Annotated in this window: 68 protein-coding genes and 1 tRNA gene (1 of these 69 running past the window's edge); 38 read left to right on the top strand and 31 right to left on the bottom strand. The window is 37.6% G+C overall.

Translation table 11 applies throughout. The features are described from left to right. Window positions 1–181 precede the first annotated feature (181 nt). The 3 genes from BC008_RS17215 to BC008_RS17205 all read right to left on the bottom strand — a co-directional run bounded on the left by BC008_RS17215 (window position 182) and on the right by BC008_RS17205 (window position 3,325). Complete coding sequence (locus tag BC008_RS17215) at window positions 182–1,369, bottom strand: alcohol dehydrogenase catalytic domain-containing protein (protein WP_027846003.1); 1,188 nt, start codon at window positions 1,367–1,369, stop codon at window positions 182–184. A gap of 226 nt (window positions 1,370–1,595) precedes the next feature. Further along, complete coding sequence (locus tag BC008_RS17210; RefSeq protein ID WP_058183714.1) at window positions 1,596–2,570, bottom strand: NADP-dependent oxidoreductase; 975 nt, start codon at window positions 2,568–2,570, stop codon at window positions 1,596–1,598. Between the two features lie 20 nt (window positions 2,571–2,590). Further along, window positions 2,591–3,325, bottom strand: coding sequence for an isochorismatase family protein (locus BC008_RS17205; RefSeq protein WP_201026136.1), 735 nt, complete (start codon window positions 3,323–3,325; stop codon window positions 2,591–2,593). Window positions 3,326–3,740: 415 nt separating this feature from the next. Between BC008_RS17205 and BC008_RS17200 the strand changes: the two genes are divergently transcribed. Next, entirely contained in the window at window positions 3,741–7,328 is a 3,588-nt protein-coding gene (locus BC008_RS17200; protein ID WP_235595886.1) for a WD40 domain-containing protein, read from the top strand. 100 nt (window positions 7,329–7,428) lie between these two features. Here BC008_RS17200 and BC008_RS17195 read toward each other — a convergent pair whose 3' ends face one another. After that, window positions 7,429–9,156: an ABC transporter ATP-binding protein gene (locus tag BC008_RS17195; protein WP_027846883.1), complete on the bottom strand. Its 1,728-nt coding sequence runs from the start codon at window positions 9,154–9,156 to the stop codon at window positions 7,429–7,431. 288 nt (window positions 9,157–9,444) lie between these two features. Between BC008_RS17195 and BC008_RS50545 the strand changes: the two genes are divergently transcribed. Beyond that, window positions 9,445–10,203 carry a toll/interleukin-1 receptor domain-containing protein gene (locus BC008_RS50545; protein WP_058183712.1) on the top strand — a complete coding sequence of 253 codons (759 nt, stop codon included), beginning with the start codon at window positions 9,445–9,447 and terminating at the stop codon, window positions 10,201–10,203. A 107-nt stretch (window positions 10,204–10,310) separates the two neighbouring features. Then, entirely contained in the window at window positions 10,311–11,504 is a 1,194-nt protein-coding gene (locus BC008_RS17185; RefSeq protein WP_058183711.1) for a GUN4 domain-containing protein, read from the top strand. Between the two features lie 85 nt (window positions 11,505–11,589). Here BC008_RS17185 and BC008_RS17180 read toward each other — a convergent pair whose 3' ends face one another. Beyond that, window positions 11,590–11,955, bottom strand: coding sequence for a four helix bundle protein (locus BC008_RS17180; RefSeq protein ID WP_027846875.1), 366 nt, complete (start codon window positions 11,953–11,955; stop codon window positions 11,590–11,592). A 158-nt stretch (window positions 11,956–12,113) separates the two neighbouring features. Between BC008_RS17180 and BC008_RS17175 the strand changes: the two genes are divergently transcribed. Beyond that, a complete protein-coding gene (locus BC008_RS17175) occupies window positions 12,114–13,133 on the top strand; it encodes an aldo/keto reductase (RefSeq protein ID WP_027846874.1) in 1,020 nt (339 codons plus the stop codon). Between the two features lie 188 nt (window positions 13,134–13,321). Here BC008_RS17175 and BC008_RS17170 read toward each other — a convergent pair whose 3' ends face one another. Then, window positions 13,322–13,945 carry an exopolysaccharide biosynthesis protein gene (locus BC008_RS17170; RefSeq protein ID WP_027847003.1) on the bottom strand — a complete coding sequence of 208 codons (624 nt, stop codon included), beginning with the start codon at window positions 13,943–13,945 and terminating at the stop codon, window positions 13,322–13,324. Between the two features lie 179 nt (window positions 13,946–14,124). Here BC008_RS17170 and BC008_RS17165 point away from each other — a divergent pair, with 179 nt between their 5' ends. From BC008_RS17165 to BC008_RS17145, 6 genes are all read left to right on the top strand, one after another. After that, window positions 14,125–14,907, top strand: coding sequence for an ABC transporter permease (locus BC008_RS17165; protein ID WP_027847004.1), 783 nt, complete (start codon window positions 14,125–14,127; stop codon window positions 14,905–14,907). A 50-nt stretch (window positions 14,908–14,957) separates the two neighbouring features. Beyond that, a complete protein-coding gene (locus BC008_RS48390; protein WP_153009605.1) occupies window positions 14,958–15,170 on the top strand; it encodes a hypothetical protein in 213 nt (70 codons plus the stop codon). Window positions 15,171–15,392: 222 nt separating this feature from the next. Beyond that, entirely contained in the window at window positions 15,393–16,280 is an 888-nt protein-coding gene (locus BC008_RS17160) for a CPBP family intramembrane glutamic endopeptidase (RefSeq protein ID WP_027845994.1), read from the top strand. Between the two features lie 549 nt (window positions 16,281–16,829). Then, the gene (locus tag BC008_RS17155; RefSeq protein ID WP_027845995.1) at window positions 16,830–17,627 is read left to right on the top strand and encodes a nuclear transport factor 2 family protein; all 798 of its coding nucleotides are present in this window, start codon (window positions 16,830–16,832) and stop codon (window positions 17,625–17,627) included. 92 nt (window positions 17,628–17,719) lie between these two features. Further along, the gene (locus BC008_RS17150) at window positions 17,720–18,049 is read left to right on the top strand and encodes an MgPME-cyclase complex family protein (RefSeq protein ID WP_027845996.1); all 330 of its coding nucleotides are present in this window, start codon (window positions 17,720–17,722) and stop codon (window positions 18,047–18,049) included. A 154-nt stretch (window positions 18,050–18,203) separates the two neighbouring features. Next, window positions 18,204–18,863 carry a hypothetical protein gene (locus BC008_RS17145; protein WP_027845997.1) on the top strand — a complete coding sequence of 220 codons (660 nt, stop codon included), beginning with the start codon at window positions 18,204–18,206 and terminating at the stop codon, window positions 18,861–18,863. Between the two features lie 76 nt (window positions 18,864–18,939). Here BC008_RS17145 and BC008_RS17140 read toward each other — a convergent pair whose 3' ends face one another. The 3 genes from BC008_RS17140 to folD all read right to left on the bottom strand — a co-directional run bounded on the left by BC008_RS17140 (window position 18,940) and on the right by folD (window position 21,476). Then, a complete protein-coding gene (locus BC008_RS17140; protein WP_027845998.1) occupies window positions 18,940–19,404 on the bottom strand; it encodes a divergent PAP2 family protein in 465 nt (154 codons plus the stop codon). A 91-nt stretch (window positions 19,405–19,495) separates the two neighbouring features. Further along, entirely contained in the window at window positions 19,496–20,422 is a 927-nt protein-coding gene (crtE, locus tag BC008_RS17135; protein WP_027845999.1) for a geranylgeranyl diphosphate synthase CrtE, read from the bottom strand. 169 nt (window positions 20,423–20,591) lie between these two features. After that, on the bottom strand, window positions 20,592–21,476 hold the full coding sequence (gene folD, locus BC008_RS17130) for a bifunctional methylenetetrahydrofolate dehydrogenase/methenyltetrahydrofolate cyclohydrolase FolD (RefSeq protein ID WP_027846000.1): 885 nt from the start codon (window positions 21,474–21,476) through the stop codon (window positions 20,592–20,594). Between the two features lie 546 nt (window positions 21,477–22,022). Here folD and BC008_RS17125 point away from each other — a divergent pair. The 4 genes from BC008_RS17125 to BC008_RS17110 all read left to right on the top strand — a co-directional run bounded on the left by BC008_RS17125 (window position 22,023) and on the right by BC008_RS17110 (window position 26,640). Continuing rightward, window positions 22,023–22,409, top strand: a complete 387-nt coding sequence (locus tag BC008_RS17125) for a hypothetical protein (RefSeq protein ID WP_027846001.1) — start codon at window positions 22,023–22,025, stop codon at window positions 22,407–22,409. A 376-nt stretch (window positions 22,410–22,785) separates the two neighbouring features. Further along, the gene (locus BC008_RS17120) at window positions 22,786–23,220 is read left to right on the top strand and encodes an NUDIX hydrolase (protein WP_027847011.1); all 435 of its coding nucleotides are present in this window, start codon (window positions 22,786–22,788) and stop codon (window positions 23,218–23,220) included. A gap of 113 nt (window positions 23,221–23,333) precedes the next feature. After that, entirely contained in the window at window positions 23,334–24,425 is a 1,092-nt protein-coding gene (locus tag BC008_RS17115; RefSeq protein ID WP_027847012.1) for an AI-2E family transporter, read from the top strand. Window positions 24,426–24,645: 220 nt separating this feature from the next. Continuing rightward, entirely contained in the window at window positions 24,646–26,640 is a 1,995-nt protein-coding gene (locus tag BC008_RS17110; RefSeq protein WP_036267781.1) for a nuclease-related domain-containing DEAD/DEAH box helicase, read from the top strand. Window positions 26,641–26,839: 199 nt separating this feature from the next. Here the strand turns inward: BC008_RS17110 and BC008_RS17105 are convergent, their stop codons facing one another. Together BC008_RS17105 and BC008_RS17100 are read right to left on the bottom strand one after the other, a co-directional pair. After that, on the bottom strand, window positions 26,840–28,048 hold the full coding sequence (locus BC008_RS17105; RefSeq protein WP_027845947.1) for an LptF/LptG family permease: 1,209 nt from the start codon (window positions 28,046–28,048) through the stop codon (window positions 26,840–26,842). 272 nt (window positions 28,049–28,320) lie between these two features. Beyond that, window positions 28,321–28,632 (bottom strand): hypothetical protein, encoded by a 312-nt coding sequence (locus BC008_RS17100; RefSeq protein ID WP_058183710.1) that lies wholly within the window; start codon window positions 28,630–28,632, stop codon window positions 28,321–28,323. Between the two features lie 388 nt (window positions 28,633–29,020). Between BC008_RS17100 and mutS the strand changes: the two genes are divergently transcribed. From mutS to BC008_RS17075, 5 genes are all read left to right on the top strand, one after another. Beyond that, window positions 29,021–31,615 carry a DNA mismatch repair protein MutS gene (gene mutS / locus BC008_RS17095; RefSeq protein WP_027845949.1) on the top strand — a complete coding sequence of 865 codons (2,595 nt, stop codon included), beginning with the start codon at window positions 29,021–29,023 and terminating at the stop codon, window positions 31,613–31,615. Between the two features lie 492 nt (window positions 31,616–32,107). Further along, on the top strand, window positions 32,108–32,683 hold the full coding sequence (locus tag BC008_RS17090) for a Uma2 family endonuclease (protein ID WP_027846700.1): 576 nt from the start codon (window positions 32,108–32,110) through the stop codon (window positions 32,681–32,683). 384 nt (window positions 32,684–33,067) lie between these two features. Continuing rightward, a complete protein-coding gene (locus BC008_RS17085) occupies window positions 33,068–33,439 on the top strand; it encodes a P-loop NTPase fold protein (RefSeq protein ID WP_161938126.1) in 372 nt (123 codons plus the stop codon). Next, window positions 33,427–34,773: a P-loop NTPase fold protein gene (locus BC008_RS17080; protein ID WP_407657063.1), complete on the top strand. Its 1,347-nt coding sequence runs from the start codon at window positions 33,427–33,429 to the stop codon at window positions 34,771–34,773. The genes BC008_RS17085 and BC008_RS17080 overlap by 13 nt, the downstream gene beginning before the upstream one ends. 79 nt (window positions 34,774–34,852) lie before the next feature. Continuing rightward, window positions 34,853–35,083 carry a hypothetical protein gene (locus tag BC008_RS17075; RefSeq protein WP_058183707.1) on the top strand — a complete coding sequence of 77 codons (231 nt, stop codon included), beginning with the start codon at window positions 34,853–34,855 and terminating at the stop codon, window positions 35,081–35,083. 128 nt (window positions 35,084–35,211) lie between these two features. On the opposite strand, the gene BC008_RS50540 is transcribed toward BC008_RS17075, so the two are convergent. Continuing rightward, window positions 35,212–35,349 carry a hypothetical protein gene (locus BC008_RS50540; RefSeq protein ID WP_201026138.1) on the bottom strand — a complete coding sequence of 46 codons (138 nt, stop codon included), beginning with the start codon at window positions 35,347–35,349 and terminating at the stop codon, window positions 35,212–35,214. Between the two features lies 1 nt (window position 35,350). Beyond that, entirely contained in the window at window positions 35,351–36,331 is a 981-nt protein-coding gene (locus tag BC008_RS17070) for an alpha/beta hydrolase family protein (protein WP_027846225.1), read from the bottom strand. 260 nt (window positions 36,332–36,591) lie between these two features. On the opposite strand from BC008_RS17070, the gene BC008_RS17065 reads away from it, so the two are divergent. Then, a complete protein-coding gene (locus BC008_RS17065) occupies window positions 36,592–39,951 on the top strand; it encodes an AAA domain-containing protein (protein ID WP_027846224.1) in 3,360 nt (1,119 codons plus the stop codon). Window positions 39,952–40,064: 113 nt separating this feature from the next. On the opposite strand, the gene BC008_RS17060 is transcribed toward BC008_RS17065, so the two are convergent. From BC008_RS17060 to rnc, 7 genes are all read right to left on the bottom strand, one after another. Then, a complete protein-coding gene (locus BC008_RS17060; RefSeq protein WP_063800776.1) occupies window positions 40,065–41,246 on the bottom strand; it encodes an SUMF1/EgtB/PvdO family nonheme iron enzyme in 1,182 nt (393 codons plus the stop codon). 210 nt (window positions 41,247–41,456) lie between these two features. Then, window positions 41,457–43,100, bottom strand: coding sequence for an acetolactate synthase large subunit (locus tag BC008_RS17055; RefSeq protein WP_058183717.1), 1,644 nt, complete (start codon window positions 43,098–43,100; stop codon window positions 41,457–41,459). A 244-nt stretch (window positions 43,101–43,344) separates the two neighbouring features. Continuing rightward, window positions 43,345–44,721, bottom strand: coding sequence for an NAD-dependent succinate-semialdehyde dehydrogenase (locus tag BC008_RS17050; RefSeq protein WP_027840195.1), 1,377 nt, complete (start codon window positions 44,719–44,721; stop codon window positions 43,345–43,347). Window positions 44,722–45,835: 1,114 nt separating this feature from the next. After that, entirely contained in the window at window positions 45,836–46,852 is a 1,017-nt protein-coding gene (locus tag BC008_RS17045) for a hypothetical protein (RefSeq protein WP_027840194.1), read from the bottom strand. Window positions 46,853–47,226: 374 nt separating this feature from the next. Next, complete coding sequence (locus tag BC008_RS17040) at window positions 47,227–48,456, bottom strand: MFS transporter (RefSeq protein ID WP_058183706.1); 1,230 nt, start codon at window positions 48,454–48,456, stop codon at window positions 47,227–47,229. Window positions 48,457–48,795: 339 nt separating this feature from the next. Next, window positions 48,796–50,133 (bottom strand): ArsB/NhaD family transporter, encoded by a 1,338-nt coding sequence (locus BC008_RS17035; protein WP_027840192.1) that lies wholly within the window; start codon window positions 50,131–50,133, stop codon window positions 48,796–48,798. A gap of 436 nt (window positions 50,134–50,569) precedes the next feature. After that, entirely contained in the window at window positions 50,570–51,238 is a 669-nt protein-coding gene (gene rnc / locus BC008_RS17030) for a ribonuclease III (protein ID WP_027840191.1), read from the bottom strand. A gap of 922 nt (window positions 51,239–52,160) precedes the next feature. Here rnc and bchD point away from each other — a divergent pair. Continuing rightward, complete coding sequence (gene bchD, locus BC008_RS17025; protein ID WP_027840190.1) at window positions 52,161–54,272, top strand: magnesium chelatase ATPase subunit D; 2,112 nt, start codon at window positions 52,161–52,163, stop codon at window positions 54,270–54,272. Window positions 54,273–54,475: 203 nt separating this feature from the next. Here bchD and BC008_RS17020 read toward each other — a convergent pair whose 3' ends face one another. Next, window positions 54,476–55,267 (bottom strand): RNA polymerase sigma factor SigF, encoded by a 792-nt coding sequence (locus tag BC008_RS17020; RefSeq protein ID WP_027840189.1) that lies wholly within the window; start codon window positions 55,265–55,267, stop codon window positions 54,476–54,478. A 388-nt stretch (window positions 55,268–55,655) separates the two neighbouring features. Between BC008_RS17020 and BC008_RS17015 the strand changes: the two genes are divergently transcribed. The 10 genes from BC008_RS17015 (at window position 55,656) to BC008_RS16975 (ending at window position 65,119) form a co-directional block, all read left to right on the top strand. After that, a complete protein-coding gene (locus tag BC008_RS17015; protein ID WP_027840188.1) occupies window positions 55,656–56,384 on the top strand; it encodes a Bax inhibitor-1/YccA family protein in 729 nt (242 codons plus the stop codon). Between the two features lie 470 nt (window positions 56,385–56,854). Then, the gene (locus BC008_RS17010; RefSeq protein WP_027840187.1) at window positions 56,855–57,784 is read left to right on the top strand and encodes a PEP-CTERM sorting domain-containing protein; all 930 of its coding nucleotides are present in this window, start codon (window positions 56,855–56,857) and stop codon (window positions 57,782–57,784) included. A gap of 291 nt (window positions 57,785–58,075) precedes the next feature. Continuing rightward, window positions 58,076–59,198, top strand: a protein-coding gene (prfB, locus tag BC008_RS17005) for a peptide chain release factor 2 (protein WP_153009604.1) whose coding sequence is annotated in 2 segments (ribosomal slippage) — window positions 58,076–58,147 and window positions 58,149–59,198 — 1,122 coding nt in all. Because the reading frame shifts where the segments join, the coding sequence is not laid out codon by codon here. 302 nt (window positions 59,199–59,500) lie between these two features. Then, a complete protein-coding gene (locus BC008_RS46535; protein WP_072207731.1) occupies window positions 59,501–59,656 on the top strand; it encodes a DUF3285 domain-containing protein in 156 nt (51 codons plus the stop codon). A gap of 67 nt (window positions 59,657–59,723) precedes the next feature. Beyond that, window positions 59,724–60,251 (top strand): rRNA maturation RNase YbeY, encoded by a 528-nt coding sequence (ybeY, locus tag BC008_RS17000; protein WP_027840185.1) that lies wholly within the window; start codon window positions 59,724–59,726, stop codon window positions 60,249–60,251. Between the two features lie 219 nt (window positions 60,252–60,470). Next, the gene (locus BC008_RS16995) at window positions 60,471–60,938 is read left to right on the top strand and encodes a diacylglycerol kinase family protein (protein WP_027840184.1); all 468 of its coding nucleotides are present in this window, start codon (window positions 60,471–60,473) and stop codon (window positions 60,936–60,938) included. A 142-nt stretch (window positions 60,939–61,080) separates the two neighbouring features. Then, entirely contained in the window at window positions 61,081–61,680 is a 600-nt protein-coding gene (locus BC008_RS16990) for an anthranilate synthase component II (RefSeq protein WP_027840183.1), read from the top strand. 3 nt (window positions 61,681–61,683) lie between these two features. After that, the gene (locus BC008_RS16985; protein ID WP_027840182.1) at window positions 61,684–62,451 is read left to right on the top strand and encodes an MBL fold metallo-hydrolase; all 768 of its coding nucleotides are present in this window, start codon (window positions 61,684–61,686) and stop codon (window positions 62,449–62,451) included. Between the two features lie 646 nt (window positions 62,452–63,097). Next, the gene (locus tag BC008_RS52105) at window positions 63,098–63,220 is read left to right on the top strand and encodes a membrane protein (protein WP_036263672.1); all 123 of its coding nucleotides are present in this window, start codon (window positions 63,098–63,100) and stop codon (window positions 63,218–63,220) included. A 225-nt stretch (window positions 63,221–63,445) separates the two neighbouring features. Beyond that, a complete protein-coding gene (locus BC008_RS16975; protein ID WP_036263670.1) occupies window positions 63,446–65,119 on the top strand; it encodes an MBL fold metallo-hydrolase in 1,674 nt (557 codons plus the stop codon). A 203-nt stretch (window positions 65,120–65,322) separates the two neighbouring features. Here BC008_RS16975 and BC008_RS16970 read toward each other — a convergent pair whose 3' ends face one another. The 8 genes from BC008_RS16970 to BC008_RS16940 form a co-directional block, all read right to left on the bottom strand. Beyond that, the gene (locus BC008_RS16970) at window positions 65,323–65,631 is read right to left on the bottom strand and encodes a DUF6679 family protein (protein WP_027840178.1); all 309 of its coding nucleotides are present in this window, start codon (window positions 65,629–65,631) and stop codon (window positions 65,323–65,325) included. Window positions 65,632–66,314: 683 nt separating this feature from the next. Continuing rightward, window positions 66,315–66,521 carry a hypothetical protein gene (locus BC008_RS51390; protein WP_072207730.1) on the bottom strand — a complete coding sequence of 69 codons (207 nt, stop codon included), beginning with the start codon at window positions 66,519–66,521 and terminating at the stop codon, window positions 66,315–66,317. 327 nt (window positions 66,522–66,848) lie between these two features. Continuing rightward, a complete protein-coding gene (locus BC008_RS16965) occupies window positions 66,849–67,670 on the bottom strand; it encodes a Nif3-like dinuclear metal center hexameric protein (RefSeq protein ID WP_027840177.1) in 822 nt (273 codons plus the stop codon). A 246-nt stretch (window positions 67,671–67,916) separates the two neighbouring features. Continuing rightward, window positions 67,917–68,330 (bottom strand): secondary thiamine-phosphate synthase enzyme YjbQ, encoded by a 414-nt coding sequence (locus BC008_RS16960; protein WP_027840176.1) that lies wholly within the window; start codon window positions 68,328–68,330, stop codon window positions 67,917–67,919. Window positions 68,331–68,927: 597 nt separating this feature from the next. After that, window positions 68,928–69,344, bottom strand: coding sequence for a hypothetical protein (locus tag BC008_RS16955; RefSeq protein WP_027840175.1), 417 nt, complete (start codon window positions 69,342–69,344; stop codon window positions 68,928–68,930). Then, window positions 69,341–69,961 carry a hypothetical protein gene (locus BC008_RS16950; RefSeq protein ID WP_235595884.1) on the bottom strand — a complete coding sequence of 207 codons (621 nt, stop codon included), beginning with the start codon at window positions 69,959–69,961 and terminating at the stop codon, window positions 69,341–69,343. The genes BC008_RS16955 and BC008_RS16950 overlap by 4 nt, the downstream gene beginning before the upstream one ends. Before the next feature lie 323 nt (window positions 69,962–70,284). Beyond that, window positions 70,285–71,361 carry a hypothetical protein gene (locus tag BC008_RS16945; RefSeq protein ID WP_027840174.1) on the bottom strand — a complete coding sequence of 359 codons (1,077 nt, stop codon included), beginning with the start codon at window positions 71,359–71,361 and terminating at the stop codon, window positions 70,285–70,287. Between the two features lie 79 nt (window positions 71,362–71,440). Continuing rightward, window positions 71,441–72,649 (bottom strand): aminotransferase class V-fold PLP-dependent enzyme, encoded by a 1,209-nt coding sequence (locus BC008_RS16940; RefSeq protein ID WP_082650568.1) that lies wholly within the window; start codon window positions 72,647–72,649, stop codon window positions 71,441–71,443. 151 nt (window positions 72,650–72,800) lie between these two features. Between BC008_RS16940 and BC008_RS16935 the strand changes: the two genes are divergently transcribed. The 7 genes from BC008_RS16935 to BC008_RS16905 all read left to right on the top strand — a co-directional run bounded on the left by BC008_RS16935 (window position 72,801) and on the right by BC008_RS16905 (window position 82,112). Next, window positions 72,801–74,435, top strand: coding sequence for a TM0106 family RecB-like putative nuclease (locus tag BC008_RS16935; RefSeq protein ID WP_058183705.1), 1,635 nt, complete (start codon window positions 72,801–72,803; stop codon window positions 74,433–74,435). A gap of 315 nt (window positions 74,436–74,750) precedes the next feature. Then, window positions 74,751–75,935, top strand: a complete 1,185-nt coding sequence (locus BC008_RS16930) for an esterase-like activity of phytase family protein (RefSeq protein ID WP_027840172.1) — start codon at window positions 74,751–74,753, stop codon at window positions 75,933–75,935. 306 nt (window positions 75,936–76,241) lie between these two features. Further along, entirely contained in the window at window positions 76,242–77,882 is a 1,641-nt protein-coding gene (locus BC008_RS16925) for a serine/threonine-protein kinase (RefSeq protein WP_027840171.1), read from the top strand. A 162-nt stretch (window positions 77,883–78,044) separates the two neighbouring features. After that, a complete protein-coding gene (locus tag BC008_RS16920; RefSeq protein WP_027840170.1) occupies window positions 78,045–79,643 on the top strand; it encodes a serine/threonine protein kinase in 1,599 nt (532 codons plus the stop codon). A gap of 67 nt (window positions 79,644–79,710) precedes the next feature. Continuing rightward, window positions 79,711–79,784, top strand: a tRNA-Asp gene (locus BC008_RS16915). 105 nt (window positions 79,785–79,889) lie between these two features. Then, window positions 79,890–81,335, top strand: a complete 1,446-nt coding sequence (gltX, locus tag BC008_RS16910) for a glutamate--tRNA ligase (RefSeq protein ID WP_027840169.1) — start codon at window positions 79,890–79,892, stop codon at window positions 81,333–81,335. A gap of 291 nt (window positions 81,336–81,626) precedes the next feature. After that, entirely contained in the window at window positions 81,627–82,112 is a 486-nt protein-coding gene (locus tag BC008_RS16905) for a hypothetical protein (protein ID WP_027840168.1), read from the top strand. 174 nt (window positions 82,113–82,286) lie between these two features. Here BC008_RS16905 and BC008_RS16900 read toward each other — a convergent pair whose 3' ends face one another. Both BC008_RS16900 and BC008_RS16895 read right to left on the bottom strand, forming a co-directional pair. Then, window positions 82,287–85,280: a hybrid sensor histidine kinase/response regulator gene (locus BC008_RS16900; protein WP_027840167.1), complete on the bottom strand. Its 2,994-nt coding sequence runs from the start codon at window positions 85,278–85,280 to the stop codon at window positions 82,287–82,289. 447 nt (window positions 85,281–85,727) lie between these two features. Continuing rightward, window positions 85,728–87,790, bottom strand: the 3' portion of a protein-coding gene (locus BC008_RS16895) for a GAF domain-containing protein (RefSeq protein ID WP_058183704.1). The gene runs 598 nt beyond the window's last position; 2,063 of the gene's 2,661 nt are visible here — the last part of the coding sequence; the start codon falls outside the window, past its right edge; its stop codon occupies window positions 85,728–85,730.

Below are 87,790 nucleotides of genomic sequence, written 5' to 3'. Positions count from 1 at the left end.
CAGATTTTTGCCAAGCTTACTTCTTTAGGACGCATTCACAATACTTCTAATTGTGTTGCATCCTCGTAAATTGGCAAAGGTATTGACACTATAGATACAATTCATTGCTCTAGATTAAAACTATTGTCTAGCAAGAATTGTATCTTTTCGTATCACGACACTGACATTATGGGGATATTATTCATGCCACAATACTATTGTGGGGGTCAATAATAAATTTCTTAGGCGCTCCAAAATCAAATTCCTGATATGCTTCAGGAGCTTTATCCAAAGAAATAACCTGATAATTCATAATTGTAGAAAGCTCTAACCTGCCCCAAAGTATTGCCTGCATTAGTTGCCTATTATACTTGGCTATAGGTGCCATTCCAGTACCGATGGACATGGATTTAATCCATGCTTTACCAAAATTGAGACTGAGATTTCCTTGCTTGGAGTTCTCATCAATAGCACCAGGGTCTGCACCTACATAGATTCCAGGAACACCAATACCTCCCCCGGCTCGAATTACTTCCATTGCATCGTTGAGGGCTGCTTCTGGAACATCCCTATCCGCATCTAGACCGTGACCGTGGGCTTCATAACCTACACAATCAACAGCGCAATCCACTTCAGGAACCCCAAGAATAGCTTCGATTTGTTCAGGAATAGAAGCATCTAGGGTTAAATCAATGGTTTCAAAGCCAGCTTTTTTGACAAGGGCTAAGCGTTCTTTATTAACATCACCCACAATCACACAAGCGGCTCCTAGTAGTCGTGCTGAAGCCGCAGCACACCGACCCACAGGACCAGCACCAGCAATATATACGGTAGAACCTACACCAACTCCAGCTGTGACACAACCATGAAAACCAGTGGGGAGAATATCGGATACCAGCGCCAAATCTAAAATCTTTTCCATCGCTTGGTCTTTATCTGGAAATTTTAACAGGTTAAAATCTGCATAAGGTACCATCGTATACTCAGACTGACCTCCTGGCCATCCACCCAAGTCAAAGCCGTAAGCACCAACAGGGGCATCATCATTGACATTCATACAGACATCAGTGTGACCATCTTTACAGTTGCGGCAGCGACCACAGGCAACGTTAAAAGGTACAGAGACTATATCTCCAACTTTAATAAATTCAACGTCTCGCCCAGCTTCAACTACTTCACCTGTAATTTCGTGACCGAGAATTGTACCTTCTGGTACGGTAAAACGCCCACGAAAAATATGTTGATCGCTACCGCAAATGTTTGTCGCAACATTTTTTAGGATTACTCCATGCTCACACTTTCTTTTCCCGAGTTCCAGTTTTGGGAAATCAATATTATCGACCTCTAGGTTTTTTGGTCCTTTATAAACAACTCCGCGGTTACCTGACATTTTTTACTCCTCGTATTGAGAAAGATCGAATTTAGAAAGATTAAATTTAAAAAGATCGAACATTGGATTGATTAGTTTTTTGCAAGTAAGAGATACCTTTGAAAGTGTGACGGCAAAGTCTATCCCAATTTTTGATCGCCCACAGCTACCCACTCTTCAAAAGATATTTGAGGGTTGCTCTCTTATGCTTAAAAAGCAGCTTGTATCGTATAAAGCAAGCTTTGATTTACGGCGAATTTCCTGCACTTGGATCGCTATATTCGTTATATTTGTCGGGTATTTGCAAAACCAATTTGCCACGAACATGTCCGTTTTGACTCAATTCATGGGCTTGTTGAACTTCTGAAAGTGGTAGCACCCCATCAACAAAGGTTGCGAGTTCTCCTCGAGCGAACATTGCTCCAATTTTTTCGAGGTTAGTTGCTTTGGGTTGTACCATCATTATCTCTGCACGCACCCCTTTCTCTGCTGCTGTTTCTTTTGAGGGTGGAGAGGCTGTAGAAACTAGAATTCCTCCAGATTTGAGTACGCCCCAAGAGCGCTCTTGAGTCTCGCCACCGATGAGATCTAAAACCATATCTACCCCATCAACTGCCTTTTCAAACTGAGTCGCTTTGTAGTCAATTACTTGTTGTGCACCTAGATCGCGCACGAAGTCCAAATTATCGGCAGATGCAGTACCGATCGCCTTTATGCCTTTATTTTTGGCAAACTGTAGCGCAAAACTACCTACTCCCCCTGCTGCTCCGTGGATTAATACGGATTGTCCTGCTTTGAGTTGACCAATTTCAAATAAAGCTTGATATGCTGTCATCGCTACAATAGGAACTGATGCAGCCTGGTCGTAATTTAGGCTTTGAGGCATAGGAGCGATCGCCTCTGCACGTGCTACTGCATATTCAGCGTAAGAGCCAGAGAGGGTCATATCCGCTACCCCATAAACATCTTGTCCGGGTTGAAAAGCACTTACTCCAGCACCGACAGCTTCGACTACACCTGATACATCTGTACCGAGAATCAAAGGCATTTCGTAAGGAAATACATCTTTGAGAAATCCTTGTCTAATTTTCCAATCGATGGGATTGACTCCAGCTGCACGAACGTGGATTAGAACTTGTCCTTCTTCTGGCTTGGGTTGGGGTGCATCTTCGTAGATTAGTGTTTCTAGTCCACCGTAGCTGTGAATCCGAACTGCTTTCATTGTTTTCATTTTCCGTAAAATTAGCCCTTTTTTTTGGCAAGGTAGTCCATATGAGCAGAGATATAGCCAAAGTTAGGCAAATGTTTCGCAAAGCTAAAACCAGTCTCGGGAGCAGTTGCTAGAGTCCAGTCTTTTTGCAATTCGGCGATAACCATCACGGTGTCGGCTATTTTAACTCCAACCTGGCTCATGCGGAACATTGCAGCGAACATTCCATGTTGATTAAATGCACCTGAAGCATCCATAACTGCGTAAACGTCAAAGCCATCTTTGACAGCACCGATCGCAGGAAATGCGAGACACACGTCCGTAGTAACTCCAGCCATGATGAGCTTACTTCGTCCAGTTTGTTTGACAATGTCAACAAAATTAGGATCATTCCAAGCATTGATGATGACGCGGTCAATAATAGGAGCCTCTGGTAGCATTTCTATCAGTTCTGGAAAGAGGGGACCGTTTACACCGTTTGGATTACTCGTGGTGAGAATAGTTGGGAGTTTAAATACCTTAGCTGCTTCTGCAAGCCAAAGCGCGTTGTTTTTCAGGTTAACAGGATCGATATCTGTAATCCCAAAACCCATAGTACCTACCTGGTGGTCTATTAACAGCATAGCTGCATTGTCAGGTGTAAGCTGCTCGTAGTATTTTGATTCCATTGTGAGTAATTCACCGTAAAGTAATTTATTCGCAAATATGCAAATTTTTATTTGCAATTTTTTGTGGGAAATTATATCCTTGTCACTCCCGTTGGTCATATTAAGACAGCTTCTTCACTTGATTTGGTAAACTAGAAAGAAATTTAAGGGAAAACTTAATAACACATTCCTTAACATTAATGTGTTTGCCGTCAGTAGTGCTTTTTAGCAATTAGCAAACCTGAATTTCTATTGAATTTAACTTTCCTAAAAGTAACTAAAGCTTCAATTTTTTGATGACTAAAAAAAAACTCAACGCACTCGCGGTTTTATACTTACCTCTAATGGCTTAAGAAGGCTTCAAGAACGTATTCGTCAACTAGAAACTAGAAACAAACGCCGTTATACTCCCGGGCTAATTTCAGAACAAATTGGACTTATTGACGCAGTTGGATTGCATTCCAAGACTATTGGGAAAGTATTACAAGGGAGCAAAGCAGTCGATCCTAGGTCTCTAAGACTGGTTTTTAGAGTCTTGAATTTAGAGCTAACAGAAGATGACTACGCCAGTGCAGATTGGCAATTATTACATGAGACTGTGCCCACCACGCGATCGCTACAGTCAGAACATGAAGCCAAGCAGATAATTAGGTCGCGATCAAGCCTCAAAAAGCACTTTAATTGGGTAGAGTCAGTAGACTTCGACTCTTTTTACGGACGTACCCTCGAACTAACTCAACTCGAACAATGGATTTTAAAGGAACGCTGTCGAGTTGTAGCTATATTAGGTATGGGCGGTATTGGAAAGACAACGCTATCGCAAAAAATCACTCAACAAATTCAAGGAGAATTTGAGTATATTTTTTGGCAATCTTTGCGTAATGCTCCTCCCTTGTCTAAGGTTTTAGTCAAGTTAATTCAATTCTTATCTGAAGAGCAACTCTCTCAAGCCGATTTAACTGAGAGAATTGAAGATAATAGTATTGCTCTGGTGCTTGAGTATCTGCGTCTCTCTCGTTGTTTGATAGTGTTAGATAATGCAGAGGCAATTCTCTCTAGTGGTGGTAGTGCTGGAAATTACCGTCCTGGATATGAAAATTATGGAGAGTTTTTAAGCCGAGTAGCACAGACTCAGCATCAAAGTTGTGTACTGCTCACAGCTAGGGAAAAACCCAAAGAAATTGGAATTTTCGCAGGAAAGTACGTTCGTTCGCTCTTACTTGACGGTTTATCGACAGCAGAAGGTAAAGAAATTTTTCGCGAGAAGAGTTGCTTTTATGCCAATGAAGAAGAATTAAGAGTTTTAATTAAATACTATCGAGGTAATCCTCTAGGTTTGAAAATCGTCGCGGCGACGATCGCAGAACTTCTCGATGGTAACGTTTCAGAAGGTCTAAATTATCTCAAGCAAGGTAGCTTTTTATTTGACGATATTCGCAACCTACTTCAGCAACAACTTAGCCGTTTATCTGAATTAGAAATACTTGTGATGTATTGGCTAGCAATTAATCGAGAACCAGTATCGATCGCCCAATTACAAGAAGATATTGTCTCTCCAGTTGCTCAGCAAAAACTTTTCAATACTATCACTTCTTTACAGCGCCGTAGCCTCATCGATAAAATTTCACCAAGAATAAACCAAAATACTACAAGTCAAAATATTACAAGCCAAAATACTACTTTTACCCTGCAACCTGTAGTAATGGAATACGTTACTGGGTTGTTGATTGAGCAGGTAATCAGGGAAATTACTGATGGAGAAATCTATTTGTGGCGATCGCACTCTCTCATTAAGGCGCGATCGCCGGATTACATTCGAGATACTCAAATTCGCCTCATTCTCAACCCAGTAATAGTCAGACTACAAGCTATTTTCCCCAGTCAAAAAAGTTTAGAGGAGCGTATAAGGCAAATTCTTTCTCAATTGCAAGCAAAATTTCCCTTACAACGAGGATACACCGCCGGAAATATTCTCAATTTGTTCCTTCAAATGGGTACTAATTTATGCGGTTATGATTTCTCTAATTTAGCGATTTGGCAAGCAGATCTGCACAACGCTAATCTACCTGGGGTCAATTTTAGCAGCGCAGATTTATCTAGTTCGGTATTTGCTGAACCCTTTAGCGGTATTTTATCAGTCGCATACAGCCCAGATGGCAAACTTTTAGCTGCAGGGGACACCAAGGGTACGATTCATTTGTGGTATACTGCAAGCTTTCAAAAATTTTTAACCTATAAGGGTCATAGAAGTTGGGTGACATCGGTTGCTTTCAGCCCAGATGGTAAGACCTTGGCTAGCAGCAGCAGTACTGATTATACAATTAAACTTTGGGATACCCTAACTGGTGAAAATATACATACATTATACGGGCACGACCATGGAGTGTGGAGCGTAGCTTTTAGCCCAAGCGGTAAAATTTTAGCGAGTGGTAGCGAGGACTATTCGGTAAAATTGTGGGATATTGACACGGGTGAATGTATACAAACCTTTCCAGGAAAGCAAGATGAGGTATGGTCTGTGGCGTTTAGTCCCATCTTCGCAGATTCTCCACAGGAAATTGAGAATACTTTAGCCAGTGTTGGCGATAATTTTACCATCGAGTTACGGGATATCAATGGTAAATGCAAGCAGAATTTTTCAGGACATACTAATTATATTAAATCTATAAGTTTCAGCCCTGTTAGCGTCGCCACTCCCCAGGGGTTTGGTAAAATTTTAGCCAGCGGTGGCAACGATAGAACTATCAAATTATGGGATATTAGTAGCGGTCAATGTCTCCAAACCTTGGTAGGACACAGCAGTCCGGTTCACTGTGTGGTTTTTAGCCCAGATGGGAAAATTTTAGTTAGTGCCAGTGACGATAAAACAGTAAAATTGTGGGATGTCACCCGGGGTGAATGCCTACAAACCTTACTAGGACACAGCAGTTCTGTTCGTTGTATTACAGTCGCAGCGCCGAACAATACTAAGAATAACCAACTGGATTACATTCTAGCTAGCAGTAGCGAAGATTTTTCGGTAAAACTCTGGGATACTCGCACGGGTGAATGTCTCAAAACTTTACGCGGGTACAATAACTTAGTATGGTCTGTTGCTCTTAATAATTTCAGTAGCAATCTATTAGCTAGCGGACATAATGACAGCAAAGTAAGAATTTGGGATTTAGATAATTGTCAAATCTTAAGAGTTTTACAGGGACATAGTAATCGAGTTTGGTCTGTCGCTTTTACTTACGATTCCCACATTTTAGCTAGTGGTAGTGAAGACTGCTCGATAATACTTTGGGATGGGAATACGGGTCGCTGTTTGCGGAAATTACAGGGACATAGCATGGGTGTGCGATCGCTAGCTTTTACTCGCGATCGCAGTATTTTAGCCAGTGGTAGCGACGACCGAACCATAAAGCTTTGGGACGTTCCCACTGGTCAATGTTTGAAAACACTGAAGGGACATACAAGTCGCATTCGCTCTGTAGCGATACAAACGACTGTTAATGGTGTAGACTTACTGGCAAGTGGTAGTGACGATCAAACTATAAAACTTTGGGATGTTGGTACAGGCGAATGCATTCAAACCCTACAAGGACATACAAGCTGGGTTAGGAGTGTTGCTTTTCATTTTGACGGTTGTTTCTTAGCAAGTGGAAGCGACGATTGCAGCGTCAAACTCTGGGATGTTGCTACAGGTGAGTGTATCCAGACTCTACAAGGACATAGCAGTTGGGTTTGGTCTGTTGCTTTTGCACCAGTGGATACGCACAAAGATTGCACGAACAAAAATTATGCATACAAAAATTATACTGTGGCAAGCTCTAGCGAAGATCTAACTGTTAAAATCTATCGTGATCGAGAACATCAAACTTTGTCAGGTCATACTAGTCTTGTCTGCTGCGTTGCTTTTAGTGGGGATGGAAAGATTCTCGCTAGTGGATCCCAAGACGAAACAATTAAACTGTGGGATGTTGAAACAGGCGAATGTCTCAAAACTCTTCGTAGCGAAAGACCTTATGAAGGTATGAATATTATCGCTGCGAAAGGTTTGACAGAAGCACAGATAAATAATCTTAAAGCTTTAGGAGCAGTTGAAGAAGTCAGAAGTCAGGAGTCAGGAGTCAGGAGTTAGAAGTCAGAAGTCGGGACAGACCGCGCTTACAGCGAGCAGGAGTTAGAAGTAAGAAGTCAGGAGTGACCAATTACCAATTACCAATTACCAATTACTCAAATCAACTACTAAACTGTTGAGCATAAAATTTCGCGTAACGACATTCCAAAGCTAATAACTCTTCGTGAGTTCCTGATTCAACAATTTTTCCTTTCTCAAAAACCAAAATGCGATCGCACCTTCTGACGGTACTCAAGCGGTGAGCAATAATAAAGACTGTTCTTCCTTCCATTAGTCTTTCTAGTGCTTCTTGTACTAATGCTTCCGACTCTGAGTCTAATGCAGATGTAGCTTCATCCAAAATCAAAATTCTCGGGTTAAGCAAAACTGCACGGGCGATCGCAATTCTTTGTCTCTGTCCCCCAGATAAATTAACCCCACGTTCGCCAACCACTGTATAATATCCATCGGGCAATTGACTGATAAATCGATGGGCGTTGGCGATTTTTGCTGCTGATTCCACAGCTTTCATGTCAAATTCAGTTTGTCCAAAGGCGATATTTTCAGCGATTGTTCCAGAAAACATAATGGTTTCTTGGGGGACAATTCCAATCTGTCGCCGCAAACTATGTAATAACACATCGCGAATATCGACCCCATCTACTAAAATTTGACCCTGTTGGGGGTCGTAAAATCTTGGTAATAAGTTAGCAAAGGTGGTTTTACCCGCACCAGAAGAACCCACCAACGCGATCGCTTCCCCTGACTTTGCCAGTAAACTGATATCATTAATAACTGGTTCACCCGGTTTGTATGCAAAGGATACGTGACGATATTCTACTTTGCCATCAACTGGGGGAAGGGGGATAGCATCCGGTTTATCTACTACTGTTGGTTCAATTTCCAATAACTCAAAAACCCGATCTACAGAAGCTTCTCCCTGCTTAAACTCATTGAAATTATTGGTTACGTGACCGATGGGGTCAATCAACAATGCACCACCTGTCAAATAACTAATAAAATCTGGAACCGTCAAATTATTATTAGCAATTAACCACGCGCCGATAAATACTATTAACAAAACACTGACAGCTTCGAGAAATCCAGCAATGGGAATTTGGATGGCTTTGAGACGTTCGGTGGAATACTTGGCTTGAAAACTGCGTTCTGCTTCCCGGCTAAATCTATTAATTTCATAGTTTTCCGCTGCAAATGCTTGGATTAGCCGGATACCACCAAACACTTCCGTGAGAATAGCTGATAAATCCGATATTCGATTTTGACTGCGACGGGATAATTTTTGCAAACGTTCGCCAAACCAACCAATTAAAGCTCCCATAACCGGTGCGACAATCAGAATAGCTAAAGTAAGTTTCCAATTCAGCCAAATCATATAAATTGGAATTACAACTAACTGCAAAGAACTGGGGATAAAATCGTGAAAAACTTTATGTACTACTTCCCCGACGCGATCGACATCTTCAGTGAGACGGTAAGATAAATCGCCAGCCTTTGCTGTTTCAAAGTAACTCAGATTCAGCTTTTGTAAATGTGCGTAAACTTGCTTGCGGAGATTAAAAGCTACCCTTAAAGCAGCTTTCGCCATGTAGATATCCTGTACCGACTGGAAAACCCCTCGTACCAGAAATACAGCAGTTACAATACCCAATAATTGTGCGATCGCCACCACATTACCCGAATCAAACAAAGTAGCTAACCTTTTTGCGAGGGTCATGAGCGCTAAAGTCGCCACAACATAGCCGATAATGCCAATAAACCCCTTAACAATGTTCAGCCATTGGGGGCGGATATAGGGTATTAATTGCCAATAATTAGAACGAGTTTTCAAGCCGTCACATCCATCCACACTAAAGATTTTCCTTTGTTAGACGGTATCAGCTTTTGGGGAGTTTCTGAATGTTTGGGTGATACGGAATAGTTTAATTCGTAATTCGTAGTTCGTAATTCGTAATTGGTGATTGAGAATCTTGGGTAGGGTGTGTTAGTTTAAGTACTTATCTTGTGTCTGGGTTTCTGTAAGGGCTAGCAGAAGTCTTAAAATGAAGACATGCATCTCCATTTCAGTTCTATAACTAATTAATCTTCGTAAGCGAAATCAATTGTTATTAAAAAAAATATGATTTTATCTGGTGAGCAACGTCAAAAATTGCGAGATGCTTTAATTTCTGCTTTCCCTAGCAAAGCTTCGCTGGAGCAAATGTTAGCGTTTCAGTTAAATAAAAATTTAGACGTAATTGCTGGAGGAACTAATTTAAAGGAAGTTGTTTTTAACTTAATAAAAACAGCAGACGCTGAGGGTTGGGTTGAAAAATTAATTTATGCTGCACGAGAGGAAAACCCTGGTAACCAAAGCTTAAAAGATTTAGCTGCTCCTGAGGATAATAGTGTCCAGCCGAATATAAGGCAAAAACCTCACCAAGAACAACAATCAGTTAAGTTGAGCAAGCATATCCAAATTTTCCTCGCTCATGCTAATGAGGATAAGCCCGAAGTGGAGAAAATATACAAACACCTCGAAAACAAGGGCTATAAACCCTGGATGGATAAAAAAGACCTTCTTCCTGGACAGAATTGGCGCGAAGAAACTCCGAAAGCTATTAAACAAAGTCAGATTTTCATTGCCTTCTTTTCACAGATATCTGTTAGTAAGCAAGGCTACATGCAAAAGGAGTTGAGATTGGCTCTTAACCACTATGCCCAAATGCCACCTGGGAAAATCTTTTTGATTCCACTTAAGTTAGACGACTGTGAAATTCCTCCTTTACAATTACCAGAGCTAGGGATGAATTTGCAAGATTTGCATTGGTTGGACTACCGTGAATCGGATGCTTTGGAAAAATTAGTGAGAAGTATAGAAAGCATCGCTAATTATTAATTGACCGAAAAATGAGAACACGGAATCGTTGAATTTTAATGTGCTAATATTGCCATGCAGCAATCAATACGGTCATATAGAAATTCCAGAGTCTGGCAGTAGTTAACATGAAGCAACCCCAGATTTTCCTCGCTCATGCTAGTGAAGATAAGCCCGAAGTGGAGAAAATATACAAACGCCTCGAAAGGAAGGGTTATAAACCCTGGATGGATAAAAAAGACCTTCTTCCTGGGCAGAATTGGCAGGTCGAAATTCCGAATGCTATCAAACAAAGTCAGATTTTCATTGCTTGCTTTTCACATGTGTCTGTGAATAAGGAAGGGTACATCCAACAGGAGTTGAGATTGGCTCTTAACCAATATACCCAAATGCCACCTGGGAGAATCTTTTTGATTCCACTCAAGCTAGATGATTGTGAAATTCCTAATTTACAACTACCAGAGCAAGGAGTGAATTTGCGAGATTTAAATTGGCAGGACTACCGGGATAAAGGTGCTTTTGAAAACTTAGTGAGAAGTATTGAGAGTGAACGCTCGAAGACAACTTTATCACCAACAGCGAGCAGTTCTTCTGGAGGTAAATCACCAACTAATACACCTTCATTTAATAATAGATGGTTCGCGAGCATTTGGGGCGTGGTCATATTATTGTTGGTAGGAGTTCCTACGGGAATTGTGCTGAGAAATCAATATCCACCAAAAGGTACTAGGATTTCATCCACCAAAACTCCAACCCAGACTCCAGAACAACCAACCCAAAGAAAGACAGCTTCACCCACCGCGACTCCAGAACCACCAACCCCAAGAAAGACAGCTTCACCCAATCCAACTCCAGAAGCACCTCCCGCAGAGTCACTCAACGCAGACTACTCGAAACTAGAGAACTTACTAAAACAAGGGAATTGGAAGGAAGCTGACGAAGAAACATTTAAAGTCATGCTGAAAGTAACTAAACGAGAAAGGGAGGGTTCTTTTGACAAAGAATCCATTGGTAATTTTCCCTGTCCAGATTTAAAAAAAATTGATGAGCTTTGGGTCAAATATTCCAACGGAAAATTTGGCTTTAGTGTCCAGAAGAGTATAGTACAAAAGAAAGGGTTTAATTTAAATGATACAAAGGACTATGAAAGCTTTTTGGTTATTATAGGTTGGTATGACGATTATGTGAAATTCACTCCTTATGAACAGACAGCACTCAACGGGTCAAGAACGGGGCAGCTCCCGCAGAGGGTGGCAATTAACAGCGGCAAATTCAAATGGTTCTCTTCTCTCGTGCCGAGAACTGTAGCCTGCAACATATAAAGATTTCAGGCATTTGTCAAACTTAAGTTTTTGGATACGTCAACCGCTGCGCGGAAGTCAAAAGTCAAAAGTCAAAAGTCAAAAACTATTTTTTTAACTTCTCTTTAGTTGTCACAATCGACTTAGCAATAATTCTAGTTATTTGTTCGCATTCATCAATAAGATTATTCACCTGTTTCTCAGTCATTATTTCTGACTTAATTAACAATCTTAGCCAGTATTTTGTTTCTCGAGCTTCTTTTAAAGCTATTGATTGTTTACTGATGAAATCCTTATCACTCTGCGCGGAACGAGATTCTTCGATATTAGCACCTGTTGAAGTTCCTGCTCTAAATAATTGATTAGCTAACAATCGGGATGTACCTGGTTGTTTATTTAAATATGAACAAAGCTTTGTGACCCCAACAGCAAATTCAAATGTTCTCGATGAAATTGGTGTATGACTACTCATGCTAAATACTGAAATTAGCGGGCATTATCCTAACACAAAAGTTCTTAAACACCTACTTTTGACTTTTGACTTTTGAATTTTGACTTGAATTTTTGCTTTGCCTTGCCTGATAAACTCGTATGTAGGTTTACACTCGACCCTAAAGGACTTGGCAAAACATGGTATTACCTGCATCTAGCCGTTTACAATTCACTCCCGACTTAAATATTTGTCGTATTCTCAATGGAATGTGGCAGGTTTCTGGGGGACATGGACGCATCAACCCCAAACCTGCAATTCAATCGATGTTCAAATATATGGATGCAGGCTTTACTACTTGGGATTTGGCTGACCACTATGGTCCTGCGGAAGATTTTATCGGTGAATTTCGTCGTCAGTTAATTAATAGTCGTGGGGAACAGGCTCTATCTCAACTGCAAGCTTTTACTAAATGGGTTCCTCGTCCCGGTAACATCACCAAAGAAATCGTTGATAAAAACATCAATATTTCCCTCAGAAGAATGGATGTAGCATCAATAGATCTAATGCAATTTCATTGGTGGGAGTATCGAGATAAAAACTATTTAGATGCTCTGAAATATATGGCGGATTTGCAATCCGAGGGCAAAATCAAACATTTAGCTTTAACTAATTTTGATACTGAGCACTTACAAATTATTACTGACACTGGGATCAAAATAGTTTCTAACCAAGTACAGTTTTCCATTGTTGACCGCCGTCCCGAAGTCAGCATGATTAAATATTGTCAAGAACATGACATTAAACTATTGACCTATGGGACTATTTGTGGGGGTTTATTATCAGAAAACTATATTGGTAAACCCGAACCAAAAAGTTGGGGACTAAATACCACCAGCTTGAGAAAATACAAAAATATGATAGATGCTTGGGGTGGTTGGAAACTATTTCAAGAATTACTGCTTACTCTTAAAGAAATTGCTGCAAAACATCAAGTTAGTATTCCCAATGTTGCAGCCCGTTATATTTTAGATAAGCCTGCTGTTGGCGGCGTAATAATTGGAGCAAGACTTAGCGTATCCGAGCATATAGAAGATAACTCCAAAATATTTAACCTTCAACTCGATTTGGAAGACTTGAATCGCATCGATGCAATATCCCGCAAATCACAGGATTTATATCAGTTGATTGGTGATTGTGGAGACGAGTATCGGCGTTGAGTAGGGGATTGGGGATTGGGGATTGGCGATTGGGGATTAGGGATTGGCGATTGGGGATTAGGGATTTGCGATTGGGGATTGGGGAATGATTAACAAGTTACTCATTACTCATTACTCATTACTCATTACTCATTACTCATTACTCATTACTCATTACTCATTACTTGTTACTTATTACTCATTACCAATCACCGTCCTAGCAAAACTTTGATCTGATCGATCAAACTGGAACCACCCCAAATCACAGCAGTGAAAATAGAACCAATTAAAACTATTGCTGTTAAACAAATACCCAAACCACCCAAGCTAATTGCACCATCATCTTCCATTAATCCAAAACCAACAACAAAAATACCAATTGCTGGTAGGGTATTAGTGCCGGGGATCGGGATCATCATAAATATTGACATTAAAGCGATCGCCATACCAATGATGAATCTTCCAGGGATTGTAGTACAAACATAGGGAAGACGGGGACGAGTTATGGCTTCAATTTTTTGTAACCAAGGAATTCCTCCTTTCAGAAACTTTTGTACTGTTTCTAACTTAATTTTGTGACTCGCCATTTTATGGGGTAACCAAGGTTTTTGACGCCCAATTATTAACTGAACAGCAAGTACTAACATTAGTATGCCAAAAGGAATGGAATAACCCGGTGCAGGTACAGGTAAAGCTGAAGGTAAGGAGAGAATAACAAATAAAAACCCAAAAATACTGTCACCTGCTATTTGGAGAATATCTTCCAGTGTTACGTAGTTAGGTCGTTGTTCCTCAAAAAAAAAGTGATTTAGTTCTTTAGAAAGTTTTGCCATAGTATAAGACCATAGTATTAAGTGCTATAAATTCGAGATTTTAATTCAAGACTTTAAAAAAGACTTAAATTTTTTTAGTCCTAGAAATCTTACAATTAGTACATATAAAAAAGTTAGTAGATACACTACAACCTAAATACAGCACGAGTTTACACTATACCGAAGATTTTGTTGTTTTCATGTCAAGATATTTCAGAGTATTAAGATTATTTTGGGGTGCGGCTTTAGCTGCAGAGATGGAATATCGAGTCAATTTTCTTTTGGCTATATTCAGTAGCTTAGGTAATCTTGCTGGCAGTATATTTGGTTTATTCTTGTTTTACCGCATGGGATATAACTTTACCGGCTGGAATTGGGAATCAGCATTGATAGTCGTAGGAATTTTTACCCTGTTACAGGGATTTAGTGCAATCTTTTTAGCACCTAATCTTAACCGTATTGTTCGCCATGTTCAGGAAGGAACTCTCGATTTTATCTTATTGAAGCCAATCCGTTCTCAGTTTTGGTTATCTACTAATAATATTTCGGTTTGGGGAATACCAGATTTAGTTTTTGGTCTAATTATTATTGGGTATGCGGGTAGTCGTTTAGGCTTGGGAATCGGTAACTATCTGTTAGGTTTGATCCCAGTTGTTTTTGGTTTGGTAGTGCTCTATAGCTTGTGGTTTATTCTGGGAGCAACCAGCGTTTGGTTTGTCAAAATCTATAATGCAACTGAAGTCTTACGGGGATTGCTAGAAGCTGGACGTTACCCGATGGTTGCATACCCCGCAACTTTTAGATTATTTTTTACTTTTGTTGTTCCGGTAGCATTTTTAACTACTATTCCTGCCCAAACGATGCTGGGTCAAGGAGAATTTACTTGGGTTATTGGTGCTGGAATACTGGCGTTACTGTTGTTTTTGATTTCTACTTGGTTTTGGCGCTTTGCTTTGCGTTTCTACACCAGCGCTTCAAGTTGATATATCAGTTAACAGTTAATGCGCTACCGCGCACGCTTTGCTAACAGTTTATGACTAACGCCACGCCCTTACCTTACGGGCTACAGTTATCAGCTATTACCTATTACCTATTACCCATTACCCATTACCCATTACCCATTACCCATTACCAATTACCCAGAACAATACCTCTATTCATCACTCTATTATGCAACGCCAAAAATATATATAACCGATCCCGAATCATTCCTATAATTATTGTAGTTAGCTTCACTGCCATTTAAAAATTATAGATATAGTTCCTTCCTATAATATAAATACTCTTTCAATAACATCTTTTGTTAATCTAAATTAATTTACATTGAACGTTCAGTGTTAATTATAAAGTTCTTCATGTACTTATAAACAGTCAGCGTATTAATGTATCTTTTGAACACTTTTTTAAATTTTCTCTGGCTTTATACTGAGACATATAAGCAAGAATAACTCTACACCGGATATAACCCATGAGTCAAAGTTATCTGGAAATTGCCAAACAAGGGAAAAATGCTTTGTGGCGCTACTTCCTAGGAATATTGCTGATTTTATTTTGTTGGATTTTTATTGGTACAATCGCTACATTAATGTTCTTTGCATTAGTTGTTGGAGACCTTTCAAGATTACAAGAGTTTCTGAAAACTCGTTCAACAATTAATTACATAATTCAAAATATCAATTTCATTTTCTTTGCAGTTGGAATCTTCTTAACTGTTAGGTTTCTACACGAGCGTAAATTTCTCACGTTAGTAAGTGCGGAAGCTAAAATAAATTTTCGGCGCTTGTTTGTAGGGTTTGGAGCTTGGTTTTTGATTCTTGCTTCAATGACAATTATTGGTTTTGTTGTGGAACCAGAAAACTTTGAATTTGCGTTTCAACCTTCTCAGTGGCTGATTCTATTACCTTTTGCATTAATACTCACTCCAATTCAAACTTCTACTGAAGAATTATTTTTTCGCGGCTATTTAATTCAAGGATTAAGTTTAATTACCAAAAAACCATTGATACTTATGTTTATCAATGGCATTTTATTTATGCTTCCCCATCTACCAAACCCAGAAATCCAGAGGGGTCCAGCTTGGGTTGCTCTTTACTTTTTTGCTTTTGGGGTATTCTGTTCCTTTGTCACCCTCAAAGATAACCGCTTGGAATTGGCTTTAGGTATTCATGCAGCAAATAATCTTTTGCATATATTTGTCACCACCAAGGATTCGGCTCTACCCGTACCGGCTATTTGGTTTGTAAAAGAAACAGGTAATCCTCAGTGGCTAATATTTTGGTTTTTAATAGAAAGTGCTTTATTTTACTTAATTGCTTTTGGTGTCACAAGAAAAAACACAAGTCTCAAGAATAGTTAGGAAGTGCGATATTAAATACTTGGCATAACATTTAATAAATAAACATAAAGCAAATAACGTCGTAATATACCCAACATTTCCGGTAAACTTAAGTTACAGGGACTTTGGAACAGGAGAAAAGAGTGGTGTTAACTCTTCGTGTAAATATTAACCAAATTGTAATTATTCCGTACTTACAGCAAACAGGTGTCAGTTAACAGTTAACAGTGAACAGTTAACATCACAGAAAAATAACTTTCATCGTCAACCTCAATACCCATTTACTAATGTCCACTGTTAGCTATTTCTGCATGGTGGAACATCATAAACTGTCAACTGGTAACCGCTCGCTATCTGTTAGCAGATGCTTTCATCTTGATGGATATAAATATAGTCAGAGGCTTAATGAAGCGTATAAGCATTAACTGTTAATTCTTTGCATTCACGATAGCACATTGCATGATACCTGGTAACTGGTAATTGTTAACTGTTAACTGGTAACTGTTAACTGAACAAGAGGGGCTTAACTGCGAAATCCAAGAAAACTGCAAGTAAGGATTCCTAATTCCTATGACCACAACACAGAATAACGAACTTCCAGTTTGGGTACAAGATAGAGATAAAGCGATCGCACATAGCACTAACGACCAATGGCGTGGTGGAAAAATTCCAGACTATACAGAATCTAAGGCTGGACTCGCTGCAGAAAGTACTTGTAATCATGTAGAAGGCTCCCTAGAAGCGATCGTAGAAAATTTGGTACGAACCTTTGAGATGGAAGTTTCCTTTAAAACTAATCCCGAACAATGGTTATCGGTGGTTAGGGACCGCTTTCGTATGAGTAGTAATGGTGGAAAAGAATATACTGCTGACGATGTTGTCAAGGGCGGAACCTATAACTTATTTATTGGCGATACTGATGCGTATAAAGCTTCTGAAGAAACTTTTGAATCTTCAGGAAGACTTTTTCGTACCGCTTTCCCTAAAGGTTTCCTATGGGAAGTCTTAGAAGTTTACTCTGGACCGCCCAATATTGCATTTAAATGGCGACATTGGGGAACATTTACTGGGTCATATAAAGACTATAGTCCTACAGGAGAAACTATAGAGATAATTGGTATGAGCGTTGCACGGGTAACTGAAGACCTAAAAATCTCGGCGGTGGAACATTATTTCGACAACACCCAGTTTTTCGCCAAGTTGACCACATCTGCTGGGGATGGAGGAAATGAGAAACAAACAGACAATTCTTTATGGAGTTTTTTCCGGAAGCTTTGGAGAAGAAGTGAAGAACCAACTGTCAGGGTACAAGAAAATTTCACGCAACAAACAGAAGTAAGTGCTTGCCCCTTTCGTTTTCGATGGTAGTGTTTTAAGTTAAGAGATCCGCCAAGACATGACCAAAATTACAATTATGGGATAGTCATGTCTTGGTACTCGTACACAAATTAAGGGTGACAATGCAAACATATTATTACGTCTTGGCTTCCCAACACTTTTTGCTAGAAGAAGAGCCACTAGAAGAAGTTCTTCGGGAGCGTACCCGCTACTATCACGAGCAGGAAAAAGAGATTGATTTTTGGTTGGTAAAACAGCCAGCTTTTCTCGAAGCACCTCAAATGGAAGCAATCAAAGCTAAATGTCCTCAACCTGCTGTAGCAATTATTTCGACAGATTCTCAGTTTATTACTTGGTTGAAACTACGACTGGAGTATGTGATTACAGGTGAATTCCAAGCTCCTTCTTCAGAAATCCCTGATGCGATCGCATCTCTTGCTAGTGTGTCCTAATACTAGTGTGTCCTAATAAAAATAAGCCGCCCCCAAGGCGGTTCTTTAACTCTAATATCTGTTCTCTACTACTTATTGCAATAGATGCAACAGAAATTTTTAAAAATTGTATTTTATTAGTGTTAAGCGTGGTGTTTTAGGAGAGAAGATTAAGATGCGTTTGACTGTATCCCCAAAATTGCAAACCATACCGATAGCTTTAGCAGTATCAATATGCAGCGGTACTATCGGTTTTGTCAATATGACAACTACCCTTGCTACGGAAAAAATTCCTGTATGTCGGGGTCCTAGAGCCGGTGAATATCTTTTACTTGTGAGCAGTCCCACAAAAGATAACCGCACTCAGTTGCGTCAAGTTTTACCCCCGCGACTCAAGTTGAATGTTTGTAAATACCTCAGTGGAACCGTAACGAGAATTGGGGGATTTGCTAGGATTGATGACGCCAATCGCTGGGCAAGATATATCCGTGATTCAGCTGGTTTAAATGCAACAATTACGACTAGACCAGGAAATAGGGTTGCTCGCACAACAACGAAAAAGGTGAGTTATAAACCTCGACAGTTAGGGGAAGGTTTTGCAGTTTTGGTAGATTACCGAAACCGTCCTCAAATCGCATCTAGTGTAAGAAAGTTAATCAAAAGTGATGTCGGTTTTGTTTCCTATGGACAGCGTCCTTACCTGTTAGCAGCTTATACTAACGAGCAAAAGGAAGCATACTCAACTCTACAAAAACTTAGCGATAAAGGTTACTTTGCCATTATTGCCGATAGCAGAAAAGTGATGTTATTACGTCCTGCAGTAAGACTGCCGTAATTAAGTTAAGATTTATTGAGCTTATAAATACACTCAAAATCTAAGCGGAGCAAAACAAGCGTGCTCCGCTCGTAGTTCAAGGACTAATATAAGCAGATCTCGCCAACCAGGAAATAGTAATACCCAAAGCCGAACCAGCTATCACCTGGAACGGTGTATGTCCTAATAGTTCTTTCAGGCGATCGCCCGCAATGTCTGGGTGCTCCTGAAATAACTCATCTATCATTTGATTCAGAATGCGTGCTTGCTTTCCAGCTGCTTGACGGACTCCAGCAGCATCGTACATAACGATAATGGCAAATACTGTTGCGAGTGCAAAATCCGGCGTAGCCCAACCAAGTGATTGTCCTACACCGGTGGCGAGAGCAGTCACTAAAGCCGAATGGGCGCTAGGCATACCCCCAGTATTCACTAAAACACTTGCATTAACTTTGCCATTTCTAATTAGCTCGATTAACAGCTTCAATATTTGAGCAGTCACACAAGCTAACAAAGCAACCAGCAGCACACGGTTGTCTAGGATGTTGCCTATGTCTTGCATGGTATTTTGGTTAGGTTTGTTTATATTAGCAGCGGTTGTGTGTCTTAGAAAGTATTTTATGTAACCTCAAGTCCCAAAATTCCGCGTTCGACTAGTGCTTGCGAGCAGTTATGTAATTAGCTATTCCAATTAAAGGATTAGCTTTTTCTCCGTAGGATTCTAATTCTTCACAAGCTTCTTGGATCAGCTTTTGAGCTTTAAGACGAGATTCTTCTAACCCCCATATACTAGGATAAGTAACTTTTTGTGCGGCAATATCTTTGCCTGCAGTTTTACCTAATTCTTCTTGGGTGGCAGTAATATCAAGAATGTCATCAACAATTTGAAATGCCAGCCCAATATTTTGAGCATAGCGAGATAAACGCTGTAAATCTACTGATGATGCATCGGCTAAAATAGCACCACACACTACGCAGGCTTCGAGAAGAGCGGCGGTTTTATGATTGTGAATAAAATTTAGTGTATCGATGGAAACGTCTAATTTACCTTCTGATTCTAAATCTACAATTTGTCCGCCTACCAAGCCTGCAGCACCTACCGCCCTTCCTAGATGAGTAATCACCCGTAAAACTCGATCTGCTGCCACATTCTTAGTTTGGGAAGCAATATACTCAAAGGCGTAGGTTAATAAAGCATCTCCAGCTAAAATGGCAACATCTTCACCGTAGACCTTGTGATTAGTCAGTTTACCGCGACGATAATCATCGTTATCCATCGCTGGTAAATCATCATGAATCAAAGACATCGTATGAATCATTTCTAAAGCACAAGCGGTGGGAATCGCCATTTCAATGTTTCCACCTGTCATTTCACAGGTCGCTAAACAAAGAATGGGACGCAGGCGTTTACCTCCAGCTAACAGCGAATAGCGCATAGCTTCGTAAATTTTTTCTGGGTAAACCACTGGAATTGATTTCTCCAGTGCTTCTTCACAAAGCTGTTTGCGTTGTTTTAGATATATTGATAAATCAAATTCTGTTTTCGAGTCAATTCTTCGAAGATTATCCGCTGCTACCATTCTGACATTCCTTGGTTTTTGGTCATGTACGTCACAATTTTATAGGTGTTTGGAGCTGTAAATTCAGTTGTCAGTTGTCAGTTTATGGCTAACGCCACGCCCTTACGGGCTACAGTTAATGCGCTACGGCGCACGCTTTGCTAACAGTTATCAGTTTTTTGATTACTGTTCACTGTTCCCTGTTAACTGTCCCTGAGTAGCTAGAAACTGTGTTTTGCAATAACATTGCCACAGTCATTGGTCCAACACCTCCAGGAACGGGGGTGATATAAGAAGCTACTCCTTGAGTAGAGTGAAAGTCAACATCTCCTACTAACCGACTTTTGCCGTTAGCATCAGTGACGCGGTTTATCCCCACATCTACCACAACTGCGCCTCTATTCACCATTTCTGCATTAATTAGTTGGGGACGTCCTACTGCAGCAATAAGAATATCAGCTTCTTTAGTAATAGCTTTAAGGTCTTTAGTACGTGAATGTGCTATAGTCACTGTTGCATTTGCTTCTAATAGCATTAGTGCTAGCGGCTTTCCTACTAAGATACTGCGTCCCACTACTACCGCTTTTTTCCCAGCTACAGGAATAGAATATTCATCTAAAAGACACATAACCCCTGCAGGAGTACAACTACGCAAACCTGTTTCTCCTCGCACAAGTTTCCCTAAATTTACAGGATGTAGCCCATCGGCATCTTTTTCGGGGATAATTTGGTGCAACAGTGCTACCGAATCTAAATGTTTGGGTAATGGTAGCTGTACTAGAATGCCATCTACTCGCTCATCTTGATTGAGTTCTTGGATAACAGTTTCTAATTCTGCTTGAGTGGTTTCTTCAGGAAAATGTCTATTAAAAGAAGCAATCCCAACTTTCGCACAAGCTTTTTCTTTGTTACGAACGTAAGCTGCAGAAGCAGGATTGTCGCCCACCATTAGTACGGCTAAACCAGGAGGACGACCAATTTTGGGTTGTAATTGAGAAATTTCACTAGTAAGCTCTTGGTGAATCTTAGCGGCTAATGCTTTACCATCAAGCAATTTCGCTGTTTGTGTTTCCATGTTCGGTTTCCATTGTCTTGTCGAGGTTTGAGTTTAAGGAAGTAGGGCTTATGCAAATCATGGGGTCAAAGATAAGTCAATCGGCATTTGTGGCGTTGTTATAAACCGTATGCAACAGTTTACGCTTCAATAACGTTTGCGAACAGGTGTTGCAACATTTATTTTCCGATGCTTCAGAATAATCTTTAGTGTATTGAAGTTATGGTGTAAGCTTTAACCGAAAAATTATTCTATATCATGATTCCAAGCCTAATATTTTATGGCTTGTGCCAAAAGTCAATCTCACAAAAATAGTAATTATAGTTTCGGTATTCCTAGGTAGCTTATTGATTATATTTGTTGAAATTAATCAAAAAATAGCTTGAAATTACAAATATTTGGTATGACAAATATTTTATTGAAATAAAAATCTTCTATATTTTGATATTTCTGAGTCCGAATTTTCTTCATTTCAGATTTTTTCTGGTAATAATGGTAACTAAAATGTCCAGTTGATTTGGTAACAAAAGAATACTAGGGGAGAATTTTCCTGTTCTTGGGGATGTTATGCGAAAAAATACAAAATATTACTATATTTTACCCGTATATGGTTGGTTATTAATTTGCTATATTTTGCTTGGATTATTTAGTTGCAGCAATATAAATTTTGCTGATATCACAGGTGTCGGAGCAGATGTTACACCAATTGGGGAGCTTACACCACAGGCTGACCAAACTACGGTTTATGTACGAGGTAAAGTTACAAAACAAGTACCTTTACTAAAAAATGAACGTTTATATCAACTGGACGATTCCACAGGTAAAGTTTGGATCCTGACTCACAAAAATGACTGGAAAGTTGGTCAAGAAGTCCAAACAAAAGGTAAAATAAAATACAAAAATATCCCAATTGCAGATAAGGATTTTAGCGATATTTATCTGGAGGTAAAGTGATTGGGGATTGGTAATGGGTAATGAGTAATGAGTAATGAGTAATGAGTAATGAGTAATGAGTAATGGGTAATGGGTAATGGGTAATGAGTTAATTCTTCTGACTTCTGACTCCTAACTTCTGACTCCTAACTTCTGACTCATAACTTCTGACTCATAACTCCTGACTCCTGCTCGCTCGTTAGAGCGCGGTCTGTCCTGACTCCTGACTCCTGACTCCTGACTTCTGACTCTTAACTTCTGACTCTTAACTTCTGACTCCTGACTCCTGACTTCTGATTTCTGACTCCTGACTCCTGACTCTCTTAACTTCTGACTCCTGACTCCTGACTCTTAACTTCTGACTCCTGACTCCTGACTTCTGATTTCTGACTCATCCATGAACAAACAACCCGTACAAGTTGCGATCGCTATTCTTTATCAGGAAGACAAATTTCTAATGCAACTGCGGGATAATATCCCGACTATTTTATATCCAGGATACTGGGCGCTATTTGGAGGACATATAGAAGCTGGAGAAACGCCCGAAGTGGCTGTGAGACGAGAAGTTATTGAAGAAATTGCTTATGAAGCACCAAATTTTACTAAATTTGGTAATTATGAAGATGAAAAAGTTCTTCGTAATGTCTTCTACGCACCATTGACAGTAGAGTTAAATCAGTTGGAATTGAATGAAGGGTGGGATATGGGTTTGTTAACTGCAACAGATATTTCTCAAGGAAGCTGTTATTCCGCGAATGCTGGGGAAATTCGACCGCTAGGTCCAGTGCATCAACAAATAATGTTAGATTTTATTGAAAAATTTAAACTCTGAAATCTTTTGCCTGAAACTTTTTGCCTGAAATCTTTAAATTTTGATATTATCCATAGTGATTATAAATTATAAATTATAAATAATTAGTTGATAATTGTTATCAATTGAGCCCCATGGAGTCAAGCAGTAAATTGCCAAGATGGTTAACTTTAGGATTGGCGATTCCTATAGTGATTCTCAATGGTTGGGTGTTACTTCAATTTGTTCGTTACTTTCAACCTTTGGTGAGTATTTTAATCGCTGCTAGCGTGCTGGCTTTTGTGTTGGATTATCCGATTCGATTTTTACAGCGATGGGGGGTACAAAGAACTTTTGCGACTATTGTTGTGTTACTAGTAAGCCTAGTTATCTTAGCTGCGATCGCAACTACGTTAGTTCCCAGAATTGTCGAACAACTTAACGAGTTAGCCAATATCCTACCTGTTTGGATTGATTCTGGAAATAAGCAATTACAAGCCCTTCAGGATTGGGCTGCGTCCCAACAGTCCCAGGGAAATTTTACCCAATTAGTAACGACGGTATTGGATAAATTGTCAAGTCAATTACAAAATTTCAGTGGTAAACTGTTCGGTTTTGCCGTTGACACTATTGGCAGTATTGTAAATATTTTACTCACTATAGTACTAACGTTTTATTTAATTTTAAATGGAGAACGGGTTTGGGATGGAATTTTTCTCTGGTTTCCAGCGCATGTGGGGGAAGAAGTAAGGGAGTCCTTACGTGAAGATTTTCAAAATTACTTTATCGGACAGGTTACTTTAGCAACTTTATTGGGAGTATTAATTACGTTAGTTTTTCTTGCCCTTAAAGTTCCTTTAAGTTTACTGTTTGGTTTAGTAATCGGTTTTTATGCTTTATTCCCCTTTGGTACGGGTATAGGAATTATTATAGTTAGCTTATTAGTGGCACTAAATGACTTTGGTTTGGGTCTAGAAGTTTTAGCGATCGCTGTGGGAATCGATCAATTTAATTATAATTTTATTGCGCCTCGAATATTAAGTAAATTTACTGGTTTAAATCCTGTTTGGGTAGTAATTTCTTTGTGGGTAGGTGCAAAATTATTAGGAGTTTTAGGGTTATTGATTGCAATTCCTTTAGCTAGCTTTATCAAGAGTATTGCTGACAGTTTGCGTGAAGGAAGATTTTTAGAGTTAGAGAATATTGATTCAGAAACCGTTGATGTTGGGGCTAAAGCCGTTTCATGAGTAATGAGTAATAAGTAATAAGTAATAAGTAATAAGTAAGGAGACAGGAGTCAAAAGTCAGAAGTCAGAAGTCAGGAGAATTAACTCATTACCCATTACCCATTACCCATTACCCATTACCCATTACCCATTACCCATTACCCATTACCCATTACCCAATACCCAAGGACTTGATAAATTATCCTTGGGGATTTTATTTTGCGGAATTTAAATATAAATAATGTATTTATTATCTGCAAATAAAAATCTCTGTTATCAAAACCTGAATATGGCACAAATGATTCCGGATCGGCTTCCCACCCGCGCTTCTGCTGGTGAAAAGAAGTTATTTTCAGTGCTACAAAAATTAGGAGACGATTGCATTGTTTACTATGAACCCATAGTTGAAGATCGCTATCCTGATTTTATTGTTATCTCTCCAGATATGGGATTATTGGTTATTGAGGTCAAAGGCTGGTATCCCAGAGATATTCGTGCGGGCGATCTTAATTCTATTTGCGTTAAGGAAGCTCACGGAGAAGTTTACCGCAATCACCCTGTGAGACAAGCACGAGATTACATGTATTCCTTGATGGATAAGTGTAGGGAGCATTATCACGGTAAACGTTTGCTGCAAAAGGAAGGAAAACATCAAAACAAGTTTATTTTTCCTTTTGGACATTTTGCCGTTCTTTCTAATATTACTCAAAGTCAATTACAACAGCATGATGTTGGCGACTTAACTGAAGTTTTTCCATCAAACAAAGTTGTTCCTCGCGATGTTCTTGAGTCTTGGATGGATGATTCCTTTAGTTGTGAGGATCTGTGTGAGGTAATTAAAACATTTTTTAACCCCTATTGGGATTTCCCCAGATTAAATCAAAGTCAAATTAATGCAATTAGGGCAATTATTCACCCAGAAATTGTAATATCTCCGGTACGGAAAAATGCTATTTCACCTCAAAAACAGGATAAAAATTCAGTTCCAAAGCCATCAAGTCCAGAAACATCAAAAGATTTTGAACCTGTAGACTTAAAAGTCCTTGACTTACGTCAAGAAGATAATGCTCGGAAAATCGGTGAAGGACACCGAATTATATATGGTGTAGCAGGTTCCGGTAAAACTATCCTGTTAATTGCGAAAGCACGCTTACTCAGTCACCAACGACCAGATGCAAAAATTCTCTTACTTTGCTATAACGTCACTCTTGCAACTTATTTACGTGAAATCCTGCGCGAATGTCCAAATGTAAATGTTAGACATTTTGATGGATGGAGTAAAGCCAATGGTTGTACTCGTCAAAACAAAGAATCTAATGAAAAAATTGGCGATCGCTTCTTAAGTAAATTGGAAAATGGCTGTCCCGATACCCGTTACTACGATGCTGTACTGATTGATGAAGCCCAAGATTTTGCAGTTTCTTGGTTTAAATGCGTCCTTGAAGCAATGCAAGAACCAAATGACGGGGATTTGGTAATTGTTGGTGATGGTAGTCAAGGTTTGTATGGATCTACCAAAGTTAGCTGGAAAAAAATTGGAATTAACGCCCGGGGTAGAACTATTTCAGCTAAATTTGACCTAGATAAAAATTATCGTAATAGTCGCGAGATTGTTGAACTTGCTGCGGTTTTCGCCGGAAATCCAGATAACAAGGAACAAACTGAAGATTCTATACTTTCCCTATTTGTCGATCCAGCCAAGTGTCAGCGTCCTACTGGTATTAGACCCGCACTAGTAACATCAGAGGATCGCCGTTCTGAATCAACCAAGGTCATGGGTATTGTCAAAGCTTTACTAGATGGTAAATGGTTTGGGAAATCAATTAAACCACTCAAACCAGAAGAAATTGCCATTTTATATCCAATGGCTCCTCAAAAAGAAAGGGCGATTCTGAAAGATTTAATACAAGGTTTAGGTCAACTTGCTCCGGTTGTTTGGCTGAACAAAGATTCTTTTGCTAGGACCTTAGTTGCTGAACCAGGTATTAAAATTCAGACCGTACATTCTGCTAAGGGTTTACAATACCGTGCTGTAATTTTAATGTGGGCAGACCAATTACCGCGACCATTTGAAAATATCAATGAAGCTGAAGAACGATGTCTAATGTATGTTGGTGTGACTCGTCCGGAAGATTATTTAGTTATTAGTGCTTCTGGTTTTTCTCCCTTTGTTCGAGAAATTAAAGAGTCAGGAGAGGCTGATTTGATTCACGAACGAGTTTTGAGTATCAGATAAAACAAAACATCGTCTCGAACAGTATCCCCATAGGTAAAAACTAGGGGATTTTTAATTATTTATTACCACTTACTCTGCTGGGTTTGTACCGAGAAGGGTAGAATTTGCAGTTCCTTAAAGGTAATTTTTCCGCGACAAGCAATTGAGAAAAATAAAGGTAAGTTTGCTGCCGCTATTTGCTTGATTTATGATAATTTTTTTAGCGATCGAGTAGCTTAATATTTATCGATAAAGACCGAGTTTTCTGTTCTAGAACAAATACTGATATAACTAGTAAAGCTAAGTTTGGTATCCATACTCCAAAAGCAACAGGAATCTTCTCTGATAGACATAAAGCATTAACTATAAAATTAAGAGTATAGTGAATAATAATTGCAAATATTACTAGTTCGAAACTTCTATTTTTATTAGTGATTTGATTTATTGGTCGTGCAAATATACCAGCCGAGAATCCTACTAAAGCAAATATAGTACAAGTAAATAGATTTGTATATCTTTGATAAATAGCCATCTTAAGTTTTATTATTTCTTTTATATTTCCTACATTATTTATAATTTTTAATTTTTCAGATAATTGATATATATTCATTTCTCGAGGATCGCGGTTAAAATTTACGTAATTCCAAAGGTTCTTAGAGATATTATTTATTGTTAGTGTTTCAAATTTAACTCTATCGCCGAAATTACCATCTCCGGTTAAAATATTTTTTTCTCCATCACTTAATTGCCATTTTTTTTCATTTTCATGCCATTTACCTGATTTACAAATTATGATTTCTCTTAATTTGTTATCAATAAAATTTAAGATAGTAAGATTTAAAATTTTTTCTCCATCGAACTTTTCGGCATATATGAAAAAGTTGATTTCTTGCAGCTTTTGTGAATTATTCAATTTATTATTATATTCTGCATAGAAAATATTTTTTTTATTATATTTATCTAACTGGTTTCTATCTATATTCATCTCCCTTTCTAAAATGATAGCTGTCTTGTAATTTAAGTAAGGAACAATTATTTCATTTATCTCAAACATCATAATTGAGGCTATTATAGCTAATACCAAAGCTGGCAATGTTAGTCGGTACAAACTAATGCCAAAGCTTTGCAAGGCAATAACTTCGCTACTTCTAGATATCTGACTGTAAGTAAAGAGAGTGGAAAGCAAAATAGCGTATGGTATCGCAATTACAATAAAACTTGGTATTTTTAATAAATGAATATAAAACGATATTGACCAAGTTAAATCTCTTTCAAAAATAAATTTAAATTGTTCAAAAGATATTCCAACTAATTCTGCAACAGTCGAGCAAATGATAATACTAAATATAAAACTAGGTACTAACTTTTTAATTAGATAAGCATCTAATATATTAAATTTAAAATAAATAGATTTAATTATTTGATGCATGTTCGCAAATAAACACAAGGCTTATAGTGTTTTGAGGAGATATGAGGAGACATACAGCGCAAATATAAACTAATTACTGCGAACTAGTGAAAAACCATACTACTATTAATTGATTTGTGCGTGACGACAATATAATACCTTCATTAAAATTGTAGTTTATTTTAATCGTCACACACTTATAGGATTTTCCAGATACTGTGAGAAGTTAGAGATATTTATATGGGATAATCGCCAAAAAATCACTAAATTTTCTAGAAATCAGTTACTTTTACTCATCTGTTAATAATAAGTTTATCACCATCGCAACTGTAAATACTGGTATCTTGAACGCCACTTCTAGTAATTTCTGGGTCGACTCCAGAACATTTATAAGAACCATTCTCGTCTTCTCCAGTAACCTTTACAAAGGAATTATTAATTTCTACCTCTCTACTTTTTTCACGACCATTTTTAATTTCGACATTGCTATTTTTTTGACGTTCGCTGGTGTTACTAGAAGTTTCACTTTCACAAGATGCGATAAATATACAAAGAAACAACGCAAAAAATAGTCTGACTATTATTCTAGGTTTGGTAAGTGTCATACTGTGTATTTTGTCCATACGCCTAATACTTCTATTCAGTTTTGTAGTGAATTTTTCAGTATAAATTCAGGGAAGACACAAAAAAATGTTAAAAAGCTACAAAATTTTAATTAACTTCTATTGATGAATTTAAGAATTTTGAGATTGTTGTCTTAATTTAATTATGGAAAATTATCAAGTAAGTCGCCAGACAAAATTAATTAATGTAATGTCGAGTTAGGGGACTTTATAGTAGAGAATGGGTTTTCAACTTAATATTTCTATCTCCTGACTCCCAACTCTTAAATTCAAGTTACAAAAAATAAATAAACCTTGAGCAAGTTTGGATCGTTACTCACATCGGGTTATCATCTTATCTTGTCCGCTTGCCATCGATCGCACATAACCCATGACCGCCTCTAAGTCAACATCCAAACCCCTTGAGTGTAAGAATTCCAATGAGCCGCCGATCTCCAATTATAAGGATGTGGATCGGAGTAAGCTCACTCAGATGTTTCAGCATTATGTGGATGTGAAAGCAGCCCATCCCCACGCAGTGTTGTTGTATCGGGTGGGAGATTTTTTTGAGTGTTATTTTGATGATGCTGTCACCCTAGCTCAGGAATTAGAATTGGTTCTGACTAGCAAGTCGGTGGGGGATGTGGGCAGAATTGCAATGAGTGGTGTACCCCACCATGCTTGGGAACGTCATGCAACTTTGTTGGTAGAAAAAGGTTATGCGGTCGTAATTTGCGATCAAGTGCAAGATGCTTCGGAGGTATCCCCCGGTAAGTTAGTGCGTCGGGAAATAACACGCATTCTTACCCCCGGTACTTTGCTCGAAGACGGGATGTTGACTTCTAGTCGCAATAATTATTTAGCAGCGGTTGTAATTGCTGGAAAGCATTGGGGTTTGGCTTATGCAGATATCTCTACAGGGGAATTTCTCACAACTCAGGGAAGTGATTTAGAACATCTAACTCAGGAATTGATGCGCTTACAACCGAGTGAGGTTTTATTTCCCACCAACGCGCCAAACTTAGGAATGTTATTACGTCCTGGTGAAAAATCGGACGATTTACCGGAATGTTTACCCCCTTCATTTTGTTATTCGTTGCGATCGCAAATTCCTTTTAGTCAGGGGGAAGCTAGATCGAGGTTATTAAATAAATTTAAATTGCGTTCCTTAGAAGGAGTTGGTTGCGAGCACCTAACTTTAGCCGTACGGGCTGCTGGGGGTTTATTAGAATATTTAGGGGAAACCCAAAAACACGATTCTGTTCCCCTCCAACCATTACGCACCTATACCCTGAATGATTTTTTGATTGTCGATCATCAAACCCGACGGAATTTGGAAATTACCCAAACCATTCGCGATGGTTCCTTTGCTGGTTCTTTATTATGGGCGATGGATCGAACCAGTACTGCGATGGGAAGTCGAGCTTTGCGTCGGTGGTTGTTGCAACCGTTATTAAAGATTAAAGGTATCCAAGCCCGACAAGATACTGTCAAGGAATTATTGGAAGATACCACTCTGCGTCAAGATTTGCGTTTGCTGCTCAAGCAAATTTACGATTTAGAAAGATTGACCGGAAGAATTGGTTCTGGGACTGCAAATGCAAGGGATTTATCGGCTTTGGCTGATTCTTTGGCTCGGTTACCACAAATTGCTAACTTGGTTTCTCAGACGAAATCGCCATTTTTGCAAGCTTTGCAGAATGTACCGCCAATTTTAAAAGAATTAGGAGAAAAGATACAGGCTCATATCGTAGAATCACCACCAATGCACATCAAAGAAGGTGGTTTAATTCGCTCCGGAATCAATGAGCTTTTGGATGAAAGGCGCGGTTTGGTTGAAGGAGACCAAAAATGGATTGCTAATTTGGAGGTGGAACAACGGGAAAAAACTGGAATTGCTAAACTCAAAGTCGGTTTTAATAAGACTTTTGGTTATTACATCAGCGTTTCTCGACTCTATGCTGACCAAGTTCCCAGCGATTACATTCGCAAACAAACCCTAACTAATGAAGAACGCTACATTACACCAGAACTAAAAGAACGGGAAGCTCGCATCCTCACAGCACAGGACGATCTAAATAAGATAGAGTACGAAGTTTTTGTTGCTTTGCGGGATGAAGTCGCCAGCCACGCCGAAACAATTCGCAACATTTCTCGAGCGGTAGCAGCAGCAGATGTACTCTGTGGTTTAGCAGAATTGGCGGTTTACCAAGGTTACTGTTGTCCCGAAATGTTAGAAGGGCGAGAAATTTCCGTTGTAGATGGACGACATCCGGTAGTAGAACAGTCTTTACCTGCTGGTTTCTTTGTTCCCAATTCTACTAATTTGGGAAGGAAAATGAAGCGGGAAGTAGAAGCCGAAAATAATGCTCCCGACTTGATAATTTTGACCGGACCCAACGCTAGTGGTAAAAGTTGTTATTTAAGACAGGTCGGATTAATTCAGTTAATGGCGCAGATTGGGAGTTTTGTCCCGGCGAAATCTGCGAGATTGGGGATTTGCGATCGCATTTTTACCAGGGTTGGAGCAGTGGATGACTTAGCTACGGGTCAATCTACCTTTATGGTGGAGATGAACGAAACCGCAAACATTCTCAACCATGCAACTTCCAGGTCTTTAGTACTGTTAGACGAAATTGGTCGGGGAACAGCGACCTTCGACGGACTTTCCATTGCTTGGGCTGTGGCAGAATATATTGCAATGGATATTTGTGCGCGGACAATTTTTGCTACCCATTACCACGAGTTAAATCAATTAGCGTCAATTTTACCTAATGTCGCCAATTATCAGGTTACCGTAAAAGAAATGCCCGATAGCATCATCTTTTTACACCAAGTTCAACCGGGAGGAGCCGATAAATCCTACGGTATTGAAGCGGGTAGGTTAGCGGGTTTACCAGCAACGGTAATTCAACGGGCTAAGCAGGTGATGGGACAAATTGAGCAGCACAGTAAAATTGCTATGGGTTTGCAGAGTTTGGATTGATCTTAAGCTTTTTATCTCATCACCGACGATTCAAAACCTCTAATAGCGCAAAGATCCGCCTTGGATTAAAATCCCAGGCTCATAGATAAAGTCTGATAAATCAGACTGGGTGAGGGTTTGAGTGCATTTTAACGTACTTAAGCTATTAGCCTGGAAATTTATGATGTTGTTGGTTAACTTGCGTGGGGTTTAACCCCTCACCCGAAAAATCCTGATTTTGCGTCGTTTATATTCCATACAATAAATATGGGCTAAAGTTTATGAATCTATTTCAAAGCACTTAAATCGGTGAAATTAATATGGTTTGGGACTGATGGGTCAAACCCCCTTTATATTCGCCAACAGCATCATTTATTTCCAGGTGGGATTTTGGACTTAACGAAAGGAACGCTCATCATGGAACAGTTAATACTTCCATCCTCTAGCACAATTTATGTAGATAGTTAATACCATTGAAGGTAAGCAAAGTATCACCTAATTTTCTATAAATCGATGTCTGTTCCCTTAAACTTAACCCACCTCACCGTTGAAGAATACCTCAAAGCCGAAGAATCCAGCGAAATTCGTTATGAATATCTTGGGGGTCAAATCTTCGCCATGTCTGGTGGTAGCAAAGAGCATAATTTGATTACCCTCAATATTGCTAGTAGGTTGCGTTCCCATGTACGGGGTGGTTCCTGCAGCGTTTTTATGTCTGACATGAAAGTAAAGCTCGAACTAGCAAATAAAGGCAAAAGCATATTGTACTATCCAGATGTCGTAGTCAGTTGCGACTCCGAAGACCAAGACCGCTTTTTCTTAAATTATCCCTGTTTAATAATAGAAGTATTATCACCCAGTACTGAAACCACAGATAGACGGGAAAAACTCGTTAATTATCGAACTTTAAAAAGTTTACAAGAATATGTGTTAGTCTCCCAAGATGAGGTCAAAGTAGAAGTGTATCGTAAAGACGCTCAGGGAAATTGGTCATTAATAATTTTAGGTCAAGATGATGAGTTGCACTTAGATTCTATTGGAGCAACTCTAACAATGACCGAAGTTTATGAAGATGTAATAAAAGTTTAAGGTCAAGTAAATCAAGGATTATGTCAACAGATTGCTTACGTATTATCGACATGATGACAGTATAAACAAATAAAAATAACATAGAGTCTAATCTGGCTTATCAGAGTAACTTCTCAAAACACGAAACAGCCTTGTTTTTCCATGCCTTTATTGAGAATAACCTTAAAGTCAGCTTTTCTACATGCTGTGAGAAGTCAGATCACTGAATATTTTATTTGCTGTATGACGTCATTAATTCTTAGTTATGTTGCTATTAATAAATAATATTAAATCAACCAAAAGCTGATAACAAATCTGCGAGTTTTACCAAAATAAGGATTATTAAAATAATTAAACATGAATTTTATAAAAAAATTCTTTAATCGTTTTATCAAAAGGTTAAATATGTCTCAAGAAAATATATCACCCAATAATCATATTGAAGAATACTTAGACTATTATTGCAGTTTATTCTGTTCTCCTAAATTGGCTGTTTTGCTTAAAGGAGAGTGGGGTTGTGGTAAAACATGGTTCATAAATCAGTATCGTGAAAAACTAAAATCACAGAATAAAAAGTCCTTATATGTTAGCTTATATGGGGTAAATAGTTATTCAGAAATAGAAGATTCTCCTTTTCAGCAATTGCATCCTATACTTGCATCAAAACAGATGGTAATAGCAGGAAAAGTTTTCAAAGGATTCTTGAAAGGTGCATTAAAAATTGATTTAAATATGGTGAAGATGAAGGGACATGGTCTGTTTCTATCCCAGAGATAGAAATTCCCCAAAAATTTGAAGATTCTAATTATAGTCTTTTAATATTTGATGATTTAGAACGTTGTAATCTAAATATTAAAAATATTTTGGGATATATTAATAGTTTTGTTGAATCTTCAAGATTAAAAGTAGTTTTAATTGCAAATGAAGAGGAAATAATTGAGAAAGAAATATACAGTAAAAATAAGGAAAAATTAATTGGAAAAACTTTTGAAATTGTTCCTGATTTTATAGGGACATTAGAGGAAATTTTAAAGCAAGTACATAATCAATCCGTCAGCGATTTTTTCTCAGATAATCGGGATTTAATTCAAGCATTATATGAACAAGCAGAGTGTAAAAATCTAAGAATCCTGAATCAAATAATTTTAGATTTTGAGAGAATTTTTGAAAAATTACCACAAAAAGCACGGAGTAAAGAGGAATTACTAAAAGACATCTTAGAAGTACTGATAATGTTTTCTATTGAAATTTCTTATGGAAAACTGCAATCCAAAGATATCAGTCAAATACCAGAAAAATTGTCAAAGGAATTAGCAAATGCAAGCCTTAAAGGAATGGGACTGATTAATCATAAAGACAACAAAGAAAATAATGGGAAAGAAGAAAAGTCTTTTCTGCAGATATTTGAAAAATATACCAAGATTTATGATTCCATATTTCTAAATGGGCTTTACCCTGATTTTTCATGGTGGGAACAGTTTTTTGATAAAGGTGTTATTGATGAGGAATCTCTAGAAAAATTAATGCCAAATAGCAAATATTTTCAAGATGAGAATACACCTGATTGGGTAAAATTGTGGCATTACAATAAACATACTGATGAAGAATTTAAAGAAATACTTAATAAAAATTATTCAAAATATATAGATAGAGAATTTAAGGATATCGGAATAATTAAACATATAACTGGATTATTTTTACAATTTTCTGATGCTGGGATATATCAAAAAAGCAAGGTAGATATTCTTAATGAAGCAAAAAAATATATTGATTATTTAAAAAGTAAGGATGAGCTAGATACAAAGTATAGTGATAATTCACTCGGCGATTACATGGGACTTGGTTTTCAAGCCAAAGATTCTCAAGAGTTTAAAGATTTTGATGAATATATTAAAGACTCTCTGCAAGAAGTAAGGCTTAAAAATATGCCTAATGAGGCACAAAAAATACTAGATATTATGAATAGTGATATTAGTAAATTTAGATCAATGATATGTATCGGTTATTCAACTAACTCATATAAATCAGAAGATAAATATTATGATATTCCTATTTTAAAATATTTAGAACCAAAAGATTTTTTTTTCAGCAGTTTTAACGTTATCAAATGAGAATATATATTATGTTTTTTCTTCACTCACAGATAGATATAAATATACAGATATTCAGAACCGAAGATTAGTTGATGAATTGAATTTTCTCAAACAAGTTCAAAATTTATTAAAACAAGAAGTCCTTCAAAGAAAAGGAAGAATTAGTGGATACTTATTAAGTCAGTCAAACGAAATCCATCTACAAACAACTATTAGTCGTCTTGAAAATATAAAACAATCTCCGCAGCAAAATAGTACACTAACTAATTGTGCTACATCCCCCGATCCCAATACATCTTCAACTATTGTTGGACAAATCGAACCTTAATCGAGGATGAAAATTAGATTTTCCCAGGTACATCTCAAATAAATCGCATAGAGACGTAGCAATGCTACGTCTCTACAAAATATCAAAATGAAAGCTAGTAATCCACGAAATCTACACTCCTCATTCTTCTAAGTCGCACAACTTAAATCCTTCACCTTTTGGGTAAACCGACTATTTTCCCGATAATCTACCGGACAATCTATAACAGCAGGAACATCCTGTGCTAACGCTTCTTTGAGAATGGGAACCAAATCGGTAGCAGACAAATTACTTACGCTGGTAAGATGCAATTAAAGGATTTTCAGTCTCTAGCAATTGTTTGAATTTTGCTGTTGCTTCTGCTTGTTGACGGACTTCTGCGTCTATAAATAAACCAATCATTTCCGCCATTAAAGAACGTAGTTGAGCTTCTGGCTGAGTGGCTGGAAAATCAAAAGAACTACGTGTCGTCAAATCAACAGGATCGGCAATAGAAAAATGATTCGCTCCTTCTAAAATTAGTAAGTAACAATTATCTCTTCCTCCAGAAATAGCTCCTCTGAATGTTCGTATGAGTGAAGTCGTTGAATCTCCTGGATTAATACCATTCCATTTCTCGCTCATATAAGCCATTACTCCGTCACAACTACCTCCCATCAACAACATGGGTACAGAGTCAGGTAAAGGTAAAATAGTACCTGGTGCGTATCCTAACTGCACAAAGGCTGCTGAGCTAGTTCCATAAGCAAAAGCCGCCGCAACTTGAGAAAAAAAGCGCTGCTCGGCATTTTCTAGAGCAAGTCTACCACCAGCAGAATGTCCGCCTAAAACCACCCGATCGAGAGCAAGCATATTAGCCAGTAAGCCCTCGGACTGTAAATTCTCTAACTCACTTAGCAGTGAAGGTAAAGCTAAAGCACTAGGAATCGTCCCATACAAGCCAGGTGTCCACGCAGCCATATCAATACCAGGGCTAAGAGAGATGTTCCCTGGAGGATTTGTATCTAATACCAAGTCAAATAGAATTACTACCAATCCTCTTTCTACTAACTTTACAGCCAACCATTGATACATTAGTGAATCACAGTTAGCACCACTGAAGAAAATGACCACAGGAAAGGGAGCTTTTGCTCGATCGGGGGGATAGAGAACAAATGGCTGTTGGCGATCTGAGATTTGTGCTGGATACAGTACCTTGAAATGAATTGTATCGTAAGGTGGTTCGGCACCCTCGACCTTCGCTGCTCTCCAAAAAGCTCGAACAGTCATGGAAAATATTTTGAATTTGATTTGAATTTGAAAGTTTTATTTTCCAAAATATTACATAACTTGGCAAAAAAACAAAAGAATAAGTAATGTCAGTAGCGACTGTCTTGAATTTCAAGTGCGATAAGTGCAAGCTCTACGCATACAATCGCCTGACGGATAATAATCTGTTGCAATAAAAATTGCGATCTACTGGTATCGACATCCTAGTAAACTGTTCTTAGGTAGAATACTAAACCCAGCGCAGTAACCTGGAGGTAGCTTTGAACGCAGCGAGGAAGGTAGACGCGATTCTCGACGCATGGTTAGACTATATTGATTTGGATGATTATAGTAAAGCCAGAGTAGAAGCTAGTAAAGTAAAACAACATGGGGTAAGTTTAGCGGGCGATCGCGTACTAATTGAAGAAGCTATCTTTTCAGAACTGCGAAAACAAGTCAAACAAGGACAAAAACCCGAACAAGATACTACTTGGGTATTGTCTTTCCCTCAAATAATTGATGTAGAGAAGGGAAAATCTTATCTTTGTCCATTATTCAGTCTAGATGTTACACCTATTCTCAAAGGACAATACCAAAAGCAAGGCTGGAATATTGAAGAACTAAAACTTACAGAAGCAGGGAAAAACTTAGCCACTTTTCTTAAACTAGATGACCAACAGCGCGAACAGTTAATCACTCAAAATGGATTGCGAGATTTTCTTGAAACAACTTTTGGGCTTGAATTTGAAACTTATGAGCAGTGGATGCAGCGAGTAGTAATACCTCGTTCTTACTTCAAAATTCAACGAGAATCATATTTATTCCAATGGAGTGGAGCAGGATTTTCTTACCATCTCAAACAAGATTTGAAAGATATCAAGTCAGGTTCCAAGAATTGGTCACAAGGACATCCTGCTTATGAATATCTGTTTGGTGAACCTCAACCTCCGAAGCATGAAGTTACTTATATCGGTGCTTTTCCCACTCATCCACCAGCAGACTCACAACTAACAGCAATCAAACACTCTCAAAGCGAACCTGTTACTGCTGTACAGGGACCACCAGGTTCGGGGAAAACTACTCTTATCCTTCATGTTATTGCTCAACAAGTTGTCAAACGCGCACTCAGCTTAATCGACACTGATGAAGACATCAACAATTTGACAGTTGTTAGCAGTACCAATAATAAGGCTGTTGATAATGTGATTGAAAGAATAGATAAAGAATTAGAGGGGGGATTATTTTATTTAAAGGGAGGAAGCAAAAAGAATATCGACTCCGATGGAGGTGCATCAGAAAAATTACAAGAAGCAATTAATTACTTAAAATCAAATAATTTTGATGAGAACAGTTATGATTCCATTAAAGAGCAAATTCAAAAAATTAAATATGAGTTGCTAACTGAAGAATCTAATTATCTAGAACTACGCATTCAGAGAGACTCGGATGAGGAAAGACTACCTCAGCTTCAAAAATTAATCCAAACACTTCAACAGTATTTAGAAGAAGCATCATCTACCAAAGGACAGTATCAGTCAAGGTCAGAACAATTAGCAGAGTATGAAGAACTACCTATAGAAGCCTATCAAAGAATTCAATTACGCTTTGATAATGCAGAAAGACAGTTACCAGAAAGAAGATTACCTTGGTGGATGCGTCTGTGGCGTTGGATAACTAGAAAAACGGAAAAAAATATCATCCAAAAAGCCGCTTTAGCTTGTGAATCAGCAATTGATAGTACATTAAGTACTCCTTTTCCTGTCAGAAATCCCATCGACCGTAGCGATCTAATTCAAGAAGCAACCCTAGTTAGAGAACGGTTAGCAAATGCAGAAGAATTACAAAGCGTACAAAACAGATTAAGAGAAGTTACTGAAGATATAGCCACAACAGAACAACAAAATGATGCAGCAAATGATGAGCTTATTAATGTAGAAAATAGACTAGGAGTTCCCCTAGAAGATTTTTATGCAACATTTCATCAAAATTTTCACGACAAACACCAAGAACTGTTTCAATTATCGCGGGAATTTCTTTTCCAGCAAGCACTCAGCAAAAAAAATGATGTGAAAGTTTCGTTAGAGAAATATTCTAACTTGCTTTCAGAATTTGGTAGAAATAAATATAGGATTGCGAAAGATATCACAGCAAATCTGGATGAGAATATTCAAAACTTGAGTTTAATATTTCCTCTCATTACCAGCACATTACTTTCAATCCGAAATATGCTTCCTTGGGTTGAGGAGTGTATTGATCGCACAATCGTAGACGAAGCGGGAATGATTCCACAACATCAGACTTTCCCCTTATTGATGCGATCGCATAAAGCTATCATAGTTGGAGATCCGCTACAAATTGAACCTATAATTTCCCTGAGCGATCAAAGACGTGAAAACTATCGTCAAACAGCATTTATTGACAAAAGATTAACCGAAACTGATTACCATCGTTATAGTCCCGAAGAAGAATATCGCGCTACCACCTATCATCGCGCAGCTGGAGCAAGTGGGGAAGATGGAGATAAAGGTAAAGGAATTCAATTAAAAGAGCATTATCGCTGTCAACGTAGCATTATAGAATATTGCGATCACATTGCTGGATATGATGGGTTAAAAGTTCTCACAAAACCCACTTCCCCACTGTTAGAAAAAAACTTGATTGCTTATCATGTCGAGGGAAATATTGTAAATAATGTGAACCAAGAAGAAGTAACTGCGGTATGCGAGTTAGTAGAGCATGTGCTTAATCAAGGTTATTCAATAGAAGATATCGGTGTAATTTCAGCTTTTCGCCTCCAAGCAGATACACTAGAAAAAAACTTACGTCAAAAATTCCCAAGATTCGCTCGAAACTCTGTTGGAACCGTTCACACCTTTCAAGGTGCTGAAAAGAAGATAATTATTTTTTCTCCTAGGGTATCTCGTCTACAGGATGAGAATAAACTTGGCTGGATTAATAAGCGACCGAACCTTCTAAATGTTGCAGTATCCAGAGCACAAGAATTATTTATTTTAGTTGGTAATCTTGACAGGTTAGAAAAAGGAAAGCTTACTCGTCAGCTTGTCGAACATATTCGAGAGCAGGGAGTTATTCTAGAGTATAAATCTGAAGCAGAAATTCCTCAGCCAGAACCTGGAGCGGATGTTATTTACGATTGTAAACATTTAAGTCTTTTTCAAGATGCGATCGCACAAGCTGAACGAGAACTGATAATTGTTACCCCTTGGATTCGGGGAAATGAACCTAAAAAATTTGTAAATGATGTTGTTTCAGCTTTGGAAAAAGGAGTTAAAGTAACGGTCATTTATGGTAACAAAAGTGGTGAGGAACATGATAATAACGACCCTCAGGCTGAGAAAAAATTAAAAGATTTGTTTTCCCAATATCCAGGTTCGAATTTTATCCGCTTGGGTAGAGAAATACATATCGAAAGTAGGGGAACCAATGAAAGAATTTTAGTTTGTGATGATAAGTTTGCTATTGTCGGAAGTTGGAATTGGCTTTCTCACCATTATCGAGAGTCCTGTAGAAGGTCACTAATCAAACCCAACGTTCAAATCCGTAGGGAAACAAGCATACAATTTTCTACTTCGTCTTCCATTACTGATATCAAAACAAGAGTTAATAAATTGATTACATAAGAACTTCCAAAAAATAATTTATACCATTATTTGTTGACAGTAGGGGCGCACCGACGTGCGCCCTGATGAGTGGTATATTTTTTTAATTGGAAGTTCCTAATAGCCAGTAAATTTTACATCAAAGAACAGACAACTCGAAAACCAAATTCTTTATCTCTAACATCTGCACTTTCAGAAAAGCGAGATGCACTACGACACAAATGAGGAAAAGAATCCCAGGAACCACCCCGCAAAATTCGATATTCCTCATTGCCATCACTTAGCCATACACTACCATCAGACGGTGCATCTTGATAATTTTCGTGTTCGTAGTCAGCGCACCACTCCCAGACTAAACCGTGCATATCGCATAACCCAAAAGCATTAGGGGGAAAGCTACCTACCTCAGTTGTTCGTTGGCGATCGACTCCTGGTAGTTCCCCACCGTAAGTCCCTTGGTACAAATGACCATTAATTTCCCGATCTTGTCCGCGATAATTGGCTAAATCGGTTGTAATTGTCTTTCCAAAATGAAATGGGGTAGTTTCTTTTGCACGACAAGCATATTCCCATTGTGCTTCACTGGGTAAGCGATATATTCGTCCTGTTTTTCGCGATAGTCGCTGACAAAATTCCTGTGCTTCATACCAGGAAACTCTTTCTACGGGTAAATTATCTCCTTTAAAACAGGATGGATCGTCAAATTCGAGAGGACGTTCTTCGATTTGGGAGGAATTTACAACTATCTTCCACTGCGCTTGGGTAATGGGATACCTACTCATAAAAAATGGTTCCACATTAACCATATGTTGGGGACGTTCACTTTCTTGAGATGCTTTTTCATCTTGTGGTGCACCCATTTGAAATTTACCACCAGGGATGGAAACCATTTCTAGCGCGACCCCATCACCCAAATATTCTGTAAAGTACTCAGCTTGTTCGCTGGAACGTTTAGTTTTTCTTCCCTGAGTATCTACAGTTACTACTTCAAACTCAAAAGTTGTGATTTCTGGTAGTGATGCGGGAGAAAAACCAGAAGGTCGGTACTTTTCCTGAATAGATTCCTGAAACTCTCTTAAATCTGGATTTCCTGGGTTTTCTTTACTCGCAGCTTCAATTAAGTTTTCTAGTTTACCTCGTGATTCAGCCCATTCAATCAAACTGAAAACAATTTCAGTAAGATCGTCTCCCCCAGCTATTGCATCTAAGTTTTTGTCTAATTGATAAGAAACCATCATCCTCAATTTTGGTTTACGGGGATAAGCACTAATAATGGCTTCGCATAATCTTTCACGTTCAGAACCTGTTAGATGCATAGCTGGTTTTCTTTATTTGGAAAAAACCTATGATTCATTACTGATTATAGTTACTGAAATTAAGTGGATAAGATTTTAGAGAAAATTATTTTGTAATCAGAGTATCTGACCTTACCATCCCACAAAAACCCGTAGAGACACGACATGTCGCGTCTCTACAAAATATGAAATGAAAGTTAATAACCCACCAAATCTAAACTCCTCATTTTTCTAAGTCGCACAAGTTAAATCCTTCACCTTTTGGGTAAACCGACTATTTTCCCGATAATCTACCGGACAATCTATCACTGCAGGAACATCCTGTAATAAAGCTTCCTTGAGAATCGGAACCAAATCGGTAGCAGATTCAACTCGATAACCCTTTAAACCCATACTTTCTGCTAACTTCACAAAATCGGGGTTGGTAAAATGCACAAAAGACGAATGACCTTCACCAAACTGATTTTCTTGTTTCCATTCGATTAAACCGTAACCACCATCATTGAAAATTAGAGTAACAAAAGGCGTACCAACCCGTTTCGCAGTTTCTAATTCCTGACAGTTCATCATAAAACCACCATCTCCTGTCGCAGCTATAACCTTGCGATCGGGATGAACTAATTTAGCCGCTAAAGCTCCAGGAATTGCAATTCCCATGGCTGCAAAACCGTTGGAAATCAAACAAGTGTTGGGACTATGACAATGATAATGACGAGCAATCCACATTTTATGAGCACCAACATCGGAGATGACAATATCATCCGGTCCCATTACCTGACGTAAATCATAAATCAACTTTTGGGGTTTAATGGGGAATCCGTCATCCTTTCCGTATTCTTCGTAATCAGCACGAATATTCGATCTTAATTTTATTGCGTAAGGTTGTTCCTTATCATCGCGATTGGCTAATTTGAGAATTTCATAGAGAGAATCGGAAATATCCCCAACTAATTCCACGCGGGGAATATAACTACTGTCAATTTCTGCTGGGTTTGCAGCAACATGAATAATCGGAATATCGCCGTTAGGATTCCATTTTTTAGGGGAAAATTCGATTAAGTCGTAACCAATAGCAATTACTAGATCGGTATGGTCAAAACCACAGGTAATAAAATCTTTTTGTTGTAATCCCACGGACCACAATGCTAAAGGATGAGTGTAAGGAATAATTCCTTTACCCATAAAAGTATTAGCAACTGGGATATTCATCTGAGTTGCAAACTGAGTCACCGCATCGCTAGCTTGAGCGCGAATCGCACCATTTCCCACTAAAATAATTGGATTGGTAGCTTGGGAAATCGCCGCCGCAGCAGCCCGAATCGTAGTAAAGGGCGCAAAAGTTTTTTTAATATCGTCTTTCCATAAAGGTTTACCTTCAACCGGCATTGCGGCAATATTTTCTGGTAGATCTATGTGAACTGCACCTGGTTTTTCACTTTGCGATCGCTTAAATGCTTTGCGCACAACCTCAGGGGTAATACTGGGACGGAGAATTTGTCTGTTCCATTTTGTTACTGGAGCAAACATTGCCACCAAATCTAAATATTGATGGGATTCAATATGCATTCTGTCGGTTCCCACTTGACCAGTAATTGCTACCAATGGCGCGCCATCAAGGTTAGCATCGGCGACCCCAGTCATTAAATTTGTCGCTCCAGGTCCCAGAGTAGAAAGACACACTCCTGCTTTCCCCGTCAGACGTCCGTAGACATCAGCCATAAATGCAGCACCCTGCTCGTGACGGGTAGTAATAAATTGAATGGAAGAACCTTTTAAAGCTTCCAAAACATGTAAATTTTCTTCTCCAGGGAGTCCAAAAACATATTCTACCCCTTCATTTTCCAGACACTTTATCAATAATTCTGCAGTATTCATTGTTATTTTCTTATCTTGGTTGTTTCCAAAAGTATTTGTTTCCAAAAGCCGTTCTACCCTGAGAAAACAAGTTCCCAGGGTTTAAGGATGAAAGTATAGTTAATATCAAGTCTAGATAATTGTTTACTTATTACTCTGTTATCGGCGATGGATAACGAGTAAGCAATTACCCATTACCTATTACCCATTACCTATTACCAGTATTGATAGTATAACAAGCACCCAAACAGACAGGATATAAACTTTACTTCACCCACACAGTTTTAACATTGACAAATTCATGTATGCCTTGAATGCTGAGTTCTCTTCCATACCCAGAACGTTTTATTCCACCAAAAGGCAATCTGGGATCGGACTTTACTAACCCATTAATAAACACAGCACCAGCTTCAATTTCTTTTATCAGGCGTTTTTGTTCTTCTGGATCTGTAGTCCAAGCACTAGCACCCAAACCAAAGGGTGTAGCATTTGCCAATTCAATTGCTGCATCAATATCCCGAACCCGGAATAATAATGCTACCGGTCCAAAAAATTCTTCTTGAGCTATTGGATTATCTAAAGGAATATCTTTAACTATTGTTGGTGGATAGAAATTCCCAGAACCTTCAGAACCTTGAGATAAGGGTTTACCGCCAATTAAGACTTTTGCTCCAGCATCTCTACAAGCTTGGACTTGTTGATCTAATTCTTTGAGAATGCTAGATGTGGCTAAGGGTCCAATATCAGTATCAGCTTCCATTGGATCGCCAACTTTGAGGGCTTTGAATTTTTCCAATAATAATTTTTCAAATTTATCGGCAACACTTTCAGCAACTATAAAGCGTTTAGCTGCAATGCAAGATTGACCGTTATTCAACATTCGAGCCGTAATACCCGTGGAAACCGCTGCTTCTATATCCGCACTTTCCAAAACTATAAACGGATCGCTACCCCCCAATTCCAAAACAACTTTTTTAATTTGTTTTCCAGCAGCAGCAGCTAAGGATGCACCTGCAGGTTCGCTACCCGTTAATGTCGCAGCTTTAACTCGGTCATCAGCGATGATATCCGCAACTTGGGACGCACCAATTAACAAAGTTTGAAATACCCCTTGAGGAAATCCAGCTTTTTGAAAAACCTCTTCAATTGCTAAAGCACATTGGGGGACATTGGAAGCATGTTTCAATAGAGCAACATTTCCCGCCATTAACGCTGGTGCAGCAAAGCGGAAAACCTGCCAAAACGGGAAATTCCAAGGCATTACAGCCAAAATTATACCCAATGGCTGATAGGAAACAAAACTCTGACTTCCATCTGTTTCCACATGCACGTCGGCAAGAAATTCAGCTGCATGTTCGGCATAAAAGTTACATACCCAAGTACATTTTTTGACTTCAGCAAGGGCACTTTTGTATGTTTTGCCCATTTCCAAAGTCATGATAGAAGCAAAGGCTTCTTTATTTTTCTCTAAGACTTCAGCACAATTTCGAACTAATTCAGCTCTTTCAGCAAAACTAGTTTTCCGGTGTTTGGCAAAAGCCTGTTGTGCCAAATCTAGTTTTGTGGCGATTTCTGTTGCTTTTAGTGGCTCAAAACTTTTGTGCAACTTTCCAGTTGCCGGATTGGTTGTTGAGATAGCCATTAGCTGACCTCCCTTTCGATTTTTTAGTGTGGCATTCCAGTTTGACAAATTTACTCTGTAAAAACCACTAACCAGATTGTAGTCTCGGAATCCCTATTTTTTTATAAATGTTAAAAATTCACAACTTAAAAATTTAAGTTCTCATTTGTCTTAAATACAGTTTTCTCCCTATTGGATAGCAATTTAAGCAAATAATTATATGCAGATTATTATAATTACTAATGAGTTACTAGCAACTAATTAGACTAATGTAAATAGAATAATTACTGAGATTATTACTACTCTTTTGCCAAAATTATGGTTTGTCTTACAATTCTTTGTAATAATATTTCTTGTTAGTTGATTGATTTCAGACAGCTGCGAGTAAAAGGAAATAATTCGATGAAAATATTATTAATCAAGGAATTTTTTTGAAACTATCCCAACAGATTTCAAGTATCGAAGTAAGGGAATATAAATTTAATATGTCAATACTAGGCTCTGATTTTTCAGCTCGATTTTAGACAATGTTTGTAAAAAACAATCAATGAATTTACTTTAGTTCCTAACTTTTTGCATGAATTTTTATTGAATGATTTATGTCGTTTGATGAAAGCAATTTGTGTGCTAAAGTATTCGCATCTGTTTCGTGAAAATGACTTAAATAGATTGGGAAGTACTAACTTTAAAGCAATTGTCACTGAATTTTGACAGGCTTAAAATAGGCAAAAAATCGACAAAAATCATGATAAATTAAAGTTTTAATTTAAAGTCCACATCATATAGTTGATGACTTTAAGCCCTGCATCAGTAAAGTAATGTTACTATCAATATTAATCGATAGATTTTTGTTACTAAATCAGAACTGATTACGGCAATAGTTAACGCTCGTTCTTAAAGAAACTAAGTAAAGTTTCTTTACTTTTTTCTGTTCATCTTTTCCTATTATCTTTCCTGTTGATTGTTATCTGGTTTTCTCTATATCAGAAAATTTCAATTCAGAAAGATTAATGTACAGCACTTTGCAAGTAGATGAGGCACATTTCCCTTGTTTGCTGTTCCCTGAATCCTTACCCAAATTATTAAAGATTATCAAGTGCACCTCACTTAAATGAAATCAGTTGTATGTGTATCCTTAATTTCCAAAGCGTCGATCTATATCATTAGCAACTGAATCACTTTGACTGTAGTTTACTTTTAAAGAATTACCATCCTCAGATAGATTATAAGCTAAAGGTTGAGTATGGGAAATTTTTGTTTCTCCTTCACTCAACAATTTTTGTAAGGGATACTCTTTGATTGAATTTTTCAACGCATTTATCCGCTGGGAAATCGTCAAATTTCTCGTATCAACATTATCCTTATTACTTTGAGTTAAAACCGTGATTGCTCTGAAGCATCCTTCTGCTTCAAAACCTGCACGAACTGTAGCTAAATAAGCAATTTTATCCAATTCTAATTCTCGACTTCGGATTTCATCTATCCAACTTTGCTCTAGCTCTTGGGTTTTTCTTGCAACAATTTCATCTATTCGTTTCTGCTTTTTTCGAGTTATACGCCTTCTGTGTCTACGACTACCAATTACAGAACCGGCGAAGTCACCAATAAAACCAGGAAGTACGTGGTCTGTAATCACGCTCCCAACTACATTCATCGCATTGTGCTTGAGTGTATTATTTTTTCTTGCTAATACTTCTTCTTTTGCTTCTTCTTTAATTTTGGTAATTAATTCTTGCTTTTGAGTTTCATCAAGGGTCCTGTAGTTTTGAGTGCGTCGAGCAATTTCTCGACTGACGATACAAGCAACTCCAGAAGAATCCCCATTCAAAAGTCTTAGAGCGTGACGTTCAATCTCAATAGAGTTCAAGTTGTTGCTAATAGGAGAATTCTTCGACCTAGGAACAACTGTTACTATCCAAGAGCGATCGTCAAATTGATTTGCACGGGAAACTCGATCCACAATCCGGTAAAGAGCATAAAAGTCAGAATCGAGTTCTTTTTTCGCCTGTTGGTATAAAACTATCTGCTGTGATAAAGATTCTGGCTCCGATTCTATTTCTGAAGCTCCCTCATTTTGCGCTAGCGCGACATTGGAAAATAAAAGTAGATAGAGAGAAACAAGGCTAAAAAACTTTGTTTTAAAAAAATACATTTTTATCACCTGCTATATATATAAATTACAGATGGAATTCAATATTAACAGTGCAATTACCGAGTCAAAATGTTATTTTTGGAAATTTTTAAAAAATTATTCTCAAATGATTTTCAGAAATAGCCAACCTTTGTGACTGTTTATTGTTCTAACTTTTCAGACTAAATTTTTTTGCTTTTGTTTTTTATATTGTAGAGACGTAGCATTGCTACGTCTCCAGAGGTTTCGCAGATTAACGAAACCATCAGACTAATGCGGTTGACAACTCACTAACAGGTTTCGCACCACGACTAAGCTACGTGGTGGAAAGTTATGAATCTAAATCTTACAGGAAAGATAGTGACAATTTGGTGACTTTTAGATTTTTATGACTTTTAGATTGCGGAATTTCGAGCCTCAATAATATTACCCACTGCGACACAAACGCCTGCAACCAGAAAAGCGATCGCACTCACCATAGCAGCAAACTCAGGGGCGATCGCTTTAGGATCTGGGAATGTGGAACCAAAAATACTCATAGCTAAACCAGCTCCACCAAAATACATCCCGACACCTAATCCACCCCGATGAGGTGGAACCATTTCCAAAGCAAAAGGAAGAGTACCATTCAAAATAAAAATAAATGCTGCGACAAGAAGAGCAAGAATGATAAATTGTGCGCCAATAAAAGGCATCAAAAACATTAACACAACAGTAACAGCGCTACCACCAAGCATTGCTTTACGATTTCCAATTTTTGTCGCTACAGCACCCGCAGGTAAAGCTGCGATTGCGATCGCAATGCCAAAAATAGCTAGTTGTAATTCCACATTATCAAGGCTCAATTGAACTTTGAGAAATTTACCAACAGCATCTAATAGCAAGCGATAACCCCAAGCAAAACTAGCACCTAAGGTAAAAATTAAACCCAAAGCAGGAAAGGAAATAGGTAATGGTGAGGCTGCACGATGTCGATCTACAGGTTGGTCTGATATGCTATCCGGTGGATGAACAAATCTTAAAATTGCTGCGGAAGCTAACAAAATAAAAGAAGCAGTAGCAAAAGTCGCGATTGGTCCCAAACCAAGAATAAAATCATAAGCAGTTAGTCGAAAAGCACCAATAATTCCAATAATTAAAGTTAAGACGCTTACAGCCATCGGTAAACTTTTTGGCAATGCATATCTTCCTAATAAGGAAAGTACCGGACTGCGAAATACAGTCATTGCTAATGCCCAAGCTACCATTAAAACCGGCAAAATATATCTAATTACAGATGATGGTGATGCAAAAGTCACAAGAGATGCAATTGCAATCAATAAACTTGAAGAAAGAAGCACACCCGCAGTAATAAAAGGAAATTTACTACCAAACCAACGCTGCGTGTTATCAGAAAGCGAACCCATCAAAGGTTCCATAACCACCGCTAAAGCATTTTCGAGAATTAGTAAACTAATCGCTAAAGACTTAGGAAAGCCAAACTCGACTAATAACTTAGGCAAATATAAATTGTAAATTACCCAAGTGATACTAATAGCTCCCTGTACCATACCTAAACTACAAACTTGTAGCCACAAAATATTTGTGTAATTTTTATTATTTATTTGATTTTGACTTCGTGTCATTTTTTTGGCACCCTCTAACTTTCATACGGGTACTTTAGGTTATGGAAACATAGTATATTCAGCGAATAAATTTATATCTTGCTGTCACAAAAATTTAATCAATAAAAATTGAAATTAGATAATTTGAAGTTAGAAAAATCAAACTTAGAAAAATTAAATACAAATTAACGAAAGCCCTCCTTGTTCGGGAGGGTCGGGGAGAATAGAAAACTTTGTAGTGTAATCTGTAGAGCTTCAGGTAGATGTTGCTTTGCAGCTAGTACTGCGAACTCAACTTTCCCATTCAGGTTGAGCAAATCTTCTAAACATAAAGTTACAAAACTGCTAAAAGACAAAGTATCAAATAATAAACCTAACCAGCAAATATAATGCTATTGCCACCAACTGTAATAACATCACTGGAATACCATAATGAAGGAAATTTTTAAACGAAATTCGATTTCCTTGTCTTTCAGAATAATTTACTGCAATAACATTACTAATTCCACCGACTGCGGTACCGTTACCCCCTAAAGTGACGCCAAATAGCATTGCATAAAATAGCAGTAAAGCCTCAACAGATAATTGTCCTTGAAAATTAGATGAAAGAAAACTTGAATTTGCGAGCCCCACACTCACGATATATTCTTTGAGTAATGGTAACATCGCCACAACCAAAGGAAGGCTGGGAATTACAGTCGATATAATTCCAGAACAAAATAATAAAATTAGTAAGCCAAATATAATATTTGTGCCAAAAATAGCGGCTATTATTCTAGATAAACCATTGACTACACCAGCTTTTTCTAATCCACCGACGACGACAAAAATACTTACAAAAAATATCAAGATACTCCAATCAATATCTTGAAATATACTATTGACTAAATTCATCCGATTTTGGTGAGATGAAAGTACAACTAAAGCAGCTGTAAATAAAACATAAATTGTCGGTGAGACATCATAATTTAGTAATTGGGTAAAAATAAAAAATATTCCAATTCCCAAAATAATTAATCCACTGGAATTTAAAAAATTACGAGCATGGATTTGGGGTAATCTTTGCCGGTCAAAATCTTCAATTCTAGTTTTCCAAATCTTTTTCCATAAAAATGGCAACATTACTGTAATTGTTCCAACAGCAAATAAGCCTCCTAAACCAACTTGCCATAAATAATCTGTAAAATTGAGATTTATCCCATCAGCAACAATAAAAGTTGCCCGATCAGCAAAAATAGTTAGTAATCCAGCACTATTTGCAACTAATACCAGCAAAATTAGCAACGGCGCTAAATTAACCGTTAATTGACGGGCTAATTCTGGCATCAAAGGAGCCAAAATAATTACTGCGATCGCATTAGGTAAAAAAACTGAAGTCAGAGAAGTAATTCCAACAATAGTTAGTAGTAAACGTTTACCTTCTCCCTTAGTAAATAGAAATATTTTTGTAGCTAAATACTCAAATATTCCAGTTTGTTCCCAAGCTCGTACTAATACCATAAACCCAAATAATAATGCGAGGGTATCATCACTTCTGGCTATATAATCTATAGCTTCCCGCAGTGATATGACATTAGTAAAAATTAAAAATAGTGCTCCTAAAAAAGTAGCAATTGTAATATCAAACCATTCTGTTGTGAATACCACAACTATCGCTACAAGGGTAAGCACACTCACAACGGCTTGCCAATTTTCCACAAGCAACTCCCAGAGTTAATTAATATTGACTCGACGATTCTTCGCATGCTAGCGAAAAAAAATCTAGACAATACATTGTTATTATTTCAAATCATTAAAAAAGTTCTAATAATATAAAAATAATTATTATTGGAATGCTTGTGTGGTAAAGAATTCAGATATCTTGTGAATTAAAATTAAATCTAATAAAAGGTAGATTTATTAGAGTAAACCTATATCTCAATGAAGATTATTAATCTGTAAATTAATACACAAAAACACGAGCAAAACTAATTACAAAAATATTATTCGTAGGGTGTGTTAGCTATACGAGAAAATATATTTTTAGGTCACCTTTATCATCACGCCATAACTCACTACAAACAAAATCCATGGAATTAAAGTAATCAATGTTTTTGCATGACCCGTGTTTTTGTGAATTATCATTCACTCACTATTATTTCAACCTTGCAAGTGCGTTTTCCGCCGCAGCTTTCTCTGCATCCCGTTTATTGCGTCCCCTACCTTCTCCATAGACTTTATTACCCACTAATACTTTGGCAAGAAATTCTGGAGCATGACAAGAACCTCCAATAGGGACAGTGTCATATTTGGGAGGAGAGGGAGTAATATTTTTTTGTACCCATTCTTGAAACCGATTTTTTGCATCCACATTGGAGCGTAATGTAAAAGTTCTTTCAGGAACTGAGTTAAATAAAGGTTCGATAACTGCACGTACAGCTTCAATATCACAATTTTTATCGAGGTAGTAAGCTGCGATTAAAGCTTCAAAAGCACTACTAAGCAACTTAGGATTTTGAGAACCTCCCTCACGTTTTGCTCCCTTACCCAAACGTATTTTTAAATTCAAACCTACTTCAAGGGCAAAATTTGCCAATTGTTGTTCGTCTACAAGTGCGGAACGTCTACGGGTTAACTCATCTTCCCCTTTTTCTGGATATCTTTGATAAAGATACTCACCACTTAAAAAATTTAACAATGCATCGCCAAGAAACTCTAAACGTTCGTTATGCTCGCCAGACTGTGGATGCTCGTGAAGATAGGAACGATGTGTTAGTGCATTGAGTAGAAGTGTTCGATCTTTAAACTTAAGAATTTGATGCATTTTCATGCTTTTTCGAATACGGATGTCTCTGTTAATCAAGAAAGAAGAAATAGAAGAAATAGAAATTAATTAGACTTGAAACAGGGCGCATCCCAATTTTTGCAAAAAAAAATTTTTTTTGTCCAAAAAATTAGCGCAAGTTGGATTATTCAACCATGCACAATCAAGTGAAATAAAGTATTATCCCCATAAATTTACAAGTAAACTACACCCAGTAAATTTACAACTGATAAATTTCAGTAACTTCACACCAGATAAATTTAATTTATATATTTGGGATGCTTCCCTTTCGGTAAACCTTTAAAAATAGGCATTGGGAGAAATAAAATCTCCTATCATAGCGTGGTGGTTAGCACCCCATGAAATCGGCGTTTTGTGCAGTACCTAAAGTATGCTCCGCTAACCGCTAGCCGCTAAGATTGTCATATGCAATGACTTTTCTTAATTTTACTTTTCTGTAAAAAAAAGACTCTCCCGGACAAGTGAGTATCTAATTATAGAAAATTGAAAGATTAAGCTTTGAAATATTAGAATTTAAAATATTAGAATTTAAAATATTAGAATTTAAAATATTACGCTTTGAAGTATTAGACCTTGAATTATTTAGATTGGAAAGCAATTAAAAATCTTTGTAATTATTTTTGATTGAATTTGATTTCAAACATAAACCTCATTCCAGGGATTTGGATGACTTAACGCTCCCCACACTATAAGAGGAATGGGCTATTGGGACGCGCTACGCGAACGGTGTTTTGATAAAAGAAAAAAACAATCGGGTGCTTTTAGCATCAGCGCAGAATAGTAGACTATCGCATTCTCGTGCCGAAAGATAAAACAGTAGATAATTGCAACATCTAAGTTCTTGCCTCAACTGCGGCAAGTTTTGGTATGCTAAAAAGCTAGATCGGTAATGATGAGAACTATGCCCGCCCCCAGTGTTAGCCCTTCAAATATCGCTTTTCCCCTGACAGCCGTAGTCGGTCAAGAAGCAATTAAATTAGCCTTGCTTTTAGCCGCAGTAGATCCTGGTTTGGGAGGAATTGCGATCGCAGGTCGTCGGGGTACAGCAAAATCGATTATGGCACGGGCGATTCACGCTCTCCTACCGCCCATAGAAGTTGTTGCAGGCTCTATTAGTAATTGCGACCCCCAACACCCTGAAGAATGGGATGATGAACTATTAAAAAACACTTCCTCCCTCGGAGCAGGTCAGGAGGGGGTTAACCCAGCGACTACTCAGGAGGCTGTCTCGCCAGAAACAGTTAATGAGAACACAGATGGGGTAAAAACTGAAATTATTCCATCACCTTTTGTTCAAATTCCCCTAGGAGTTACAGAAGATCGACTTTTAGGATCTGTAGATGTAGAAAAATCAGTTCAACAAGGACAAACAGTTTTTCAGCCCGGTTTACTCGCCACAGCTAACCGAGGAGTTTTATACGTAGATGAGATCAATCTTTTAGACGATCAAATCAGCAACCAATTACTAACCGTCTTATCAACAGGGCGCAATCAAATTGAACGGGAAGGAATTAGTTTTCAGCATCCTTGCAAATCCCTGTTCATTGCGACTTATAACCCCGAAGAAGGAGCCCTGCGGGAACACTTACTTGATCGAATAGCTATTACCTTGAGTGCTGATGGTGTCTTAGGTTTAGATCAAAGAGTCCAAGCCGTAGAACAAGCAATTAACTATTCCCGATCGCCCAAAGAATTTTTACAACAATACAGCGAAGACATTGACGCCCTCAAAACTCAAATTATTTTAGCAAGGGAATGGCTCAAAGAAGTTACGATCAGCCACGATCAAATTAATTATCTGGTAAATGAAGCTATTCGCGGTAACGTTCAAGGACATCGTGCAGAGCTATTTGCTGTACGCGTCGCCAAAGCAGCTGCAGCCTTGGAAGGACGCAACCAAGTTAATGCTGAAGATTTGCGACGGGCAGTAGAATTAGTCATAGTTCCTCGAGCAACTACGGTGGAGACACCACCAGACCAACAGCCCCCACCACCTCCTCCCCCACCACAGGACCAGGAAGAACCCGAAGACCAAAATCAATCGGAAGAAGAACCAGAAGAACCCGAAGATCAACAAGAAAACGAAGAACAACGAGAACAGGAACCACCAAGTATCCCTGAAGAATTTGTATTTGACCCTGAGGGTGTAATTCTCGATCCCAGCGTACTGTATTTTGCTCAAATGTCGCAAAGACAAGGGAAATCAGGCACTCGCAGCCAAATTTTTTCCGATGACAGAGGGCGTTATATCAAGCCGATGTTACCCCAGGGTAAAGTTCGCCGAATAGCTGTAGATGCGACATTACGAGCCGCAGCTCCCTACCAAAAAGCGCGAAGAGCTAGATATCCCGGAAGAAAAGTAATTGTCGAACAAGCAGATATGCGCTCTAAACGCTTAGTGCGTAAAGCTGGTGCATTAGTGGTATTTGTTGTTGATGCTTCCGGTTCAATGGCACTAAACCGCATGCAATCGGCAAAAGGTGCGGTCATGCAACTACTTACAGAAGCCTATCAAAACCGCGACCAAGTAGCATTGATTCCTTTTCGAGGCGAAGAAGCTGAAGTTTTACTACCACCTACTCGTTCTATAGCTCTAGCGCGATCGCGTTTGGAAACTTTACCCTGTGGTGGTGGTTCGCCCTTAGCCCATGGTTTAACCCAAGCCGTACGTGTTGGTTTGAATGCTAGAATGAGTGGCGATATTGGGCAAGTTGTAGTTGTAGCGATTACTGACGGGCGGGGTAATATTTCCTTGTCACGTTCTTTAGGGGAACCCCAAGAACCAGGACAAAAACCAGACATTAAAGGCGAATTATTGGATATTGCGGCAAAGATACGCGCTGCTAGGATTCAACTACTAGTAATTGATACTGAAAGTAAATTTGTCTCCACAGGCTTTGCCAAAGAATTAGCACAAACAGCAAGCGGCAAATATTACCATTTGCCAAAAGCCACCGATAAAGCAATTGCTGCGATGACTAAAGGTGCAATAGCAGATATTAAGTCTCGGTAAATAGTCCTGCTCAATAGTTAATGGTTAATTGATTTTTTCATTATCACCTACTGCGTAAGCAGTACAGATGCGTAACAATTACCTATTACCGATCACTAAACCAAATTAAAACAAATAGATAAAGATATTTCTGAAGATTGCTGTAGCGTTTGGAAGGTGTTTATTCCAGAAATTAGCACGTACAATATAAATCAAGTAGATAGTCAAGCAGAAGTTCCTGCAGAAACAGTTTGTGGTTGCATGAAAGAAACTAAATCCTGAATGCCTTTTTGTAAATACCGCGTTACTGTCATTGGTGAAGTTCCAATGGTCTTAGCTGCATCCTTCCGAGAAAGTTCTTTTAAAAATACTAATTCAACTGCCATTCGGGGTTTTTCTTCTAACATATCGATTGCCCCTCGAAGCTGCTGTCTTTCTTCTTCTAATTGTTGGTGAGAACTACTACGTTGACAGGGGAGTGCTTCACCCAAAGTTACTTGACAATCAACATAATGAACTACTGTTGCATCTAAACTTAATGGCATTCTGTTTTGTGCAGCCAACTTAGTTTCTTGCCATTCTTGTAACGAAACCTTCAATAATTTAGCAATTTCAGCATCTTTTGGAGGTCTACCCAAATCTGCAGCTAATTCCTTACGAATTTTTTGCCCCTCATTGTAGAGTTCTTGCCATCGTCTGGGTATCTTTAATAAAGTACTGCGATCGCGCAGGAAGTGGAGCATCTCACCCCGAATATAAGGTACGGCAAAAGAACTAAAAGCATAACCTTGAGATGGGTCGAAGCGTTCAATTGCACGAATCAAACCAAAATAACCGATTTGCTCTAAATCTTCATAAGGTTCATTACACTGATGGCTAAACTTATGAGCCATCTTTCGTACTAAACCAGTATGTAGTTGTACAAGCTTATTGCGCAATTTGATCGAAGGATTTTGATAGTACATACGCATTAGTTCCATACTATCGTACCTCATAGAGGACTGAGTAGCTACCATATAAATACCCTTGTAATAACTTCTCTTTTGGGAAAGGAACTTAATCAATCATTTTTATACTTAGTTGCATCCAGATTGAGAATTCAGCGTTTTATGCTTTGTGAGTCAACTTGATCGTTAGCTTTAAGAATGCAACTCAGTATTAAAGCTGTAATTATTTTCCTTGTGAAAGGTTTTGCAGACCATTCGTCCTTTCACGGAAATTGCGAGGGGTCTCACTCCACGGCTCAGTATTTATACGTAATATTGTTTTTGTTTTCTATTATTAAAATAACTTTTATTAAAGAATAAGCCTGTAAACATGCTTATTAGCACCATGGTTGGAAGTATTGTCTGTGCGTCAAAATGGTAAAAACGATAAAATTTGATTGGATTTATTTTTTGATATATGAGTAATACAAGTAATTTCCGGGATGCCATCCGCAATGCCAAAACACAAGCTCTTGTGGGTCCAAATGTCATTGCAAACGCTCTACCTTTCGTAGGTGGTGGACTTCTATTAACAGCCTTGGGAACCTACGGTGGAATTAACATCATCCAAAACAACCCTGAGTTGTTCTTCCCAACTTTTATTGGCGCATTCATTGTAGAAATCATTCTCTTCTTTGTCGCCCGCAATGTTGCTGAAAAAGCTAATAATGCAGTAGCTCTTCCTTTGCTTGCTGCTTACAGTTTGTTGTCGGGCTATACTCTGAGCGGTATTGTATTTTTAGCTTTAAGAACCCAAGGAGTTGGAATCGCAGGTGTGGGCTTTGCTGCTCTTGGCTGTGGTATAACTTTTGTTTTTGCTCGTCAAATTGGTTCTAACCTTTCCGAGGAAGATGGTATTGCGCTATCGAAGACAGTTAGTCTGGGAATAATTGCTCTAGTTATTGTTTTGGGGCTTCAGTTAGTTTTGAGCCTCTTTGGTATTTATACTCCTGGCTGGTTAGAAATTAGTATTTCCGGTATTGGTGTACTTCTGTTTGCTGGTGCAGCCGTGGTAGATTTCTTCGTATTACCACGTACTTATAGCGACGACCGATACTTAAGCGCAGCATTATCGATGTACTTAACCTACATAAATCTATTTATCTTCATCTTGCGTTTGCTGATTGCTATCAATAGTCGGGACTAGTGAAGTAGTTAGTCAAATTACAACGCTAAAACCAAATAAAGCAATATTAATTAAATAAACCCCAACTACACCAAGACCAATATTTTGTAGGTAAAACTCAACAGTTCACAATCAAATCTTCAAGCTGAATCTGGTCTTAGTACATTAATCGTGGTGCTCGCATTTGTAAGCACCACGATTTTTAGATTCTATGATTTTAAATCCTATGATTTTGAATCTTTAAATTCTTTTTGTATTGTGAAAATTTAATTTATGTATTTAATTATAATTCCGTAAAAACATTGAAATTGTTGATATTTATTGTTTATAAATCAGCTAATTTATGTGTCTTACTAAACACATCTTCTCTAATGCCAAATATGTAATTATCCGCAATATTTATTTTTAAGACGAAACTTAATTGGATCCCCTTGTCGAAGGGTGAAACTAATGAATAAATTGAGGACATCGATTCTCAGGGAAACGTTTTCATGAAAGCTTGGAATAAAGTATTATTCGTATCAGCCACAATGTTAGCCACTTTAGGAGCTTTTGCTTCTTCTGCACAAGCTGCTGGTTTTAACTACATTCGTATCGGCGATCATGACGGTTTGGGTTATGGAGACGGTTCAGGTTACGCCGCAGCGAACGGTAACGCTGCTAACGTTGATGGTAAGGGCGTATTGGGAGTAGGAGATTTTATTCCGGATCTTAATAAAGACGGAAAATTAGCAACTTACAAAGGAGATGACTTTGATAATCGTAGCGCGGCAGAAAAATTAAATACTGCTGTCCAAACTAAGGGATTTATTGATAATGGAAGCACTGGTTCCATATTTACTGATATTTCTCTGTCAACCAGTTTCATTAAAAAGTCAGGGAAAAAAGCTAATTTTTCTGAAAAAGGTTTTTCTAAAAAAGATTATAAATTTCAGAATATAAACGGAGATCAAAAAACCAGTAAGATTCCTCTTCCAGGATTTGATTTTGACTTTTTCGTAGATAAAAATAATGTAGTTAAAGATTCCCCTGTCTACTTTAATCTCCTCTTTGGCGATTACGATGTGAAAGATGCCAAAGTTGGATTTTGGAAAGCAGATGGAAGCTATTTTGAGAGACAGCTAACAAAACAAAAAAATAGAAAAGGTCAAGATGGCTGGATTCAATCAGCCTTTGTCGAACTGGACTTTGATGAAGTATTTAGTGCTACTGCTAATGGTTACAGTGGGCTCCTGAAAACTAAGATAATTGCTCCTGATGAACCGTACTTAACTTTTGATTATGCTGAACTAAGCACAAAACGAATTTCATTGGATCCCAATACTCAGTCTGTACCAGAGCCCACAACAATATTAGGTTTGGCTGTATTTGGAATATTTGGAGCTAGTTCTTTACGTAAACGCCAAACTGCGAATAGTTAACCTCTAAAATTTGCCAATACACCTTTCTCCGCTTGTGCAACTGAGCAATAATACCTTGCTTCAAATTCTTAAAAATGTACAAAAATTGATTTATCTTATCCTCTCAAAAACAATCAGCAATAAGAATTCATCGACATAAACAATTAATATTTTCTAATATTTCACATTCATCTGAAATAAATTTGAATTGTATAATTACAATCTGCAAGAGTATGCTTGCAGTTTTTTTTTATTTTTGAACTAATAGAATTAAAGCAATAATATTCTTGCATAAGCAACTTAGTAATCACTATGGACGCTCTGGAACTTAAACGCGAAGTCGAAATGTTGTCTGGTCGCCTGGGTAAAACCCAGGAGTATCTTTGACATTCCCGCATTAACCGCTAAGATTCAAGACTTAGAACAAACCGCAGCACAACATGACTTTTGGGACAATCAAAGTCAAGCCCAAAAAATACTCCAAGAATTAAATGACCTCAAAGCGAATCTTCAACAGTATAAAGACTGGGAATTAGGTTTGGAGGACAGTAAGGCGGTTTTAGAGCTTTTAGAGCTTGATGCCGACGCAGCATTACTTGAAGAAGCAGAATCTACTCTTAGTAAACTCAACCGCGAGTTAGACCAGTGGGAATTACTGCAGTTACTCTCTGGAACTTACGATAGTAGTGGAGCAGTGCTTACAATTACTGCTGGAGCTGGTGGTACTGATGCCCAAGACTGGGCAGAAATGTTACTACGCATGTATGTCCGTTGGGCAGAAAATTATGGCTATAAGGTCACTTTGACAGAAGAGTCCAAGGGTGATGAAGCTGGTATAAAATCAGCGACTTTAGAAATTACTGGGCGTTATGCCTATGGCTACTTACGTTCAGAAACTGGAACCCATCGCCTAGTAAGAATTTCGCCGTTTAATGCTAACGGTAAACGACAAACTAGTTTTGCAGGGGTGGAAGTCATGCCCCAATTAGACGATTCTGTTGAGTTAGAAATTCCAGAAAAAGATTTAGAAATTAGCACATCTAGATCTGGTGGTAAAGGTGGACAAAACGTTAACAAAGTAGAAACTGCTGTCAGGGTAGTTCATTTACCCACGGGGATCGCTGTCCGTTGTACAGAAGAGCGCTCTCAACTGCAAAATAAAGAAAAAGCTCTTACCCGTCTCAAAGCTAAATTATTAGTCATAGCCCAAGAGCAGCGCGCTCAGGAAATCGCAGAAATTCGTGGCGATATGGTGGAAGCAAGTTGGGGCAACCAAATCCGTAACTACGTGTTTCACCCTTACCAGATGGTTAAAGATTTGCGTACAGAGGTGGAAACAACCGCTATTAATGATGTCATGAATGGCGAACTCGATTCGTTTATCCAAGCTTATTTAAGACAGGAAAATCAACTTGTAGAGAGTACCTCTAACTAATAAGCATGAGGTTCGGGATTCGATTTGGTGGGTGAGTCCAATCGTTTTGAATCAAACTTCTTGAATTAAACTTCTTGGATTGATTAAACTTTTCGGATTAAACTTTTGGGTTAAGTTTCTGGAACTGAATCTTTTGAAGTCAAATTCTCAAATTACTTTATACTCCCTAAGTCCCACAATTCTGACCGAAGGATTCTGAGTTTAGAATTCTAAACTCAGAATTGATAATTATTCCCACAAGAACATTAAAGTACTCAACAAACTGTTACATTGAAGTAAGGTTTTCGGATTTAATAACAACTATGAATAATTCTTCTTCCGAGGAAAAACAACCCTCTTACGTAAAACTCGCAATGCGAAACATGGTGCAAAAACGTCTGACCTCTTTAAAGCACTTCGCCTTGACTACAATAGGATTATTGACTGTTTTAGTTGGTCTTGCTTATCTAACTCGATAAAGGAGCAAGGAGCTGTTTAGCTAACTTCACTTACAGTTGTCTAAGTCAGTTAAGGATATTTATAGCTTTGCAAGCTGAAATTTACATACAAGACAATTTTTATTCCGAGCAAACTTCTCTTCCAAATCTCGAATTTGGCGATCGCAGTAACCGAATTACCAGCCAAACTTGGGAGAGTTGGTTTCGTGGTTGGCTGAATGTTTTACAGCCAGATATACCCAAAGTTCCAAGTTATGAAATTGGATTGCGCCTAACAGATGATACGGAGATTCAGAAGCTAAATTATGAATATAGGCAGCTAGATAGACCCACAGATGTTTTAGCTTTTGCAAGCTTGGATACAGATATACCCCAATCAGTGCAAATACCTGAAGAAATACCTCTATATCTTGGAGATATTGTTATTTCTGTTGTCACAGCCAGTAAACAAGCAAAACAGCAGGATCATAGCTTAAAAACCGAACTCGCATGGTTGGCTTCCCATGGTTTACTTCACCTTCTAGGTTGGGATCATCCTGATGAAGAGAGTTTGATAGAAATGCTAAACCAACAAGTAATATTACTGAAGACAGTAAATATTTCTATTAGCGTATAATTACTTATTTTCTAAGAAATCAATACTACAAGTTTATAATGATTTAACAATCAAAATCAGATTTAGCAAAAAATTAATTACTGAAAAATTAGATTCACTCTTGTAGAAAACTATATCAGGGTTACTTAAAAAGCAAAATGCGAACAACTGCTCTTAGCACGTTTAGAACAAATGCATTTTTATTTCATTACTTCTTATAGTTTCCACATTTGATAATATATGTCCCAGCAAGTATCTTCACCAGCAACACCAAAACATTTAGAACCGATTGTGACGCAAGAAAGGAAGTACTCATGGAAAGTGGCTAGTAACTTATTTACTAGTTTTAGGTATGCATGGGCTGGTATTAGTTACGCATTCAAAACACAACGTAATTTTCGTATTCATGTCTCTGTCTGCGTACTTGCACTTGGATTGAGTATTTTTTTACGGCTCGAAGCAATTGAAGTGGCAGTGATTGGTATTACTAGTGGTTTAGTTTTAACTTTAGAGCTTTTAAATACTGCTCTTGAATCTTTGGTAGATCTAACGGTCAAGCAAACTTACCACGATTTAGCAAAGATTGCTAAAGATTGTGCAGCAGGTGCAGTACTAATTTCAGCTTTTGTTGCTATATTTGTAGCATCAATTCTGATTCTTCCACCGCTGACAAAGTTGATAATTGCATACGCTCATACTTTTGCTTGAATTGAGCCAAGATTGAGATTCTCTACCCATATAGAATTTAAATAAATTAGATATACTCATATCAAAATGACACTGATAGAGATTAAGTCAACCAAAAATCAGGCAAAATCTGATATGGAATAAAAATCAGGAGTCATTGTTTTTGATTATAGTAATAGATAATTACGATAGTTTTACTTATAATTTGGTGCAATACTTGGGAGAGTTAGCAGTAGATTTCCCCGTTGCATCGGAAATTAAAGTTTTTCGTAACGATAAAATATCCCTCGAGCAAGTTCGGGAAATGAATCCCGATGGGATAGTTATTTCTCCTGGACCAGGTCGTCCGGAAAATGCGGGTATTTCTTTAAATTTGATAGAGGAACTAGGACCCAGCATCCCGATTCTGGGAGTTTGTTTAGGTCATCAAAGTATTGGTCAGGCTTTCGGTGGTAAGATTGTCTCTGCCAAGGAACTAATGCATGGAAAAACTTCACCCGTAAAGCATTCGGGTGTGGGAGTTTTTCAAGAGTTAGATGACCCCATGACTGCTACCAGATATCATAGTTTGGTCATTGAACGTCAGACTTGTCCGGAAGTTTTAGAAATTACAGCTTGGCTAGAAGATGGAACAATAATGGGAGTGCGACACCGGAACTATCCTCACATTGAAGGCGTCCAGTTTCATCCAGAGAGTGTCCTGACTATTTCAGGAAAGCAATTGTTGCAAAACTTTCTGAAACAATTACAGTCGAGAGAATAATTAATGAAACGACGAAAGTTGATTGGCTACGCTGGAGCGGGATTGGTAACGACTTTGGTTGCTAACTTGGGTTCTCAATTGCAAGCTGATGCCCAATCTCGTGGTTCATTATCAATTCGATGGTTGGGACATACTAGTTTCTTCTTCTCTGGTGGTGGGGTGGAGATTCTTTCCAACCCCTTCGACCTGGTTGGTTGTACCGCTGGTTATCGTTCCCCCAAACAAAGAGCAGATTTAGTAATAATTAGTTCCCAATTGCGTGATGAAGGTGCAGTGAAAGGTTTACCAGGTAATCCCAAGTTAATGTATTTACCTGGGGTTTACGAATTTAAAAATATTAAATTTCAAGGATTAAGTAGCGACCGCCAACGCGATGGTAGAAGATTTAGCGAAAATATTGCTTGGGGTTGGGAGCAAGCAGGGATTAAAATTTTGCATCTCGGAGGAATTGCAGCTCCAATCTCAACGGAACAGAAAATCCTCATGGCTGGGACAGATGTATTATTAGTTCCAGTCGGGGGTGGTCCAAAAGCATATAGTCCGGCTGAAGCAAAACAAGCTATTGAAATAATCCAGCCCAAGCTAGTTATTCCTACTCATTATCGAACTCAAGCTGCGGATACCAGTGCTTGCAGTCTTTTACCGTTAGACGATTTTACTTCAACTATGGATAGCGTTGAAGTTCGTCGCAGCAATAGTGACACGATTACTGTAAATTCTGCTAACTTACCGAAAGATAAAGTAATCCAAGTTTTAAGTTACAAGTTTTAAGTTACAAGTTTTTGAGTTGTAAGTTTTTGAGTTGTAAGTTTTTGAGTTGTAAGTTTTTGAGTTGCAAGTTTTTTAGTTTTAAAACTTCTGAGCTTTAAGCTTTAAAATTTGAGACTTCAAATATCCAGCTAATTTGAGTTTAGGAATGTTGTAACAAAGGTTAATCAAATTTGCACCTTTCCTCGTATTTATTCCTCCCCACCCAAATTTTTCTCACTGAAGTGGACCCTCCTCCACTCAAACAGTGTAGAAGTTATGGTTGGGGTTAATTAACCGACTCCTGTGAGATTATGTAGCCACTGAATTAACTTTGATTTAATTTGAACCGAAAACAACCGAATCTCATTTTTATTACAAGTAAATATACTCATAATAAATATTTATTATATTTAATTGTTTCTTAAGTTACTAAATATTGAGATTTCAACTAATTGCGATAAAAATTATTAGCTTTTAATAAGTTTAGAAAATATTCTTATTTGATTGGATGGACAGCTTTTCCGAAAAGTTCTACAATCTGACTGATTGTACAAACATTTACTCGTTTATAAAATCCGTAAGTATAATAAAAATTTTAAGTGGGTTTTCTCACTTGGCTCCCATGCTCTATTAAGATGGAAAAATCTTTAGTAGAGGTCAACAAAAAATGGATGTAAAACTAATTTTGGTCGGTTTAACAGTTATTTTTACGGTCGCGTGTCTGTTCTTTGGCACAAAAAATGGATTTTACGACTCCGATAATTACGACGGTAATGGTTCTGCTCACTGAAAGAAGTACAAGTTGAGGTTTCTTGCAATCGAAACTTTCAAAGTTAAAACAGCTCCTAAGCAAAAGCCCTTAGCCCTTGACTTTTTCAAGAAATTTTTTTTGGCTAAGAAAATTTTCTGGTTCGCAACAGTTCATCTCGGACAAACAGCGAACTTGGTTTTGTCAATTGTGGTTATAGGGGCGAATTGTCGGATTAACTCCGACAAAATTTGAGGTTAAGAGAGCATGAGCGATCGTATATCAGCATCTTCTCAACCGGAAATGGGGGAATCATGTAGTGAACTAGAATTTTTTCCCTATGGTGTCGAGCAGAATGATTCTGGAGTCTGTTTGCTGATACGCATGGGTAAGTATCGGATTCTGCTTGACTGTGGTTTGACAGACATTTCACCATTAGTCAATGATTTGCCACAGTTTTCTCTCCAAAGTAATTCAAGTCAACCAGTCGATGTAGCGATTGCTAGTCACGCCCATGCTGATCATGCCAGAGGTTTATTGGCGCTACATCAACGTTTCCCCCAATTACCCATCTGTGCAAGTGAAGTAACTAGTAAATTACTACCCCTCAATTGGGAACACGAATCTGAGGAAATACCAGATTTTTGTCAAGCGTTACCACTGCGAACACCAACAGAACTCAAAGAAAATCTGATTGTTGAGTTATTCCCTGCAGGACACTTGCCTGGAGCTACAGTTATTTTATTGACTTACAAAACTCCGGAGCGAACTTACAGGCTTCTCTACACTGGTGATTTTTTCTTATCTAATTCGCGTTTGGTAGAAGGTTTGCGCTTGGAAGAATTGCGGGGACTAAATCTGGATGTATTGATTATTGAAGGTACTTACGGCACATCCCGTCACCAACATCGGCGCAACCAAGAAAACCAACTAGCCGAAAGAATTAATCGCGCCATTGCTGATGATTGTTGCGTATTACTACCAACACCAGCCCTAGGCTTAGGGCAAGAATTGTTAATGCTTTTACGCAGTCATCATCATTTTACTGGACGCGATCTCGATATTTGGGTTGATGGAGCTGTTGCAGCAGGTTGTGATGCTTACTTAGAACTTTTGCCTCATTTTCCTGCATCCGTGCAAAATTTTGCTCGCCACCAACCTTTATTTTGGGATGAACGAGTACGTCCAAGGGTACGTCGTTTGCAACCAGAACAATTACCAATACTAACGAAATCTCCTTGTATTGTTCTGACTGACTCCACCGCAGAACTTAATAAATATTATCAAAATGATAATGATTCTTGGTTGGTTCTAGTACCAGAAAAAATAGATATAAAAATTAACCATTCTAACCCAGAAGCAATTAATCTTGAAACTTATTTACTTGCTGAACATAGCGATGGTCCAGGAACTACCCAGCTAATACATAATTTGCGCCCACAGCATGTAATATTTGTTCATGGCTCTGCCGCTTACTTGGCAGATTTAACTAGTCTAGAAGAACTACAAAATCGATATCATTTACATTCTCCTGGACCTGGAACTTTAGTTGAACTACCTATCGGTGAAACATTTTTGCAACCAGCGCCCCCAGAAACAAATTATGAGGGAGAACTATCGGAATGGGAATCAGCAATTACAATTTCTCTCCCAAGTGGAATTACTAAAGATCCCCGATGGCGTCAATTTGCTGATACTGGCTTGGTTGAAGCTCGCTGGCAAGGAGAAGAATTACTTTTGCGAGGATTATCTCCAAAAGAACTTATCAACCAAAATAGCGAACGATTTATTTGGCCGAATATAGATTGCTGTGGAACTTGTAAACACCAAAGGGGACAGCGGTGCTGGAATCCCGCTTCCCCTTTGTACAACTTTAAAGTAACTTTGGAGGGTTATTGTCCGGCTTACGAACGTTCAAGTAACAATGCTGCTGAATCCTAAACTTTTAGTTTTTGGCTACTAGATTTAGATCGTTTTATAATCTTGACTCTATCCACTTAAATTTAAAATTTAAGTACGTGAACCTAAGTTCGCAAACCTAAGTTCATGAGTACTAAGTTAGCGGTCGTAAATTCGCGAGCCAAATTTGACTATCAAGCTAGCTAATTTTTGTCTAGTGCATTCACAGAACAAATATTTATAGCTTATTCTCTATCGGACTCTGGGCGATTGCGAATACGTTCTGCATCTGGACAATCTTCTGTCATAAGTGGCTCGACATTACCGCGTGGTACCGAAGCTAGTTTTTGATTGATGGCACCAATGCTTTCTAAACGAACCATCTCTTCCCAGGAACAGATTTCGTCTTCTTCTTCGGTTTCATAGCGTAGGGTGACTAAATCTCCCTCTATGTCAATAATACGGGCGCGTTCAATCCAGCGTTGCTGATCCCGTAAGAAAACACATACCTCCCGCCCATCGCAACAAAGTTGATAAATCTTGCGGTGTAGCATGTACTGCTTCCTTTTTTATATGTGGTTAAATTTGTAAACATTTAGGCTTTAAACCTGATAGAACGTAACCCCTAATAGCTGGGCAACGTACTTTTAATTATGCCGTCTAAATTAGCCAGAAGATTTACTTAGAAGTTTCTTCAATCTTAATGTATGACTAAACTTATTGGCAAAAAATATGCTCTTAGCACTAGTTAAAATTTGTTACCTTTGGAGGTGATTCAAGGAGTATATACTTGAGAGTAATGCCATAATTTAAACTTTCTAGTAATTTGGTTCGTATTGGCTGGAGAGTCATTGGCGACACTATGAATTAAATTATACTCAAGTTTAGCTAAAGTTTGCTGTTGTTGAAATTGCCTGTGCTTAATAATTGGCATAACTAGAAAAACAGGAGACTTAGCTGGAATTCAACCCCTACGTATCCAATCTTAGCTTATTCTATGTTGAAAGTCGCCCAATAATTAACGCTAAATCCTAAATAACAGAATTAAAACTAGTACAGAAGTTCAAGCTTGGTTTCTGTCCCGAGTGCAATGTGATTAAGTGAAATATCTGCTTGAGTAAGATATTCATTAATACTAAGGCCAAAATTTAAGCGTATATTGAGTTTTTCTTTACTCTATCAGCTATATTGACGGAATAGTACAGATTAATTTACTGAGGTTACCAATAAAGTCAGTTTAGCAATAAAGAGATAACTCTATCCTCAACTTTGAGGATGATTCGCGTTTAATTCGACCTTCGTGCACTGCCTTACAGAGTAAGTTTATCTTTTCTAAATCCTCTGTTCTATAGCTTCTGGTCTCCAATACCTGATGAAGAAGACCTTCTGACTCAACGCTAAGACATCCAGTTTGAAAAGCAGATTCAACAAGTGCGCGAATCATTTGACTGTGATTATATTTTACAGTTGGTTTCTCTTAACTTAATGTGAATGATTTTCGCCTTATTTCAACTGACATAGGTCAACAAGACAAGTGATATAAATCACTCTTTATTAAAAAATAAATTTAGAATTTTATCTTGGGAAATAGCTTGTCAAATTTATGGCGTTACTTTTTCAGCATTAAGCTTGATATAAATAATACTCCTAATAAAGATTTAATGAAACAGCAGTTATTGAGTGGTATATAATACTGACCGTGTAATTTCGATACTTAGACTTACGTTTTTTACGGCAAAAACCTCATCTACATTTATTGCTTTAGAGTAAATCACGATTGAGTACTAATTTGGAAGAATTGGCGAAAATCTTCATCTTTTTGGCTTAACTTCACCCAACTAAGATTCAATGAGTCAAATTTTTGGACTAAGCGGTTACAACTGGGACGTTCGGTGGCGTAATGTCCAGCATCAATAAGAATTAAACCGCGATCGCGACTTTCTTGAAACTGATGAAATTTACAATCAGAGGTAAGGTAGGCTTGAGCGCCACTTTTAGCAACGGCTTCAATAAAGCTAGCTCCAGAACCACCTAACACTGCTACTCTAGAAATTTTTTGCTGAAAGTCAGCATGGGGAGAAAAAATTAAATTCGGAGGACACAGCCGATTTTGAATAACTTCTAAAAATTGCTGTAATGTAATCAGCGAACTAAAATTCCCTACGCGACCATACCCTAAACCCGGTTGTGTAGGAATGACAGGTGTAACTTCTTGAAGTTGCAAAATTTGAGCTAAAACATCTGCAGTACCGTCTTGCACTTGATCGAAATTTGTATGTGCTGTATAAATGCCTACCTTGTGGCTGAAGGCTAGTTGCGCCATTTCACCGATACAGCCATCATCACCGCGTAAAGATTTTAGCGGATTAAAAATTAACGGATGGTGGGCAAAAATTAAATTTATCCCAATTCCTTGTTTGCGAAGAGAAATAACTTCTTCCATGACAGCCAAGGTGGGAGTTAAACAAATTAAAACCTTCGCGTCTTCTTGTAAAACTCCTGGTTCAATTTGCCAACCGCTATTATCCCAACTCTCTTGCCAATCAGGGTTTGCCCAACTTTCAAACCAATCGATCAAATCTACGATTTTCATAATTTATGATTTTCATAATTTTTCAGACACAAAAAGTAACCCTAAAACATTGACTGACCTCAAGAACTTTTAACTCAAGAGGTTCTAATCTTAAGGTAATTCTAACGAAATCAAGAATTTAACTTTCCTGAACCGGTAAATAATAAGTTACACCAAATATTTAACACTTCCTTTTTGAATGCCCAGAACTAAATGATTCTAGCCAAGGAAGTGTTAAGTTTTGTCACCATATAAATCTTAAAAAAACTAATCTGAAATATGGATGACCAATTCTCGATAGTGATTTTGTTGTCTGTGCTCCCAGATGTAAATTCCTTGCCAAGTACCTAAAACCAGTTGACCTCGGTTTATAGGAATGTGTTCTGAAGTATGAGTCAAAACAGTACGGATGTGGGCTGGCATATCATCTGGACCTTCAGTATAGTGAAAATAGGAAGCAGATTCTGGTACAATTTTTGCCATAAAATCAGCTAAATCCTTCAGTACATCTGGATCCGCATTTTCTTGAATTATCAAACTTGCTGAAGTATGGCGTAAAAATAAAGTGCAAAGACCAGTATCCACTTTTGAATCCGCAACTATGGCTGCAATTTCCGAGGTGATATTACGTAACGATTTTCCGTTGGTGTTGATTCTAAGCAGCTTTTGGTAGTTAGTCATCTTTGTACGAAACAGAAGTTGGCACTTGGAAATCAGAATTTAAGAGTCAGTAAACAAAAACTAGAATCCAAAACTCCAACCATTTAAATAATTTAAACAATTCAAATCATTTCAAACAGTTCCAATTATTTTTATCTGACTTGTTTTGATACAGTCTTGAGAGCTTTTTGTGATATGCTAGCAAATAGCATCACGTTTATCGTTTGTTTTTCCCATTCAAAATGTGAAAAGTGCGGATATAAAAAGATTTTAATAAGCAGGCATAAACAGGCTTAAGTAAACTAACTTCAGGTTTAAAGAGGTGCTTTGATAACTGAGTCAGTTTGCCAAACTTAATGATTTCCTTGTTGTCAAAGGATAATTAATTCGCCGTAAAGCTTCATTGCCGTAAAGCTTCATTAAAGAGAAGAAATATTAACTAAACTTTGTTAACTAAACTTTCTTTAACTTCTAAATTGTACTTAGGAGAGTTAGTGCAAGTTTGGGGTAGTGACAAATTGTTTATAGAAGTCAGTGATCCTACAAGAAAACTAAATTTTTCCTGAAGTATTGATTGCGAATTTTGATTGCGAATTTAGGCTTGTATTGTGAACCGCTTTAAGTATTTTTGCCATTCTCTTCATCGGTATTCACAGATGAATCTGGGTGTATATTCTCAGTATCTGGTTGGATTTGCGGTTGTTCTTCATTAAAGTCCTGGTTAGACTGTTTACCTGATGATGAGTTGCTCTGCATATTTTCGGTAATTACTGATTCATCAGGGTCATCTTCTTTTTTGTCGACTTCTTTCAATGCATCTGCTTCTTCTTCAAGTTTTGTTTCTTCTTCAAGTTTTGTCTCTAATTCATCTGCTTCGCTTTCCTCACCATCAAGCCAAGGTGAATCAAACTGATTCCAAGGTAAGATTGGATTTTTTGGTAGATTTGACGTTAATACCTTAATATTTGCCGGGTCTGGCTTGGGTAAAGGTAAGCGTTTTTCAGAAGTTCTCATATCTTCTTCCTCAGAACTCATGGGCTTTTTAACTCAGGTATAAAGTAAACAGTTCCCAAGTGTAATACGGCGACAAAAATAACTCCTAAAGTAACATAAGCAGCATAAGTCAAAGTTTGAGAAATATCATCAATTGTCTGCTTGTTTGCATTATATGCCGTTACCAAGTTCACGAGCATCTGTAAATCATAATCTTGATTTGATAGTGGCAGATAACGCTCAAGAAAATCATCATTTGGAACAGGCGTAATTACGAATCTGCGGGGTAATAGGGCATTAATCAAAAGAATAAAGTTTAATAAAACTAACAATACCTCAATTGCGTTAAAAATAGTAAAAATAGTTAAAAGTCTAGAAATTGCCAATACCGTAAGTACAGCGGTGTTAGTAACAAACAGAATATTCATTTGGGTAAGCAATATTTGACGTTCTTCCTTCTGCTTATCCAAAACGGTTCGTACATCCCGAGCCGCTAATCGAACTGTCACAGGGTCTTGTATGGGAGATTCTTCAGGCTCTGGAACTTGAGATTCTTCAGTTATTGGAACCGCCCCATTATGATTGTGTGGCTGAAGAATAGCTTCCATAGCCGCTGGGGGAATCGTAGTTTTCTGAGGGTCTACACTTTGCTGCTCCACTGTTGATTATCTCTTTAATAGAGGTTAATTCTGAGTAATCATCGCAACAATGCCACTTCCAAAATAAGGATGTCAAGGATAACTTGAACTTTTTGTTTTCTTGATTTTGACATCATTAATGCATCAAACATCAAAACTTTAAGAAAAATAAACTAAAACTATATTAAGATTTCTGTTTATTAATTCTATTTTATTCACTTATCAGTTTCTTTGAAAATAATCCACTTAGTTAACTAAACATAAGTTTAATTCTATGTAAACTTGGACAAAACATAAATTTTTACTGCGAATTTAACAATAATTGACTTGTACCTAGAAAATAGTTAGATAATATGATTTACTACAGCACTAGCTATTTTTTCATTGCCGTCAATGGGGATAGCTCCTGGAAACTTTGGTGCTTTCAGTGGTTCAGAAAGAAAATCCCAGTTACCTTCAAAGAATGTTTGTGGTGTTATCAACTGATGGTAGTTATAATTTTCTATACCTGCGTGTAAAAATTTAGCCTCAGCAAATCCTTCGCGAGTAACAGAGATAATGGGTATTCCCGACTTAGTTGCTTCAGCAAAAGTGCTAAAGCCGGGTTTAGAAATTATACGAGAGCACAAAGGCATGAAATCTACCGGACGATACTTGCGGTCGTTAACTAGTAATAAATTTGGTATATCCGGTGCATTTCGGTCAAAGGTGATAAATTGCCAGTCAGGATATCGTTTAAGGTTATGGTAAGGTATTTCTTCCAAACCTAATCCTCCGAAGGTCATTAAAACAGTCTTATCAACGCTCGAACAGATCCCCCACTTAGATCGTAGTTCATCAATTTTGAAATGTGGTGAGCCTCCGGGTAAACCGACATCTGTGATGCTAGGGAATGCGGACATGGGCTCGTGGAAAGGAAAACGGAATAAGCGATCGCATTTTGCATAACAACCTGCAATCCAATCCGCAATTTCAATGAACTCTCCACCCCACTCTCGATAGATAAAATCCCAGCCAAAATTACTATTCATCCAGCAAGGTATTCCCGCTACACGAGCAATTTCAGCAGCTAAAAAAGGAATATCAGCCAAAATTAGTTGCACCTGATTTTGACGGATAAAGTTTACTTCCGAAGCAATAATCGAATTTTGGTCTTGCTTTATAGCCTTTAACTTGCTCAGAGTTGTTGCTTTATCCATTCTCAAGCTGTCGGTTTGCACCACACCAAGATCGTAAGCGCGGGGACGATGTATAAAATCTCCCTCAATGTAGGATTCAAGCAACCACCTCGGTGCTGTAGTCACCATAATCAACAATACTTGGGGGCATAATTTTTGAATCTGTGCAGCGATCGCTGCAGTTCGCGTTGCATGACCAAAACCATGATTGGTCATTGCGATATATAAAATTGGTCTTTTCATCTTTGGGGTTGGGGATTGGGGATTAGGGATTAGGGATTAGGGATTGAGGGAGGTGGTTCCAAGACCACAAATCCTCCAATTAACCCAAAATACTTTGAAATTTTTGAATTTGCGTAATTAATAAATCAATTTCTGATTCTAATGTAAAGTAGTGCACGCAAGCTCGTACGCAGTCAGGAGCAAGTATGGTTCTAGTTAGGAAACCTTGAGATTCCAAGTAATTTACCAATTTTTGACTTGCTTGTGGTTGACTCGTATCAAGAGTAAAAGATACTAGACCGCTTTCAGGTGGTGAATTTCGCAAACACGTTACATTGTCAAGTTCTGTTAATTTATACCAAAGATACTCGCTATTACGACAAATTTGTTCGTATCTTTCTTTAGATGTTCCCCATTCTTGATGAACTTGAATTGCCTCCTTTAAACCAGGATAAAGTGGATAGTTTGATGTTGCTATTTCATAGCGCCGTCCATCTGGTTGCAACCCTATTGGCTGACATTGATTATCAGTAATTACACCCCGCCAACCAATAAAAGTAGGTCTTAAATTATCCCGCACTTCTGGTTTAACGTATAAACCACCTACTCCTCCAGGTCCACATAACCATTTATGACCAGTAAAAGCGTAAAAATCCACTTCCAATTCAGTCAGGTTTAGAGGTAACATTCCCACAGACTGAGCTGCATCTACCAGAATTTGCGTTTCTTGGGAATTACTTCTACAAACATCAGTAATTTTGTCCATTGATAGGACTTGTCCCGTGTTCCAAAGCACATGACTGAGTACAACTAAGCGAGTACGGGGATGAAGATGTTGAGCAATTACTTCTACAGGGTCTCCTTCATTAAGAGTTGACATCAATGGAAAAATACTTATTTCAACATCAAATCTACGGGATATTTCCTGTGCTATGGCAATAATACCAGGGTGTTCGCAGTCTGACAGTAGTAAACTATCCCCAGAGCGCCAATTAATCCCCCACATCGCAATATTACAGCCCGATGTCACATTTTCCGTTAGGGTAATCGTTTCCTTGGCTACGTTTAACTCAGATGCAACGGTCGCTGCAGTTGCTGCAACTTCTTGTTGTATCCACTCATTAACTTGGCTACCAAAAGGACCAAGCTGCTGAATATTAGTTTGAGCTTGGATAATTCCTTGAATTGCCATTTGAGGCATTGGACCTTGACCGCCATAATTAAAGTAGGTTTTATTGTTTAATGCTGGAAATTGTTGCCGATGGCTGTACAACTGCTGAATCGGTCTTGGAGAATACATGGTTTTCATAAATTGCTATTTTGGAATATCTGCTACTTGCGGGCTATTATTTGATGTTTTGTTGAGGTTATAAGAGGTATTGACAGGTGTACTTTTTCCAACATTAAGTTCTGTAATGTGTGTTAATCAAACTCGTACAAAATTTTGTTAACTTAAAGGAATGTTAATAAATGCCGAACTACTGCTGCAATATCAACGCTGCAAGCGCCGACCTTTTCTAGATATACATCAAGATCGCAATCAAAGGGCTAATGTCAGTGACTTGTTGCATAAATTGCAACAGGACAAAAATTTTCGTAAAAAAAAGGTTTTGGCAAAGTGGATTTTTCAGCAACCCGATTATCCGCGTAGGGATACTCAAGCAGGAAAAGCAGCAACAGTTGAATTAATGCGGCAGGGAGTAGCAAGTATTCATCAAGGAGTACTGCAAGTTAATTATGATAACAAGCATTTGCTCCTGAGTTGTCCAGATTTACTTGTCAAACAACCTGGAAATTCTCATTTTGGGGATTGGGTTTATATGCCCGCTAGTATTGAGTTAGGCAAAAGACCCAAACAAGAATATCAAATTCTTGCTGCATTTCATGCCCATGTACTGTCACAAATACAGGGTATTTTGCCACCAACGGCTTTATTGTTGTTACGTGGTAAAGATACTGCGTATCAAGTTGAATTAACTAAGTGGATACCCTTGATGCATGAAAAGCTGCTTGAATGCATCCAGGCTATGGAATTACAAAATCCTCCAGAACTGTTTATTTCTCGGCAGAAATGTAGTTTGTGTCACTGGTATGGAAATTGTTACGCAGATGCAAAATCTCAGAAACACCTTTCATTACTACCGGGAGTAACTCCAATTCGTTACACTCAACTTCAAGATTTGGGTATAACAAGTCCCGAAACTCTGGCTGCTACAAATCCTGAATTACTAGAAGATTTACCAGGTTTCGATCGGGCGATCGCTGCCAAAATTGTCCTACAAGCCCAATCGTTTATTGAAAATCGTCCCTTTGTATTGCCACAACTTACCTTACGGGCAAAAATTAATCCAACAGGTGCGCAAATTCCAAAGCTAAAAATTCCCAGTAACACAACTGAGATAAATCCTTATAAATCTTACAAAGCTAGTTCTCCTAAGAAAATTATTCCTAAGCCTTCATCACTATCTCGTAAATCCCAAATTTTTGCAGAAGATATTGTCCGTAGTTCTCCTATAGAACTTTATTTTGACATTGAAGCTCAACCAGATTTAAATTTAAATTATCTTTTAGGTGTTTTAGTAGTTAATAAAGAAACAAATACCGAAAAATTCCACTCTTTCTTAGCAGAAAGACCTAAAGATGAAAAATTAATTTGGCGGCAATTCTTGGATTTAATGTGGCAGTATCCGGAAGCGCCAATATATCATTTTTGTGTCTATGAGTTTGATACTGTTAAAAGTCTTGGAAAGATTTATCGCACTCCCCAAAATATAGTAAAACCTATATTGAGTCGATTTGTAGATATTTACGAACAACTAACTCAAAGTGTCACTCTACCAGTAGAAAGTTATGCGTTAAAAGCCATTGCAAAATGGTTAGGATTTAAATGGCGTAATAGTGATGCTAGTGGAGCTAAATGTATTTACTGGTATGACCAGTGGTTAAAAACTGGTGATAGAAATCTATTAGACATTATCCAGATTTATAATGAAGATGATTGTCGTGCCACTTACAGCGTTAAAAATTGGCTGGTTGAATTTGTAGAAAAAGAATATCCCTGGGGTATTGTTTCGACTCAGAAAGAACAGGAATAATATTCTCAAGTCAAAACTTAACTTTGAGCAGATCATTGGTAGTAGCAATCACGTGACATCTAATAATTTGCACTACTTGTTGTAATTGTGGTCTGCTATTCAGAGTTAAAATGTAATAGCTAAATCTTGATATGAAACAGATTTGGGCTATAAATACTCTAACAACTGAGTCAACATTAAATAACTAAAACTTTTTCTAGTTTAATAATTATGATTTTAAAACTAAAATTGTGCTTCACACTACTAATAGAATTAAGACTTAAGAAAATATGCGGTATAAATTGAAATCAATAGGTGAAATGTAATAAGTGAGAAATGATAATAATCCGTAAGTTTTTGTCTTTGCCAGGTCTAATTTTTATTTTTATTTCTATTTTAATTATTAGTCTACTGCTTAATAACTTTGTAAATCACACTTTCGAAATTAGAGATTTAAAATTTATTGGACAAGCAATTTTACCAACTGATTATTCTTTTCAAAATACTCAATTAGGAGGTTTATCTGGAATCACCTATGACGATAAAAATCGTTTATACTATAGTATTTCCGACGATCGCAGTCAAAAATCGCCTGCTCGTTTTTATACTCTGAAAATCGACCTAAGTAAAGGTAGACTAGAAAGCAATGATGTGGAACCAGTGGCTGTCACTACATTATTGGATAAAAATGGCAAATCTTTTGCACCTGGAAGCATTGACCCTGAAGCGATAGCTTTAGCAAATGAGAATACTCTTTTTATTTCTTCAGAGGGTAATGCGAAAAAAATTATCAATCCTTTTATCAAAAAATTTTATTTAAACTCTGGGAAAGAAATAAATCAACTATCTATTCCTGATAAATTTTTACCTACACAAAAATCTCAAACAGGTATTCGTAATAATTTAGCTTTTGAAAGTCTTACTATTACACCTGATCGCAAATATTTATTTACCGCAACTGAAAATGCTTTAATTCAAGATGGTTCAGAAGCAAAGCCTAAGGTCGGTAGTCTATGTCGGATTTTGCGCTATAGCTTATCGACGCAAGAACTAGAAAAAGAATTTATTTATCCAACTGAAGCAGTAAATCCACTTTTCAACATTTCTAATCGCTATGCTAGCGGTTTGACAGATTTGTTAGCACTGGATAATAAAGGGAAATTTTTAAGTATAGAAAGAACTTTTACAGGTTTAGGGTTTTATATTGCCTTATTTGAAGTTTCTACAGAAAGTGCAGATGATATTCACGGGGTAGATAGTTTGCTGAATAATAATCACCAAAATTTCAAACCAGTTAGGAAAAAAATGTTATTTGATTTGAGAAAACTTGATGTGACGCTCGACAATATTGAAGGTTTAACCCTTGGACCAAAATTACCAGACGGACAACAGTCTTTAATTCTTGTGAGTGACAATAATTTCAACTCGCTTCAACGTACCCAGGTACTTGCTTTTAAATTTAAGGTTGATTCACCTTTAATGCAATTCCTACGCCGTTTTATCCCAGACTCAAGTCGTTAATTTTAATACATTTATTGATTGACATTGATAATCTCAATCAATTTCAGTGTATCCACCGATTGGAATATAGCGATTATCTAACTCTAATTGTTGATTCAGTGTTATTTCTCATCCAAACACCTAAAATAATATGTTAAACCATGTTTAAAGCTCATTTAAATGTGGTTTTTATGTTTGAAATAAACAATAATTAGTCAAAATGACACAATATTTTTATTCAGGATTTATGACTAATTACGAGAAAATACTATTTCTAAGTCAGAACTTTCAATAAATAGTATCTACTTCTAATGTAGATAAAGATATATGCTACACCAAAAGTACGATAATCAGCTTCAGCAGTATAAAACAGAATTAGATAATAATATTGGCAAACTATTAAATAATCGCTATTTAATCAGAGATTTAATTGGGAAAGGAAAAGTTAGTAGAGTTTATCTCGCAGAGGATACAGCAAAAGGTGGGACTCCGGTAGCAATCAAAATTTTATTTTTCAATTTAGCAAATAGACAAATATATCAAAGTTTTGTGCAAGAGATTTTTATTGCTACCCAATTGGGACTTAGAAGTAATCATATAATACGTATTTTAGGTTATGGATTAACCGAAACGGAAGATAAACATCCTTTCTATGTAATGGAGTATCTTCCAGGTAAGAACCTCAAGTCTTCAATTGCTTCCCGTTCTTTAACTTTACCCAAATTTCTGAACATATGTCACCAAATTTGCTTGGGTTTACAATCTGCTCATAAAGGTGTGACTCTACAAGGAAAAATTTATCCAATTATCCATCGTAATATCAAACCAGAAAATATTTTTATTACTGACAGTTCCAAAAAGAGCGGAGTTGTTAAAATTCTTGATTTTGGGATCGCAAATTTTTTAGTAGAACATTCTCACTTAAAATTGACGGAATCTTTGATCCATAATCTACCTTATTGCTCTCCAGAAGATATGGAGAGAAATAAGTTATTGGATATACGAACTGATATTTATAGTTTAGGGATAATTATGTATGAGATGCTTTTTGGCAAGCATCCTTTCGATACGATAGATTACAATTTTAGGAGTCGCTATGAAGTTAATAAATTTCAAAATATAGATATTTTTCAAGGTGTTACTCCCCAATTTAATATCCCTAAGGCATTAAAGGAACTTATAATAAAATGTTTAAATAAAAATACTGAATTCAGGCCAAAAAATATTGATGATGTTATTCACCAAATAGAAAATATATATTATGATTCGGAACGTAATTTTAAACATCAAACAAATAATTTATTAGATAATAGACAACTTAGTCTCTCAGGTAAAGACTATACTTTTCACTCAGACAAGTATTTATTACAAGAGAAATGGCCTTCAAATCAACCTATAGATAAAATTTCTTTTCCACATATCCTGAAGGCTAAAGAATGTGAGATCCCAGCTATTATGGCGATGTTGCCAAAAAGAGATATTAATAAATTTACTAAACAATCTAAATCTGTTGAATTTATTATTCAAAAAGATTTATATCCGATGTTATTATGGGTGACTGCCCTCGAAGATCCTAAATTGGACCTATTTGGCTATCTACCTCATTTCTTAGACTTAAAAAATCACAAATTTTTAAAGATACTTCAGCTACTATCTAACTTTGGTTATTATCACTTATTACTTTTCTCTTTAGAAAATCCTGATAATTGTTCCTATATTGCAACAATAAATATTAATCCAATTCAACGCCAAGAATTGGTAGATTTTTTAGTAAGCTATCAGCGATTCAAAGCAGTTATATCATCAAAACAATGTAAAGCTATTTTGAAACTCAAACTTGATAAGCTTAAACAAAATAAACTAAAGCAAAATAAACTAAATACAATTACAGAAATTTCTCGTGCTCCACACATCATAAATTACTGTAAACAATATATTAGTAAAGTTAAGGTACGGAATATAATTTAATTTTGTCAATAACTGTCAGCTAAAGAATAGAAAAAAATAATTTAATCTATAATTATTCGGTAATATATACCAGATTTTTTTAATAGAAATCATATATTTATCACATTTAACTAAATATAAATTGTAGCAATATGGATTATCGGCGGGAGCATCTTTAAAAAAATGAATAATAATACTTTTTTACCTCCCATATCTTCAAATGATGTGGAATTATTGCTTGATCGCTATCAACTAAAGCGACTAATTTCTCAAAGCGATTTGGGAGAAATATTTTTAGCAGAAGATATTTTGCTCGCCGGAGTACCAGTCGCAGTAAAATTTCTATCCTCAACTTTTTTTAATTCCAAACAACTACAAAGTTTTGCTTCAGAAGCTCGTATTTGTGCAGCTTTAAGTCAGAAAAGCTTACATATTGTCAAAGTCACAGATTTTGGTTTGAGCAAATCAGGTAAACCTTTCTATGTAATGGAATATTTACAGGGAAAAAGCTTGCAAGATTTAATGCCAATACCTTTAAATAAATTTATTAATCTGGCTCGCCAAATATGTTTGGGCTTACAGTGTGCCCATCAAGGAATTAAAATTGATGGGAAATTTTACCCGTTAATACACAGAGATATTAAACCAAGTAATATATTAGTCCTTCCTGATCGCGTATTGGGTCAATTAGTCAAAATATTAGATTTTGGTGTTGCTAAATTTCTCAATAATTCAGCTACTTTAGCAACAGTAGATGGTTTCAGCGGTTCTTTACCTTATTCTTCTCCCGAACAGTTTCAAGATCGAGAATTAGATCGCTGCTCTGACATTTATAGTTTGGGAGTAGTAATGTATGAAATGCTCACAGGTGAAAAACCTTGGGAAATAACAAATAATAATTTCGGTGCTTGGTATCAAGCACATTTGTCCGAAACACCACGACAACTGAGTAGTGTTAATCCTCAACTCCAACTACCCCAGGTCTTGGAGAATTTAGTTATGAACTGCTTGGCAAAATCTGGGGGCGATCGCCCCCAAAGTCTAACTGAAATTCTTAATGTTTTGGACAATATAAAACTGGAAGTCAGCAATCATTCGAAGAAACTAGTAAGTCCTATAAACGCTGCTAATAATAGAAACTATAGAGTAACAGATAAAGCAACCAATAGGAATACCCATAGGAATTCGAGTCTTATTCCCTCCAGTTCCCGATTAGAACCATCTCTTGAACAAGCTTGTTGGGGATTAGTTTGGAATCAAGATAAACCCATTCAAGAAATTGTTTTTCCTCGTTTAGTAGAATTTGAAGATAGCTATGTCACCACATTATTTCTGATGATGTCCCAAGAGGATATTCACAAACGCTTAAATTCTAAATGTTATAACCAATTTTTTTTCGTTTCCTCTCCTCATCCGATGTTGCTGTGGTTGACTGCACTCTATCAACCAGAACTAGGTGCAAAGTGGTTACCAAGTTATTTGGACATGCATAATCCAGAACATCGCCTTTTAGTCCGTTCTTTAACTGAAAACCAACGCTACCCCTTAGCTTTATTTTCTTTGGAACCCCCCCACTCAGTTACTCACATTACAAGTGCTGCTGTCAGTTACCAAAAGCAAGAGCTATTAAAAGATTGCTTGTCCAAAAGTGAAAACCTACCCAATTTCCATCAAGCACATCTTAGTAAGCAATTATTAAAACACAAATATAAACAAATACGAGCCCAACTCTTACAAACCCTTGACTTTGAAAGCGAAAAAGTGGACTTCAAGTCTCCATGAAAAAAAAATTCAGCAAACCCTTGACAACTTTATAGGTCATGGAGATAATTAGTTAGTCACCAGTTGAGGGACCGTAGTTCAATTGGTTAGAGCACCGCCCTGTCACGGCGGAAGTTGCGGGTTCGAGCCCCGTCGGTCCCGTGGATTAAATAAAAATCTCATTTTTGTTAGCTTGGATTTTATATCTTTTACGATATTTAAATCTGAGCTAAATTGTTTATGCACGATTAATAGAGAGAATTAGCAGTGACTGTTAGAGTCCGTCTTGCTCCTAGTCCTACAGGAAATCTACATATTGGAACAGCTAGAACGGCTGTTTTTAATTGGTTGTTCGCCCGTCACCTCGGTGGTAAATTCATTTTGCGAGTTGAAGATACCGATACATCGCGATCGCGTCCCGAATATACAGAAAATATTCTTGAGGGATTGCGTTGGTTGGGATTAGATTGGGATGAAGGTCCATTTTTCCAATCAAAACGTTTAGACTTGTACAAGCAAGGAGTACAAACTCTTTTAGATCGAGGTTTAGCATATCGCTGCTACACTACTACTGAAGAGTTAGAAGCATTGCGGGAAGCTCAAAAAGCTAGAAATGAAGCCCCCCGTTATGATAATCGTCACCGTAATCTTACCCCAAAACAAGAAGCAGCTTTTCAGGCTGAAGGTCGTAGTTTTGTAATTCGTTTTAAAATAGATGACGCTCGGGAAATAGTCTGGAATGACTTAGTAAGGGGCAAAATGGTTTGGCGTGGTAGTGACTTGGGTGGTGATATGGTCATTGCTCGTGCTACCGAAGACGGTATTGGTCAACCCCTGTATAATTTTGCTGTAGTTATAGATGACATGGATATGCAAATCACCCATGTTATTCGGGGAGAAGATCACATTGCCAACACTGCCAAACAAATTTTACTTTACGAAGCTTTTGAAGCAAAAACTCCAGAATTTGCCCATACTCCATTAATTCTCAATATGGAAGGACGTAAGCTGTCCAAGCGAGATGGTGTTACTTCTATTTGTGACTTTCAGGAAATGGGCTTTACTGCAGAAGCTTTGGTAAATTACATGACTTTGCTAGGTTGGTCCCCACCAGACTCAACACAAGAAATCTTTACCTTGGAAGGTGCAGCGAAAGAATTTAGTTTTGAGCGAGTAAATAAAGCTGGAGCAAAGTTTGATTGGGCAAAACTAGATTGGATTAACAGCCAGTATATTCACAAGATGCCAGTAGATAAATTAACAGATTTACTCATACCAGTTTTGGAAAAAGCTGGATGTAAATTGAACGATGGTAGGGAACGCCAGTGGCTAGAAGAGTTAGTTACTCTCGCCCAACCCAGTCTGACTCGTTTACAGGACATAGTAAACTTAACTAAAACCTTTTTCACAACAGAAGTGGAATATGGTGAAGAAGCGATCGCTCAACTAAAAAAAGAAGGAGTCATTGGTTCACTCGAAGCAATTATTGCAGCTTTAGACGATAAAAACCCTTTAGATGCAACTACCGCAGGAGATATTATCAAACAGGTAGTAAAAGGACAAAAACTCAAGAAAGGTCTTGTGATGAGAAGTTTGCGGGCTGCACTGACTGGAGAACTCAATGGTCCTGACCTGATGCAATCTTGGTTACTACTTAATAAAATCAATTTGGATAAATCACGCTTGAATCAAGCTTTAGCCGCAGTGAATTAAAGGCTAGATATCTAAATATTTATTAACGTAGATTTTGAAGTTACCATTGGGGTCATCATCGATCTATGACTAATATGTAATTATTGGTAATAGGTAATAGGTTTTTCCAATTACCCATTACCCGTTACCATTCAAAATTTATCAATTCAATATCAAGCTCTTAATATCAGTAAAAAAATTTATTAATACCCAAAAACTTATCAGCAATTACTCTCTAATCGGGAACTTGATTTGTAAAATAAATGTCATTCAAATTACTTAAAAATCATCTAATCAGAATGGCAAATAATAATGATAAATCAAATTTTAAAGTTATCTTTGCTAACAATAACTCTGCTAACTTTAGCAAATATGAAGTTTGTTGCTCGTGCGGATGAAACTCCGGCACCAATTTTTGAAGATATTATTATTGGTAACGAATTTGACCCAGATCCACTAGTTGTCCGCGGTATGAGTGGTGGAAAAATTCCAGCGAATAAACTTGCAGGTAGAACAGAAACTCTTACAGGTCCGTGTAAAGGTTTCTTTGACAGAGAACCAGATCATACTCTTCAACTAACCAGTAAGTTTAATTATTTAAAACTGCAGGTGCAAAGTCCGAAAGATACAACTCTGATGATTGAAGGTCCCGGAGGTAGTTGGTGTAATGACGATTTTGAAGGTAAGAACCCCGGTATTACAGGTGAGTGGCTTCCGGGAGAATATTACATTTGGATCGGATCTTACAATGAAGATGATTATCTCCCCTACCAATTGAGAATTACAGAAACAAAATAATTTTTGATAGCTTCAGCACCCTAGTAAAATCTCATAATAATTTTTTTAACCTCTAACCTTTAACCTTTAGTAGCTATCATGTTTATTACATTAAACCCTCACTCAGCATAGGAGGGTTTTATGCAGAATTTTATACTGATTTATGTTACCTCTGACATACATCAAGTAAACAGTCTAAGACATGCTCAACATAGAAGCAGGTGCAGCAATAATTTCTTCCAAGGCTTGTAATAATTCTTGTTCGTTGTATGGTTTAGAAAAATAAGCGACAGCACCAAGTTGCATTGCAAGCTTTCGATGCTTATTACTACTACGAGACGAAAGCATGATTACGGGTATATCCTTAGATTCTTTTACCGATTTAATACTACCTAAAAAGCCATAACCATCCACTCGTGGCATCTCAATATCACAGATTACAGCCTCAACCTGCAAGCCAGACCCTAATTTGTCTAAAGCATCTTGACCATCTTTTGCTTGTTCTACTGAATATCCAGATTTTTCTAACATTAAAGCTAAGAAACGCCGGACATTTATTGAATCATCAACAATCAAAATTGTATTTCTTCTAACTCTGGATATGGAGTGGTTTGAAAGTAACAAAGATGGAGATACACCAGTTGCAATCTCTGGCGAAGCATTTTGATTGTTATTGACAGCTTCACTACTAGCAATCCAATACAGTAATTCATTGATGCTAACCAAGGGTACCACTCTTCCATTACCAAGAATAGTACAGTTACTAAAGCCAGGTGGTAAGGGTATACTACTTTCCACTTGGCGCACTGCAACTTCCATCTCACCCCATGTACGATCTAGTTGCACTGCGACTAGCTGATTCCCGCTCTTGATAATTATCACACTGGCAGCATTGATAACCGCTGGAGTTTCTAGATCGGGGTTATCGTAGCGAGGACAATTAAATTTCAAATATTGATTCAACCTAATTAACGCCAATCTCCGATCTTGCCAGTAGACAAATTCATTATCATCTACTTGAGAAATATGACTTTCTTCTAGTAAGAAAATTTCTTCAACCACATCAGTGGGAAATGCTAATAACATTCTATTGCATTCCACTAAAAGAATCCTGGCGACAGAAAGAGTAAATGGAACCGAGAGGGTAAATGTCGTACCCTTACCAAGTTCTGTATTAACAGTAACATTGCCTCTGACTTGTTTGAGGTTGTTGCGCACCACATCCATGCCTACCCCTCGACCAGACAAAGATGTTACTTGCTCGTTTGTACTAAATCCTGGTTCAAAAATCAGTGACAGTAATTCTTCTTCCGTTGCTTGTGCTAATAGAGACTCATCTAAGCCCATGGCTAGAGCTTTTTGGCGAATTTGCTCTAAATCAATTCCTCTGCCATCATCCCGTAAAGTAATTATGGTGCGATTGCGATGATGTTTGGCTGCGATCTCAATCACTCCCGATTCTGATTTACCTGATGCTAAGCGTGTTGCTGGCTCTTCAATTCCATGATCGAAGGCATTACGCATCATATGCATCAATGGTTCGTTCAAGGACTCTAAGATACTGCGTTCAATCAGGGTATTAGCACCTTCTATTTTCAATTGAACGTTTTTACCATGCTCTACACTCATATCCCGTAACGCTCTAGGAAAGCGATCGACAATATCTGATAGAGGACGCATTCTTACTTGGGTAAGAGCATTTTGTAAATATTTTGAATTCTTATTAAATGAGCGCTTGACTTGTTGAACATCTTCTAGATTGACCTCAACATCAGCAACTACCTCTTGAATTTGAACGACGGTTTCCATAACTGCTTGAAATAGCATATGGATTTCGTCATAGGAATCTAACTCTAAAGTATCAAATTTATTAGTGAGGCTTTTTATATGAGTATGTTTATCATTTTCTTCCGAAGTCTTCGATTGATATTTTGTTGCTCTTAGAGCAGGTATTTTAAAAACTAATCGGTCATAGGCTGTGCGCAGAGCATAATTCTCGGTTTCTAGTGTTTGAACGCGTTGATTTAAATTGCGAATCAGTTTTTGCAGCCTTACTAATTGGAAGTCAAAACTGTGACGTTCAATTGTTAATTCACTAAATAAATCATTAATCTCTTCTAGTTGTTTAACAGGAATCCTGACAGTATTTTCGTGATGTTCGGAATGATTGTGTGGAGTTACTAATTGGTGTGTTTGTGATTGTTGAGGTTGCTGCGCAGTTCCTATAAAATCCTCATCTCCAAATAATGTTTTCTCGACAGCAGATTTTTCGGGACGTTGAGGTGCTGGAGAATTAATGATGTCAGCAAAGATTGATGCATCTAAAGAATCATCTAATTCTGGAGAAGTCGGAACTTTGGTTTCACTTGTGTCAACTTCTGCTTTACTAGAGACTGCTGCAGTTATATCAAAATCACAATCAATTGCGTTCGGTAAATTGTTAAATTGATTAGTTAAGATTAATGCCTGAGAATTTCGCCATGCTTTTAATGCTGTATTAGCGATTTCTACAATTACTTCTTCATTGTCAGTAGTTGCGAGATGATATGCAACTGACTCACACAACTTGGTAAAAGCTTCTATTTGTAGCATTTCTCCCAAGCCACCTAAACCAGCAGCCATCATTGCTAACTCCTCTGATAAACCGGAGGTTTCACCACCTCCGAGTAATGACTCGAGGCGTTGTAAAGATTCTTCTACTTCGGTTTGGAAAATTAAAGGTATTATCTCTTGAGAATTTTCTTCTGGTGATACTGGGTCAAAACTTTCAGGTACTGGATCTCCTAAAGTTTGATGTAAGTTCTCAAAAACTGGATAGCAATAATTTTGCAACCATTCTTCTGATATCAGTTGACCTTGAGAATGAAAATCTACTATCTGTCTTAAAAAATCAATGCTAGACAGTAACAAACCTTGTAGTTCATCATCAATCTCCAGTGACTTATTTTGGTTTTTGAGAACTTTTAGGGCATCTTCCAAGCGGTGAGCAAGATCGCTCAGAATTCGAAAGCCCATGATACCCGCACCACCTTTAATTGAATGAGCGGCTCTCAAAGCAGCGTTGATTTTTTCAATTTCAATACGATAAGTATATTTTACTCCTAATAAAAAGTCTTCTAAAGTATTCAGATAATCGGTAGCTTCTTCTAGAAATAGTTTTTGAATTTCTAACTCTTTATTCTCGTACATATGTTTATTAGTTATCCAAGTTATGATTCAAATATTGTTTTTATTTGCTGGGTATTTCTTTAAATCTAGATTTAGTTTAAATGCGTACACATATTCATATTTAATTTATATCCCCTTATTCCGATATCTTATTATTTAAGACATAAGACAGTTTTTATGCATTATGTTACTGTCCTTATACTAAATTTATCTTCTACCCTATGTACCTTTTACTAAATTTATATTTACTAAACTTACATTTGCTCAATTTATCTGTAAAACATATGGGGTGAATCGATCAAGAACTAATGTTTTTCTAAAAATAATTATCTCAAAGTTGTGAATTTTATGAAAATTATTAATTTTTTCTAAATCACATAGTATAGAATCGCTAATGATTAAATTTTGGCTATCAGCAAGACACTAGTATTTGATACAAGCAAAATTTAACCACTAGCAATTTACTTTCTACGAATCAGGGTTGATTTTGAAAGTGCCAACACTAGATTGTAATTCATGGGAAATTTCTACTGTTTTTTCCAGAGAAGCAGAAACTTTATGGGATGATTCACTTGTCATTTCTGACAGTTGGGCGACTTCTCTCATTAAATGTGCAACTTGTTTCGATGTTTGAACCTGAGAGACTGTTGCTGAAGAAATAGATTGTACGAGTTCATCGATTTGACGAGATACATCCAATATTTGATACAAACAGTCTTTAGTATCTTCTACCAAACGAGTCCCTTCTACAACCTGAGAAGTACCTAATTCCATTGCTTTAACAACTTCACTAGTCTCTCTTTGAATGTTTGCAACTATACCTTCTATTTCTGTAGTGGCCGAGGCACTACGGGCTGCTAAAGATGATACTTCTTCAGCAACTACAGCGAAACCTTGACTTCCTTCACCAGCACGAGCAGCCTCAATACCAGCATTAATAGCTAACAAGTTTGTTTGAACTGCAATCTGATTAATTAATGAAACAACTCGGGATATTTGTTGTGAAGATTCTCCCAAACGTTTAACTTTTTTGGCTGTTTCTCCAATGGTTTCCCGAAGGCTTAAGATATTTTCTACGGTCAAGTCCATGGCTGTTCCGCCAGTTTCAGCAGTTTTATACGCAGTACGAGCCACTGAAGCGGCTTTACGAGCACTGATTGCAATATCTTTAATTGAGATTCGCATCTCCCCAACTGAGTCTAGGGTGCGGTTGACCTCTTCTGCTTGTCGAAGAGCTTCTGTAGTTAGCTCGTTAATTGCTCCAGAGTTATCGGAAATGGCTACATTTACCTCACTAGCTGCATGCTTAACTTGAGTCACAGTTTCCCGCAAACTTTCAATGATTGAATTAAAGAAGTCAGCAACAGTACCCATTTCTCCATTGGTAACTTCAGCCCTTACTGTCAAATCTCCTTCTGCTGCAGCTTCAATATCATTTAGCAGTCTGAGAAGTTCTTGTTGAAGTTGTTCTTTTTGTTCCCGTTGTTGCTTAGAACTGATCTCTGCTGCTTCCAGAGCTTGTTCGGTAATTTCTAGGAGGTTTGCTCGTTCGATGCTCATCCCCAAAATCCTAGCAAATTGCTCAAGCAAATCTATTTCTGATTGTTCCCAAGTACGAGGTTGTATGCATTGATGAGCAATTAGTAAGCCTAATAACTTATTTCCTACCAAAATTGGCGCAACTAAATTGGCTTTAACACCAAAGCTTTCTAGTTGTTGCTGATAACACTCAGTGAGATTAGCTTCGTAGATATTATTGATAGCTAATATTTGACCCTGCTGATATTTTTCTATATAGTCTTTACAGCAGGGGTCGTTAATTTCCACTCCCACACTGGAAGGACAACCAGCTAGCACTGATTCAGCAACAATTTTGCCTGGTAAATCCTCGTTAAATTTGTAGATGACAACTCTGTCCGCCAGCAAAGCATTCCGAACATTTTGAACTGCCATATTATAAATTTCGGGTATGCTCAGAGAACTCGATAAATGTACCGCAAAGTTCTTCAATATTTGAGTATCTTCTAGCAAACGAACCCTTTCTAAGGTTATCCCGACCTGGATTGCTAGTTGCTGGACAAAGTTAACTTCATAAGATTGCCAAAAACGAACTGTGTGGCAATTATGAGCTATGAGAAAACCAAATAGTTGATTATCTTTGACAATAGGTGTAATCAGACTTGATTTAACGCGCAACCTTTCCATTAACTGCAAATGTTCGGGTGCAAATCCAGCTTCAAAGACATTATTAACTGCTAAAACCCGACCGTTTTTATAAGCTTCGACCAACTCTTGAGTAATACAATTATCTTGAATTTTTTCTCCTAGGGCTTGAGGAATGTCAGACGCTGCAGACTCAGCTATTACCTCCCCTCCTCCCTGAAAATCAAAGCGATAAACCACAACGCGATCAACGTTTAATGAACGGCGAACTTCCGTCACTGCTGCATTCATTAAAGTCTCTGGGTTAGCAGAATGACGAATAGAAATTAAGCTATTGGTAAATAACTTTAATTGTTCTGCTTCACTTC

Origin of the sequence: Mastigocoleus testarum BC008 (assembly GCF_001456025.1) — a bacterium.
Classification (GTDB): domain Bacteria; phylum Cyanobacteriota; class Cyanobacteriia; order Cyanobacteriales; family Nostocaceae; genus Mastigocoleus; species Mastigocoleus testarum.
The sequence above is the reverse complement of the archived record's forward strand: the minus strand, read 5'-3'. Positions and strand labels throughout refer to the sequence as shown.

What these genes read in the sequence shown, in the direction of transcription:
- BC008_RS48390 (WP_153009605.1), top strand. Translation starts at nt 14,958, where the DNA reads ATGACTAACGCCACGCCCTTACCTTACGGGCTACAGTTATCAGCTATT.
- BC008_RS17090 (WP_027846700.1), top strand. Translation starts at nt 32,108, where the DNA reads ATGTCTGTTCCCTTAAACTTAACCCACCTCACCGTTGAAGAATACCTC.
- BC008_RS16965 (WP_027840177.1), bottom strand. Translation starts at nt 67,670, where the DNA reads ATGAAAATCGTAGATTTGATCGATTGGTTTGAAAGTTGGGCAAACCCT.
- BC008_RS17105 (WP_027845947.1), bottom strand. Translation starts at nt 28,048, where the DNA reads ATGCATCAAATAATTAAATCTATTTATTTTAAATTTAATATATTAGAT.
- rnc (WP_027840191.1), bottom strand. Translation starts at nt 51,238, where the DNA reads ATGCATCAAATTCTTAAGTTTAAAGATCGAACACTTCTACTCAATGCA.
- BC008_RS17145 (WP_027845997.1), top strand. Translation starts at nt 18,204, where the DNA reads ATGCGTTTGACTGTATCCCCAAAATTGCAAACCATACCGATAGCTTTA.
- BC008_RS16960 (WP_027840176.1), bottom strand. Translation starts at nt 68,330, where the DNA reads ATGACTAACTACCAAAAGCTGCTTAGAATCAACACCAACGGAAAATCG.
- BC008_RS50545 (WP_058183712.1), top strand. Translation starts at nt 9,445, where the DNA reads ATGATTTTATCTGGTGAGCAACGTCAAAAATTGCGAGATGCTTTAATT.
- BC008_RS17020 (WP_027840189.1), bottom strand. Translation starts at nt 55,267, where the DNA reads ATGGTAGCTACTCAGTCCTCTATGAGGTACGATAGTATGGAACTAATG.
- BC008_RS17160 (WP_027845994.1), top strand. Translation starts at nt 15,393, where the DNA reads ATGAGTCAAAGTTATCTGGAAATTGCCAAACAAGGGAAAAATGCTTTG.
- BC008_RS52105 (WP_036263672.1), top strand. Translation starts at nt 63,098, where the DNA reads ATGGATGTAAAACTAATTTTGGTCGGTTTAACAGTTATTTTTACGGTC.
- BC008_RS16925 (WP_027840171.1), top strand. Translation starts at nt 76,242, where the DNA reads ATGCTACACCAAAAGTACGATAATCAGCTTCAGCAGTATAAAACAGAA.
- BC008_RS16940 (WP_082650568.1), bottom strand. Translation starts at nt 72,649, where the DNA reads ATGAAAACCATGTATTCTCCAAGACCGATTCAGCAGTTGTACAGCCAT.
- BC008_RS16930 (WP_027840172.1), top strand. Translation starts at nt 74,751, where the DNA reads ATGATAATAATCCGTAAGTTTTTGTCTTTGCCAGGTCTAATTTTTATT.
- BC008_RS17085 (WP_161938126.1), top strand. Translation starts at nt 33,068, where the DNA reads ATGTCTCAAGAAAATATATCACCCAATAATCATATTGAAGAATACTTA.
- BC008_RS51390 (WP_072207730.1), bottom strand. Translation starts at nt 66,521, where the DNA reads ATGATTCGCGCACTTGTTGAATCTGCTTTTCAAACTGGATGTCTTAGC.
- BC008_RS17180 (WP_027846875.1), bottom strand. Translation starts at nt 11,955, where the DNA reads ATGAGTAGTCATACACCAATTTCATCGAGAACATTTGAATTTGCTGTT.
- BC008_RS17055 (WP_058183717.1), bottom strand. Translation starts at nt 43,100, where the DNA reads ATGAATACTGCAGAATTATTGATAAAGTGTCTGGAAAATGAAGGGGTA.
- crtE (WP_027845999.1), bottom strand. Translation starts at nt 20,422, where the DNA reads ATGGTAGCAGCGGATAATCTTCGAAGAATTGACTCGAAAACAGAATTT.
- BC008_RS17045 (WP_027840194.1), bottom strand. Translation starts at nt 46,852, where the DNA reads ATGTATTTTTTTAAAACAAAGTTTTTTAGCCTTGTTTCTCTCTATCTA.
- BC008_RS17125 (WP_027846001.1), top strand. Translation starts at nt 22,023, where the DNA reads ATGCGAAAAAATACAAAATATTACTATATTTTACCCGTATATGGTTGG.
- BC008_RS16985 (WP_027840182.1), top strand. Translation starts at nt 61,684, where the DNA reads ATGAAACGACGAAAGTTGATTGGCTACGCTGGAGCGGGATTGGTAACG.
- BC008_RS17205 (WP_201026136.1), bottom strand. Translation starts at nt 3,325, where the DNA reads ATGACCAACGGGAGTGACAAGGATATAATTTCCCACAAAAAATTGCAA.
- BC008_RS16900 (WP_027840167.1), bottom strand. Translation starts at nt 85,280, where the DNA reads ATGTACGAGAATAAAGAGTTAGAAATTCAAAAACTATTTCTAGAAGAA.
- BC008_RS17070 (WP_027846225.1), bottom strand. Translation starts at nt 36,331, where the DNA reads ATGACTGTTCGAGCTTTTTGGAGAGCAGCGAAGGTCGAGGGTGCCGAA.
- BC008_RS17150 (WP_027845996.1), top strand. Translation starts at nt 17,720, where the DNA reads ATGCAAACATATTATTACGTCTTGGCTTCCCAACACTTTTTGCTAGAA.
- BC008_RS16935 (WP_058183705.1), top strand. Translation starts at nt 72,801, where the DNA reads ATGTTAATAAATGCCGAACTACTGCTGCAATATCAACGCTGCAAGCGC.
- BC008_RS16945 (WP_027840174.1), bottom strand. Translation starts at nt 71,361, where the DNA reads ATGAAAAGACCAATTTTATATATCGCAATGACCAATCATGGTTTTGGT.
- BC008_RS16905 (WP_027840168.1), top strand. Translation starts at nt 81,627, where the DNA reads ATGATAAATCAAATTTTAAAGTTATCTTTGCTAACAATAACTCTGCTA.
- BC008_RS17155 (WP_027845995.1), top strand. Translation starts at nt 16,830, where the DNA reads ATGACCACAACACAGAATAACGAACTTCCAGTTTGGGTACAAGATAGA.
- BC008_RS16995 (WP_027840184.1), top strand. Translation starts at nt 60,471, where the DNA reads ATGTCCCAGCAAGTATCTTCACCAGCAACACCAAAACATTTAGAACCG.
- BC008_RS17120 (WP_027847011.1), top strand. Translation starts at nt 22,786, where the DNA reads ATGAACAAACAACCCGTACAAGTTGCGATCGCTATTCTTTATCAGGAA.
- BC008_RS16955 (WP_027840175.1), bottom strand. Translation starts at nt 69,344, where the DNA reads ATGAGTTCTGAGGAAGAAGATATGAGAACTTCTGAAAAACGCTTACCT.
- folD (WP_027846000.1), bottom strand. Translation starts at nt 21,476, where the DNA reads ATGGAAACACAAACAGCGAAATTGCTTGATGGTAAAGCATTAGCCGCT.
- BC008_RS17170 (WP_027847003.1), bottom strand. Translation starts at nt 13,945, where the DNA reads ATGGCAAAACTTTCTAAAGAACTAAATCACTTTTTTTTTGAGGAACAA.
- BC008_RS16920 (WP_027840170.1), top strand. Translation starts at nt 78,045, where the DNA reads ATGAATAATAATACTTTTTTACCTCCCATATCTTCAAATGATGTGGAA.
- BC008_RS17060 (WP_063800776.1), bottom strand. Translation starts at nt 41,246, where the DNA reads ATGCATCTAACAGGTTCTGAACGTGAAAGATTATGCGAAGCCATTATT.
- BC008_RS17100 (WP_058183710.1), bottom strand. Translation starts at nt 28,632, where the DNA reads ATGACACTTACCAAACCTAGAATAATAGTCAGACTATTTTTTGCGTTG.
- BC008_RS16975 (WP_036263670.1), top strand. Translation starts at nt 63,446, where the DNA reads ATGAGCGATCGTATATCAGCATCTTCTCAACCGGAAATGGGGGAATCA.
- BC008_RS17175 (WP_027846874.1), top strand. Translation starts at nt 12,114, where the DNA reads ATGGTATTACCTGCATCTAGCCGTTTACAATTCACTCCCGACTTAAAT.
- BC008_RS17010 (WP_027840187.1), top strand. Translation starts at nt 56,855, where the DNA reads ATGAAAGCTTGGAATAAAGTATTATTCGTATCAGCCACAATGTTAGCC.
- BC008_RS17050 (WP_027840195.1), bottom strand. Translation starts at nt 44,721, where the DNA reads ATGGCTATCTCAACAACCAATCCGGCAACTGGAAAGTTGCACAAAAGT.
- BC008_RS16970 (WP_027840178.1), bottom strand. Translation starts at nt 65,631, where the DNA reads ATGCTACACCGCAAGATTTATCAACTTTGTTGCGATGGGCGGGAGGTA.
- BC008_RS17115 (WP_027847012.1), top strand. Translation starts at nt 23,334, where the DNA reads ATGGAGTCAAGCAGTAAATTGCCAAGATGGTTAACTTTAGGATTGGCG.
- BC008_RS17185 (WP_058183711.1), top strand. Translation starts at nt 10,311, where the DNA reads ATGAAGCAACCCCAGATTTTCCTCGCTCATGCTAGTGAAGATAAGCCC.
- BC008_RS17210 (WP_058183714.1), bottom strand. Translation starts at nt 2,570, where the DNA reads ATGAAAGCAGTTCGGATTCACAGCTACGGTGGACTAGAAACACTAATC.
- BC008_RS17040 (WP_058183706.1), bottom strand. Translation starts at nt 48,456, where the DNA reads ATGACACGAAGTCAAAATCAAATAAATAATAAAAATTACACAAATATT.
- BC008_RS46535 (WP_072207731.1), top strand. Translation starts at nt 59,501, where the DNA reads ATGAATAATTCTTCTTCCGAGGAAAAACAACCCTCTTACGTAAAACTC.
- bchD (WP_027840190.1), top strand. Translation starts at nt 52,161, where the DNA reads ATGCCCGCCCCCAGTGTTAGCCCTTCAAATATCGCTTTTCCCCTGACA.
- BC008_RS17015 (WP_027840188.1), top strand. Translation starts at nt 55,656, where the DNA reads ATGAGTAATACAAGTAATTTCCGGGATGCCATCCGCAATGCCAAAACA.
- mutS (WP_027845949.1), top strand. Translation starts at nt 29,021, where the DNA reads ATGACCGCCTCTAAGTCAACATCCAAACCCCTTGAGTGTAAGAATTCC.
- BC008_RS17140 (WP_027845998.1), bottom strand. Translation starts at nt 19,404, where the DNA reads ATGCAAGACATAGGCAACATCCTAGACAACCGTGTGCTGCTGGTTGCT.
- BC008_RS17110 (WP_036267781.1), top strand. Translation starts at nt 24,646, where the DNA reads ATGTATTTATTATCTGCAAATAAAAATCTCTGTTATCAAAACCTGAAT.
- BC008_RS17215 (WP_027846003.1), bottom strand. Translation starts at nt 1,369, where the DNA reads ATGTCAGGTAACCGCGGAGTTGTTTATAAAGGACCAAAAAACCTAGAG.
- BC008_RS17165 (WP_027847004.1), top strand. Translation starts at nt 14,125, where the DNA reads ATGTCAAGATATTTCAGAGTATTAAGATTATTTTGGGGTGCGGCTTTA.